General features: G+C 43.6%; 114 protein-coding genes (2 of these 114 cut by a window edge). 37 read left to right on the plus strand and 77 right to left on the minus strand.

Annotation, left to right across the window (positions count from 1 at the left end):
• The 5 genes from hemL to guaA form a co-directional block, all read right to left on the minus strand.
• Positions 1–560, minus strand: partial view of a glutamate-1-semialdehyde 2,1-aminomutase gene (hemL, locus tag BLQ81_RS06855; protein ID WP_092729213.1) — the 5' end (the start) only. It extends 733 nt beyond the left edge of the window; only the first 560 of its 1,293 coding nucleotides appear in the window; the start codon lies at positions 558–560; the stop codon falls past the left edge of the window.
• Between the two features lie 3 nt (positions 561–563).
• Positions 564–2,207, minus strand: a complete 1,644-nt coding sequence (locus BLQ81_RS06860) for an ABC transporter substrate-binding protein (RefSeq protein WP_092729214.1) — start codon at positions 2,205–2,207, stop codon at positions 564–566.
• Between the two features lie 471 nt (positions 2,208–2,678).
• Positions 2,679–4,169 carry an MBG domain-containing protein gene (locus BLQ81_RS06870; protein WP_092729216.1) on the minus strand — a complete coding sequence of 497 codons (1,491 nt, stop codon included), beginning with the start codon at positions 4,167–4,169 and terminating at the stop codon, positions 2,679–2,681.
• 14 nt (positions 4,170–4,183) lie between these two features.
• Positions 4,184–4,504 (minus strand): hypothetical protein, encoded by a 321-nt coding sequence (locus BLQ81_RS06875; RefSeq protein WP_092729217.1) that lies wholly within the window; start codon positions 4,502–4,504, stop codon positions 4,184–4,186.
• Between the two features lie 197 nt (positions 4,505–4,701).
• Entirely contained in the window at positions 4,702–6,231 is a 1,530-nt protein-coding gene (gene guaA, locus BLQ81_RS06880; RefSeq protein WP_092729218.1) for a glutamine-hydrolyzing GMP synthase, read from the minus strand.
• A 200-nt stretch (positions 6,232–6,431) separates the two neighbouring features.
• On the opposite strand from guaA, the gene BLQ81_RS06885 reads away from it, so the two are divergent.
• Positions 6,432–7,037 (plus strand): hypothetical protein, encoded by a 606-nt coding sequence (locus BLQ81_RS06885; protein WP_139183578.1) that lies wholly within the window; start codon positions 6,432–6,434, stop codon positions 7,035–7,037.
• 21 nt (positions 7,038–7,058) lie between these two features.
• On the opposite strand, the gene BLQ81_RS06890 is transcribed toward BLQ81_RS06885, so the two are convergent.
• The 8 genes from BLQ81_RS06890 to BLQ81_RS06925 all read right to left on the minus strand — a co-directional run bounded on the left by BLQ81_RS06890 (position 7,059) and on the right by BLQ81_RS06925 (position 12,883).
• Positions 7,059–8,057 (minus strand): phosphotriesterase family protein, encoded by a 999-nt coding sequence (locus BLQ81_RS06890; RefSeq protein WP_092729220.1) that lies wholly within the window; start codon positions 8,055–8,057, stop codon positions 7,059–7,061.
• 442 nt (positions 8,058–8,499) lie between these two features.
• Positions 8,500–9,495 carry a ligase-associated DNA damage response exonuclease gene (locus BLQ81_RS06895; RefSeq protein WP_092729221.1) on the minus strand — a complete coding sequence of 332 codons (996 nt, stop codon included), beginning with the start codon at positions 9,493–9,495 and terminating at the stop codon, positions 8,500–8,502.
• Between the two features lie 99 nt (positions 9,496–9,594).
• Positions 9,595–10,224, minus strand: coding sequence for a flavin reductase family protein (locus BLQ81_RS06900; RefSeq protein ID WP_092729222.1), 630 nt, complete (start codon positions 10,222–10,224; stop codon positions 9,595–9,597).
• The gene (locus BLQ81_RS06905; RefSeq protein ID WP_092729223.1) at positions 10,221–10,664 is read right to left on the minus strand and encodes a hypothetical protein; all 444 of its coding nucleotides are present in this window, start codon (positions 10,662–10,664) and stop codon (positions 10,221–10,223) included. The genes BLQ81_RS06900 and BLQ81_RS06905 overlap by 4 nt, the downstream gene beginning before the upstream one ends.
• An 18-nt stretch (positions 10,665–10,682) precedes the next feature.
• Positions 10,683–10,946, minus strand: a complete 264-nt coding sequence (locus BLQ81_RS06910) for a hypothetical protein (protein ID WP_092729224.1) — start codon at positions 10,944–10,946, stop codon at positions 10,683–10,685.
• Positions 10,947–11,017: 71 nt separating this feature from the next.
• A complete protein-coding gene (locus tag BLQ81_RS06915; protein WP_092729225.1) occupies positions 11,018–11,698 on the minus strand; it encodes an SDR family NAD(P)-dependent oxidoreductase in 681 nt (226 codons plus the stop codon).
• Positions 11,699–11,808: 110 nt separating this feature from the next.
• The gene (folE, locus tag BLQ81_RS06920) at positions 11,809–12,513 is read right to left on the minus strand and encodes a GTP cyclohydrolase I FolE (protein ID WP_092729226.1); all 705 of its coding nucleotides are present in this window, start codon (positions 12,511–12,513) and stop codon (positions 11,809–11,811) included.
• Entirely contained in the window at positions 12,473–12,883 is a 411-nt protein-coding gene (locus BLQ81_RS06925) for a 6-pyruvoyl trahydropterin synthase family protein (RefSeq protein WP_092729227.1), read from the minus strand. The genes folE and BLQ81_RS06925 overlap by 41 nt, the downstream gene beginning before the upstream one ends.
• A gap of 307 nt (positions 12,884–13,190) precedes the next feature.
• Here BLQ81_RS06925 and BLQ81_RS06930 point away from each other — a divergent pair, with 307 nt between their 5' ends.
• Positions 13,191–13,880 carry a murein L,D-transpeptidase catalytic domain family protein gene (locus tag BLQ81_RS06930; protein ID WP_092729228.1) on the plus strand — a complete coding sequence of 230 codons (690 nt, stop codon included), beginning with the start codon at positions 13,191–13,193 and terminating at the stop codon, positions 13,878–13,880.
• Here BLQ81_RS06930 and BLQ81_RS06935 read toward each other — a convergent pair whose 3' ends face one another.
• The 5 genes from BLQ81_RS06935 to BLQ81_RS06955 all read right to left on the minus strand — a co-directional run bounded on the left by BLQ81_RS06935 (position 13,881) and on the right by BLQ81_RS06955 (position 20,230).
• Entirely contained in the window at positions 13,881–15,530 is a 1,650-nt protein-coding gene (locus tag BLQ81_RS06935; RefSeq protein ID WP_175454179.1) for a L,D-transpeptidase family protein, read from the minus strand. It lies immediately after the preceding gene.
• Positions 15,531–15,614: 84 nt separating this feature from the next.
• Positions 15,615–17,270 carry a L,D-transpeptidase family protein gene (locus tag BLQ81_RS06940; RefSeq protein ID WP_092729230.1) on the minus strand — a complete coding sequence of 552 codons (1,656 nt, stop codon included), beginning with the start codon at positions 17,268–17,270 and terminating at the stop codon, positions 15,615–15,617.
• A 16-nt stretch (positions 17,271–17,286) separates the two neighbouring features.
• The gene (gene kdsA, locus BLQ81_RS06945) at positions 17,287–18,135 is read right to left on the minus strand and encodes a 3-deoxy-8-phosphooctulonate synthase (protein ID WP_092729231.1); all 849 of its coding nucleotides are present in this window, start codon (positions 18,133–18,135) and stop codon (positions 17,287–17,289) included.
• Entirely contained in the window at positions 18,132–18,707 is a 576-nt protein-coding gene (locus tag BLQ81_RS06950; RefSeq protein WP_092729232.1) for a KdsC family phosphatase, read from the minus strand. The genes kdsA and BLQ81_RS06950 overlap by 4 nt, the downstream gene beginning before the upstream one ends.
• Positions 18,686–20,230, minus strand: a complete 1,545-nt coding sequence (locus BLQ81_RS06955; RefSeq protein ID WP_092729233.1) for a carbon-nitrogen hydrolase family protein — start codon at positions 20,228–20,230, stop codon at positions 18,686–18,688. The genes BLQ81_RS06950 and BLQ81_RS06955 overlap by 22 nt, the downstream gene beginning before the upstream one ends.
• A 430-nt stretch (positions 20,231–20,660) precedes the next feature.
• Between BLQ81_RS06955 and BLQ81_RS06965 the strand changes: the two genes are divergently transcribed.
• Positions 20,661–21,584 carry a hypothetical protein gene (locus tag BLQ81_RS06965; RefSeq protein ID WP_092729234.1) on the plus strand — a complete coding sequence of 308 codons (924 nt, stop codon included), beginning with the start codon at positions 20,661–20,663 and terminating at the stop codon, positions 21,582–21,584.
• On the opposite strand, the gene BLQ81_RS06970 is transcribed toward BLQ81_RS06965, so the two are convergent.
• Together BLQ81_RS06970 and BLQ81_RS06975 are read right to left on the minus strand one after the other, a co-directional pair.
• A complete protein-coding gene (locus tag BLQ81_RS06970) occupies positions 21,585–22,409 on the minus strand; it encodes a universal stress protein (RefSeq protein ID WP_092729235.1) in 825 nt (274 codons plus the stop codon).
• Between the two features lie 218 nt (positions 22,410–22,627).
• A complete protein-coding gene (locus BLQ81_RS06975) occupies positions 22,628–23,089 on the minus strand; it encodes a GNAT family N-acetyltransferase (protein ID WP_092729236.1) in 462 nt (153 codons plus the stop codon).
• A gap of 75 nt (positions 23,090–23,164) precedes the next feature.
• On the opposite strand from BLQ81_RS06975, the gene BLQ81_RS06980 reads away from it, so the two are divergent.
• Positions 23,165–23,677: a RidA family protein gene (locus tag BLQ81_RS06980; RefSeq protein ID WP_092729237.1), complete on the plus strand. Its 513-nt coding sequence runs from the start codon at positions 23,165–23,167 to the stop codon at positions 23,675–23,677.
• Positions 23,678–23,788: 111 nt separating this feature from the next.
• On the opposite strand, the gene BLQ81_RS06985 is transcribed toward BLQ81_RS06980, so the two are convergent.
• The 4 genes from BLQ81_RS06985 to BLQ81_RS07000 form a co-directional block, all read right to left on the minus strand.
• Positions 23,789–24,256, minus strand: a complete 468-nt coding sequence (locus BLQ81_RS06985; protein WP_092729238.1) for a methylated-DNA--[protein]-cysteine S-methyltransferase — start codon at positions 24,254–24,256, stop codon at positions 23,789–23,791.
• A gap of 77 nt (positions 24,257–24,333) precedes the next feature.
• Positions 24,334–24,738: a type II toxin-antitoxin system VapC family toxin gene (locus BLQ81_RS06990; RefSeq protein WP_092729239.1), complete on the minus strand. Its 405-nt coding sequence runs from the start codon at positions 24,736–24,738 to the stop codon at positions 24,334–24,336.
• Positions 24,731–24,967 carry a hypothetical protein gene (locus BLQ81_RS06995; protein WP_092729240.1) on the minus strand — a complete coding sequence of 79 codons (237 nt, stop codon included), beginning with the start codon at positions 24,965–24,967 and terminating at the stop codon, positions 24,731–24,733. The genes BLQ81_RS06990 and BLQ81_RS06995 overlap by 8 nt, the downstream gene beginning before the upstream one ends.
• Before the next feature lie 95 nt (positions 24,968–25,062).
• Positions 25,063–25,758, minus strand: coding sequence for an XRE family transcriptional regulator (locus tag BLQ81_RS07000; RefSeq protein WP_092729241.1), 696 nt, complete (start codon positions 25,756–25,758; stop codon positions 25,063–25,065).
• A gap of 111 nt (positions 25,759–25,869) precedes the next feature.
• Between BLQ81_RS07000 and dinB the strand changes: the two genes are divergently transcribed.
• The 3 genes from dinB (at position 25,870) to BLQ81_RS07015 (ending at position 27,674) form a co-directional block, all read left to right on the plus strand.
• Positions 25,870–27,060 (plus strand): DNA polymerase IV, encoded by a 1,191-nt coding sequence (dinB, locus tag BLQ81_RS07005; protein ID WP_092729242.1) that lies wholly within the window; start codon positions 25,870–25,872, stop codon positions 27,058–27,060.
• A gap of 99 nt (positions 27,061–27,159) precedes the next feature.
• On the plus strand, positions 27,160–27,420 hold the full coding sequence (locus BLQ81_RS07010) for a DUF4160 domain-containing protein (protein ID WP_092729243.1): 261 nt from the start codon (positions 27,160–27,162) through the stop codon (positions 27,418–27,420).
• A 5-nt stretch (positions 27,421–27,425) separates the two neighbouring features.
• The gene (locus BLQ81_RS07015) at positions 27,426–27,674 is read left to right on the plus strand and encodes a DUF2442 domain-containing protein (RefSeq protein ID WP_092729244.1); all 249 of its coding nucleotides are present in this window, start codon (positions 27,426–27,428) and stop codon (positions 27,672–27,674) included.
• Between the two features lie 23 nt (positions 27,675–27,697).
• Here BLQ81_RS07015 and BLQ81_RS23080 read toward each other — a convergent pair whose 3' ends face one another.
• Positions 27,698–27,838, minus strand: a complete 141-nt coding sequence (locus BLQ81_RS23080; protein ID WP_175454180.1) for a hypothetical protein — start codon at positions 27,836–27,838, stop codon at positions 27,698–27,700.
• A 198-nt stretch (positions 27,839–28,036) separates the two neighbouring features.
• Here BLQ81_RS23080 and BLQ81_RS07020 point away from each other — a divergent pair, with 198 nt between their 5' ends.
• Positions 28,037–28,567, plus strand: coding sequence for a GNAT family N-acetyltransferase (locus BLQ81_RS07020; protein WP_092729245.1), 531 nt, complete (start codon positions 28,037–28,039; stop codon positions 28,565–28,567).
• A gap of 252 nt (positions 28,568–28,819) precedes the next feature.
• Here the strand turns inward: BLQ81_RS07020 and BLQ81_RS07025 are convergent, their stop codons facing one another.
• Both BLQ81_RS07025 and BLQ81_RS07030 read right to left on the minus strand, forming a co-directional pair.
• Positions 28,820–29,641, minus strand: a complete 822-nt coding sequence (locus BLQ81_RS07025; protein WP_092729246.1) for a ferritin-like domain-containing protein — start codon at positions 29,639–29,641, stop codon at positions 28,820–28,822.
• A 24-nt stretch (positions 29,642–29,665) separates the two neighbouring features.
• Positions 29,666–30,358, minus strand: a complete 693-nt coding sequence (locus tag BLQ81_RS07030) for a ferritin-like domain-containing protein (RefSeq protein ID WP_092729247.1) — start codon at positions 30,356–30,358, stop codon at positions 29,666–29,668.
• A 331-nt stretch (positions 30,359–30,689) separates the two neighbouring features.
• Here BLQ81_RS07030 and BLQ81_RS07035 point away from each other — a divergent pair, with 331 nt between their 5' ends.
• The 3 genes from BLQ81_RS07035 (at position 30,690) to BLQ81_RS07045 (ending at position 32,892) form a co-directional block, all read left to right on the plus strand.
• On the plus strand, positions 30,690–31,301 hold the full coding sequence (locus tag BLQ81_RS07035; protein WP_092729248.1) for a hypothetical protein: 612 nt from the start codon (positions 30,690–30,692) through the stop codon (positions 31,299–31,301).
• Positions 31,302–31,465: 164 nt separating this feature from the next.
• Positions 31,466–32,035, plus strand: a complete 570-nt coding sequence (locus tag BLQ81_RS07040; RefSeq protein ID WP_092729249.1) for a hypothetical protein — start codon at positions 31,466–31,468, stop codon at positions 32,033–32,035.
• 44 nt (positions 32,036–32,079) lie between these two features.
• The gene (locus tag BLQ81_RS07045; RefSeq protein ID WP_092729250.1) at positions 32,080–32,892 is read left to right on the plus strand and encodes a creatininase family protein; all 813 of its coding nucleotides are present in this window, start codon (positions 32,080–32,082) and stop codon (positions 32,890–32,892) included.
• Positions 32,893–32,954: 62 nt separating this feature from the next.
• Here the strand turns inward: BLQ81_RS07045 and BLQ81_RS07050 are convergent, their stop codons facing one another.
• The 12 genes from BLQ81_RS07050 to BLQ81_RS07105 all read right to left on the minus strand — a co-directional run bounded on the left by BLQ81_RS07050 (position 32,955) and on the right by BLQ81_RS07105 (position 43,087).
• Positions 32,955–33,533 (minus strand): outer membrane beta-barrel protein, encoded by a 579-nt coding sequence (locus tag BLQ81_RS07050; RefSeq protein WP_092729251.1) that lies wholly within the window; start codon positions 33,531–33,533, stop codon positions 32,955–32,957.
• A 72-nt stretch (positions 33,534–33,605) separates the two neighbouring features.
• Complete coding sequence (locus tag BLQ81_RS07055; protein WP_092729252.1) at positions 33,606–33,974, minus strand: response regulator; 369 nt, start codon at positions 33,972–33,974, stop codon at positions 33,606–33,608.
• A gap of 126 nt (positions 33,975–34,100) precedes the next feature.
• Positions 34,101–35,486 (minus strand): sodium-dependent transporter, encoded by a 1,386-nt coding sequence (locus tag BLQ81_RS07060; protein WP_092729253.1) that lies wholly within the window; start codon positions 35,484–35,486, stop codon positions 34,101–34,103.
• A 39-nt stretch (positions 35,487–35,525) separates the two neighbouring features.
• Positions 35,526–36,461 carry an SDR family oxidoreductase gene (locus BLQ81_RS07065; protein WP_092729254.1) on the minus strand — a complete coding sequence of 312 codons (936 nt, stop codon included), beginning with the start codon at positions 36,459–36,461 and terminating at the stop codon, positions 35,526–35,528.
• A complete protein-coding gene (locus tag BLQ81_RS07070) occupies positions 36,433–37,284 on the minus strand; it encodes a peptidylprolyl isomerase (RefSeq protein ID WP_092729255.1) in 852 nt (283 codons plus the stop codon). Before BLQ81_RS07070 ends, BLQ81_RS07065 begins: the two co-directional genes overlap by 29 nt.
• Entirely contained in the window at positions 37,281–38,222 is a 942-nt protein-coding gene (gene hemC / locus BLQ81_RS07075; RefSeq protein ID WP_092729256.1) for a hydroxymethylbilane synthase, read from the minus strand. The genes BLQ81_RS07070 and hemC overlap by 4 nt, the downstream gene beginning before the upstream one ends.
• A complete protein-coding gene (gene rimK / locus BLQ81_RS07080) occupies positions 38,219–39,127 on the minus strand; it encodes a 30S ribosomal protein S6--L-glutamate ligase (RefSeq protein WP_092729257.1) in 909 nt (302 codons plus the stop codon). Before rimK ends, hemC begins: the two co-directional genes overlap by 4 nt.
• A complete protein-coding gene (locus BLQ81_RS07085) occupies positions 39,127–39,564 on the minus strand; it encodes an ATP-dependent zinc protease family protein (RefSeq protein ID WP_092729258.1) in 438 nt (145 codons plus the stop codon). The genes rimK and BLQ81_RS07085 overlap by 1 nt, the downstream gene beginning before the upstream one ends.
• Positions 39,565–39,568: 4 nt before the next feature.
• Positions 39,569–40,702: a DNA polymerase III subunit gene (locus BLQ81_RS07090; RefSeq protein ID WP_092729259.1), complete on the minus strand. Its 1,134-nt coding sequence runs from the start codon at positions 40,700–40,702 to the stop codon at positions 39,569–39,571.
• Between the two features lie 11 nt (positions 40,703–40,713).
• Positions 40,714–41,910, minus strand: a complete 1,197-nt coding sequence (locus BLQ81_RS07095; RefSeq protein ID WP_092729347.1) for a GlmU family protein — start codon at positions 41,908–41,910, stop codon at positions 40,714–40,716.
• A 69-nt stretch (positions 41,911–41,979) separates the two neighbouring features.
• The gene (locus BLQ81_RS07100; RefSeq protein ID WP_092729260.1) at positions 41,980–42,225 is read right to left on the minus strand and encodes a type B 50S ribosomal protein L31; all 246 of its coding nucleotides are present in this window, start codon (positions 42,223–42,225) and stop codon (positions 41,980–41,982) included.
• Positions 42,226–42,478: 253 nt separating this feature from the next.
• On the minus strand, positions 42,479–43,087 hold the full coding sequence (locus BLQ81_RS07105) for a carboxypeptidase-like regulatory domain-containing protein (RefSeq protein WP_092729261.1): 609 nt from the start codon (positions 43,085–43,087) through the stop codon (positions 42,479–42,481).
• A 144-nt stretch (positions 43,088–43,231) separates the two neighbouring features.
• Between BLQ81_RS07105 and BLQ81_RS07110 the strand changes: the two genes are divergently transcribed.
• The 6 genes from BLQ81_RS07110 (at position 43,232) to BLQ81_RS07135 (ending at position 48,807) form a co-directional block, all read left to right on the plus strand.
• The gene (locus BLQ81_RS07110; RefSeq protein WP_092729262.1) at positions 43,232–43,615 is read left to right on the plus strand and encodes an ArsR/SmtB family transcription factor; all 384 of its coding nucleotides are present in this window, start codon (positions 43,232–43,234) and stop codon (positions 43,613–43,615) included.
• 7 nt (positions 43,616–43,622) lie between these two features.
• Entirely contained in the window at positions 43,623–44,318 is a 696-nt protein-coding gene (locus tag BLQ81_RS07115) for a YjjG family noncanonical pyrimidine nucleotidase (RefSeq protein WP_092729263.1), read from the plus strand.
• A 71-nt stretch (positions 44,319–44,389) separates the two neighbouring features.
• Positions 44,390–46,024: an L-glutamate gamma-semialdehyde dehydrogenase gene (pruA, locus tag BLQ81_RS07120; protein ID WP_092729264.1), complete on the plus strand. Its 1,635-nt coding sequence runs from the start codon at positions 44,390–44,392 to the stop codon at positions 46,022–46,024.
• A 126-nt stretch (positions 46,025–46,150) separates the two neighbouring features.
• Positions 46,151–46,522, plus strand: a complete 372-nt coding sequence (locus BLQ81_RS07125; RefSeq protein WP_092729265.1) for a VOC family protein — start codon at positions 46,151–46,153, stop codon at positions 46,520–46,522.
• A gap of 48 nt (positions 46,523–46,570) precedes the next feature.
• The gene (locus BLQ81_RS07130; RefSeq protein ID WP_092729266.1) at positions 46,571–47,725 is read left to right on the plus strand and encodes an aspartyl protease family protein; all 1,155 of its coding nucleotides are present in this window, start codon (positions 46,571–46,573) and stop codon (positions 47,723–47,725) included.
• A gap of 119 nt (positions 47,726–47,844) precedes the next feature.
• Positions 47,845–48,807, plus strand: coding sequence for an NAD(P)-dependent alcohol dehydrogenase (locus BLQ81_RS07135; protein ID WP_092729267.1), 963 nt, complete (start codon positions 47,845–47,847; stop codon positions 48,805–48,807).
• Positions 48,808–48,882: 75 nt separating this feature from the next.
• Here the strand turns inward: BLQ81_RS07135 and BLQ81_RS07140 are convergent, their stop codons facing one another.
• Complete coding sequence (locus BLQ81_RS07140) at positions 48,883–49,143, minus strand: hypothetical protein (protein ID WP_217636650.1); 261 nt, start codon at positions 49,141–49,143, stop codon at positions 48,883–48,885.
• A gap of 206 nt (positions 49,144–49,349) precedes the next feature.
• Here BLQ81_RS07140 and BLQ81_RS07145 point away from each other — a divergent pair, with 206 nt between their 5' ends.
• Positions 49,350–49,796, plus strand: coding sequence for an Hsp20/alpha crystallin family protein (locus BLQ81_RS07145; protein ID WP_092729268.1), 447 nt, complete (start codon positions 49,350–49,352; stop codon positions 49,794–49,796).
• Between the two features lie 100 nt (positions 49,797–49,896).
• Here BLQ81_RS07145 and BLQ81_RS07150 read toward each other — a convergent pair whose 3' ends face one another.
• Genes BLQ81_RS07150 through BLQ81_RS07160 form a run of 3 tightly spaced genes read right to left on the minus strand, consistent with a single transcriptional unit; the run spans position 49,897 to position 51,518 of the window.
• Positions 49,897–50,646 carry a hypothetical protein gene (locus BLQ81_RS07150; RefSeq protein WP_092729269.1) on the minus strand — a complete coding sequence of 250 codons (750 nt, stop codon included), beginning with the start codon at positions 50,644–50,646 and terminating at the stop codon, positions 49,897–49,899.
• A gap of 3 nt (positions 50,647–50,649) precedes the next feature.
• On the minus strand, positions 50,650–51,207 hold the full coding sequence (locus BLQ81_RS07155) for a protease-associated domain-containing protein (protein ID WP_139183579.1): 558 nt from the start codon (positions 51,205–51,207) through the stop codon (positions 50,650–50,652).
• Positions 51,177–51,518 (minus strand): hypothetical protein, encoded by a 342-nt coding sequence (locus BLQ81_RS07160; RefSeq protein WP_139183580.1) that lies wholly within the window; start codon positions 51,516–51,518, stop codon positions 51,177–51,179. Before BLQ81_RS07160 ends, BLQ81_RS07155 begins: the two co-directional genes overlap by 31 nt.
• A 362-nt stretch (positions 51,519–51,880) precedes the next feature.
• On the opposite strand from BLQ81_RS07160, the gene BLQ81_RS07165 reads away from it, so the two are divergent.
• The 5 genes from BLQ81_RS07165 (at position 51,881) to BLQ81_RS07185 (ending at position 60,624) form a co-directional block, all read left to right on the plus strand.
• Positions 51,881–54,685 (plus strand): PQQ-dependent sugar dehydrogenase, encoded by a 2,805-nt coding sequence (locus BLQ81_RS07165; RefSeq protein ID WP_092729348.1) that lies wholly within the window; start codon positions 51,881–51,883, stop codon positions 54,683–54,685.
• Between the two features lie 118 nt (positions 54,686–54,803).
• Positions 54,804–55,556: a 3-keto-disaccharide hydrolase gene (locus BLQ81_RS07170; RefSeq protein ID WP_092729272.1), complete on the plus strand. Its 753-nt coding sequence runs from the start codon at positions 54,804–54,806 to the stop codon at positions 55,554–55,556.
• 271 nt (positions 55,557–55,827) lie between these two features.
• Entirely contained in the window at positions 55,828–58,263 is a 2,436-nt protein-coding gene (locus BLQ81_RS07175) for a DUF1549 domain-containing protein (RefSeq protein WP_407640240.1), read from the plus strand.
• A gap of 52 nt (positions 58,264–58,315) precedes the next feature.
• A complete protein-coding gene (locus BLQ81_RS07180; protein WP_092729274.1) occupies positions 58,316–59,746 on the plus strand; it encodes a DUF1501 domain-containing protein in 1,431 nt (476 codons plus the stop codon).
• A 293-nt stretch (positions 59,747–60,039) separates the two neighbouring features.
• Positions 60,040–60,624, plus strand: coding sequence for a YceI family protein (locus tag BLQ81_RS07185; protein WP_092729349.1), 585 nt, complete (start codon positions 60,040–60,042; stop codon positions 60,622–60,624).
• Between the two features lie 335 nt (positions 60,625–60,959).
• Here BLQ81_RS07185 and BLQ81_RS07190 read toward each other — a convergent pair whose 3' ends face one another.
• The 3 genes from BLQ81_RS07190 to BLQ81_RS07200 form a co-directional block, all read right to left on the minus strand.
• Positions 60,960–62,480, minus strand: a complete 1,521-nt coding sequence (locus BLQ81_RS07190; RefSeq protein ID WP_092729275.1) for a Fic family protein — start codon at positions 62,478–62,480, stop codon at positions 60,960–60,962.
• A gap of 165 nt (positions 62,481–62,645) precedes the next feature.
• A complete protein-coding gene (locus BLQ81_RS07195; protein ID WP_092729276.1) occupies positions 62,646–65,483 on the minus strand; it encodes a TonB-dependent receptor in 2,838 nt (945 codons plus the stop codon).
• Positions 65,484–65,775: 292 nt separating this feature from the next.
• Entirely contained in the window at positions 65,776–66,615 is an 840-nt protein-coding gene (locus BLQ81_RS07200) for a GLPGLI family protein (RefSeq protein ID WP_092729277.1), read from the minus strand.
• Between the two features lie 213 nt (positions 66,616–66,828).
• On the opposite strand from BLQ81_RS07200, the gene BLQ81_RS07205 reads away from it, so the two are divergent.
• Complete coding sequence (locus BLQ81_RS07205) at positions 66,829–68,397, plus strand: sensor histidine kinase (RefSeq protein ID WP_092729278.1); 1,569 nt, start codon at positions 66,829–66,831, stop codon at positions 68,395–68,397.
• Entirely contained in the window at positions 68,394–69,074 is a 681-nt protein-coding gene (locus BLQ81_RS07210) for a response regulator transcription factor (RefSeq protein WP_092729279.1), read from the plus strand. Before BLQ81_RS07205 ends, BLQ81_RS07210 begins: the two co-directional genes overlap by 4 nt.
• Positions 69,075–69,169: 95 nt before the next feature.
• Here BLQ81_RS07210 and BLQ81_RS07215 read toward each other — a convergent pair whose 3' ends face one another.
• The 10 genes from BLQ81_RS07215 to BLQ81_RS23085 form a co-directional block, all read right to left on the minus strand.
• Positions 69,170–70,042, minus strand: a complete 873-nt coding sequence (locus tag BLQ81_RS07215) for an alpha/beta fold hydrolase (RefSeq protein ID WP_092729280.1) — start codon at positions 70,040–70,042, stop codon at positions 69,170–69,172.
• Positions 70,039–70,731 (minus strand): hypothetical protein, encoded by a 693-nt coding sequence (locus tag BLQ81_RS07220; protein WP_217636651.1) that lies wholly within the window; start codon positions 70,729–70,731, stop codon positions 70,039–70,041. The genes BLQ81_RS07215 and BLQ81_RS07220 overlap by 4 nt, the downstream gene beginning before the upstream one ends.
• Before the next feature lie 22 nt (positions 70,732–70,753).
• Positions 70,754–71,278: a DinB family protein gene (locus tag BLQ81_RS07225; RefSeq protein ID WP_092729281.1), complete on the minus strand. Its 525-nt coding sequence runs from the start codon at positions 71,276–71,278 to the stop codon at positions 70,754–70,756.
• Positions 71,279–71,324: 46 nt separating this feature from the next.
• Entirely contained in the window at positions 71,325–72,404 is a 1,080-nt protein-coding gene (locus tag BLQ81_RS07230) for a right-handed parallel beta-helix repeat-containing protein (RefSeq protein ID WP_092729282.1), read from the minus strand.
• A gap of 70 nt (positions 72,405–72,474) precedes the next feature.
• The gene (locus BLQ81_RS07235) at positions 72,475–73,059 is read right to left on the minus strand and encodes a Crp/Fnr family transcriptional regulator (RefSeq protein ID WP_092729283.1); all 585 of its coding nucleotides are present in this window, start codon (positions 73,057–73,059) and stop codon (positions 72,475–72,477) included.
• Positions 73,060–73,100: 41 nt separating this feature from the next.
• Positions 73,101–74,507, minus strand: coding sequence for a sulfatase (locus BLQ81_RS07240; RefSeq protein WP_245693198.1), 1,407 nt, complete (start codon positions 74,505–74,507; stop codon positions 73,101–73,103).
• A gap of 266 nt (positions 74,508–74,773) precedes the next feature.
• Positions 74,774–75,469, minus strand: coding sequence for a DUF2490 domain-containing protein (locus BLQ81_RS07250; protein ID WP_092729286.1), 696 nt, complete (start codon positions 75,467–75,469; stop codon positions 74,774–74,776).
• A 49-nt stretch (positions 75,470–75,518) separates the two neighbouring features.
• Positions 75,519–76,286 (minus strand): carbonic anhydrase, encoded by a 768-nt coding sequence (locus tag BLQ81_RS07255; RefSeq protein WP_317042024.1) that lies wholly within the window; start codon positions 76,284–76,286, stop codon positions 75,519–75,521.
• A 94-nt stretch (positions 76,287–76,380) separates the two neighbouring features.
• A complete protein-coding gene (locus BLQ81_RS07260) occupies positions 76,381–76,689 on the minus strand; it encodes a hypothetical protein (RefSeq protein ID WP_092729287.1) in 309 nt (102 codons plus the stop codon).
• A 322-nt stretch (positions 76,690–77,011) separates the two neighbouring features.
• Positions 77,012–77,206, minus strand: a complete 195-nt coding sequence (locus BLQ81_RS23085) for a hypothetical protein (protein ID WP_407640241.1) — start codon at positions 77,204–77,206, stop codon at positions 77,012–77,014.
• Positions 77,207–77,238: 32 nt separating this feature from the next.
• On the opposite strand from BLQ81_RS23085, the gene BLQ81_RS23090 reads away from it, so the two are divergent.
• Complete coding sequence (locus tag BLQ81_RS23090) at positions 77,239–77,823, plus strand: transposase (protein ID WP_407640242.1); 585 nt, start codon at positions 77,239–77,241, stop codon at positions 77,821–77,823.
• Between the two features lie 201 nt (positions 77,824–78,024).
• Here the strand turns inward: BLQ81_RS23090 and BLQ81_RS07270 are convergent, their stop codons facing one another.
• The 4 genes from BLQ81_RS07270 to BLQ81_RS07285 form a co-directional block, all read right to left on the minus strand.
• Complete coding sequence (locus BLQ81_RS07270; RefSeq protein WP_092729352.1) at positions 78,025–78,891, minus strand: sugar phosphate isomerase/epimerase family protein; 867 nt, start codon at positions 78,889–78,891, stop codon at positions 78,025–78,027.
• A gap of 142 nt (positions 78,892–79,033) precedes the next feature.
• The gene (locus BLQ81_RS07275) at positions 79,034–80,728 is read right to left on the minus strand and encodes a GMC oxidoreductase (RefSeq protein ID WP_092729288.1); all 1,695 of its coding nucleotides are present in this window, start codon (positions 80,726–80,728) and stop codon (positions 79,034–79,036) included.
• A 12-nt stretch (positions 80,729–80,740) separates the two neighbouring features.
• Positions 80,741–81,274 (minus strand): gluconate 2-dehydrogenase subunit 3 family protein, encoded by a 534-nt coding sequence (locus BLQ81_RS07280; protein WP_092729289.1) that lies wholly within the window; start codon positions 81,272–81,274, stop codon positions 80,741–80,743.
• Positions 81,275–81,397: 123 nt separating this feature from the next.
• A complete protein-coding gene (locus tag BLQ81_RS07285) occupies positions 81,398–82,822 on the minus strand; it encodes an amidohydrolase (protein WP_092729290.1) in 1,425 nt (474 codons plus the stop codon).
• Between the two features lie 208 nt (positions 82,823–83,030).
• Between BLQ81_RS07285 and BLQ81_RS07290 the strand changes: the two genes are divergently transcribed.
• From BLQ81_RS07290 to BLQ81_RS07300, 3 genes are all read left to right on the plus strand, one after another.
• Positions 83,031–84,014, plus strand: coding sequence for a c-type cytochrome (locus BLQ81_RS07290; RefSeq protein WP_092729291.1), 984 nt, complete (start codon positions 83,031–83,033; stop codon positions 84,012–84,014).
• Between the two features lie 184 nt (positions 84,015–84,198).
• On the plus strand, positions 84,199–85,875 hold the full coding sequence (locus BLQ81_RS07295; RefSeq protein WP_092729353.1) for a bifunctional metallophosphatase/5'-nucleotidase: 1,677 nt from the start codon (positions 84,199–84,201) through the stop codon (positions 85,873–85,875).
• 112 nt (positions 85,876–85,987) lie between these two features.
• A complete protein-coding gene (locus BLQ81_RS07300) occupies positions 85,988–88,093 on the plus strand; it encodes an acylase (protein WP_092729292.1) in 2,106 nt (701 codons plus the stop codon).
• 132 nt (positions 88,094–88,225) lie between these two features.
• On the opposite strand, the gene tnpA is transcribed toward BLQ81_RS07300, so the two are convergent.
• Complete coding sequence (tnpA, locus tag BLQ81_RS07305; protein WP_092729293.1) at positions 88,226–88,687, minus strand: IS200/IS605 family transposase; 462 nt, start codon at positions 88,685–88,687, stop codon at positions 88,226–88,228.
• A gap of 435 nt (positions 88,688–89,122) precedes the next feature.
• Between tnpA and BLQ81_RS07310 the strand changes: the two genes are divergently transcribed.
• The 7 genes from BLQ81_RS07310 (at position 89,123) to BLQ81_RS07340 (ending at position 95,882) form a co-directional block, all read left to right on the plus strand.
• The gene (locus tag BLQ81_RS07310; protein WP_092729294.1) at positions 89,123–89,791 is read left to right on the plus strand and encodes an N-acetylmuramoyl-L-alanine amidase; all 669 of its coding nucleotides are present in this window, start codon (positions 89,123–89,125) and stop codon (positions 89,789–89,791) included.
• 119 nt (positions 89,792–89,910) lie between these two features.
• Positions 89,911–91,554 (plus strand): glycoside hydrolase family 10 protein, encoded by a 1,644-nt coding sequence (locus BLQ81_RS07315; protein ID WP_175454181.1) that lies wholly within the window; start codon positions 89,911–89,913, stop codon positions 91,552–91,554.
• Complete coding sequence (locus tag BLQ81_RS07320) at positions 91,551–92,030, plus strand: GNAT family N-acetyltransferase (RefSeq protein WP_092729295.1); 480 nt, start codon at positions 91,551–91,553, stop codon at positions 92,028–92,030. The genes BLQ81_RS07315 and BLQ81_RS07320 overlap by 4 nt, the downstream gene beginning before the upstream one ends.
• Positions 92,027–93,292, plus strand: coding sequence for an MFS transporter (locus BLQ81_RS07325; RefSeq protein ID WP_092729296.1), 1,266 nt, complete (start codon positions 92,027–92,029; stop codon positions 93,290–93,292). The genes BLQ81_RS07320 and BLQ81_RS07325 overlap by 4 nt, the downstream gene beginning before the upstream one ends.
• A 310-nt stretch (positions 93,293–93,602) precedes the next feature.
• Complete coding sequence (locus BLQ81_RS07330; RefSeq protein ID WP_092729297.1) at positions 93,603–95,102, plus strand: glycoside hydrolase family 3 protein; 1,500 nt, start codon at positions 93,603–93,605, stop codon at positions 95,100–95,102.
• Between the two features lie 197 nt (positions 95,103–95,299).
• Positions 95,300–95,599, plus strand: a complete 300-nt coding sequence (locus BLQ81_RS07335) for a type II toxin-antitoxin system RelE/ParE family toxin (protein WP_092729298.1) — start codon at positions 95,300–95,302, stop codon at positions 95,597–95,599.
• A 1-nt stretch (position 95,600) separates the two neighbouring features.
• On the plus strand, positions 95,601–95,882 hold the full coding sequence (locus BLQ81_RS07340; RefSeq protein WP_092729299.1) for an addiction module antidote protein: 282 nt from the start codon (positions 95,601–95,603) through the stop codon (positions 95,880–95,882).
• A gap of 93 nt (positions 95,883–95,975) precedes the next feature.
• Here BLQ81_RS07340 and BLQ81_RS07345 read toward each other — a convergent pair whose 3' ends face one another.
• From BLQ81_RS07345 to gndA, 3 genes are all read right to left on the minus strand, one after another.
• Positions 95,976–97,106 carry an aldose epimerase family protein gene (locus BLQ81_RS07345; RefSeq protein WP_092729355.1) on the minus strand — a complete coding sequence of 377 codons (1,131 nt, stop codon included), beginning with the start codon at positions 97,104–97,106 and terminating at the stop codon, positions 95,976–95,978.
• A gap of 132 nt (positions 97,107–97,238) precedes the next feature.
• Positions 97,239–98,609, minus strand: coding sequence for an amidohydrolase family protein (locus tag BLQ81_RS07350; RefSeq protein ID WP_092729300.1), 1,371 nt, complete (start codon positions 98,607–98,609; stop codon positions 97,239–97,241).
• A gap of 323 nt (positions 98,610–98,932) precedes the next feature.
• On the minus strand, positions 98,933–100,831 hold the full coding sequence (gndA, locus tag BLQ81_RS07355; RefSeq protein ID WP_092729301.1) for an NADP-dependent phosphogluconate dehydrogenase: 1,899 nt from the start codon (positions 100,829–100,831) through the stop codon (positions 98,933–98,935).
• 171 nt (positions 100,832–101,002) lie between these two features.
• Here gndA and BLQ81_RS07360 point away from each other — a divergent pair, with 171 nt between their 5' ends.
• Complete coding sequence (locus tag BLQ81_RS07360) at positions 101,003–102,640, plus strand: ABC-F family ATP-binding cassette domain-containing protein (protein ID WP_092729356.1); 1,638 nt, start codon at positions 101,003–101,005, stop codon at positions 102,638–102,640.
• A gap of 353 nt (positions 102,641–102,993) precedes the next feature.
• Here the strand turns inward: BLQ81_RS07360 and BLQ81_RS07365 are convergent, their stop codons facing one another.
• The 13 genes from BLQ81_RS07365 to radC all read right to left on the minus strand — a co-directional run.
• Complete coding sequence (locus BLQ81_RS07365; protein ID WP_092729302.1) at positions 102,994–104,289, minus strand: TRAP transporter large permease; 1,296 nt, start codon at positions 104,287–104,289, stop codon at positions 102,994–102,996.
• Complete coding sequence (locus tag BLQ81_RS07370; protein WP_092729303.1) at positions 104,289–104,780, minus strand: TRAP transporter small permease; 492 nt, start codon at positions 104,778–104,780, stop codon at positions 104,289–104,291. The genes BLQ81_RS07365 and BLQ81_RS07370 overlap by 1 nt, the downstream gene beginning before the upstream one ends.
• 20 nt (positions 104,781–104,800) lie before the next feature.
• Entirely contained in the window at positions 104,801–105,787 is a 987-nt protein-coding gene (locus BLQ81_RS07375; RefSeq protein ID WP_092729304.1) for a TRAP transporter substrate-binding protein, read from the minus strand.
• Positions 105,788–106,001: 214 nt separating this feature from the next.
• Positions 106,002–107,033 carry a Gfo/Idh/MocA family protein gene (locus BLQ81_RS07380; RefSeq protein WP_092729305.1) on the minus strand — a complete coding sequence of 344 codons (1,032 nt, stop codon included), beginning with the start codon at positions 107,031–107,033 and terminating at the stop codon, positions 106,002–106,004.
• Positions 107,033–108,043 (minus strand): 3-dehydro-L-gulonate 2-dehydrogenase, encoded by a 1,011-nt coding sequence (gene yiaK, locus BLQ81_RS07385; RefSeq protein ID WP_092729306.1) that lies wholly within the window; start codon positions 108,041–108,043, stop codon positions 107,033–107,035. Before yiaK ends, BLQ81_RS07380 begins: the two co-directional genes overlap by 1 nt.
• Positions 108,044–108,086: 43 nt before the next feature.
• Positions 108,087–108,479 carry a VOC family protein gene (locus BLQ81_RS07390; RefSeq protein WP_092729307.1) on the minus strand — a complete coding sequence of 131 codons (393 nt, stop codon included), beginning with the start codon at positions 108,477–108,479 and terminating at the stop codon, positions 108,087–108,089.
• 121 nt (positions 108,480–108,600) lie between these two features.
• Entirely contained in the window at positions 108,601–109,374 is a 774-nt protein-coding gene (locus BLQ81_RS07395) for a zinc-dependent peptidase (protein WP_245693199.1), read from the minus strand.
• Positions 109,375–109,435: 61 nt separating this feature from the next.
• Positions 109,436–111,001 carry a ribonuclease Y gene (gene rny, locus BLQ81_RS07400; RefSeq protein WP_092729308.1) on the minus strand — a complete coding sequence of 522 codons (1,566 nt, stop codon included), beginning with the start codon at positions 110,999–111,001 and terminating at the stop codon, positions 109,436–109,438.
• A gap of 66 nt (positions 111,002–111,067) precedes the next feature.
• Complete coding sequence (locus BLQ81_RS07405) at positions 111,068–111,352, minus strand: cell division protein ZapA (protein ID WP_092729309.1); 285 nt, start codon at positions 111,350–111,352, stop codon at positions 111,068–111,070.
• A gap of 1 nt (position 111,353) precedes the next feature.
• Complete coding sequence (locus tag BLQ81_RS07410) at positions 111,354–111,638, minus strand: hypothetical protein (protein WP_092729310.1); 285 nt, start codon at positions 111,636–111,638, stop codon at positions 111,354–111,356.
• Between the two features lie 2 nt (positions 111,639–111,640).
• Positions 111,641–114,055, minus strand: coding sequence for a phenylalanine--tRNA ligase subunit beta (pheT, locus tag BLQ81_RS07415; protein ID WP_092729311.1), 2,415 nt, complete (start codon positions 114,053–114,055; stop codon positions 111,641–111,643).
• 105 nt (positions 114,056–114,160) lie between these two features.
• The gene (locus tag BLQ81_RS07420; protein ID WP_092729312.1) at positions 114,161–114,781 is read right to left on the minus strand and encodes a DUF1684 domain-containing protein; all 621 of its coding nucleotides are present in this window, start codon (positions 114,779–114,781) and stop codon (positions 114,161–114,163) included.
• Positions 114,782–115,343: the 3' portion of a RadC family protein gene (gene radC, locus BLQ81_RS07425; RefSeq protein WP_092729313.1), read on the minus strand. Its footprint extends 134 nt past the window's final position; only the last 562 of its 696 coding nucleotides appear in the window; the start codon falls outside the window, past its right edge; its stop codon occupies positions 114,782–114,784.

Raw genomic sequence — 115,343 nt, forward strand, 5'->3', positions numbered from 1 at the left:
TCCAGATCATTGTAAGGAGCCAATAGTGTGTCTTTAGCCGTTCCTTCTGTAACTCCCGGTGAATCGGGATGTCCCATGGTAATCGCTCCTGATCCCGCAGCGATCAGGAAGGAATCTCCGTGACCGTGGTAATGTCCTTCCATTTTGATGAATTTGTCACGACCCGTATAGCCTCTTGCAACTCGAATCGCAGACATGGTCGCTTCAGTGCCTGAGTTGACCATACGAACCTTTTCCACAGATGGAACCATGCTTACGATCAGCTCCGCAATCTCCACTTCTCGGGCTGTCGGTGCACCAAATGAAGTTCCGTGATCCATCGCTGCGATCACCGCCTCACGGATCATTGGGTGATTATGGCCAAGAATCATAGGCCCCCAGCTGTTGATCATTTCGATGTAGGCATTGTCGTCTTCGTCATAAATGAAGGCTCCATTTGCTTTTTTGATGAAAATCGGGTCACCGCCCACAGCACGAAATGCCCTTACCGGGGAATTGACCCCACCGGGGATAAAATTTTTCGCATGGGCAAAAAGCCTCTTGCTTTCAGAAATTTGCATGGTCTATTGTAAAGGAATCAGTTCTCCAGCTTCTAATTTGAACACTGGCGTATATCGGTTATTGTTTGAATTTTGAAAATTAAAACCCCAAGTTAATTTGCCTTCCTGAAAAGGTTTTTGGTCCAGACTTCTTTGTAAGTCAAAATTAAAAGTGGTTTTCACATTGGAACCCAACCAATACACTATTTCTGAACCTAAGATTGAGTTCATTCCGGGATAGGCATAATATTGCTCGTAATATTTTTTTCGAAATTGATTCATCTCTGAAGTGTCAAACTTGGGCGTATTATTGGCAATGAAGTGAAAGTTTGGAAACTCCAGCATTTCGTAATTGGCAAAATTGAACCCTAACCATGAATCCATCACCAGTATTGGGACGGAGGTGGTGATGCTTTCCATCAAGGAAAAGACTGATTGGGCGATGGCTGGATCGTCAGAAAGCAAAATCACCTGATCAATTGAGGGATTGTTTCCACGGCTTACGCCAAGCCCTTGCAGGAAGGTGGAGGCGTTCCGAGAATCCAGTTTTTGGATTTTCACGATTTTAAAACCGGCTTTTTCCAATTCTGTCTGCAGCAATAGTCCTAATTTTTCATCTCTTGAACTTCCACTATAGCCTACAGCTACTCGATTGCCCCATCGTTGGGATTTCAAGTTTGAAATAATACCGGAAGAAAGAGAAGCAACCGATGGTCTGAATAAATAACTGTATTTATATTGCTCAAACCGCTCACCCAAATTGGAAAGTGGGTGGATAAATGGAATTTGCTCTTTTTCAGCAAATGCACTCACTAAATCCGTTTCTTCGAGGTAAATAGGCCCTATGATCGCGTCTGCATTGGTTACCACCGGATCCTTTAACAGGTTGGCGAGGTGATTTAGATCTCTTTTCGAATCAAATGTTACCAAGTTCACTTTCTGACCTTCACTTTTGAGTTGCTCGACACCAAGTTCAATTCCCTGATAAAGTTCAAACATGAAATCTGTGAATCCCAAGTTCGTGACTGCCGATGCATTACCAGAGGTAAAAGGTAAAATGACGACGATGTCAAGCACATCATTTTTGACCACATTTTTCCTGATTGGTACTGATGATTTGATTTGATTCAATGCCTGAATTTCGCTCGCCGACATGACCGTTTGCTTTTGCAATACGGTAGCCAGACTGCTTGTATATCCTTCGTTGGATTTGAATTCATCCAGATTAGCCACCAAATAGCTGGAAGTCGCTTTACTGAGGTATGCAAAAGTCAGATTATAAGATTGTTCCAGTATTTGGTCTTTCTTGATTGATTTGATGACTTTAAGTGCTTCAGTATTTTGGTTATTTTGAAAATAAGCTGCGGCTAAGAGGTATTTAGCTTCGTCAGATTTATTCCAGTTTTTCCCATAAATCGGCTGAAGCGCACTAATCGCCTGAGTAGGTTGATTAGCTCCCAGTGCAGCTTCAGCAAGGTGAAAAGCTGCGTAATTTGCTAAATTCCCGTATTTATCCGGATTAGTGAAAGACTTGAACCCATTCATGGCATCCCAATATTCCTTAGCAAGCAGCGCTGATTTCGCTTTTTGGTATTCCGGGGGAAGACCTTGAGCATTTAGTACATGTAGGGTAAAAAACAGGGGAACTAACAGAAACAGATTTCGCATAATACCAAGGGAAAAGCATAATTGATGCAGGGCAAATTTAACCCATTATTTCCAAACCCAAAGTTTGTACCGAAGACAGTAAAAATGAAAAACCGGAAGACTTTACTTCATGTTTTAAGAATTTTTATCGAATCAGGCAGATCGGCTCTGCTCCAGATACATTCATTCGAAACGATCGAAAAATCTTGATCTAATACTTCTTTGAAACCTACCTTACTGAGTTTCAACTTTAATTCTGACAGTTGCACTTTTCGCAGATCCTTAGAAGCCTTTCTAGGCTGGAATATTGTAACCATAAAACATGGGGAACTGAGAAACAGACTTCCTGAATTGTCCCTGAGCCGCCCCAAGGAGAAAAAATTACGGATTGCTAGCGTAAAATTTTCTGATCCCAGTGACTTGAATTTTCGACAATTCTCAAAATTCAACAAATTTTAATAATTATTGATTTTAGGAAGTTGACCTTAATTTCTAAATAGGTTCAAAAAGCCCCTCCTCACTTCTCCTGTTTTGGATAAAGTCAAAACCCAATAGTAGGTGCCTTCCGAGGAAAGTTCCATCCCATCTCTCGGAAGGATTGACGGTCGAATGCATAAGCTGCCCACTTTTTTCAAAAATCTGTATCCTGATACCTTCTATTCCTGACAGAGCAGGTACTCCCCATGAATCGTTAATCCCATCCTGATCTGGTGAAAATGAATTGAAAATCTCAATATCTCCCAAGCGGACAAATTCAGACTTCAGTTGAAACTGTTTTTGGATGACATTCCCTGCTCGATCCAAAGCCTCAACGAGGATAGAATACTGATTTTTGAATTTGCTGTCCCCAGTATTTTTCCATGAAAGCGAATTTCCATTGAGGACAAAGAGTGAATTATCGAGCGTTCCCTTGACAAGCGAGAGAGTATGAACCACATCAGCTTTGTCTATGACACTTAATTTCCCGATTTCTTGAATGGATTTTGGAGATCCTGGCTCAAATCGGTTATTGCTCAACAACACATCTTCGGGCGCAGGTTTGGCTAATATTTTAAGCGGTTGTGCGGCCTTCAGCATTTCAGTGTTTACAATTCCTTGCGGGAGTCCTACTGATCCATATAGTACGCATGTCCCCACTTCCATCAGGTTCAATTGATTTGTTTGCCAAGTCACGCCCAATTCCAAAATCTGACCATCCTGAGTGAGCGCACTAACGAATTTGGGCAAAGCAGGTAGTTTAGACCATTCAGTTACAATTTCTGAAGGGTTAAAAATCAGGCTAAGTTCAGCCGGGATGATTTCTAAAAACGACTCTTTGAAAACCAGTTCATAATTGAAATCAGTCTGAAGGTTGCCTTGTCCAATCTGATATTTTCCAATTTTTTCTCCTGATTCCCTCATCAGGCTACCGGATAGTACCACGCTTATTTCATCAGGATTGATTCCGCTTACCAGAAAGGAAAGTTGCGGATCATCTTGTCCATAAATCTTTTGCTTTTCAATGGCTTCTACTACTATTTTTTTCTTGAAAATCTGAAAATGCGACCCATGGTATTCAATTTCATAATTTCCTCCCGCAGCCAAGGATCCAATTAAAATCTCATAAAAACCAACCTGCTCACCTAATTCTCTGATTAAATTCCCGGTGATTACTTCGCTACCATCATCATATTGGAATCCTTCTAGAATGTATTCAAGCATGGGGTCATCAGTACCAAAAAATTTACTTTGATCTGTTTTGGACGAAATTCTAAGCACGGCGGGGCTAACTGTCAGTGTCTGTTCCAGTGGAATGTTAGTATTATATACAGAATGACCAATTGCTTTTGCATAAATGGTAGTAATTCCTGCCTTCAAAATCATTGCTTGGTTTCCGGTGATTTTAACAACAGAGGTATCCAATGCGAAGTAGGAGATAGAGATTCCATGCGCATCTACTTCAGGCCCTAGTGTATAATCAGGATCACCGTAGCTTTTTTCCATCTCCGAAGGGAAATCTAAGCCCTGAGGAAATCTAAAAAATTCCAATCTCTTTCGCCAACGGTCAGACCAGGTTGAAGGTAAATTTCTTCAATTACCAGAAGTTGATAAATTTTCTGAGTTAGTTCCAGTTCATCAAATTGCTCCAATACATCGTCGCTTTTTTGCTTGGTAGTTTCCTCGAATTTATCAATTCCCTCATTTGACTCAAATTGTAAAAATTCAGGTTTTGAATAGGTGGTGTTTTCCCTTTCGGTCAAAAAGAAATAAATCAAACTAGTCAATGCAAAGGCTACAATGCCAGATATTAGAAAATATGGTGCAGTGATTAATTCCATTTGCTTCTTTATTCCTGAGCCTTAGAAAACTGGCGTTTAATTCGAAAATTACCTTGATGTTTGATTCTGTTTTAGACTTGATTATTCAGAGGTATGCGTGTTTTGATTTGTAATTGAATTGCAGAATTGAAACCATAAAAAAAACCAGACTTTGGTAAGCCTGGTTTTTTTGTTTTCTAGGAGATCCCCCGAAATCCTTATTCCCACTCAATCGTCGCAGGTGGCTTAGAGGAAATATCATAAACCACTCGATTTACGCCTTTGACTCGGTTAATAATTTCGTTGGACATCTTGCCTAAAAACTCATAGGGAAGGTGAATCCAATCAGCCGTCATACCATCCACAGAACCTACGGCTCTCAGTGCTACTACACGCTCATAAGTCCGCTCGTCTCCCATCACGCCTACTGACTGGATTGGAAGTAATATCGCTCCTGCCTGCCATACCTTATCGTAAAGTCCGTGATTTTTCAAGCCTTGGATGAAAATATGATCAACCTCCTGAAGGGTTTTTACTTTTTCTTCCGTGACATCTCCAAGGATTCTGATTCCCAAACCGGGGCCTGGGAAAGGATGACGGCCGATGATTTTTTCAACTATTTCCAGCGCTCTCCCTACCTCACGAACCTCATCTTTGAAGAGCGTATTCAATGGCTCAACCACAGAAAGCTTCATGAAGTCAGGCAAGCCACCCACATTGTGGTGGGATTTGATGGTAGCAGATGGCCCCTTCACAGAGACAGACTCAATGACATCGGGATAAATCGTGCCCTGACCCAGCCATTTTACACCTTCAATTTTATGTGCTTCTTCGTCAAAAACTTCAATAAATGCACGACCGATCGCTTTTCTCTTTTCTTCAGGATCTGTCAATCCTGCCAATGCATCGTAAAAACGCTTTTTGGAATCGACTCCGATCACATTCAATCCCATGTGTTTGTAAGAATCGAGGACCTCTTCGAACTCATTTTTGCGAAGCAGGCCATTATCCACAAAAACACAAGTCAACTGATCACCAATCGCTCTGTGAATCAATGTAGCCGCTACAGAAGAATCAACACCTCCTGAAAGCCCCATGACCACCTTATCCTTACCGATTTTGGCTTTCAATGCCGCAATAGATGAATCTATGAAAATATCTGAAGTCCAATCCTGAGCACATCCGCAGATTCCGACAACGAAATTCCTAAGAAGATTTTTGCCTTCTGTAGAATGAGTCACCTCTGGGTGAAACTGAATCCCGTAGGTTTTCTCTCCTTCGACTTTGAAAGCCGCAACTTCCACTGAAGAAGTGCTAGCAATGATTTCAAAGCCTGATGGAAGTGTTTTGATCGTGTCTCCATGGGACATCCAAACCTGCGATCCATGCGTCATTTCCTTCAACAGATCATGATGCAAGTCAATATGGTCCAAATTGGCACGTCCATATTCACGAATCGTGGATGGAAGAACCTCCCCTCCATATTTGCTGGCTAAAAGTTGAGCCCCGTAACAAACCCCTAAAAGCGGGAGTTTTCCACGAAAAGCATCGATATCCAAATCCGGAGAACCCACATCACGAACAGAACACGGCGAACCGGAAAGGATGACACCTTTGATGTCAGCGGTGATCTCAGGGACTTTGTTGAAAGGGTGGATTTCGCAATAAACGTTCAGTTCTCTTACTCTTCTCGCGATGAGTTGGGTGTACTGAGAACCAAAATCAAGGATGAGGATTTGTTCTGCCATGCGCAAAGGTAATCAGGCAAGGTGGCTTACTAAAATTCAGCAAAGAAAATTTGGAAGCTGAATATAAATCAAGAGTATGTCAAAAATCAATTAACTGAATTATAGCTATTTAACAAGTTTTTAGTTAAAATACGTTAAGTATTTTTTAACCTTGAAAAGCTTTTTGGATGTTTGATGACCTGAAACTTAAACTCTTTTTGATGAAAACAAACCGACTATTACTAGCCATTTTATTTCTCGTAATGGTTCACGCTACATCATTCGCCCAAGAGAAAGAAAAACCTAAATTCACCTTTGGAGTTGGGCCGGCCATTGATCACAATTTGGCACTCTGGGGAATCAACTTTGTCAATGAAGTGGATCTATCGATCAGTAAAAGATTTACATTCACTCCATCACTTACCTTTTACCATTCCATTGGCAACATAGATTTTGATCATCCAAATAAAGGGCTGAAAAAAGAGGATTTCTCTTCAGGAATTTTCATTAACCCAAAACTGAAGTATGATATCCTACAATGGAAAAATGGATTCATACTTTCTTTTGCGGCAGCACCTTCTTTTCAAATAGGCAGCCATGCTTTTGTTGCCAATATCAATTCCTCAAATCCTGAAAGTCCCGAATGGTGGAGATTTCCCTCAAAATTTAACCGGCTTGGACTACTAATAGAGTTGGAAGCAGAATGGAATACCAAGAACCCTAATTTCAATCAGGCAGTGGGAGTCTCATTCTCTGGGTACGATCTCTACATGCCTTGGTACATCATGGCTACTTATAAAGTCAAAATTAAATCTTGGGGTAAATAATTTCTTCAAGAATAGCCTTTCCTAATTACTGAAGGCTTTTTTTGGATTTGATTTAAGTAAAAGATCCCAGTCTTGATCAGTAAATCCACGCTGATTCAGGACTGGGATCAGCTTTTCGAAGATATTGGTGAAGGGCTGAAAATCGCCTCCACTTGGCTTGGCTGGATCGTACCACCCTGCATCATGCGAAATCAAAACGCGGTTCAAAAACCGGTTTTCTTTGGCAAAAAGTAAGCGCTCCACATAAGGATCAATCGCCCAACCGATGCCATCCAAACTGATCCAAACGCCCAATTCGGCAGCAACTTGGTAGTTTTTAAAATCAGGTTCATTCTGGGCATGAACCCAGACAAAAGCCGAAGGATCCACTCCCATTTCCTGAAGAATCCTGACTTCCTGAGCGGCTGTTTTCCATGTTCCCGTGTGAGAAGCGATGGTTAGTCCGGTTTGCTGATGTGTCAGTCCGGCAGCTTTGACCAATTTTTGATCAATTTCTGAAAGGGCGTCAGCTTCATTTACCGAGATTTTGATAAAACCAGGTTTGATCCCAGTTCCTTCGATTCCGTTTTCAAACTCATCAATCCATCGAAAGGAAAGCTCTTCAGCAGACTCGGAATAGGCATGTTTGGGTAAATACTTCCCTCCCACTGCCCCATAATAACCTGTATTTGTCAAAATTCGGATTCCCGATTTTTCACTGAGTTCTTTAAGTAAAAGTGGGTCTTTGGCCAAAAAGGAAGGTGTGCAATCCAAGATGGTTTTTACACCATGCTTTTTCACCTCAAGTAAGTAAGGAAGAACCTTGGCTACTACTGCATCCCGATCCCAGCGATCTGGGCTAATCGAATCTGCACCAATAAAATCCACTAACATGTGTTCGTGAATCAGAGTCAACCCGAGCGAATCAATCAAAATCGGTCCGGTGGAAGTTTCTATTGTATTTTTCTCAGTTTCATTTTTCGAGTTACTGCAGGAAAAGATGAAAATCGGAAGAAAAAGGAAGCAAAGTAGGTTCTTCATAGCCAAGGAATTAAGAAGATTGAAGATAGGATTTTTTTGGGCTTAGAGAACTTTGTCAATTAATCTTCAACAATTTTGGGATCTAAAAACCTCGGTCTGTGTCCTCACAGACCGAAACCAAAAAAGTAATGAAACATTCATTTCAGAGCCGACAAGCAAATAAAATGGGTGCTACATCCAAATTTTACAAATGGCTGTCTCATAAGCCCGGAATGTCAAATTGAGCAGCCTGCCCGCTTTGGAGGGAAGTCAAAATATGGTCTGATTCAACAGAAACCGCCTTCGACTCCAGTCACCCTGAGCGTAGTCGAAGGGTCAGGCTGACCTCGGAAGCCCTTTTGAGACAGCCGCGGAAAAGGAAACAGGCCACGGAAAAGGACACAAGTCACAAGAAACATCACCAATTTTTCAATTTTGAAATTTTACAATCTTCGAATTTCTCTCATTCCACTTCTTCCACCCCAAAAAGCGTCTGTAATTCCACAGCATCGATTCCTTTTTCCTCCTGCAAAAATTTCCCGAAGGCAGCTGTATTCCCATGAGTCAAGTACACCTTTTCAGCTTCTGTCGCTTCGATTGCCTGAATCAGTCCTTCCCAATCTGCATGGTCGGAAAGTACAAAACCCCGATCCGCAGCTCTTCGCCTTCTAGTACCCCGCACATTCATCCAACCCGAGCAAATCCCCGTTCGATAAGGACTGAATCGCTTCATCCATGGAGTACCCATAGCCGATGGAGGTGCAATAATTAAGGAACCTTTGAAAGTGGATTTGGACATTTCCTGCGTAACTCTTGGCACATCCCAAAGATCAATTCCATTGGAAATCAATGCCTGATTGGTATTCCAGATTGCTCCATGGACAAAGACTTCTCCGATACTTTGATCCAGATTTTGAAGAATGCGCTGGGCTTTACCCAGAGAATAGGCAAAAAGAACCGTAGTCCTTCCTTCAGCTCCGTTTTCTCTCCACCAGGAATTGATCTGCCGAAAAATCTCTGTTTGCCTTTCCCATTTATAAATAGGTAAACCAAAAGTGCATTCAGAGACAAATTCATGGCACTTGACGGGCTCAAAAGGGGAAGAAAGCCCGTCATTTTCGACTTTGTAGTCGCCACTGACTACAGCTATTTTCCCTTGGTACTCCAGGCGAATCTGTGCCGATCCCGGAATATGACCTGCAGGATGCAGCGAGATTTTGACACTATTTATTTCAAGTGTCTGACCATAATCCACCGTCTCCAAGCTGATTTCGGAGCCAAGTCTCAGTTTCATCACTTCGGCAGAATGGTGATGTGCCAGATAGTGCTTCATACCCCAGCGGGAATGATCGGAATGCGCGTGGGTGATTACCGCCAAATCCACAGGCTTCCAGGGATCAATAAAAATCCCTGCCGGAGTGCAAAAAAGTCCTGAATCGGTGAGTTCTAAAAGTTTCAAATTATGAACGGTGTAAGAATTTGAGCTTTTTCAAAGCTGAATTTACAGGAATTGGAAACCGCAATTGCAAACCAATAATAATTACATCAATTTCGGTTATTAAATCTCTTCTGGCAATCCCTCCGGTTTCGCGTAACTAAGACGACCCAGACTTTTTCCTGTATAGTAATCATCCAATCCGGCGACAGTCACCGTATCAAGCAATTCAAGATCAAGCGAACCGTCTTTTCTCAATCCCTTATCATCGATGTAAATGGAGTCAATGCTACCGATCATGAAAATGGTTTGGTTTACTTTTAGCTCTTGGGTCTCCAAAACTGTACATGCTAACTTGACGGGGCTTTTTTTCACAAAGGGAGCCTTAAAGTCATTCAGGTACTCGGCTTCTATACCCACTGCATCAAATTCAGAATCTTCCCATCGGGCTGATGCCCAATGCGCCTCTTTATAAAACTCGGATGTGACGTGATTCATTGTGAAAATTCCCGACTGCAGGATATTGTGTAGGGTATGCCTGATCACAGTATTAGGTCTAAAAAGTATACCCAGCATCGGAGGATTTGCGCCAATATGAAACACCTGTGAGAAAGGAGCCAGATTTGTTTTGCCCTTGGAGTTTTGTGTTCCAATAAGATTGAGACTTTTGTATCCGGAGAGGCAAGTAATCAGATTCCTTCGATAGAATGAATCCGAAGCCAAAATTTCCTTTGAGTCAAAATGTCGAATCATAATTTAATTGCTTCCTCGATAGTATCGCAGTATTGGATATCAAGTTGATCGATGATGTTATCGGGATAAGTCTCAAGGATTTGTTGCTTGGCGATTTGAACCATTTTTTCAAACCATTTTTCAGCAGGAAGGATTTTTCGGTGAGTTTTTAAACCATAAGCAAGCATATCCTTTTTCCAGTGGATAAAGTACCATTCCATGGTAGGCTGGTGAAAGGCTCTCAAAGATCTTTTGTCAAAAATGAATTTTTCAAAACTCCCTCCTTTGACAATTTTCCCAATCTGTTCAAAGGCCTCCTTGAAATCTTCTATAGGAATGTAGTCTGCAAGCAATTCACAGATTACGATTTTCTTTTCTGCACTAACCAAAACTCTTGCATAGCGCTCTTCATAAGCCAATTCAAAGTCTTGAATTTCGGAAGTGTTTAATGTTTCATTCATAGCTAGCGTAGGTAAAGCTTAGTAAACTGAATTTTTACGTTGAGTAGTCACATGCGCAACTTCTTCTTTGAACTCGGACAGTCGTTGTTCAAGTACAGAAGCATATTCCAGCGTGGTACGCATCATGTCTTGTTGAGACTGAATTTGCTCCTTCAATCGATACAGTTCTCGATTGACATCAGACAATTTCTCTTCGTATTGTTGTTTAAGCCGCTCTTTTTCAAGTTGGGCTTTCCTCAATTCTTCCTTGAAAAGAAGGAATGATTCAGGTGGAGTCTTCATAATCACAGCACTATTCTCTCGGGACCGTACCCATGGGTTAAGACAAAATGAACAGATAAATTGTTTAAATTTTACTTCAAATTAGACATTCCTCCATCGATATGGAGAATTTGGCCTGTCATCCAAGATGATTTCGAAGAAAGCAAAAATACGGTTGCTTCGGCGATATCCTCGGAAGCACCTATTCTCCCTAGGGGATGTCTTTTATCTGAGGACTCCTTACGCTCAGGAGTAGAAAGCAATGCTAAAGCTAGCGGAGTTTCTGTCAAGGAAGGTGCAATGGCATTTACCCTGATTTTTGAAGGAGCCCACTCTGCAGCCAAAGATCTGGTAAGTCCTTCTACAGCACCCTTTGCCGAAGCAATACCGGCATGAAAACCCATTCCCGTCTGAACTGCTACTGTACTGTAAAGCACCACCGAAGGACTGGGAGATTTCTTCAATCCCTTGAGGCAAGCTTGGAGCACCCTGACCGCTCCAAAAAAATTAATGTCCATCTCATTTTGAAAATCAGCAAGAGAAATCCTGTGGAATGGCTTCAGATTAATCGTGCCCGGACAGTACACTACGCCATCAATGACTTCCGGCAAACCGGGAATATCGGTGAAGTCTACACTGGTGTCGAGTTCTTTGGTGCCATTTCCACTTTTGGAATATAAAAACAGATTAGCTCCAGCTTCACTTAACAAAGTCGCTGTTGCCTTTCCTATGCCAGAGTTCCCTCCGACGATTACAATATTTTTGTCCTTCATATAGGTTAATTTCTTTGATTAAAAGAGAATAGCTGGTGTTTTTGTTTTATGAATCACAAAAAAAACCGGGCATTTGGCCCGGTTTCAATTGGTTTACTCAGCCTAGAAAATTACTTCTTCAGACTGATGTATTTCAAGAACTCGTTGCGAGTTTGTTCTTCTGATTCAAATTTTCCTGAGAAAAATGAAGTGACCGTTGAGCTATTCGTGTCATTGACACCACGAGAGCTTACGCACATGTGGTAGGCATCCATGATCACAGCCACGTCTTCCGTACCCAAGGCTTCTTTCAGTTCATTGCCAATTTGCATGGTCAATCTTTCCTGAACTTGTGGTCGCTTGGAATAGTATTGCACTATCCGGTTGATCTTAGAAAGACCGATTACATCACCGCTGGAAATGTATGCGACATGCGCCCGTCCATAGATCGGCACGAAATGATGCTCGCAGTGAGAATGAAAGGTGATGTCCTTCTCCACTAGCATTTGATTGTACTTGTACTTATTCTCAAAAAGCTTTGCAGCAGGCTTATTTTTAGGGTTTAAGCCACTGAACACTTCCTTTACATACATCTTGGCCACACGATGAGGAGTACCCTTCAAGCTATCATCTGTCAGATCCAATCCCATGATATGCATAATCTCTCTGAAATGTTTTTCGATTAATTCGACCTTTAGGTCATCATCCATTTCAAATGCATCTTCTCGGAGCGGTGTCTCAAGTGAGGTTCCAACATGATCTTCTCCGAGGTACTCGAATGAAGATCGGGCTATATCAATTCCCATCGTACTCAACATAGTTTCTTTCTGTTTCATAAAGTCGAATGATCAATTCGAATTTCCGATCAATCTTTTCCCTCAAAATATTCCAAATAACCACTGAGATGTTTTCGGCAGATGGATTGAGATTTTTGAATTCATCGGTATCCAGGTTTAAATTTTTATGGTCAAACTTATTTAAAACGTACTCTTTGATTAAATCACTGAGCACTTTCATATCATAAACGTATCCTGTGCCAGGATCAATTTCTCCCTTGACTTGCACAATTAAATCGTAATTGTGACCATGGAAGTTTGCATTGTTACACTTGCCGAAAATGGCCTCATTTTGCGCATCAGACCACTCGGGATTGTTGAGCCGGTGAGCAGCATTAAAATGTTCTTTTCTAAATACGGATACTTTCATTGATTATTCAAACAGCAGGTCTTTTCTTTTTGTTTAATTATTTCATTTTTTCTTTAAACAAATCAGTCAAATCTCTGCAAGTCAATTTATTAATTTAACTAAAGGCCTTGAAATTACAGATTAAAGGGAGGCTCCCAAAATATCTTTTCCAAGTACCATTTCGAAAACCCGCTATCCAACAAATAAGGTTCCATTTTATTCTTTGGCTCCAGCGACAAAATTCACCTCCTATTTTTATGGCAATGTTTTTGACAATGAAGAAGATACCCTACATTTGAACCTCACCTTATAAGTAAGCCAAATCTTCATGATCTCAGCAGGAATTCTAATTTCCTTAGTTTGGACTTTTACTTTTTCAGATCCAAACTCAGGTTCAAGTACCACTCTAGTTCCACTAGAAAACAATCACTCTTCGGAAGTCATTTTTGAATCTTTAGCAAAAAAGCATCAAAACATCCCAAATCTGGAGGCATTAAATTATGCGCTTGAAGGATGGGAAAAACTCGAGCATAATCTGGACAAGCCATTGTTGACCGTCATCGATTTCAGTCTTCCCTCTACTGAAAAGCGACTTTGGGTCATCGATGTGGAAAAGAGAGAAATTCTCCTCAACACGGTAGTCGCTCATGGAAGAAATACCGGTGAGCTCATGGCAAAGAATTTTTCAAATACCCCTGAATCCTTCCAAAGCAGCTTGGGATTCTATAAAACTGCTGAAACTTATCAGGGAAAACATGGATACTCGCTTCGACTGGATGGGCTGGAAAAAGGCTTCAATGATCAAGCCAGGGCACGCGCCATTGTGATTCATGGCGCTGAGTATGCGCGGGAAGAATTCGCAAAATCAACCGGCAGACTGGGAAGAAGCCTGGGCTGCCCTGCACTTCCTCCCGAACTGTCAGCAAAAGTGATTGATCTAATCAAAGAAGGCAGCTTGCTTTTCATTTATGGAAAAGATCAAAATTACTTGAACCAATCCACCTTGGTTCAACCCTGATTATTTCCTGAGCAAAGTTAATATCTCCGCGTCTCTGTTGTAAATGTCCTGACGAAAATGGGCTTGGCCTTTCGAATCGGCCCAAAAAGTCAAATAAACCAAGGCGACGGGAATTTTTCGATTGAGGTTGACTATTCGCTCAGATTTTTGATTCATAGCTTGGTTGATTCTTTCGTCGGTCCATTCCGGCATGGCCCTGAGCAGGATTTTTGCAAATTCCGTGGGGTTTTGTAGGCGAATGCAGCCATGACTAAGCGCACGATCTTCTCTGTCAAAAAGTGCTCTCGTAGGCGTATCGTGGATATAAACACTGAATCTATTGGGAAACATAAATTTCACAAGGCCTAGTGAATTACTTCCACCGGGTCTTTGGCGGATCATGTAAGGAAAAGATTTATTGGACCAATTAATTGTACTTGGATCTACCGGTTGTCCCGAAAAGGTCACCACCTCCATATTTTTTTGCCGGAGATAATCCGGATTTCTGCGAATGGCCGGAATGATTTCATTGCGAGCGATCGAGTTGGGAATATTCCAATAGGGGCTAAATACAATATAACTCATCGCTGCCGAAAAAATTGGAGTAGAATGGTACTGCCTCCCTACAATCACCTTAGATGAAAATAGGGTATCCATCTTATAGATATAGTCAAGCCGGTAATTTGCTATGTTCACCAATATGATTTCAGCTTCTTTCAATGTGTCAGGAAGCCACCTCAGTCGCTCCATGTTGACGGCAGCCCGATCCAGAAGCAAACTTGGTGAATTATTGATCCCGGCAACCGAATTTTTACCCAATGCCCCATCAGGTTCCATTCCGTTTTTACGCTGGAATTCCTTAACCCCTTCAAAAAGTAAGGAATCATACACTTTGGGGTTTTCCGTCTCATAGTACCCCATATATCCCCAAAATTGGAGGCGCTGTCGTATAATCGGAATTGAATTGTTACTTTCTCCTACTTTGATGGTTTTATCAATTTTTATAGGTTTCCAATTCAGTGAATCCACCTTACTTTTCTCATCCAGCTGCCTGATTACCTCGCGTCCGCGTTTGTAACTAGTGAATTTGGGATAAATCGTTTCCAGATTTCTTCGGATTTCCCCCGATGCCAGCGAAACTGAGAGTAAGTCACCATAATTTACTTTTTGCGGTTTCCGTGCTATTTCCCAAGTCGATTTGAGAAGTGCAGGATTCACTTTTCCCCGTTCCAAATGAGCGGCAAGCTGAAAAAAAGCATCACTCAGCAAAAGCTCCAAATCAACAAGTTCGCCTAGATCATTGGGGACTTTGTTTTTTTTGTTGGCTTCAAAAGTATTGAAAAAGGTATCAACCAGACCTAAATGGTATTCTTGAGGGTCTAAGCCGTCAAACTTGGATTGGCGAATTTCAAATCTTAACTCATAGGCCAATTCAGTCAGGATCCCATCAGATGACCAGATTTCGCGGAATTCCCTATTTGAATAAAAGGAAAAAATATCTCCGGAGGCACTCAAGTTTTGATTTTTGATGGAAAGTAATCTGCCCGGTTGAATACTCTCCAGTTTGAGTCGGATTTGATCTTGCAAGGGATCTTGGTCACCGTGAGTACTTGCCAATAGAAATAAGGGCGAAAACCCCAAAAAAAGGATAAAAGTGATTTTCCGAATCATCATAAGTAGTCTACAGTAAGTCACTGTAAAACTAGAATTATCCCTTCAGAAAACCACTGCTATTTGCTCAAAAGCGGTATATCTTTACTCCGTCCCCTTCAATGCCAATAATACTTCCTGATCACGATTGTATATATCTGACCTAAAATGAGGCGCCCCATTGGAATCAGCCCAGAATGTCAGGTAAAAGATCACAACCGGAATGTGTTTTTTCAACTGTACGATTTGCTCTTTTTCCTGATTCATAGCCTCATTGATTTTCTCTGAAGTCCAAGAGGGATCGTCTTTCAGTAAAAGTGCTGCGAATTTTTCCGGATCTTGAATTCGGATACAACCATGACTCAAAGCCCTGTTTTCCAATTGAAACAAACTTCTCGCCGGAGTATCATGGATGTATATGCTGTGTTCATTTGGAAACATAAACTTTACCAATCCCAAGGAATTGGAGCCTCCCGGCTTTTGACGAATCAAATATGGAAAAGTCTCAGCGGACCAATCACCCGGTTTTGGGTTGACCGGTTCACCGGAACTCGTGACCACTTCCATGTTTTTTTGAGCTAAATATTTTGGGTTTTTCCGTACTGCAGGCACAATTTCATCTTTTGTGATCGATGCTGGAATATTCCAGTAAGGGCTAAAAGCGATGTAAGTCATCGGTGCACTGAAAACCGGGGACGCATTATACTCCTTCCCCACAATAACTTTAGCTGTTAAAACCGTATCGAGTTTGTTAAGATAGTCCAATTGATAATTTGCCACATTGACCAAAATAAGCTCTGAGTCTCTAAGCGTATCCGAAAGCCAACGCAATCTTTCCATATTCACCGCTGCGATGTCCAATAGTCTGGCTGGAGAATTATTCAGGCTTTCGGCAGTCAAATTACCAATGGCGCCATCAGGCTCCATCCCATTGTTCAGCTGGTATTTTTTCAGGCCCTCTTCCATCTGTGGATCGAAGACCAAATTATCTTTCAACTCGTAGGGCTTAAGATAACCCCAAAAAATCAAGCGGTTCCGTAAACCCGGAACAGAAGCATGGGAGTCGCCGATTTTCAAAGACTTTTTCAAATTGACAGTTTTCCAAACCAGGGTGTCAATTTTCCGCTTTTCATCCAAATCCCGGATTACCTCTCTTCCCTTCTTGTATATCTTAAATTCCGGGTATAGACTTTCAAGCCCATCTTTGATTGACCCTTTTCGGATAGACTCGTTCAAAAGCTCGTTATAATTGATGCTGGGTGTATTTACTCCCAGATCCCATGCAGATTTGAGTTTGCTTGGATCGATTTTTCCAATTTCCAGATGCCTTGCCAGCTGGAAAAAAGCATCTGTAAGCATCAGATCCAAATCTGCCAAATCTGCAAATGGTTTGGCTTTCAGTTTTCCTTTTTGGTCGGAAATTGCCAGAAATAACAGCTCAATTTCTGAAGCGTGATAGTCTTCCGGGTTGAGTCCATCATATTTTGACTCGCCGATTTCAAATTTGAGTTCCTCCCCTAGCTTGGTGAGTTTTCCGTTGCTGGACCAAGCCTCCGCATACTCCCTTTCGGCATAAAAAAGCCGAAGCTCCTCGCTCGCTTTGAGCGACGTTTCACCGATTTTTAGCGACACTTCGGAAGACTGGCCTTCCAGTCTGGTTTGTAATTCTTCTGTTAAATCTGATTTTTTATTAAAAAGGGTAACCCAAAGGATACCCAAAATCACACATACTGCTATGCCAATGGCAAGTACTTTTTTCATATCTGAGTTGATGGTTTTACTCCACTGCGAAGTCTTGAAACTTCCTCCCCAAAAGCCATGCTTCTTTTAACATATTGAGAAAATCGCCCATTCTGTGTAGTGGTATTAAGTTTGGCCCATCACTAAGCGCTTTTGCTGGCTCCGGATGAGTCTCAATAAAAAATCCATCAATTCCCGTAGCTGCGGCAGCTCTTGCCAGAATTGGGGCAAATTCTCGCTGCCCTCCACTGCTTCCACCTTGCCCTCCCGGCTGCTGGACAGAGTGCGTAATATCAAATACTACCGGAGCAAACTGACGCATGATCGGAAGGCCACGCATATCCACCACCAAATTGTGATAACCTAAGGAAAATCCCCGTTCTGTCAGGCATACATTTTCATTCCCTGTGGATCGTACCTTGGTCACGGCGTATTGCATGTCCTCCGGCGCCATAAATTGACCCCGCTTGATTTTGACTGCTTTCCCGGTTTGGCCTGCAGCCAAAAGCAAGTCCGTCTGTCGACAAAGAAAAGCCGGAATCTGAAGCACGTCGACAACTTCAGCCACTTCAGCAGCTTGGTAGCTTTCGTGAATATCCGTCACCAGAGGGACGTTAAGCGTCTTCCCTACCCGTTCCAATACTTCCAATGATTTGTCCATCCCGATACTTCTGAAAGATCCGGATGAAGTACGATTTGCTTTGTCAAAGGAGGCCTTGAAAACATACGAAAAGCCATACTGATCGGCCCAGGACTTCACTTTGCTACCTATTTCGATACAAATATCATAACTCTCGACGGCGCAAGGGCCAGAAAAAAGCACGGGCTTATCAGCTCCCAAAACTACACCCTCACGGATGTGCATGGTATGGTTGGTTCTGTTCATAATTCCTTTTTGGATAAATTTTCAATAATCGGGACAAGCTGACCTTTTGAATGCAAAAGAATATCAGCCACTTCGCGAAATACACCCTTGCCTCCGGCAAATGGAGAAACGTGATGCGCATAAATCTTCACATAGGGCAAGGCATCAGCTGGTGAAATTGCCAGACCAACATTGGCCAAAATCGGTAAATCAATCAAATCATCACCGATGTAGGCAACTTCTTCCATGCTGACCTCAATCGTCTGGAGGATCTCCTCAAGTTTTTTTCCTTTGTCTTTGATTCCATGGTAGTGAAAATCAAACTTGAGTTCCTCACACCGATTTTCCACCACTTGAGAAGCTCTGCCCGTGATCGCTCCGACCAGAATTTTTGCCTTTCGGAGATGCTGGACGATCAGTCCGTCTTTGACATTGTATTTTTTGTACTCAATCCCCTGATCATCATAGATAATCCCTCCATCAGTCATCACTCCATCAATGTCCGTGATGAGGACTTTGATGGATTTAGCTCTTGTGAAAACTTCCTCCGACACATGTGCCAGGTAGTGATTTATTGTTTTTTCTGCTTCCATTGTACTGAGTAAAGATCCAATCTACGTTGTTCCAAATTCCTGACACTTCCTGCCTTCCGCTGCTTGGTAAGTAGATCGAGATCAACATCGGCCACGATGATGGTCTCCTCATTTTCTGAGGCTTGCGCTACAATCGCATCGTGGGGAAATGAAAAATCCGAAGGGGAAAAAATAGCTGCCTGAGAATATTGGATGTCCATATTTTCAACTTTTGGGAGGTTACCCACCGAACCTGTAATGGCGACATAACACTCATTCTCAATCGCACGAGACCTTGCACAGGTATTTACCCGAAGGAAGGCGTTTTTGGTATCGGTCCAGAAGGGCACAAACAGAATGTCCATTTCCTGCTCGGCAAGGATCCTTCCCAATTCAGGAAATTCCACATCGTAACAGATCAAAATCCCTATTCTACCCGCATCAGTATCGAAGACGTGAATCCCATTCCCCCCTTGCAGACCCCAATATGCCGCCTCATCGGGAGTGATGTGCAATTTGTACTGTTTGTCCTGAGTTCCATCCCTACGACAGAGGTAGCTGACATTACGCAATTTTTTACCATCGTATTCAGGCATCGATCCTGCCACGATGTTCACGTTGTAGGACACTGCCAATTCACTCATCCTACCGACAATTTCATCGGTATAATCGGCCAGATTACGAATGGCCTCAGATGCATCCATATCATTGAACTCAGCCAAAAGAGGAGCATTGAAAAATTCAGGCAAAAGGCAAAAGTCGGATTTATAACCGGAAACCGTATCAATAAAAAACTCTACCTGCTGCATCAGATCGTCCACATTGGAAAAGCGGCGCATTTTCCACTGTACCAATCCAAGCCTGACGATGGACTTCTTGTTGCCGATGAGTTTTTCATCCTTTTCATAATAGATATTGATCCATTCGAGCAAAGTCGCATAGGCACGGGAATCGGTATCCTCTGGCAAATATTTGGTGATCACCTTGCGAACGTGAAACTCATTGGCCAACTGAAAAGACAGCACCGGATCAAAGATCTCCCGATTTTTAACCAGATCGATGTATTTACGCGGAGTCATTTCATCCGCGTATTTCGAATACCCGGGAATCCGTCCACCTGCAATGATGGATCTTAGGTTTAGATTTTCACAGAGTTCTTTTCTGGCATCATATAGCCGTCGGCCAAGCCGCATTCCCCGATAATCAGCGTGCACAAAAACATCGGTACCATAGAGGGTGTCTCCGTCATCATCGTGGGTGTCAAATTTCCCAAAACCGGTGATCTGATCATAGGTATGGTTGTCACCAAACTTCGCATAATCCACCACGATGCTCAAAGCAGCTGCAATGACAACCCCATTATCCTCGATACATATTTGACCTTCCGGAAAAACTTTCAGTTGGTTTTTAAGCTCTGCCTTAGTCCATGCACCACCTTGATTTTTATAAATTGACACCATGATGTCCCGAATACCATCATAGTCTGACAGCTTGATATTCCGGAGTTTTAGACGGTGTTCTAATTCTTCTCTTTGTTTACTCATAAAGTCAAAATTAAAAATAATCAGTCAATTATTTCAAAACTGACATTCACCAAGGTCAAAATCAAAAGATTCTACCGAACAGAATTATTTTTGAAAACAAAATTGGTTTCCCGGGTTAAGAATAAATAGTTTAAGGATCGAAATTTGGTGTTTAGTAGTTTAGCAGAGCGTTAAATTCAGAGGATTTCGATAGCTATGGTGACAACCGTCTTAATTTTAACTTTAGGGTATGTACAAGTGATTATGTCAATAAACCAAATGTGCTGAAAAACCAACTTTACTACGCTATTTTTAAGCGATTTACTGCCGAAAATGTCGAGATTCCGTTTCCACAGTGCAACTTACATTTAAAGTCAGGGTTTGAAAAATTGGGAATTTAGTCTAAATTTCTGCCTAGCAATTGATTAGGGAAATTGCGACTCATTAAAAAATGAAAAGATTACTCATAATATTATTTCTTTTCCCGTCTTTTTCTACTTATTCCCAAAGCTTCTATCGCTATAGGTTTGAAGAGCCTTGGTCAATATCCGCTGGAATTGGACCTTCACAATATTTTGGAGAACTCTATTCATTTTGGAAATACAACGAGGGAATTCAGCTGGATTATAATGCCAATTTTGCGGTGAATTATATTTTTGGAACCCATCTTAAAGCTAGACTGGAGGGAACCTATTATAGAATATCCGGTTCGGACCCACCTTCCGATCCAAGAGCATTTCGAACACCGAGAAACCTACACTTTCGCGCCAATAATATTGAGGTAGCGGCACTCATAGAGTATTATTGGCACCCTGTTAAAGTGAATAATATCACCAGACACCTTTGGAATCCATACATATTTTTTGGGGTAGGAATGTCTACCAACAATCCAAAGGCTGAGCTCAACGGAACCTGGGTAGACCTACGCCCGCTTCAGCTTGAAAACAACCCTTACAATGACAAAATTGTAGTTTTCCCGATGGGCCTAGGCTTCAAATACAAGCTTAATGTCTACATGGACATGAAGATTGAAGGAAATTATCGCTTTACCCTCACCGATTACATGGATGACATTTCTGCGTTCAACGTCAGTGAATTTTACCTTGATTTGGTTGATGACTACGTCACAGGAAATAACCCCGATCGCCTTCGGCTAGCCATACGAAATCCCAGCTTTGTATTGGACAATGGTGAACCGGATGTAGATAAAATTTTGAGAAATCAGGGAAGAGTACGCCGAGGGTCCGGCCTTACCCACCGTTATGATGGGTATATGACCGTAAGTGTAGGTGTTGAAATTTACCTTTCACCGGATATTTGGGACAACTGGATATTCCGAAACAGAATCTACGAGAAGCGTTTCAGATTTTGGTAATCAAGACTTAATACTTAATATGCCGAGATCTGATTTGAATATCAGCGTTTCTGTGGTCCCGATGACATAAGAGGATGCATGGCCTCGCTCTCCGGAGACAATTCCCAGAAGCCGAATTCCTTTTTTTTCACAAAACTCCATGATGCCCTTTTCAGGGTCTTCATGATTATACACATAGCGATGGATTACAAACTGCTCATGTCCCTTGCCAAACTCCGCCATATCCCTGTCTGATTTAGAGGAATTAGTGAAATGAGCTGGCGTGTTTACATAGAGTAGGTGAATTGACGTTTTGAAAATTTTTGCAAGGGGAAGTATTTTTTCAAAAGCGACTTTCCCTGTTTTGTTGAATACCGTTGCAAAAGCAATTTTTCGGAAAGCATTTCCATCCAAAGCGCTTTTTACCGCTAAAACGGGACATGGTGCGAAACGAATTACTTTTTGCAGTGTTGATCCGATAAAATTCCCCTCCACGTGTCCTTTCCCATACGCTCCTATCACGATCAGGTCGGCAAATGATTGCTCGGCTACTCTTAGGATTTGCTCATATGGCACACCTATTTTTATGATTTGCTCTATTTGAGCTTTAGCCGGAGCAACTGATTTAATATATCCGGGCAAAACCTCCATGGCCTCTTGACGCTCCTCCAGCAATTGGGGGTACTTTAGTTTTGCTTCTTCGGACAGTAAATCCCAATCTATTTCAGAAGGTATAACAGTCACACAGATGATCTTGGCTTGATTCTTCGCGCAAATCCGCTGTGCGGTTTGTAAAGCAGCAAGTGAATAAGTCGAAAAATCAAAGGGAACTAGAATAGTTTTCATAGAATTTGGGCTATTAGTTAGGCACTAAATTTCCAACTTCCTATTTAGAATCTCATTGCGTTAAATCAGGAAAAAACCTGATATATGTTAGGAAATAAAGCATGAGGCGATATGCCGTGGACAGATGATCAATCCACTACCTAAGTGAAAAAGCCTGCATGGGGTAGTCAGGTGTGACTATTACGAAACAATTTTAAACAGACGAAACAGCGAACTACTCAGAGCATTCGCTCCATTTTAATATCACAACGGCCATAAGATCCACATTCTGCCTTCACTTCATGAAAACCAAGTTTTTTATAAAGGTGAAGTGCCGCTGCAAGTTTGGTGTTGGAATAAAGAACCATCTTTGAAAATCCCATCTTTCTGGCCTCCTCCATAACAGCAACTCCAAGCGAGTGCCCCACCCCTTTTCCTTGAGCAGCAGGATTTACACCCATTTTGATCATTTCACAGGTTAAATTATTCGTTGGAATCAACCCGACAGTTCCGACAATTTCATCACCTATTTTCGCAAAAAGAATCCCTCCCCCTTTTGCCAAAATCGTCTCCTCCGGATACTCCAACTGCTCAATATCAAACGGTTCCAGTGTAAAGTACTGGGTGACCCATGCTTTGTTGATGGATTCAAAATAAGGCTGAAACTCTGGGGAATATGGGAGAATTTGAATAATAGACATCTCAATCACTTTAAAAGACTATCAAAAGTAAGGAGAATCAGTTAGCTTAGAAACGGCAACTAATACACTATACCCATGAAAAAAATTCTATTAACATGCCTTATACTAACCATCACAGGAATATCCCTTTCCGTAAATGCACAGACTCCTGAAGAGAAGCTGGAGCAAATGGGTCTCAAAATCCCTGAAGTGGGCCAGCCGATCGCCAATTATGTCAAGTGGAAGCAGGTGGGGAACCTACTTTACCTCGCAGGAAGTGGCCCGAAAATCTATGGGAAAGTGGGTGCAGACCTGAGTGTTGAACAAGGATATGAAGCGGCTCGGGCCACGGGACTTGAAATCATCGCAGTACTGAAGGCCGCCACGGGAGACTTATCCAGAATCAAGCAGTTTGTCAAAGTACTCGGGATGGTCAATGCCACCCCTGAGTTTACCGCCCAGCCTGCCGTAATCAACGGCTTCTCAGATCTGATGGTGGAAGTATTCGGTGAAAAAGGAAAGCACGCCCGATCAGCCGTAGGTGTAGGTTCGCTTCCCAACAATATGGCGGTAGAGATTGAGGTGATTGTGGAGTTGGAAGAAAAGTAGGCAGTTTGAAGTAGCAGTAGCCAGATTGTGTCAGGCTGAGCGAAGTCGAGGATCCTTCGACTCCGCTCAGGGTGACACGCTAGCAGTTTGACCACTGAGACTGGACACTGATCACTCAAACAAACTCGTCTGAAAAGCATGGCCTTCCAATTCCAGGAGGGCTTTTTTTCTGTCCAACCCTCCGGCATATCCTGTGAGACTGCCATCACTTCCCAATACCCGATGACAGGGAAGAATGACAAGAATGGGATTGGCACCAATTGCTGCGCCCACTGCACGGATGGCACCTGGCTTGCCCAGTTTCTGGGAAATCTTCATGTACGTGGTCGTCTGTCCAAAAGGAATTTTGTTGACTTCCAACCATACTTTCCGCTGGAAATCCGTCCCTCCCAACCCGATCGGCATATCAAAAGTCTTTCTTTCTCCGGCAAAATATTCCTCCAACTGCTGCACAGTACTTAACAGGACTTGATCTAAAATCTCTCCGTCTGTCTCCTCATCGGTAAACTTCAACTCAGAAAGGCAGCCATCTCGGGAGCTGATTCGGATATTACCAAGTGGTGAGGAAATGATGGGCATGGGGGAAGGGTTATTGAGATATTAGGGAATCATGAATTTTCAAGCTCTGATTAGATCATGAAAAAACTCCATCACGGTTAACTATTCCAATTTTCAACAGAAAGACCCGGGATGCGAGAAAAATGCTTGAGATTGTTTGTTACAAGAGAAAATCCGTTTTCAAGTGCAATCCCAGCAACCAGGAGATCAATATCATCGAGACGTTGTCCTTCTTTTTTTAATTTACCATAGATCTCAGCAGAAATCTGTACTGATTGATCAGACAGCGGAATAACATTACAGCCTAACAAAAACCTTTCAAATTCAGCAAGTTGTTTCAGTGCTCCTTTAGCGAATAGACCACTCCTGATTTCATAAACTGAAATTATGCTAATTTCAATTTGATTGTATTCCTTTAAATATTTCTGAAAACCTGAACCAACCGAGGGTATTCCTTTGAAGAAATAAGAAAGTATATCAGTATCTATCAAAGACCTATTCATCGCGAACTCTACCCGACTTACTCCTTCTCTCTAGCAAACGCTCGTCCAGCTCCTCAAACAATTCTGGTTCAGATTCCTTCCAAATACCTGCAAAAGCAAGAGGATCAGATTTCTTTGGACTCGGAGAGATAAACTCCGAAATCAAAGATTCAAGCTCTTCGAGTTTTTCTTCGGGAACTTTATCAATCTTCTGATACAAATGCTCTCTTCTTTCTCTTAGTGAAATCATCTGTTTATAGTTTTCATAAATTTAATAAGGAATCAATCAATTCCTCACAGTAGCTAGGCTTTATCCCATTGATAAGTTCCAATATCGTTCTGAAATCAACTCATCGCCAGCCGATACCTCCACACTTCTCTGACCTGCTCTGCTTCTACTTCAAACGGGGCGTAGATCGGATTGGCTGAGCAAAGCAGCAATTTTTGTTCGTCTTTGATCTTATTGTAAGCGATCTTAAAGGTGACCCCATCCTGCTCGGTGACGATTACATAGCGCTCGCCGTCTTTGATGGCCATCCAGTCATCCACATATTCACAGACGATCCAGGCTCCATCGGGGATCGGCAGCATCGAGTCGCCGTCCACCTGGAAGACACGGTGTTTTTTGTCCATGGGGAGAAAGGGCAAAGCAAAGCGCGGCAACTCAGCAATAAACTCCGGATCGGAAAATCCCGCCAGGTAACTCGCCTTGACCTTTTGCGAGACCACTTCGATCAGTTCTCTACCTTGCTCATCGACTGTAGTTGCCAAAATGCGGAGCTTTCGCCCGCGCAGAAACTGATCCGTCTCCAGGAGTTCGCGGAGTTTGAATTCTGAATAAGATGCAAGATCTTCTTTGATCAACATGTCCATGGAAACATTAAAGCTCTCCCCTATGCGGACAATTACATCGAGCGGCGGCGAGATGGTCAGTTCATATCCCGCAAGTTTAGATCGGGAGATCATTAATCTCTCAGCCAATGCTTCCTGAGTCAATCCCTTCTTTTTTCTTAAAATCTTAATGTTTGAGTGGAGATACATAAGCAATAAAGTAAGACAGCTTCGGTCAATCTTTTGAAATTCAAGAAACCAAAGTTATTCTTTTTGTTTAATTTATAGACTAATAATTGTCAATAATATAGACAAAAGGTCATGGAAGGGAAGCGGAATATCGTGCATATGGATTTGGATACGTTTTTTGTGTCAGTGGAGCGGCTTTTTGACAGCAGGCTAAATGGAAAACCTATCCTCATCGGGGGCTCCGGCGACCGGGGAGTGGTGGCTTCCTGCAGCTATGAGGCCCGGAAGTTTGGCGTGCACTCGGCCATGCCGATGCGGACAGCCCGGCAGCTCTGTCCTGAAGCCATACTCGTGCGGGGGGACTTTGAGAAATACAGCCAAAAATCCCACGAAGTCACCGAGATCATCCGGGAGAGTGTCCCACTCTTTGAGAAATCTTCCGTGGATGAATTCTACATCGATCTCACGGGAATGGATCGCTTCTTTGGCTGCTTCAAGCTGGCACATGAGCTCCGCCAAAAAATCATCAAGCAAAGCGGTCTGAACATCTCCATGGGACTTTCGGAAAACAAAACCGTATCCAAAGTCGCCACCGGTGAAGCCAAGCCCAACAATGAAAAGCAGATTCCATTCGGTCAGGAAAAACCCTTTCTCGCCCCGCTATCCGTACGCAAAATCCCCATGATCGGCGAAAAAACCTCCCAGACACTCTACAATATGGGTGTCAAAAAAGTACATACCCTACAGCAAATGCCAGCCGAGCTTTTGGAAGCGACTTTTGGGAAAAACGGAACCATGATCTGGGAAAAGGCCAACGGCATCGACCGCTCTCCGGTGATGCCCTACTCCGAAGCAAAATCCATTTCCTCCGAAAACACCTTCGAGCAGGACACCATCGATGTGAAGCTACTCGAAGCCACGATGACCGCCATGACTGAGCAGCTCGCCTCCAAACTCCGCCAAAAAGGGCAACTCTCCGCCTGCGTGAGTGTGAAGATCCGCTACTCGGACTTTGATACGCATACCGTGCAGCAGCGTATTCCTTACACTTCGGCAGACCATAGCCTGCTGCCTGTGGTGAAAGCGCTCTTCCGCAAGCTCTACAGCAGACGAATGCTCATCCGGCTGATCGGCGTGCGCTTCAGTTCGCTGGTCTATGGCAACTATCAGATCAAGCTCTTCGAAGACAGCCAAGAGCAAATCAACCTCTATCAGGCACTGGACAAGCTCAATGTCAAATACGGAGATAAAACCGTCTGCCGGGCCGTAGCCATGGGCGTGGGAAGACGGAGGTTCAATCCTTTTAATGGGATGGAGGTGTGAAAAAGTGAGAAGTAAGAAATCTAAAGTCGAAAGGAGAATTTGTGACCTTACCAAACCGGTTGTAGCATTTTTCCCACTCAAGAATGTATCTTTATAGAAATGCCAGAGATATCAAGGTTCTACGGAATCATCATTCGAATGTATTTTCAGGATCATAATCCTCCACATTTCCATGCTGAATACCAAGGAATGAAAGCGGAGTATGACATCAGAACATTAGATTTACTGGCAGGGAATCTTCCCAACCGTGCCCATGTTTTGGTTTTGGAATGGGCTTCAAAACATCGGGAAAAATTGATCGAAAACTGGAAAAGATCCCAAATCCCTACTCAACTGGAAAAAATTGAGCCTTTAGACTAAAAAAGATGAATGAAGTAGTTGAAATAAAAGTATTGCAAGATTATCGAGTTTGGCTCCGATTCCAAGATGAGGAAGCGAAAGTAGTCAATCTCAGGCCATTCATAGGCAAGGGATTTACTGCCGAACTAATAGACTATTCCAATTTCGAAAAGGTGTTTATCGAACCCGGCGGAGGAATAGCTTGGGAAAATGGCTATGACTTTTGCCCTAATTTTTTGAAGGAATTAAAAGGAGAAAAAATAGAGTTGGCTTAAGATTTTTACTTTTTAGGTTTACATCAAAATTCAGAAAGCTCTTCGAAGACAGTCAGGAGCAAATCAACCTCTATCAGGCACTCGACAAGCTGAATGTCAAATACGGCGACAAAACCGTCTGCCGTGCCGCCGCCGTGAGCGTGGGAAGACGACGGTTTAACCAATTTAACGGGATGGAGGTGTGATGGAAAGGATTTATAATTGGTCAATCAAAGCATGGGGATTTTTTACAGTTTAGGAATGTGATTACTAGATTGTAAAATCAACTCCAGGAAAACCAAAAATGTAAACTCTCAATCGTAACCGAAAATAAACCTGTAAATTCTCGATTACGAACGAAGAATTACAGATCCCTAAGCCAAATGACCCAATACCTCTTCACCACTCCCCGACTCGGATTTCGTACCTGGCAGTCCTTTGACTTGGATGATTTTGCAGCGATCAACTCAGACCAAGAAGTGATGCGCTTCTTCCAAAAACCGCTTTCCCGGGAGGAAACCCAAGCCATGATGGATCGCATGCAGCGAATGTTTGAAGAAAAGGGCTATTGTTATTTTGCGGTAGATCTGTTGGAAACAAAAGAACTCATCGGAACAATTGGATTGGGATGGAAAACTTTTGAATCAGATTTCACTCCTTGTGTGGATATCGGCTGGCGGATTGGTAAAACGTGGTGGAATCGAGGCTTGGCTTCAGAGGGTGCTTTGGCTTGCCTGAACTTTGCGCAGCAAAACCAAATCACCGAAGTGGTATCTATGGCATCCATCGGCAATACGGCTTCAATCCAGGTGATGAAAAAGATTGGAATGGACTTTTGGAAGGAATTTGATCACTACGAACTCAAAAACTTTCCGAACATTCAGCGCTGTAGTCTGTATCGGATAGTTTTTTGATCATTTGATTTCCCACAGATTGACACCGAAAAAGTCACAGATTGACACAGATTTTTTAAGGGAAAAGCTTACCTTTTTTCTCTGTGACCTTGAAAAAGATTAATTGAGCCAACAATTTAAAAGTCAAATTCCAGGACTGATCCATCATCCTATTTTTCTCAGTGAATCTCTGTGGTGAAAAACTTTAACAAAAAAAATGCCACCCCTCGCGAGGATGGCATCTACTCCACAAACATTAACCCAGCTTTAAGTTTATGAAGCCAAAAAGAGGGAAGCAATTCCCAATACTTGGTTAGCATTCAAAGGCTCATCCCATGCCTCAGATACCGCACCGGCATCAAGACTCGTTAAATTGACAACATTCACTCCACCCTGCATAAAATTATCTTCACCCGCATAGATAGGAGTAGTTGCTGCTGGCAATGTACCGATTGAGGCATTAGTGATCCAGCCTTTCACAGTGTCCAAGCCCTTCTTTGTACGGAGTCTTCTCACCATTGAAGCGTGTCTTGCTTCCACCGAATGAATGGACAAAGCCGCAGTCAACACCACATCGCTTTCTTTCACATTTGCGGCTTGTCCTTTATATGCTCTCACACCAGTATCTTCAAAAGCCTGGGCAAGTGCCAAGAATGTAGGATAATCTGAAAAAGGCTGAAAACTACCTTTTGCTGTAAAATCAAACTTAGGCTCTGCTACCGGAGTACCTTTCAATACGTTGCCAATTACCTCCTGTAAGAACTTCACGTGGGCCAATTCATGGTCACGGATTTTCTGGAAAATCACCCGGTCTGCAGAAGCAATTACGTTTGAGGTCAAAGCCATCTCATAATATCTATATTCCAAATGCTCCAGGGTGAGCGCAAAATTCAACACTCCTATTAAGCTGGCCGTATCCGCCTTTGCGATGTGAGGAATAGAACTCAAAACAGAAAGCGGAACTGCAGCAAGTGCTATTTTCTTTCCGAAATCCCCAAATTGCCTGAAGGCATCTCTGCGGGAATAAAAACGGTCTTTGTCCTCAGCACTATTTGTGTCAGGACACATTGTATCTAATAATTTGATCAAATTCATGTCTGGTGTGATTAAAATGTGGAATTAACTTGGAAGCTTGCTGAAATCGATCTTGGTTCTGACAAAAGTGCCGGCAGCTGTCAATACCTGTGTGAAGTTTAGCGTACGCTCCAGTCCATTGGCATCAATGATGTCATTGCCCGCAAAGTCCGCTGTTCCCGGATTGATCAGGTCTCTGATAGCCGCTGCGTGACGAGCCTCTACCGATACGATTTTTCCTGCGATCAAAAGAAGGTCTGCGCTTTCCAGATGCTGACCAGCACCGTTGTATGCTGCCACTCCCAAATCTTCGAAGGTTTTAGCCGCTCCCAATACGGATGTTCTGCTATTAAAATCGATAGCAGTGAAGTTAAACTCCAACGGTCCAATAGCGCTTGTTCCTAGAGCTGCCTTGAAAAATTCGCGGTGAGCTCTTTCATGCTTCTCCAGATCTCCCATGATGGTCTTCTCTTCTGCTGATGCATTGGTAAAATAGCTTCCTCGCAATACCTCCGCATAAAAGGCCGCTTCCAATTGCTCTAATGCATAAGCATAATTCAAAATACCAGTATCTCCTGATCCGAGACTGACCATACCTTCGGGCATAATGTCCTTGTCATCATTACAGCCAATCAGTAGCAATCCTGCTCCTGCTACGGTCATTGTTCCCACTCTGAGGAACTGACGTCTGTTTGCGTTTTTCACCAAACCCTGAGGCTTGATCAGTTCATTTTCCATTTTGGTGTTTTTAGGTTAATAATTCGGTTTTGGTTTCCTCAGAAAAATCAAAGCTGGTTAGAATTGAACTTTCATCGAATTTAAAAGCACTTACGCAGTGGACTGAAGGACTGGATTGAGGAGGGGAAGAAATAGATTGATTATGGATCAATTATTGATTTTTCTTAAAAAAAATTCTTCAAAAAGCTAGGCCTTACCCGCTATTTTATCATGATTTCAAGTTACATTTATTTATACATCCTGCTGATTTACAGGAATTTTAGCATCGGTATCCTTCGGGGTTATTTTTGAATTGCCATATTTTAAATCCTTAACAAAAACCCAAAATTCTATGAAGTACCAACTTCCAAAACTTCTTTGGGGGACAATGTTACTATCCGTAGCATTTCTTCTCCAGCTTAGCTGTATTTCAGAATCCAGCGATCCATCTATTTCTCTAGATCCAAATTTGACTTTGGAAAACCCCAGTCGCGAACAGGAAAGCTATCCTTTGGAAAATCTAAGGATGGATCCAACAACACTAAAAATGCTGGCAGATCTCAGGGCCGCCACTGCTAACTATCATGATTTGACTAATGCATTGGCCGCAGGATATGAATTGGCCAGTGCGTGTGTTTCTCACCCCACCATGGGGGCTATGGGATTTCATTATGTCAACTTTGGATATGTGGATGGAAACTATAACCCAACGCAGCCTGAGGCTTTGCTTTATGAAGAGGATAAAAATGGAAACATGAAATTGGTGGGTGTAGAGTTCGTCGTAGTCTCAGCAGCTTGGGATGCCCATCATACCATGATTCCTTATTTCGGAACTCAAATATTTGACATAGCCCTTGCTCCAGCTCCTCTACCGTTCGATAATTATCAGCTTCATGTCTGGGTCTGGAGACACAATCCAAGCGGAATTTTCACAAAATTCAATCCCCGGGTGAGCTGTCTTTAAAACCAATCTCCCTGCCCAAAACCGGGGAGATTTTCATTCAAATTGCTACTTGTCAATACAAATAATAAATAGAACCCAACAACAAATCAGTCTTTACATGCGGTGATTTTTTAAAGCTATTGAGTAAAATTTTTTCAGAGTAAATTTTATAAAAAACTATCGCTATGAAATCTTTCAATCCAAGTGGTGCATCGGCATTTGAGCTCTATTCCTTCTCCGGAATAGTAGAGGAGAGCGGAAAAAATCTGGAAACAAGAGTAAGCGGAGGCGGAGGCGGGGGCGCAACTTACCAAGGAACAGGCGGCACCGCACCAATTTCAATTACTTCTAAAACTGTAATTCACGATCAACTTTTCCTGACCAGTAAAGAAGGTAAGGAGAAGTCCTTTCAGCTTCAGGATTTCAATTTAGCTTGTCGGAAAGGAAACGAAGTCACTGTCTATTGGGGCATAAAACAAGGAAAAGAAAATGGTCACTACCTCGCTGTGAAAAACCATACCACAGATCAAGCATTCTTTGATGATGGAAAAATAAATTCCATGTTTCTCAATTTATGGATTCAGGCAGTTTTGATTTTGGGTGGTATTGGGATGTTTTTTACAATCCCATACCTGGGATACATAGTAGGAGTAGGTATATTTTTCTATGCTTGGAAAAGATGGAAAACTGCAAAAAATGAAGTCGCTTCCTTCAGGCAAACCCTTAGAAATCTCCCCCCCGGACTGACGCATTGAATTCAACGGAAAGGCAGTATTTTCACTGCTTAAATCCCTCCTTTATGAAAGTTTTTTTTATCAGCCTCGGCCTTTTCTTTTCTTACAGTTTTGTTTTTGCACAGCAAAAAATCTCCACCCGCGAAATGGATCGTATCAACTGGATGGAGTTTGCGGACTTTGTGCCGGGTAAAATAAACACGGTGCTTTTACCCACCGGCACCTTAGAACCGCATGGTGTAATCAACAACGGTGCAGACAACACCGCCCCCTTTGCCATGGCAATAGCCATTGCAGATGAATTGAATGCGATGGTCGCTCCAACCTTAAACTATGGAATCACCGGTTCGATGGCAGCTTATCCCGGGGCGTTCCAGATTTCCGAAGAAGCTTATGCCCCATTCATTCGGGATATTTTGAGAGGATTGGCCAAAAATAAATTCAAAAACATCATCATACTCAATGGACACGGAGGAGGGCAAACCGCTGTATTGCAGAAAGTAGCCGCAGAGGTTGCAAATGAGTTGGGCATTCGAACCCTTGTCATCAATTGGTGGTCCTTTGCCTCGGATATAACATTGGAAGTTTTCAAAGAGGATGGTGGACACGCGGGGCTAAATGAGACGGCATATATTCAGGCAGTCGACCCGACTTTAGTCCATAAGGAGCGTTATAACTCGGATCAGGCAACTGCCTACCCCAAAGCCAATACTTGGTCAGCTGTGCCGTTCCCATCATCAATCGGACTGTACCAGGAAGGTCAAGGATATCCTAATTTCAACCAGGCTCAGGCCGATGAATATTTCAAAAAAGTAAATACAAAAGTCGCTGGGTTTATTAAGGAAATCATTCGGAAATGGGACCTTGCGGGACTCTGATCAATATAGAAAAAGCCCTCTGAATTTGGTTTCAGAGGACTTTGCCATTTATTGAAATTTCCTTAGAAAATCTTAAATCCAACTGATAGCACCCATTGGTTGATTCGGTTGTCAGTCTGGAAGTCTCGAATATTGTCCGTCCATTTGCTTAAACCACCTTCATATCGAGCATCCACAGAAAGATTTCCGAGGTCCAAACCAAGGCCTGCTTGATACCCAAGAGTAGCATTTTTAAACTCGGCATCACTGATTGTACTTCCTGCTTCCTTAAGTTTGGAATTAATATTAAGGCTCGCAATAGGCCCCGCTTGTAACCTGAGTACTTTTAAGAATCGCATCCCCACCATCACCGGAATATCCAGTCGGTTAAATTCAGCTTTGATTTGCTCCCCATCGCTGAGAAATTTCCCACTGGTTTGGGTAAACAGGAGTTCGGGCTGTACAAAAAAGCCGCCACCTCCGATACGTCCGAACACGCCTACATGGTATCCAGTCTGTGACCCTTGAGAAACAAACTGTTTATTCTTAAAATCTACTTCAGTACTGCTCAAACCTGCTTTGATACCAAAGCCACCATTTTGGGAATATCCCGCAAAAACAATCCCACAAAAGAGGATCGCTGAGAAGATGAATTTTTTCATGGTTAAAGGGATTTAGGGTTTAGTTTTCTACTAAACGTCTTTTTTGCAATTCCCCTGCCAATTATGATTTGATTAAAATTGTCTGCCTGCTGTTAATTTTGCAAGCCTATATAAATCGTAAAAATCCATTGGTTTGGGCACAAGGCTGTCAAAGCCATCATTGCATTTCTCCCGAAAATACTCCACATCACCTGCTGTAAAGCCTATTGTAGGAATTCTGCAAGTTTGGGAACTTTCTTTCAAATGCTCTAAAAATTCAACTCCATCCATTACTGGCATCATAATATCTGTCATTATAATGTGAAAAAATGGATCAACCTCAAGATACTGCAAGGCTTCTTTCCCATTGTGAGCGACTACCACCTCATCGTTTGACTTCTCAAAAATCTTTCTGAGAATCAATAGGTGAATGGAATCATCATCAACGAGTAAAACCTTCATGATTTTATGAAATACTTTTTCAAGTATATGAAAAGCATTTGATATTTCAAGCTAAATTCCAAAACCGCCTAAAAACATGAAGGAGCCCTAAGGCCCCTTCATGTTTTTAACTTGTTGGTTTTTCGATTATGCAACTTGTGGTTCCCCAAACAGTCCAATTGTATTTAGAATCAGAAGGATGATTACAATAGGGCAAACCCACTTGATGAAAAACATCCATGCAGCTCTATATGGCCCTTTAAAGTCAGGTGCACCATGGGTCAATTCGTCTGCATAGTCAGATATTTTTTGTCCCCAACCGGTATAAAGCGATAGCATTAAACAAATCACAATCACTGCAAATGTGCCAAAAATAAAGTCCATCGCACCAAAGAATCCGGTAAGTTCATTACCCAAGAAAGTGAAATGAATTTCAGCGAAAATATTTCCCTCAATGGAAGAAAGTGCAGAAGGAATGGAGAGAATCATCGCACCAATCCCTACTGTCCAGGTTGCACGCTTTCTATTCCATTTTCTATCGTCAATCAGGTAAGCCACAGGAACCTCAAGCATGGATATAGTCGAAGTCAAAGCCGCCACCATCAAAAGAATAAAGAAAAGTCCACCGATCAGGTTTCCTCCAGGCATTGCATCAAAAACTTTTGGAAGGACGTCAAAAACTAAAGCCGGCCCTGCCGCAGGGTCTTTTCCCGGTAGCAGTGCAAACAAAGCCGGGAATACCATCAGTCCACCTAATAGTGCTACTGCCGTATCCATACCCGCAATCCAACCTCCGGATTGAATAATATTAGCATCCTTCTGAAGGTAAGAACCAAAGGTGATCATCAAGCCCCAACCTACGGACATAGAGAAAAAGGCTTGGCCCAAAGCCTGTAAAACCACAGTAGCATTGATTTTTGAAAAGTCAGGATAAAGGTAATATTCAATACCAGCCTGCGCACCTTCTAAAGTGACTGATCTACCCGCGATGAAAATGATAATGATAAACAAAATCGGCATCAGGAATTTTGCTGCCTTTTCGATACCTCCCGACACGCCACCCAATACAATCAGAATAGTAACCAGAATAAATACAAATGTTAAGGGAATAACATACATCGGAGTCTGTACAAATTCCTCAAAGTCAACAGGAATATTGATGATTTCCGTAAAAATGTATCCCACAGTCCACCCCGCAATCACAGAATAATAGCTGAATACAAAAAAGCAGACCAATACGCACAAAACACCTGCAGACTGCCATAGCTTGTTTCCCCCTGTATCGCGAATCGCTCCAATAGGGTTCTTTCCAGACCTTCTCCCTAAAGCAATTTCATTGAAGAGCAGGGGAAGCCCAATCAGAAGTACACAGAGAATGTAAACAAACACAAAGGCTCCTCCCCCGTTTTCCCCTGTGAGGTAGGGGAATCTCCAAATATTACCTAGCCCGACTGCAGATCCGGCTGCGGCCATAATAAAACCAAGACTCGAACCAAATTGACCCCGTTCTTCGGTATCTGGAATATTTGCCATAAATATACTTAAAGTTAATAATTGGGTGTGCACTGCTTTTTAAGAGCGGGCTAAGATAATTTGTTTTGACAAAATACCTATTCCCTCTTGGAAAGTTTTGGGTACATAACCCAGCTGTTTTCTTGCCTTTTCGATACTAAAGCCAGTTTTCATCGGCCGCTTGGCAGGTTGAGTAAACAGGGTAGAGTCGGTTTTCTTGATTAAGTCTTTGTTAAGCTCAAAAAAATCAGCAGTCATAATCGCCATTTCATAGGGAGTCAAGAAATCAGAGCCAGAAAGATTGAAAACACCTTCCGCTTTTTGTTCCGCAATGAGAATACATCCAGCTGCCAAATCTTCCGCCAGGGTTGGAGTTCGGATTTGGTCATCCACCACCTGGATTTCCTTCCCGGATTCCAGTGAGGTTTTCACCCAAAGTATAATGTTTGATCTGCTCAAGTCATTGGCAATGCCATAAACCAACACTGTCCGCGCAATTGCCCAGGATGTTTTTGAACTTCGAACCAGATTTTCTCCGATCAATTTGGTCTCCCCATAAAAATTAACCGGGGCAGCTTCTGCCTCTTCATCATAAGGGCCGTCTTTTCCTGAAAAAATAAAATCAGTAGACACAAAAATGAAGTGGGTTTGAATCTTTTCGGCAGCTTGGATCAAATATTCCGTTGCCTTTACATTCAATATCCTACAAGCCTCCTGATTCAATTCGCATTCGTCCACATTGGTCATGGCAGCACCATGGATGATCGTGTCAGGAGTAATTCTTGCTATCACTTCATTAACCTCATCTGAATCAGTAATATCAAGACTTTCGTACTTAAATCCATCACCCTTAAGTCGGCAGGGGCCCTTTCCGGTAGCAATTACTTCAAACTTTCCCCCTTCCACCAATTGCTCTACCAATTTTTGACCCAACAAGCCATTTGCTCCTGTGATCAGAATTTTTGGTTTACTTGATTTCAGGGAAGCGGTAGCCATATTCTTGTGTGATTTTCTTCTTGGATATTCTTTCTATTTTCACCTGCATGTACACTGGTACATTGGGTACTTCGCGCGTGGTCGGTTCCTTCGCGATTTTTTCTACTACATCCATCCCTGCGATCACCTCTCCAAATACCGTATATTCCCGATCCAGGTGCGGCGTACCTCCCATTTTGGCGTACGCTTCGATTTGCTCAGGGGTATAATTCTTTGTCAGGGTCAAATTCAGTGATTTGGCGATTTCATCACGCTTGGAAAGAATCAGCATGGTCAGGCTGTCAAACTGCTGAGCGGCATACAGTCGATTGTATTCTTCTTTGAGTGGTTTTTGGCTTTCTAATTGAACGTATTGAAGAATAGCTTTTTGCAAGGCTGGGAAATCAGTCGTCAGCTCGAGTTCCTCGTACGTCCTTCCCTGCACAATGTAAAACTGCGAGCCATTGCTCGCCTTGGTAGGATTGATGTTGTTTCCCTGCCGTGCTGCAGCGATCATTCCTTTTCTGTGGAAATGATTCGGAAGAATTTCTGCCGGAATTGTAGGCCATTTTTCAGCCGGTAAATTTTCCTTGCCGAAAACATCCCCCCCCTGAACCATGAAATTCTCAATTACCCGATGAAATTGAGTAGAGTCAAATCTTCCAGCTTCTGCCAAAGCGATAAAGTTGTCTTTATGCTTGGGTGTATCGTCAAAAAGAACGGCCTTAATTTCTCCATGCCTTGTAGATATGGTAATCAAATAGTCTTTATTCTTATTCTGTCCACAGGCCAAAGTACTGAACAGCAATAAAATAACAGAAATAAAATGGAATAACTTACTCATTTGTATGATTGTGATTTTTTTATTTCATCCAGAATTTCTTTCCCTCCTGCAGCAAAAACCAATTTGGCGAGTTCTTTTCCCAAATCCTCCGCCTTGGTTTTATCTCCGGAAACTTCAAGAGAAATACGGTTTTGACCATCCAAACTGATGATCCCCCCACACAGACTCAATGTTTCATTTTTCAAAGAAGCCAAAGCAAACACCGGAATACTACATCCCCCTTCCAGAACGCGGAGATATGCCCGCTCGGCTTTCAATCGGGATTCAGTTGCCGGATGATTACAGGCTTGGATGATCTGCTGGCGCAAAGCTGAATCGAGTGACTTAGCCGACTCGATGGCTACTGATCCCTGACCGACTGCTGGGGTAAATTCGTCTAAATCCAATTCTGCCGCAATCATCGAATCATAGCCCATTCGGTGAACACCGGCGTAAGCCAGCAATAATGCATCGCAAAGTCCTTCTTCCATTTTCCGGATTCGAGTCTGCAGGTTTCCGCGGACATCTACAGTTTTCACATGAGGGAAAAAATGCTTCAGCGTAGCGACTCGCCGAGTAGAGGATGTTCCCAAAACCAAGGGCTTGGATGCGTCCTTGATATCGATTCCTGATTTTGCTGAGACTAAAATGTCATTTTCTTTTTCGCGCTCAGTGAAGGCAATAATTTCAAATTCATCCGCCAGTGAGGATTGCATATCTTTTGCAGAGTGAACTGCGACATCTATCCTTCCATCCATCAATTGATCCTCAAGTTCCTGAGTAAAAACGCCCTTGCTTCCAATCTTGGAAATGGAAACGTCCAGTACCTGATCTCCTTTGGTATCAATGACAATAATCTCAGATTGGATGCCTGCATTTTTGAGCAGGTCCTCGACATAGTAGGCTTGCCAAAGTGCCAATTTACTGCCTCTGGTTCCTATTTTTACTTTTCGACTCATTGAGCTTTATTTCTTTTGGAGGACTTTTGATTCACACCTTCTTCCACATATTTTATTATTTCCGCCGCTATATTGATTCCTGTCGCCTGCTCGATCCCTTCCAGTCCCGGCGAGCTGTTGACTTCCAAAATCAATGGGCCACGGTCAGACTGAAGCAGGTCTACACCTGCAACATCCAGTCCGAGAGCTTTTGCAGCATTTAAAGCGGCCTGCTTTTCAGCTCGACTAAGCTTAATCACAGATGCCGCACCTCCACGGTGCAGGTTGGAACGAAACTCTCCCTCTGCTCCTTGACGCTTCATGGCACCTACTACTTTTCCGTTCACTACAAAAGCACGGATGTCTGCCCCTTTGGCTTCTTTGATAAACTCCTGGACAATTATTCTTGCCTTCAGGCCATGGAATGCTTCAACAACTGACTGCGCGGCTTTTTTGGTTTCGGCCAAAACCACTCCCAATCCCTGCGTGCCTTCCAATAATTTGATAATCAAAGGCGCCCCACCCACCTGTTCGATGAGTTGTTTTTCTCCCCCTTTTGAAAAATTGGTAAACGCGGTTTTCGGCATTCCCAAACCTGCTTTGGATAGTATTTGAAGACTTCTCAGCTTATCCCGACTTCGCACAATCGCCTGAGAATTGACAGCAGAAAATGCTCCCATCAACTCAAACTGACGGACAACAGCTGTACCGTAGAAGGTTACAGATGCCCCAATTCTTGGGATTATCGCATCAAATCCTTCAAGTTTTTGTCCCCGATAGATGATCGATGGCCCCTCTTGCTCGATGATCAGGTCACAGAGACTATGATCTACAATCTGAGCTTCGTGTCCGGCATTTTTGATCTCTTCGACGAGGCGACGAGTGGAATATAAATTTGAGTTCCTCGAAAGGACGGCAATCTTCATTATTTCTTACGGTAAGCTTTGGATAGGTTTACTTTGTTCACATCCACCAGAAATTTGTCCTGAAGGATTTTTCTTCCAAGCAGGATGGAATTTTTCATGCTGGATCGATCCGAAAGCGTAAACTCTGCTGAGAAAGTTTCCCCGGCAATTTTGATTTTAGTCACGATCAGAAAGCGTGTTTCTGCCTGACCGAAGGAATTTTTTACTTTTTTTTGTTTGTATTCTTCAAAAGATAGGGTCTTGCCTGTGAAATCTTTGTGACCCGGCATAAGTATCTCAAATTTCAACACTTTTTTACCGTCCTCCTCCACCTCCCGGATCGATTCGGCGTGAAGGCTGCTGGTGAAAGCTCCGGTATCTATTTTTGCCCAAACGGACTTGAGTCCCACTTTTGGAAGCGATATTTTCTCCTTTCGACCAATTATCTTTTTTTCCATCACCTTACTTTTTCTTTGACATCATGACCAAAAGGGTCATTGAAAGATCAGTGAAAATCATCTTTGCATTTCCATTTCGTTCGAGATGATAATGTGCCTGATTGAACGAATCGTAGAGTTTCATGGCATGATCCTCAGTGAGGACATTTTTGCTGATCTTATCGATAAAATCCCGATCTACTTCTGTGGTACGCAGTAGCTGATCCAGATCCAGATTTTTAAGTAAAATCTCGCGAGTGACCGCAAGTCCTGTCATCATGAGGGATTTCTGTGCCTCCTTGGGTTCCTTATGAAACTTATCCGCCAAATCAAAAATTTCTTTAAGATCCTTCGCCACACAAAGCCGAAACCAATCCCGAATCTGCGTGACTTGCAAATCTTCAACTTGGTCTATCATACGGTAAGCTTCACGAAGATTTCCATCAGCAAGCATAGCCACCTGTTCGGCAGTTTTGCTTTCGCAAAGTCCGGTCTCCACCAAATGCAATCCAATTTCCTCGTCGGTAAATGCGCGCACCAAAATCTTCTGTGTTCGGGAAAGAATCGTAGTCAGCAACTGATCTGCTTGGGAGCTCACCAACATGAAGATGGTTTTTGCGGGTGGTTCTTCAATGATTTTAAGCAAGGCATTGGCGGCAGAAGGATGAAGAAACTCCGGCGCCCAAATCAACATGATTTTGTAGCCACCCTCAAAAGACATTAACGAAAGCGCCTGGATAATCTTGCGGGCAGAAGCTTTGGATATGTTCAGTTGCTTTTTTTCAAACCCATTGAAATAAATGAAGTCATGGACATTTCCATAAGGGTGCGATCCGGCAAATTTTCTCCAACTGGTTAATACATCCGTTTTCTCCTCATCTTCTTCATCCTCTTTTTCCTTTGCGATGACCGGAAAAGCAAAATTCAAATCCGGCATCACCAATCTTTTCATCCGCTGACAGGACGAACAAACTCCACAGGAATCTGTCTCCGTTCGGTTTTCACAATACAAAAATGTCGCTAAAGCCAGCGCCAGAGTCAAATTGGCCGAACCCTCCGGTCCATGAAAAAGGAGTGCATGCGCCAAGTGATTGGTCTTGACGGCATTGATAAGTTTTTCTTTTGTTTCCGGTAGGCCGGGGATTTCTGCAAACTGCATAGAGGAGTCGATCAGGAATTTTTATCCCAAATTCTATAGCTTTTGGTCAAATCAAATACTCGTTCAATTATTTCTTTTTCGACTTGGCTCCATTCTTTCCCCCTTCTTCCAAAAACTGCCTTCGCAGTCTCGTCAAACTTCGGAAGTGAAAAGGTGGAAAATCCGGCTGCTCCACCCCAAGAAAAGGAGGGAATGAAATTTCTGGGAAATCCATCACCGAAAATATTGGACCCGACGCCTACTACTGTACCGGTATTGAACATGGTGTTGATCCCGCACTTCGAATGGTCTCCCATCATAAGGCCGCAAAACTGCAAACCGGTATTGGAAAAACCACCTTTGGTATAGTCCCAAAGTTTGACCGGCGCATAGTTGTTTTTCAGATTGGAGGTATTGGTATCCGCACCCAAGTTACACCATTCACCGATGACTGAGTTACCTAGAAATCCATCGTGGCCTTTGTTGGCATAGCCAAAGAAAACCGCATTGGATATCTCTCCTCCCACTTTTGAAAAAGGCCCGACAGTCGTGTCTCCTCTTAACTTCGCCCCCATGTTCACGGTCGATCCCTCGCAAAGCGCAAATGGGCCACGGATTAACGCTCCTTCCTGGATTTCGGCGTTTTTACCAATATAAATCGGCCCAGCTTCGGCATTGAGGACAGCCGCTTTGACTTTTGCGCCTTCTTCAAGAAAAATATTATCGGAAGCATAGAGTATCGTATGGGGATCATTGATCGGCTGTGAAGTTCTTCCTGTTGTCAAAAGGGCAAAGTCTTTTTTTATTTCAGAGGCATTGAATTGAAAAATATTCCATGATTTCTGAATTAAAGTCGGCTCCTTTTCAATTTGGATTACATCTTTATCCATCGCAAAACCAAGATTTTTCTCGGTTTCTCCAATGTAGGTCGCCAAAAGTGTTTTTCCCCAAAAAAGCGCCTGATTGGGGCCAAGCTTTCTCAAAATAGTAAACGAAAAATCCTCAGGAAGCCAAGCGCCATTGATTGCCAATGCCGGCTCGGTATTTCTTGGAAATTTGGTCTGCAAATACTCTTGAGTCAGATAAAAAACCTCCGCAGAAGTGTATTTATGCCATTTCTCAGAAATTTTAAGGATTCCTACCCGAATATCTGCCACAGGACGGGTAAAAGTAAATGGCAGAAGAGATCCCCGGATTGCAGGGTCGTCAAACAATAAAATTTGATTCATAGGGCAAAAATAAAAAAGTCTCCCGGAATCCATGCCCCGGGAGACTTTTTCGGCGATCGCCGAAGCAAATTACTTCTTTGCGTATCTTTTGTTGAATTTTTCAACTCTACCTGCAGTATCAAGAAGCATCTTCTTGCCTGTGTAGAACGGATGGGATTCTGAACTTACTTCAATTTTGAATACCGGGTAAGTTTTTCCGTCTGTCCATTCAGTAGTTTCGCTAGTCTCAATAGTGGACTTAGTCAAAAACTTGAACTCGCTGGACGTATCGTGAAATACAACGTCTCTGTAATTAGGATGAATGTCTTTTTTCATGTGATTATAAATTGTTTCTAACTGCCACAAGAAATCTTGCTCTGAAAATGAACTTTCCACTTGAGGATGCCCACCTAATGCTTGATTTCATGATAAAGCAAGTTTTCTATTGCCTTTTCGAAATGAGGCACAAAGATATCCTTAAAATAAATCTGACCAAATGTTTCCCAAGGATTATTTCTCCTAATTCCCTGAATTTCTCTTGAAAAGAAGCTGGCAGATCTACAAAAGCGAAATTTAATTATTCAAACTCCTAGTTATTATTCTTTAGGTCACCCCGTTTGATCGACCGAATAAACTGAGACCATGCAAATGGATCCAGGATTCGAAGGGGTCTGGGGCCGTAGAGGTCTTGATTTTGGAGCATTTGCCCTTGTTGGAAATATCGAAAATTCTCTGCTCCGGAGGCCGGCATTGACTCTGCCCATCGCAGCAGCATTTCAGGACTCATGTTGGATCTGCTGATGGACATGGGATCGACCACATTCATGGCAATGACTGCTTTTTTGAATTCCTCCTCTGTAGGGTAGGGCATTACTTCGATTTCTGCTAAAGCAATTTCATCAATTTGCATCGTTAAAATCAAACTGATTCGGTCATTATCCACTTTATCAGGCACTTTGAAGGATTGTTTTTTCAATCCTATAAAAGTGAATATCACACTGTCACCCTCTAATACGGGCATCGAAAAATACCCAAAACGACCACTGGAGGTTCCTCTCCCCTTCTTTGGAACATAAATATTCACGCCAGGGACTGCGTCAGTGCTGTCTGCATTCAAAATGATACCTGAGAGCTGAATGACTTTTCGCTCTTGCTGATCTTGAGCAAAAGTTTGCGCTGAATTGAGAAGGATTCCCATAGCAATAATCACTACGGAAGGAAGAAGCTGAGTTATTTTCACGAATATTGAATCTGGTGATAGCTTCAAGAAGCTTTTGCGATTTTAATCTAATTTCGGTTGAAATTTTATTTTCGATCCGATTTAATACGTTAAAACTTACTAATGAGACTCAAAAATATCAGTTTAAACTATGGATTGCGAATTTTTAAGGCACTTTCCGAGGAGCCTCGCGTTAGAATCATCCATTTATTGCTGCTAAACAGGGAATTGAGTATCTCAGACTTGGAGCATATTCTTGATTTTACCCAAACAAAAACCAGCCGCCACCTTATATACTTAAAAAATGCAGGATTGTTGGGCAGCCGGAGAGTGGATCAATGGATGTTCTATTACATCTTGGAAGAATATATCGAAATCATTCAGCAGATTTTCAAGTTTATTCAGAAAGATCCCAGTCTTATCCGCGATCAGGAGACCCTCGAGATCTTGAAATCAAACCGGGAACTGGCGATCAACAAAATCCAAAACAATCTATATAGACGCTGATTTTCTCTTGAAAACTTACCAACACCTTTTCTTTGACTTAGACCACACCCTGTGGGATTACGATCGAAATGTCGCCGAATCGCTTTCTGAACTGTACCAAATCTATGGACTTCAAGACATGGGTATTCCAACTTTTGAAAGATTTTTTGAGGCCTTTCATGATATCAACTTCCAACTCTGGGATTGGTATAATGTCGGAAAAATCGATAAACACGATTTGAGAAAAACACGCTTTCCGAGAATTTTCGCCAAGGCTGGTGGACAAGTAAATGCCATTCCGAAAGAATTCGAAGAGGACTTTATGCATAGAACGTCCTCCAAACCCCATGTCTTTCCCTATTCCAAAGAGATTCTTACTTACCTCAAAGAAAAATACAGGATTCACATCATCACCAATGGATTCAATGAATCTCAATCAAAGAAAATGCAATCTTCGGGCTTGGATGTTTTCTTTGAGTTGATCGTGACCTCAGAAACAACAGGACATAAAAAGCCCGATCCGAGGATTTTTCACTATGCTATGAAGCAACTTTCCACTCGCTCTGAAAATTGCTTAATGATCGGGGACAATCCCAATTCAGACATTTTAGGCGCGCAAAACGCCTTCATTGATCAGGTCTTTTTTAATCCGGACAAAAAAGAAATCCAACTTCTTCCTACCTATACGATCGCCCACCTTCGCGAATTAGAAGACCTTTTGTAAGCAAGCCACCGCCCTTTTGGGAGCGATCCTTTATCTTTGACACATCAGAAACCAAATAAACTCCAAATATCATGTTAAAAGGATTTTTCAATGTACCCATGCCACTCAATGAGCCGGTAAAATCCTACGCACCGGGTAGCCCGGAGCGAAAAGAACTTCAAAAAGCCCTTGCAGCGGCTCGATCCAATCAAATCGACATACCGATGTACATCGGCAGTGAGGAAGTGAGAACGGGAAATACCCATCCCATGTCACCCCCGCACGACCACAAGCATATTTTGGGGCACTTTCACGAAGGAGACAGTTCCCACGTGGAGCAGGCAATCAATGCGGCTTTGGGAGCCAAAGAAGCTTGGGAAAATCTGGCTTGGGAACAGCGCGCTGCTATTTTTCTAAAGGCTGCTGATCTTTTAGCCGGTCCATATCGCGCAAAAATCAATGCAGCTACCATGCTTGGTCAGTCAAAAAATGCCATGCAGGCGGAAATTGATGCGGCTTGTGAATTCATCGACTTTCTTCGGTTCAATGTAAAATACATGTGCGAAATCTACGCACAACAACCGCCTGTCTCCGGAAATGGGGTTTGGAATCGATTGGAGCAGCGGCCTTTAGAGGGATTTGTGTTTGCCTTGACTCCGTTCAACTTTACTGCCATAGCAGGTAATCTTCCCGCCTCGGCAGCCATGATGGGAAATACCGTTGTCTGGAAGCCTGCTTACACTCAGATCTATTCTGCCAGTGTGCTCATGGAAGTATTCAAAGAAGCCGGAGTGCCTGATGGCGTGATCAACCTAATCTACGTAGATGGACCAACGGCAGGGGATATCATTTTTAAACATCGCGATTTTGCAGGAATCCACTTTACAGGCTCAACCGGTGTATTTCAGCACATTTGGAAAACCATCGGCGCTAATATCAACAACTACAAATCTTACCCAAGAATCGTCGGCGAGACTGGCGGAAAAGACTTTGTCTTAGCGCACAAATCAGCAAATGCGAAAGCTGTCGCGGTCGGTTTGGTTCGGGGTGCATTCGAATATCAAGGCCAAAAATGCTCCGCGGCTTCTCGTGCCTACATTCCTTCCAATATTTGGGAAGATGTCAAGAAATATATGATCGAGGACCTAGACTCCATGAAAATGGGAGGGACAGAAGACTTTACCAACTTTATCAATGCCGTAATTGACGAGAAGTCTTTTGATAAAATCGCCAAGTACATTGAAGATGCAAAAAAAGCACCCGGAGTTGAAATCATTGCCGGAGGAAGCTTTGATAAGTCAAAAGGGTATTTTATCAAACCGACAGTCATTCTTACCCAAGATCCGATGTACACGACTATGTGCGAGGAGATTTTCGGACCTGTATTGACTATTTATGTCTACCATGAGGAGCACTTTGAAACAGTCCTTGAACTGGTAGATCAAACGTCCCCATACGCCTTGACTGGTGCTATTTTCTCTCAAGATCGCTATGCCATCGAACTGGCTACCACCAAACTCAGAAACGCAGCAGGCAACTTCTACATCAATGACAAGCCAACAGGGGCTGTAGTAGGTCAGCAGCCATTTGGAGGAGCAAGAGCGTCCGGAACCAATGACAAGGCCGGATCGATGATCAACTTACTGAGATGGGTCTCTCCAAGAACGATCAAAGAAACCTTTGTGTCTCCTGAAGATTACCGATACCCATTCTTGGGGAATGATTAAGAATGTCAAAAGCCTCGATCTTCTCAATTGGGGCTTTTTTTATCATTATTCTGCTTAAAACTTCATAGCGCAGGATTTTTAATCCTTTAGAATCTATAAATTGCTTTAAACAAACCCCAGCAACTTGTGAAACTCGGCGCTTTTTCCATCAGCCTTTCTGTAAAAAACCTACAGGTATCCAAAGAATTCTATGAGCATCTTGGATTTAAGGTTTTTGCCGGAGGCGAGGAAATGAACTATCTGATCATGAAAAACGAGGACAGTTTGATCGGACTTTTTAACGGAATGTTCGAAAAAAATATCCTGACTTTTAATCCGGGTTGGGATCAAAATGCCGGCAATCTTGATTCCTTTGATGATGTCCGAAGTATTCAGACGCAATTAAAGGCGCAAGGAATTCCCTTGGCCCAAGAAGTCGATCCCGCTAGTATGGGCCCGGGAAGTATTCTGTTTTTTGACCCGGATGGGAATACAATCCTAATTGATCAACATGTTTAAGAATAGGTGATTTTTTTTCGGACAACTTTCCCATATTTGGAGAGAGTTATGAAAATCACCCCACCCATTTTCTTAATAACTTGGATTTCGTTTATTTTTCTCTCACCGGTATCTGCACAGGATAACCAATCTGTCTATGCATTTCCATTTCACATGGATTATAGGTGGATTGTATTTGAGGGACTTATGAATGGAGTCCAGACCGATTTCGTATTTGATACGGGAACGAGCTTGGGTATGGCTAACAGTCTCAGCGAATCAAAGGGAAGAATAACCACAACAGGGAAAAAAATGAAAATCCTGGATGTGAATAATGAGGTCAAAAATGTGGATCTCGGAAAAAGTGATGTCATTCAGATCGGTGGCTTTCAATTCAAAAATGTATTCAGCCTGATCAATGACATGGATCTTATGTATTGCAAGGATACCTATCTTTTGGGTTCCGATATCATAAGCCAGTTGAATTGGGAAATCGATTTCGAAAAGCAAGTGATCAAAGTTTCAAAAAAACCATTTCCCATACAGGATTCTGATTTAGTATTTAAGGTCGGATATTTAGATCAAAGGCCCTTCACCAGTTTACAAATTATGGATCTGGCCTATGAGCGCTTGACTTTAATTGATTTTGGCTACACCGGAGTTCTGGACATTCCAAGCGTCAACAAAAACATCCAGAGTTTTTTGACTGAAAAGGAGAGAAAGGGTCTTTCTAACCCATTTTTCCGTTATGCATCAGGCGCACTGGGTTCAAATTCTTTTCCTTCCACAACTATCTGGATGGATAGCCTTCGATTGGGGCAAAACTACCTTCCAAAAATCCCGGTAGATTTTGAAGACAAGACGAAGACCAAAATTGGTTTAGAATTTTTTAAAACCCTCAGCTCAAAAACCATCATCAACAATTCCAAATCAACGTATGCTTTACAACTTAGGGAGCACCCTGAATTTGAAAAAAGCAATGGCATAGCTGTTTCTTTTGAAGATGGGAAATTTTTTCTCAAAGGAAAGCCTATAGGACTCACACCGCAGGACTCCCTTATTGAAGTAGAAGAGGAAATCCTAAGCATCAATGGGTTCAAAGCAGCAGATTTTGAAAATAATTGCCAATTTCTGGATTGGTATATTTCCCTGAGACCTCTTGATATCCAAATCACCAAATTGGATGGCACCCAATTAATTTTTCCAAAAATTGTCCTAAACTAACCTCCCTCATTAAAAAACAAGAATCAGGCAATTAGTCGGTTGGAATGAAAAAATCTATCTTTCTTGAGGATAAAATAATTCAATTCTAAAATCCCTTTTTTAAAACTAATTGACCCACTATGAAAGCTGCAGTCCGATACGATTACGGTTCTATTGACTCGATTAAAGTAATCGACATTCCGATCCCTGAACCCAAACTGGATGAAGTCCGGATAAAAGTGATGGCAACTACCGTCAATCGAACTGACTTAGGTGTATTAACCGGAAAACCGTATCTGATGCGGGCCTTTGCTGGTTTTCCAAAACCGAGATTTTCGGTGATAGGGACAGATTTTGCGGGAGTGGTGGATAAGATAGGAGAAAACGTAAGCGGCTTTTCGGTCGGCGACCGGGTGTGGGGCTTTGGTGACAATGGTTCTGCAACACATGCCGAATTCGTCTGTTTTTCAACCAGAAAAGCGATTCTGACAATCCCCGATGGAATTGATTTCCCTCAGATTGTGGCTTGCGCAGAAGCAGCACACTATGCGGTTAACTTTTTGAATAAAGTAAAACTGCAAACCGGAGACCTGGTCTTAGTCAATGGCGGTACTGGTGCCATCGGTTCAGCCGCGATCCAATTATTGAAATCCCGGGAAATCCAAGTGACAGCCGTCTGCCATGAAGTCGATGTGGAAAAAGTCAAAGCACTAGGTCCTGATCGAGTAATCGCTTTGGAAAAAGAGGACTTTACCCAAGAGAAAATCGAATATGATTTTGTGTTTGATGCTGTTGGAAAAAGTCGCTTTTCACTTTGCAAACCTATCTTAAAGCCCGGAGGAATATACATCTCATCCGAACTTGGCCCAAATTGGGAAAATTTGACATTGGCCATGACAACTCCAATTTTTGGCCAAAAGAAGGTCGTTTTTCCACTTCCGACAGACATTCTGTCAAGTATGAAAACTGTACAGGACTTGGTCATCCAAGAAAAATTCAGACCGATGATTGACCGCACTTACACCTTAGATCAGGCTAAAGAAGCCTTTACTTATGTGGCCTCTGGCAAGAAAATCGGAAATGTGATTTTGAAAATCGCTTGACTTTGTTCTAATCAAAAAATAGCCAGGCATAGACCATTACGCTAGCAAAAGCCATGAAAGGGCCTAGGAGGATCATCAGCAATCCGCCGGGCCTGCAATAATAAAAATCCCGACAGCAAAGGGAGGAATAGCCTCCGTGACCCATAGCCCAATTGCTAATACGGCCAAGAAGAACACATAATTCGCATCGACCCCATAGTCCAACTCTCTGAAAAAAGAAGTGAAAAGCAAGGCCATACCAAAATTTCCAACAAAGGTGGAAGAGGTGTAAATCCACCCAAACCTAATTTTTCGAAAAAGCCGGACTGCCGCAAGCCTTGAGTCACTGTAAACCATAAAAATTTATTTTAATCCCTGAATAAACTAAACCTCGAATGTATTGACAAGAGATTTCGAAAAAGAAAGCAAGGATGAATCGAACTAACCGAGACATCCATGATTACAATCAATTGAATTTGTGATCTTTATCAATGTTTTTTGGTCAAAAAGAAAGCAGTTTTATATCGGCAATTAAGCTGTTATAAATCTAAAAAAACAACAAGATGAGCAGTCCGACTAAAAGAAATGGAAGTTTTTGGCCTAAGATGGTTCAGGACTTCTTCGGTGCAGAAAACCCCTTTGATTTTGATGAAAAATTTTTCTTTTCTGGGAAATCAATCGAGGTACCCTCCGCAAATGTGATTGAAAATGACAATTCATTCAAACTTGAATTGGCAGTTCCGGGCTTTGAAAAGAAAGATTTTAAAGTGGAAATCCAAGATGGTATGCTAATTATCTCAGGTGAAAAGGAGCACAAATCTGAAGAGGAAAAGGAAAACTACCGTAAAAAGGAATTTTCCTATTCAAGCATCCGCCGGTCGTTTGCCTTGCCTGAGCATGTGAAAGAAGATCAAATTGACGCCAAATATGAAAATGGAATTCTCAATATAGTTCTTCCAAAAAAGACTCTGGAAGCCAGTAAGGCTAAAAAAGCGATAGAAGTTGGCTAAAGTAAAATAGGTGTTTTTTTATTGTTTTCAACCCCGGTCTAATTGACTGGGGTTATTTGTATGCTTCACTTCCACTTGAACTCAGCGCAAAATCGTTTACTTATTTATGCCTAAACCAACAATCCATCCGCTCTGATTCATAGCCCTTAAACAACGTATTGACCGGAACTCCATGTTTTAATCGATTAGAAAATGTAGTCCTTGCTACAAAATTAAATGCCCCCATATCCAGGGTAAATGGAGTTTGGTTACTGACTGTAACAGAAGTATGAATTTGGGTGAGCTTCTCCAATAACAAAAGCATAGCGGCTGTTTTTCCTCCAATCACTCCACAGTTTAACAGTGTTTGCGACTTGCTTCTCTCCTCGAAATCCAAAAATTCAGGAATCAAATTCCGCAAGTGGGTGCAATGATCCTTCATCCAAGAGTTATCTAAAATCTCCTTTTCATCTCTGCAAAAAAGGCATTCTGGATTTTCCAAAAAGAATGAATCATCAAATGGATTATTGACGACTTCCACATCCGCGATATCGGTGAAAAACACATTTCCAATCTGATCCGCATGCCGTTTCAAAAAATCAAAATACACCGGATAGCGATTTGCATTGGCATTCAGCGGTGTATCTAAGTCCACTTTGATAAAATTGATTTGATCATTTTGGGCTTCTCGGATTGTTTTTTCAGAAAAATTATTGTGAAATACAATCCCTTCCAAACCAAGATTTTGAACGAATTGAAACCAATTTTCGGTTAGCGAGTACTCATCCGAAGGCAGCATTTCATTCCGATTGACGTCGTAGATCCCTGTAAAAAGCGAAGCGCAAATTAAATTGGGAGAAAACCTGATCATCGATTAGGAATGTACAGACCTACTTTGCTTATGAAGAGCGGTGATGCTCGAAGCCAAGTTTCGATAGTAGATGTAAGTCCGTTTTTGAGATCTTTTTATCCAGTATTTTTTCGAAGCTTGTTCGTAAAAATACGAGTCCGCAGAATATCTGTTTTCGAAGTGGATACTTTTAAAAACTTCCTTTTTGCCAAAAAGTGTGGCAGCTTGGGTACTGATAGCAATCGCGGGGATTTTAGGATAATCGGGATTGTAGCGTTGATTGCCTGTATGTGGAATATCATCTATTCGATTGGTCATGGAACGAATAATGACACCTATTGCCCCGAGTTTTGAAGCCTCAGAAGCCCCTGCACCACGCTGTCCAACAGCTCCGCTATATGCCTCAAAGGCATCAATCTTGCTAGGATCCATGGGACCGTTCAAGAAAATGTCTTTCCCCTGAGCCTTGGCTCCGAGCTTTTGCAACTCTGCAATGCTTTTGACCTCAACCACTTCTCCTATCACCCCTCCCGGCCCGGTTCCCTGTGTATTTACCAAAGCAAGAGCGGAGAATTCCAGCACACCATGCTTTTCTGAGTTAGTGATTCGCACGATGTCCTTCCCCCTCTTATCCAATGTGGAACCATGACAGGTTGCAGGTAAACTGTGTCAAATCCATAGCTTTCCATCAACTGACGTGTCCACTCCACTGCTGCGGCAGCACTTGGCGACCCAGCTAGTCTGTGCCCAATGTTTTTGGTGAGGTACCGGAGATTTTCATAAGTATGTCCTTTTGTAAGCTCTGTATCAAAGATCTTTTTGATGTTCGCTTCGTGATTTTGTCCAAATAAAAATCCAGGTAACAATAGAAAAAGCAGAAGTATTTTTTCCATTATGATTATAATTTGTTTTTCAAAGACCATCCCAGTGTGTAAGGTTTTTTCTCTTGCCTGCCTAAAGGTGGCAGACAGGCTCGATTTCAACTTGAGATCAGCCTTGTTTGAAAGTATAGAAAAATGAAATTTTGTTTTGAGAATATTTGACAATTGGAATAAATGTCCTTTGGATCTTTCGTAAAATATTCAACCTAAAATAGGTTCAGCTCCCATACAATCAGCCGTTTTCTGAATTCATTTATCCTGTTATTTGACCGTCTCAGAAATAACTTTTGGAAATAGATAGTCTTTTGTTCAAAATTGAGACAATAGAAAAATTGCGCCCCTTGAAAAAATTTTACTTCAAATTCAGAAAACCTATGTTAAACCGATTTCTTTGGAAAGTCCTTCCTGTACTTTTTCTAAGTCTTGGACTTCTTTCCTGCAAATCCGAAGACGATCCTTCTGTCAAACCAGAAGACAATCGCTTTACTAAAGTCGTCCTCGCCGAAGGAATGGACGAACCGATGGAGATGACATTCCTGCCCGGTAACAGAATCCTTTTTGTCGAACGAAAAGGGGGGGTTAAAATATTGGATGAAAAGACGGGAGAAGTAACACTTGTCGCCACCATCCCGGTCAATACCAAATACACCAACAAACTTGGGGTAGTCCGCGAGGCTGAAGAAGGCCTGATGGGAGTAATCGTACATCCTGACTATGCCAAAAACAACTGGATTTACATGTATTACGCAGATCCCACGGACGCAAAGCACATTTTAGCGAGATGGGAACTGAAAGAAAATGAACTGGTGGAATCCTCAAAAAAAATCGTCTTGGAAGTCCCTACCCAGCGTGAGGAATGCTGTCATACAGGTGGAGGAATGGTCTTCGATGCGGAAGGAAACCTATACCTGACCGTGGGTAATAATACGGTCAACCCACGCGAGGGAACTTCAAATCTTGACGAAAGGCCGGGAATGGAAAATGCCGATGATCAGCGGGCTCCGGGTAACACCAATGACCTGAGAGGAAAAATCCTGAGAATCCATCCTGAAGATGATGGGACTTATACCATTCCGAAAGGCAACCTTTTCCCTCCGGGAACAGAAAAAACCAAACCTGAAATCTACACCATGGGTCACAGAAACCCTTGGAGACCTACATTGGACAGCAAAACGGGCTATCTCTATTGGGGTGAAGTAGGACCTGATGCTTCGGTAGATTCCATTTGGGGACCAAAGGGCTACGACGAATTCAATCAAGCGAAAGGCCCGGGATTCTTCGGTTGGCCATATTTCATTGGAGACAATTTCCCATATAACAGACATAACCACGCAGACAGCTCCTATGGCGCAGCCTATGATGTAATGAAGCCCGTCAATGAATCTGTAAATAATACCGGTTTGAGAGAGCTTCCGACACCGGTGGTTCCGGCGATGATCTATTATCCTTATGGCGTTTCGGAGGTATTTCCGCAGTTAGGTAGCTCGGGTAGAAGTGCCACGGGCGGCCCGGTATTCAGAAAGGCAGATTTCAAAAAAGACGCACCCTATGTTTTCCCTGCTTATTATGAAGGAAAATGGCTGATTGTGGACTTTATGCGCGGGTGGATTTTTGCTGTATCAATGGATAAAAACGGTGACATGACCGGAATGGAGCGATTCCTTCCAAATGAGACCTTCAGCTCAGCAATTGATATGGACTTTGGGCCGGATGGTTCACTTTACATTTTGGAATACGGATCGGCTTGGTTCCGTGGGAATGCAAATTCCCGAATAGTCAAGATTCAGTATAACAAAGGCAACCGCAAGCCGAATGTCAGCCTAGCAGCCGACAAAACCTCCGGAGCAATCCCATTGACTGTAAATTTCTCTTCTGAAGGAACGAATGACTTTGACGATTACGATCAAGGCAAGCTTTCCTATGAATGGAAAATTACCAATGGGGCAGGATTCGATCAGAAGCTGAGCGATGCAAATCCGGGTTTCACTTTCTCAGAAGCCGGAACCTACCAGATTACTCTTACCGTCACTGATACGAGGGGGGAGAAAAACTCCGCTTCCCTAGAAGTGATTGCTGGAAATGAACCTCCAGTAGTTGCTATCGATTTTGGAGGTATTAACAGAAGTTTCTGGTTTGGAGAAAAGGAATTAAGCTACAACATCACGGTCAACGATAAAGAAGACGGAGGTACTGCGGACGGGAAAATCAAAGCGGAGGAAGTGGCAGTAACGTTCGATTATGTACCGGCAGGTTTTGATCCGATAGAGATCGCCTCAAAGCAAAGCGGTGTAGAAAACGTTGCCATTTTGAATTTGGGAAAAAACCTAATCGAAGCCAGTGACTGTAAGTCTTGCCACCAATACGCGGAGAAATCCATCGGCCCAAGCTATCAGGCGGTTGCAGAAAAGTATCCTAACTCGGAGGAAAACACAAAATACCTCATCGGTAAAATCATCAACGGCGGTGCCGGTGTATGGGGAGATCACGGGATGAGTGCACACCCATCACTGAGTGAAGCGGATGCAAGAAGAATGGTCGATTACATCCTGGCTATGGATGACACCCAAGCCAACATTGCTTCTTTGCCGCTGAGCGGAAAAGTAAATGCGGTAATACCTGAAGGAGAAAACGGACAAGGCAGCTTTCTCCTCAGAGCTTCGTATTCTGATAAAGGTGCGGGCGCCATTGGATCCCTAAATGGAATTGATTTCGTGGCATTGAAGAATCCTTTCCTCGATCCACAATCCTCAGTTGAAAGAAAAGGAGTTCAATTGCTGACTACTCCCAACATCAGTTTTATGATGGTGGGTGATAATTCTCAATTCTCCCTAAAACAGATTGACTTAAGGGGAATCCAGCAAATTGATGTCTTGAGTAGTATTACCGAGCGCAACGGTGCAATTGGAGGTTCGGTAGAAATCCGATTGGGCTCACCTACAGGAAAACTCCTTGGCCAATCTGAGAAGATAGGAAGGAAAGCATCCGCCGGGTTCAGGCCACCGCAAGGGGTAAATCCGATAGATTGGAGACGACAAAATGCCAGTCGTGCAGTCGTCAAAATCAAACCGACTACAGGCATGCAGGATCTCTATTTTATCTTCAAAAATCCAGATGCCAAGGGGGAAACCGTCCTGATGAGTGTTTTGGAGATTGAGTTTAAAAACAAATCAGTAGAATAGAATCAACATCCCCTTGGCTTCAAAAGACCAAGGGGATTTGTTTTCTTTAAACAATAAAATTTGAAGATTGCCCCTTTCAGATTTTTCAGTTAACATTCATTACACAAACCAAGCATAAATGAAGACCATCAAAATAATCCTTATTCTGGCAGGTTTAGTTTCACTTTCATTATCGTCTTGCCAATCAAAAACCCCAGAAACAGCTATTGCAGAATCTGAAATCCTCCAAGACAACCAACTCTCTGAAGCGGAAAAAGAAGCGGGCTGGAAACTTCTTTTTGACGGTTCAACTTTAGATGGATGGCATATTTATAACAAAAGAAAAGGCGAATCTGCCTGGGAAGCAGTCAATGGAGAATTGAGATGCAATCCTGATAAAACCGATGAGCCTGCTGACTTACTCACTGACGGTCAATATGAAAATTTTGAGTTTGTTTTTGAGTGGAAAATTGAAGAAGAGGGCAATAGTGGAGTATTTATCAATGTGGTGGAAAAGCCTGAAATCTTAACTGCATGGGCTACCGGACCCGAATATCAGCTGCTCTCCAATTCACATGCGGAAGTGAATGTGCCCCTGAAGCGATCAGGATGCCTGTATAATTTTTTCCCTCAAAAAAATCCAGCCGAAACCAAATCCTCCACCGAATGGAATCAGTCCAAAATCACTCAGATCGACGGAAAGACACAGTTTCACCTCAATGGGGTTTTGACTATGGAGGTGGACTTTAAGTCTCAGGACTGGGCTGATACCGTTGCAAACTCAGGTTTCAAACAATTCCCTGAATTTGGCAAATCCACTAGTGGACATATTGCATTGCAAGACTGGGCGAAAGGAATTTCTTTCAAGAATTTAAAAATAAAAGAGTTGTAATCCCCTCGCATTCACCAAAACCGCTTCTTCTTACAAAGCCGCAAATTCATTTTTCTCCAAACAACCGGAAACCAGGAAAAAAATACTGCCAAAAACAAAATCTTTCGCATTGTCCATCAAAGTAATTCGTGTCCGAACGACCCTCCCTTTGATTTTGCTACAATACTTCAAACAAAAATTTGAAAATCAGTTTTTTCGCCAAACAAAGGACTGTTTTTAGAGTCGAAAGCCTTATATTTTTCGAGTTGATCTATTTACAATGATTTCTCCTTTGACTGAACTCCTTATTCTCCATCTGCCATTTCTGTTTAACTTCACCATCGGGCTGATTCTGGCAGAAAGTAGTTTTTGGCTCAGCCAGCTTTTCGGCCGACTTCACCCGATGATGGTTCATTTTCCGATTGCTTTGGTTTTGGCAGCGGTAGTGATGGAGCTGTTTACATTGGGAAATTTCAGGCATTCGTTTCGTTCAGGCATCCGGTTTCTGGTCATTATTGGCACCATTTCGGCCCTATTTGCCGCTTTGATGGGTTGGTTTTTAGCCGAAAATGAAGGCATTACCGGAAGTACACTTGACCTTCATCGAATCGTTGGAGTGGTCAGTGCAGGAATTTCTGTTTTACTTCTCGTTTTACTCCGAAAAAGTGAACTCAACCCTAGCGCTTCATCAATTAAGACCTATCGATTTTTCCTGTTTCTCACTGGAATCGGGGTAGGACTTGCAGGCCATTTCGGAGCCTCCCTGACACACGGAGAAGACTACCTCACGGAGGTTTTGCCCAAGAATTCTGACGAACAAGCACCCGAATCCCTGACAGTCGATATTGCCACTTTCGCCTCTACACTTTCCCCGGATCAGGAAATTTTACTCGTCACCAACGTCCGTTCCATCTTGGCTCATAACTGCTACAAATGCCACTCCGGCTCCAAAATCGAAGGAAAACTTCGATTGGATGAGAAAGAGTTTGTCTTTGCCGGAGGAGAAAATGGGCCGGTGATCATCCCCGGAAATCCCGGTAGGAGCGAATTGATCCGCCGAATTTCCCTCTCCAAAAACCATAAAGAGGTGATGCCCGAAAAAGGCAAATTACTCAGCAAAGAAGAAATCCAATTGCTCACATTTTGGGTGGAAAAAGGAGCTCCGTGGCCGGATGGAGTGGCGCAGCAATCCATCTATCGGGTAGCGGCTTTGGCTCCTAGAAAACCAAACTTACCGTCGGCCAAGCCCGGTTTGGAAAATCCGATCGACCGATGGGTAGATCAATATTTTCAGGAAAATAAACTCAATTGGGGAGAGCAGATTGATGACCGAACTTTCCTGAGAAGGGCCTATCTCGACCTCATCGGACTGTTGCCGAGTCCGGAGGAATTGGCGGCATATCAATCCAATACCGATGCCAACAAGCGGGAAATTCAAATCCTAAAACTGCTAGATCGTAAAGATGATTTTGCCCAACATTGGCTGACTTTCTGGAACGACGCACTGCGCAATGACTACACCGGAACAGGCTACATCACCCGGGGGCGCTTTGCCATCACGGACTGGCTCTACACCTCCATCAGAGACAATAAATCCTATGATCAATTTGTCAAAGAACTGCTCAATCCAAATGAGAAATCCAAAGGTTTCATCGAGGGCATCCGCTGGAGAGGGACTGTCAATGCTTCACAACGCACCGAAATGCAGGCTGCTCAAAACGTGGGACAAGTGATTTTGGGTCTTAACCTCAAATGCGCTTCCTGTCACGATAGCTTTATCAGCGACTGGAAACTGGAAGAAGCCTATGCTTTTGCCAACATCTTCGCAGACAGCACCCTGGAAGTCAGTCGATGCGAGCAGCCTACGGGTAAACTAGCCAAAACCAAAATCCTCTGGGAAGAATTGGGAGACATTGACTCCCTAGCCACCAAAGCCGAAAAACTCCGCCAACTCGCCGATCAACTCGTGCAACCTGCCAACGGGCGGATGTATCGAACGGTGGTGAACCGAATCTGGAAGCAGATGATGGGCAGGGGAATCGTGGAACCGGTGGATGAGATGGACAATGCGCCTTGGAGCCAAGATTTGCTGGATTGGTTGGCGGTGGATTTTGTGGAAAATGGCTATGACCTCAAGCGGCTGATTTATCAGATTGCTTCCTCACGAATTTACCAGAGACAATCGATAGCAGTCGAATCGCCTGAAAAACTGATGGCGGAAGATTTCAAATTTCAGGGTGTGATTCGTAGAAGGCTGACCGCAGAACAATTTTCTGATGCAGTGGCAGAAATCTCAGCGCCCCTATTCGATTCGGTCGAAGTCAAGTTCAGACCCTATCAGCTGATCCCGGAAGCCAAGGACAATCGGGGATTTGCGAGAGCTTCATTAGTGGCAAACAATGATTTCCTGAAAGCTTTGGGCCGTCCTAATCGGGAAATTGTCTCAACAAGCCGGGATTCTCAAGCCAGTTTGCTGCAAGCTCTTGAGCTGAGCAATGGGGAAAAGCTCAACAAAGCCTTGGTAAAGGGGGGAGAAAAATGGGCAGAAACCTTTCCCGACCCATTAGCGCTGACTGAAAATCTGTATGCCAAAGCTTTGCTTCGAAAACCGAGTCCAAAGGAACTTGAAGTGGCCAAAAAAGTCCTAGGATCCCGACCGGAACCTACTGCAGTCCAGGATTTCCTCTGGGCAGTTTTCCTTTTACCTGAATTTCAAATGATTTATTGACAGAACTCGCCCCGGTAAGTGTCTCCACTCACCGGAACCACTATCATTAACCATGAAAACCCTACAAACCCGACGCGATTTCCTGAAAAAAACCAGCGCAGCAGCCATGGCCACGATGGGCATGGGTACCCCTTTGGCAGGCTTACTTTCTTCCTGCGAAAGCAAAATCCCAAGTACAGCTGATTCGGTAATCTTACTTTTTATGGCTGGAGGAATGGCACACACCGAAACCTTTGATCCGAAAAAATACACCCCTTTCCGCAAGGGGATGGAAGCTAAAGAGATTCTGAGCACCTTTCCTTCCATTCCTACCCGACTCGACGGGATTCATTTTTCCGAAGGGCTGGAAAATATTGCTTCCGTGATGGATAAAGGCACATTGATCCGCTCTTATCAGGCGGCGGACTTGGGTCATATCCTACACACACGTCATCAGTACCATTTTCATACCTGCTATGAACCGCCTCAATCTGTGGTCGTTCCTCACTTGGGAAGTTGGATTGCCAAAGAAAAAGGACCATTGAATCCTGTTATTCCACCTTTCATCAATATCGGACAGCGATTTACCGTGGGTGAAGGCGAAGAATTGAAGGCTTTTCACAGTGCGGGATTTCTGGGTTCGGAATTTGGTCCATTTTTAATCCCTGATCCGACTGCTGGTTTGGATGCGGTGCGTCCTCCGGTAGGGATGGACTACAAGCGATTTGAATCCAGAAATCAACTCTACAAGGACTTAATATCGGCAGGCCCCATGGGCGAATTTGGTTCGGATTACCAGAAAGAATCACTTCAGCGATCCATGGAGCAGGCCTATATGCTCCTCAATTCTCCCGAAGCGAAGGCATTTGACCTGAGTCAGGAACCACGGGAGAGCTATGAAAAGTATGACACGGGAGGAAGATTTGGGTTGGGATGTCTATTGGCCAGACGGTTGGTTGATCAAGGCGCCCGTTATATTACAGTAACTACAGAGTACGAGCCGTTTTTCGGTTGGGATACGCATGACAACGGCCACACCCGATTGAAAGACATGAAAAAGATGATCGATGCTCCGATTGCACAATTGATCAAAGATTTGGATCAAAGCGGTAAACTGGAGCGGACCTTAGTTATCGTAGCCAGTGAATTCAGCCGGGACATGCTCACAGAAGGGAGACCGGATCTGAAAGTACTGGATCAAGTTGAAGTCCCCGACATCGTTGAAGACATGAAAAACTATGGGATGCACCGACATTTTACTGATGGATGTTCAATCTTGATGTTTGGAGGAGGAATTAAGCGCGGTCATGTTTTTGGTAAAACAGCTGATGAGCGACCCTGTAAGACCATCGAAAACCCGATCAAAATTGATGGGATTCATCAGACGATATACCACGCTTTGGGAATACCTGCGGACAAACACTACGAAATTGAGCAGCGCCCATTCTACACCACACCGGATGGGAAAGGGAAGGCGGAATTTGGGCTGCTGACGAAGGGCTAAACTTTGGTGAATGCTCAAGTTTACTAATACTTTACTGCTGACACATAAATTTTTATCAGAATAGCCCAAAAACAATACACCGAATACAGTTTGGCAATCCTATCACTTTTTGAAGAAGAATAAGTACGAAGGTTAAAGGGCGATTATCCTGTTCAAACACAAAAATTGCCATTGATCAAAATACATCAACATTCCGAACCTCCCCCGTTAAACAATTTGACTTGGATAAAGTCTAACATTTGTATCCAAAAATTTCAAACCAACAAATTCATCAAACCAAATTATTAATTCCTATGAAACTGATTACCACATTAATCCTGGCATTCGGAAGCTTTTTCACAATCGGTGAAAATTTCGCTCCTGCCACAGTAAACAAAACCGAAAGTCAAGTCACCTGGAAAGCCGCCAAAGTTACCGGTGAGCATTGGGGATATGTGCCCATCGCTGATGCAAAACTTGATGTCACCGGAGGAAAAATCACCGGAGGTTCATTCGAAATGGACATGGTCAACTTGACTGTAGAAGATCTAACAGACGAAAAATCAAAAGGTAACCTGACCAATCACCTGAAGTCTGATGACTTTTTCTCAGTTGAAAAATTCAATAAATCAACTTTCAAGATCACAGATGTAAAGTCAACTAGTGCCACAGATTACACCATCACCGGTGATTTGACGATCAAAGGGATCACCAAGCCAGTTTCTTTCCCTGCGAAAGTTGCCGTAGCCGGAAATAAAATGACTGCAACAGGTACTATTAAATTTGACAGAACCCACTACGACATTAAGTTCCGATCAGGAAACTTCTTTGAGAATCTGGGTGACCGAATGATTTACGATGAGGTGAATTTGGATGTGAAGCTTGTTGCGACTATCTGATTGAAATATTTAAAAATTTCAAAATTGAAAAATTAGGTCTGAGAGAAATCTCAGGCCTTTTTTATTTTACAGTGCGCCAGTATCCTCTAAGCTTTTAAGGTTAGACCTTTCAGGTTTTGAAAACCTGAAAGGTATTTTCCGCTTTTTAGTGCAAATTATTTTATCTGTATATCCGCATTCCTACCAGTAGCCAAATAAATTAAGTTTTGAAGTTCCAAAAAACGAGCCGTGGACAGTTGACTGTCGTCTGTGGACGATTATCCGCAACTTCTAAAGCATATTTCTTAATTACTGGCAGGATTGCGGATAATCAAATTATTTTAATTCTTTTGGACCTATTGCTTAATCAAACTGGCCAAAAAAACTGCAAATGGTCGGATATTTTGCTCCGAGCTGCCGGATTCTAGAGCGCTTAAATACGCTTCCCTTCGGACCATCGGAACGACAGCCCAAGGATATCCACCTGAAGCAAGAAACAAGTTCATCAAGAACCTTCCCAAACGTCCATTCCCATCTATATAGGGATGGATATAGACGAACATAAAATGACCTAAAACAGCCCTTACCGCAGGACTTGATTCATTTGCCAAAAGATCAAAATATACAGGCATCAGGTCTTTGACTGCGTCACTATTCGGTGGTACATGTTTGGAACGCCTGATGAAAACGGGTTGGTTTCGGTATCCCGCCAAATCCGAAGCCTTAATTATACCCGCCGTTACACTGGGAGCAAATAGCTCTCTATACCAATTCTGGTGTACCTCATCCGCAACTGTCCCGGAGTTTTCCCCCCTCAATACTCGCTCTACGGCCCTTTTTACCTCCATAAAGGCCTGCCAATAACCTCTCGCAGCAAGTGCATCTCGCTGCTGCCGATCACTATCAGCATTTTCTGGTTGCCATTGCCCACTTCGCACTCTTTCTATCAAATCCGCAGAAACTCGGTATCCTTCAATTGATAGCGAATTATAAGCGTCGTTCACAAAATTATCCGAAACCAGCTGGAGATACCCATTGATATCCTCAGGTAACCCAGGTTCTGCAGGAAAAACTTCTAAGATGGGTTCCCGCATGGACTGCCACATCAGATGAAGTCGATTCACATAGGGAGAGACCTGCCTTGAAGGTATAGCAAATGGACTTGGGGCAATAAATGGGTCATTTGTTTTGACTTGGTATCCCGCTGAGCGCATCCCAGAAAGGATATCTTCTGCAATTTTATCCCGTCCAATATTTCTGAAAGCTCCTGCAATACGTCCAGCAACCACACTTTGTCCGCCGGCAAGCAGAATTCGCAATAGCTCAGACGCATCTCTAAAGGTTGCCAAGGCCGTCCGCGCCTCTGTGGGGTTGTTTCGAAAGAAAGGCTCCGAACTGTAAATCAATGCCGGAGCCAAAGAAAACATTCTCAACCCATTACTTTCAACTTCAAGTTCTTCAGAACCAGCAATGCTGGCTCTAGTTTCAAAAATTGAGGTTTCAAAGGGAAGTGTTGTGATCTGATTTCGTGCCCGCGGAGAGCGGACAAGAAGCTGTCGGGGAACGGTCAGATTCCCTGCATGAAAGACCACCGATTGTTCCGGCGATAAGCTCCATTCATTCCCAAATCTTTCATTCAGATAAGCTGCTATAAAATCCCAAAAAGAGGTGAACCATGATGTGCTTTCTCCTGCGGTCTCATCAGGTCTGGCAGGAATATACCAGCCTCGAATCACCTCTTTCAGAAAACCTGTTTTCACGAGCCTTTCCCGATGAGTTCGAGTCAAGTCGGATGACTTTATTGCTATTCTTCCCAATCCTTGTAAATCCCTCAGGACAGCCAACGAATCTGCGAGTTTTTCTGAAGGGCTTGCCATTGTGCTACCTTTTTTTACGAAGGTAACATTTAGCTTTTAATGTTTTATGATTTTTAGCTTTTATTGAATATTTATATTTAGCTTTTATTGTTTTACTATATTTAGCTTTTAAAGTGTCTTGTGCTTTTAATCCCCACAAATCACTTTTCAACAACAAACCCTCTTCTACAAATCATATTTCACCGTCAGCATTCCATACCTCGGCTGCACCAAGTAGGAATAGGTACTGATCAGGTTTTCGCTGAAGCTATCCCTACGGATCGATCGGGTGTCCAGCATATTCCAAACTGAAATTCTGAATTCCCATGGGCTCTTTTTACCCTGATAGCTGAGGAAAGCATTCAAAAACTCAAAGTCACTTCGCACACCACTCGCCTGATTGAGGTAGGAATTATAGGTATAATCCGCATTCAACTTTAATCCTTTATAGATGTCCAAGTCAATTTCCACCTTGGGACTGTGAATAGAGAAGGTATTGGACAGCGCTCCGGAATTGTAATTATTGGCAGTGAAAGCATAGCCCAAATCCACTTCCAAAACTTTGAAGAACGTAGAGGTAACCTTGAAATCATAAGTCTGCGAAAACTGCTCGTTTCGGGTCGGTCTTTCGTCCAAAACCAAATTGGTCGTGAAAGCATTCCAGCGCCCGCCTGCCGAAAGCTTGAAGCGATTGTAGCGCTTATCCATTCGGAGATCTGCATTGAGTGTTTCGTTGACGGCTTCCACATTCAAGGCTGAAAGCAGCCGGTTGATTCCTGCAAAATCCGTCGTCGTGATGATTTCATCCCGCTTACGCTGCCAGTTGACATTCCCAAAGAAATTCAAGCCCGAAAACATGTCAAAATGATTGTAATTGAGCGTGTGCGTGGAAAAAAGCCCGTTGTCCAACATCCGATTCCCCTGAAAAATCGAGTTGTAATCCTGAAGAACCAACCCTTGTGCTAGCCTTTGGATATCCATAAAATTAGCCTCCGTCTGATACCGGTAAGTCAAAGATTTGGTCGATTTGATAGTCCATTTGGAATAAAATCCCGGCAGAGCCAAGACTTTATTGTAGCTCAATTCATTCCCAAACTGCTGATCCTGCCAAGCATAACGATGCAGGTAAACCGATGGACTGATGATCATTTTTTTCCACTTGGTCTTGTAGGTCATTCCTAAATAAATGTCCTGAAATCCAAAGTCCGCATCGTTTTCAAACTCCTCATAATCTTGATCGGAACCCACTTGATTCAAGCTGCTAACCAAACGTTGTGCGATATTGTGGTAGCCCAATGACCAATTCAGATGGTTGGTTTCGTTGAGGATTTGGTAGTAATTAAAAGCACCCTCGATGGTTTGGGTGTGAATGTCTTGACGCTGAAGAAAGCGATAGCTTTCTTGATCCATGACCGGAAACAGCCCGACAAATGGTTTTTGATTCGACATCAGATCATAGAAGGGATCCTGAAACTTCTTTTCCCAATTTACCTCCATCGAAAATACTCGCTTTACACTTGGGGCATGGTACCATTCTGCCTTTTGTTGAAGGCTATAGGGTGTTCTGGACTGAACTGTCTCCAAGTTTTGTTCGATTTGTCCAAAATTGGAGTTCAGCAAATTGCCGTTTTCAATATCAGCCAGCTTGCCGAAAAAGCTGTATTTAAAATAAGTTTCTTCCTTGGGGGTAAAGGTCAACCCATATTTGAGCAGGCCCGATTTGTTCTCTACCCGACTGGCTGAAGTCAGCAATTCCTGATTGTTTTCACCCGAATTCAAATAGGTTCGAAAAGAGGAACTTCCCAGCCTATTTTCCGAACTTGAACCGATCAAGAATCCGGAATGCCGCCACCTTTTACTGGGGTTAAAATTGAAATTGAATGCGCCCAGATGCGTCTCCAGTGAGGCTGCATTGTCTCTGTTCGCCATGGGAATACCAAAATCATCACTACCGATACTGACTTTTGAACCAGTTTTACCACCCAAACCTGCCAATCCTCCGCTAAAGCGGAAATAATCCTGAAGGGTAAAGGTCTGTTCCCCAACATTGTTAGAGCCACCGATCAGGTTGAGGTTAACTTTTGGGGCATAATAGAATACATTTGCATGCCCTAGGTAGCGTTCCTGTGGACCAGTCCCGGCAGTCACATCTCCAAAGACCATATTTTTTTTACCATCCTTGAGTTGAATATTCAAAGCCAAGGTTTCGTCGTTATCCAATCCACGGATTGGAGAAATCTCATTGAAATTTTTCAAGACCTGAACACGGTCCACGGCATTGGCGGGGAGGTTTTTGGTAGCAAGCTTGGTGTCTCCGTCAAAGAAAGTTTTCCCATCCACCAATATTATATCCACCTTTTTGCCTTGCACTTTTACATCTCCGTTGTCATCTATCTGAAATCCCGGCAGCTTCTCCAGCACATCCCCCAGCTTTCGCTCTGTCCCAGTAGTAAAAGCGTCTGTCTTGTAAGTCAGCGTATCCCCTCTCATGGTCACCGGCATCTCGGACACCACTTCCACTAAACCCAATTCCGTATCGCTTTGCTTCAAAATGATCTGCATTTGAACCTCCGAATTCCATTCAGAAATGAGTCTTTCGAATTGCTGATAGCCCACAAAAGAAACCCGAAGTAAATATTGGGATCCCGGCGTCAATGTCACTTTAAATCTTCCTTCTTCGTTGGTGATGCCAAAACCACCGATCTTTTGAGTGCTTTGATTGATCGCCACCACATTGGCATAGGCAATCGGCCTGTTCAGACTGTCCAAGACCTGCCCGATGAGTGGCTTAGTTTGGGAAAAGGATGCAGTGGAAATAAGGAAAAATCCAAGGCAAATCAACACTCGATACACTACAGTTAATGGTGTTTTTAATACTTTCGGTGAGTGAAGACACTCACCGAGGCGGATGAAAAATCCAATCAGGAAAACCTTCACTTTCAGGGTAAAAAGATTGTGAGATTCCGGTGAGTGAAGACACTCACCGGGGCCAAAACAAATCAGCTTGCGGTACAAAAAAGGCATAGTTGGTTTAGTGTTGAAAATTCAACAGATATTTGCCCCAGTGAGTGGAGACACTCACTGGGGCGAAAGCAGGTGAGACCTGCTAGGTTTTGAAAACCTGGCAGGTCTTCATTGTTGGTTAAGTAAGAAATATCGAGTTTGAAATCCGAAATTTTGAGGCTGTAAGCTACCTCAGAATCCTTGCAAACTGATCACTACCACTGCCTACTCATGCAAGGCTTCGACTCCCCGCCATACCGGGCAAGCTGCTCTGCCTGACATCGGTCATCGGTCATCTAGCATCGGTCATCTATCAATTCCCTATCCTAATCGTAAACTGATTCCCCTCACCCGGTTTCCCTTGGTATTGGTTCATCATCTGCTTCATTCCCGCCTCCTGCATCGCGCGAAACTCTTCTCGATTGACCACCTTCCCTTTTTTGGGTTGTTCGATTTTCACCGGGTTTGTGGATGGGTTCAGCTCGATCTTTTCGCAAATCAGGATTCTTCCCTGATTCTGAACTTCCAGAATCAGCCCGGGAAGTCCGAAAAAGTTATCCGGTCCATGGGAGACCGGAATCTCCGGGGTAAACCAAGCCGTCACGCGGATGGTGTCTTTGACGTTTTCCATTTCGGTCATTCCTGTAGAAAACCGCTGGGAATCGACTATTCGAGAATAAGTTGCCTTTTGGGCGGTGTAATTGCCTATTTTTTTGGTCTCACTGGTGAGCTCCCATTCACTGGGCTCAAGCGTATCTTTGATCAGAAACTCCTTCCCCATCACTTCTTCTTCCCTCAAAAAGGACTGATCGGCCAGGTTTTTATACAAAATCTTGTCCTGACTTCCGGTATTGATCACCATGGTCATTCCGCCGGAGGAAGCCGTAGCCGGTCCGCCTCCCAGGCTTTCTGCCTGCTTCCAGTTGGACTCCGTTTGGGTGAAAGAAAGGATATAATCCCGTTCCATCTGCTTCTTGAGTTGGGCTTGAATCTCGGCCATCTGTTCAGGAGCCATTTTAGTAGAATCCATCGCAATCTTGATTTGTGAAGAAGACTTGTAGTACGCTCTTCCTGTGAGTCCTTGGGCAATGGCCTGAGGAATAGTCACGCTAAGGAAGAAGATGGAAACGAGTAAAAGAATTTTAGCTTTCATTGTAGAATGGGATTTTTTGTGCGATGAAATTCACTTGAGATTTTATTAATGTCAAACTGATGGGTTTTAGCGGCTGTCGACCGTGGACCGTTGTCCGTTGACTAAATGTTCGTGCTACAAACCAATAAAAAGGAATCAAACCAATGCGTTAAGCACTGTTAACGTGTGTTAACTGTGGTTTTTTCCCCTTTTTTATCCTTCTAATTTAGCGGAATGCAAAAGCTGAAATTCAAGCGCATAGGTATTTTAATCGGAGCTACTTTGCTGATAAGCATTGGGGTGCAAGCTTGGCGCCTGCATTCTCAATTTAAAATCATTCAGAACAAGCTCGTCAGCGATATTCAAGAAAGCCTTGACATTTCAATTGAAAGCTATTATGCAGATCTGGCAAAGACGAATGTAATAACCCTGACAGATAATTTGCAACTCGAGCAACCGGCGGGAATGCCACTACTTGTTGACACCCTTCCTGAGGGATTTGATCCAAAGAAATTCTTCACGGCCGACACGGTATTATTTAATGAAATTTCTAAACCTTTTATCGAGCGTGTTGGCAAAAGCAAAATGATCTTTAGGGCAATCGAGGGTGCAGAAATGGGGCGGCCGGATTCCATTTTTTGGTCAGAAGTGAGAACTGATAGCTTGAAAACATTCACTTTTATCGACTCCGCAAAAGGAACAGGGGTTGATCAGATAAATGAATTGAATGTTTTTTGGGGCCAAAAAGCTGCAGACAGTTTAACTCAAATCAAGTATTTGACTAATCGTATCATCATCTCAATCACTCGGGATTCTGTTGAGGTTGACAAAATCAGGGAAAACCTAAAATCCGAACTGGAGCGGAGAAGAATCGAGATTAACTATAGACTTATTCATATTGATAGGAAAGTAAAACTTGATTCTTCGACAGTTTTGAGCGATAAAAGAATGCCTTTTCAGGTAGTTTCCCGCTCTACATTTCTGCCAAGAGACCAATCGCTAGAACTCAATTTTGAAAATACCGCAATCACAATCTTAAAGCGAGGTATCGTCGAAATCCTGACCTCCCTATTTTTCCTTGGAATCATCGCCTACGCTTTCTATTACCTCTACCAAACCATCAAAAACCAAAAGGAAATCGCCGAAATCAAGCAGGACCTGATCGCCAACATCACGCACGAGTTTAAGACTCCGATAGCAACCACCCTCTCTGCTATCGAAGGAATCCAGCAATTCAATCCCGAAAACGACTCTTCAAAAACCGATCGGTATTTGGGGATTTCCAAAAACCAGATGTTCAAACTAAATAAGATGGTAGAAAAGCTTTTGGAAACCGCCACCCTGGATTCAGATCAGTTGGTTTTGAAAAAAGAGTACATTGAACCTGAAACGCTTTTGCGTCAGCTCATCCAGAAATTCCAGACCTTGGCTCCGGAAAAGAAAATAGAATTGATTTTACCAGCCAATCCGAAAACAATTTTCGCCGATTCATTTCACTTCGAAAATGCAATCTCCAACCTCCTGGACAATGCCATCAAGTACGGTGGCGATCAGATCCGTATTGGTCTGGACCAAAACGGAATGCACAAAATCAGAATTCACGACAACGGCGGAAACATCAGTCCGGAGCAAAAGGAGCGAGTTTTTGAGCAGTTTTACCGAATTCCAAAAGGGAATATTCACGACGTGAAGGGCTTTGGAATCGGGCTGTACTACGTAAAAAAAATCCTAGAGAAGCACGAAGGAAAAATCGAACTCGAAACCGGTAAAAACTCCACCACCTTTATCACCTACTGGCCATGAGCAAAATCAACGTACTGCTGGCCGAAGACGAGCTGGCGCTGGGAATGATCATTCAGGAAAGTCTGGAAAGCCGGGATTTCAAAGTTCGACTTTGTCCCGACGGACAAAAAGCTTGGGAATCCTATCAGGCCCAAAAGCCCGACGTGCTGGTCCTTGACGTGATGATGCCAAAGAAGGACGGTTTTTCACTTGCAGCCGAAATCCGCAAAATCGACCCTCACACCCCGATCATATTCCTGACTTCCAAAAGTCAGACCGAGGATGTGGTAAAGGGCTTTGGGATTGGTGCCAATGACTACGTGCGCAAGCCCTTCAGCATGGAGGAATTGATCGTACGTATCAAAGCCCAGCTGGACCGACTGCGAACCCGTCAAAGCCAAAGTGATTGGATTGTTTTGGGAAAATATGAATTTCACCCCACCCGCCAATTGCTCAAATTGGCAGACACAGAAACTCCCCTCACCGCCCGTGAGAGCCAGCTGCTGCAAATGCTCCTTCAAAATGCCAATGATATCACCGACCGTACGTTAATTTTGAACCAAATCTGGGGCTCGGACGATTTTTTCAACGCCCGCAGCATGGATGTATTTATCACCAAGCTTCGCAAAAAACTTCAAGACGATCCAACAATTCAGATCCTAAATGTTCGTGGGTATGGGTTTAAGTTGGTATGTTGAGATTGAAACTTTTCCAAAGTTCGGAACTTTGGAAAAGTTAATGGGATTAAAAATCCTGCGATAGGAATTCGATATTACAAATCTCTAATAACGGATTATTCCTTTTCAAGAAAAGGCACCAAACTGTACCAAACCGCCGGGAAATTTTCCAGAAAAACCCCATGAGCGGCATTGGGAATGATGCCCAATTGACTGTCAGGGATCATTCGATAAGCACTGAGGATTGTTTCTAACGCTGCATTTCTGTCATTTTCACCAGCAATTATCAGGACAGGGCATTGAATTTTTCCAAACAGTTCCTTGCTGATCGAAGTGGAATTGTAAAAATCTGCAATCTGATTTCCCAACTCCATCAAACATTCAGGTTGAGGCATCAACCCCAGCTGTTGCTCCATAAAGGCAGGGTCAAGTTGAAACAATTCCACCGCATTAAAATCCATTCGCCTCAATTTCGGGGTTTGCTCGCCTGCTCCGATGGCAATCATTTTTTTCACCCGCTCAGGATACAAACTCGCAAACATATAACCGCCCAAACCTCCGTCACTAAAGCCAAGGACATTTACTGAATCAGACGTCACGGCCTTGACCACAGCCAGAATATCGTCTGCTTTTTGTCTGATACTCAGCGGTTCCGTTCCAAGCTCGGATTTTCCATGTCCCCGAGTCGAGATTGCAATAACCTGATAACCTTTGGAAAGGCTATCGATAAACTGGTGCATTTCGTAAGTCGAACCCAGCAACCCTCCATGAAGGATCACCCATGGCTCACCTTCTCCATACACTTCATAATAAATCTTCGCATCGCCTGCATTGACATACTTTCCTGCCTTGGGATTGTTGCCATAAGGAATTGCTCCTTCCGAAGAAGGTGTCTGCTGCATAAAATACCGAATCGGTTTAGCTGTTTGGGCTTGGCCAAAGCTGCTGAAACCGATCAGGAGTACAAGAGAAAATAGAAGTTGCTTCATTGGATAATTTTCAAATCTTTAAAAAAACCTTCTGTCCCAATATCTACCCAAAGGCCCACTGATCCAGACTTAGCTGAACTTAGCAATTCATTGACCAGAAAGGCAGGTGATTTCTGGTCATCGAGAAAGAGTTTGGCTGATTTTCCATTGAATTCTATCCGCACGGTGATCCATTCGTCCAGTCCTATATCGGCATAAGTTTCATACTCACCCTTGGATTCTGCTCTTAAGCGGTCAAATTTGTAATCCGGATACGCATAATATTGAATGGTGTGATTTCGCCGAAACTGATCCTCTGCCCGGCCGTTGGTGGGTCGGAGATAGATGGATTCGAAAGCAGAATTGTCTTCATTGATCCGAAAAGCCAATCCGATAAATCCTCTGGCAAAAGCCGGTGCATTTGGCAAAAGTCTGCTCAGAACTTTCACCTCCACGATTCCATTTTCAATATCTAAATCGTTTAGCTTGAGGAAAGTAGGTTCATCTACGGATTCACCCAATTTCTCTGGGTCAAAGGGAAGTGACTCCAAATCTCGCTCGATCCTGAGAACTTCTTCACCATCCAACTTCACCACCGATGCCTTGACATGGGAAAATTTAAATTCTTTCCCATCAAAATGAATAGTTTGAGCCTGTGCTCCATACATCATGGAGAACAGGCTCAAAAGCGTAAGTTTCATGTAATTCATTCTAGGAATGATAGTTTTTTAATCAAAATAACTTTTCCTGAGGAGGTGTAGCTCCAGCCAATCTTAGGTAAACAGTAGTCTGACCTCTGTGGTGTGTTTGATGCTCGAAGCACTTTTCCAAGGCTTTTCCTTTGCTCATGTCAAATTGCCCAAACAACTTGGTCGCTTCACTCAACTGAGCCGGAGTCATCGTTTTTACACTGTTGATTACAAAGTCATATCCTGCCATCACAAGGTTTGTAACGTTTTCTTTGGATTGATCAGTGGATTTTTCGGATTCTCCCTGCCCGATTGGACTGCCAACTCCTGTGGCAGCAGAAGCAAAACCATAATTACCATCAGTTAAGTGAAGCATCTGCTGCGCAAATGAGCGCATTTCAGGGGTAGGCTTATGACCGTAATTTTCGGCAGGCATAGCATCAAGGTATTCCTGGGTGTAGGCTTTGGCACGTTCCCAATCTTTAACAATCTCCTCTATGGGTGTTTGAGCTTGGGAAAAAACACTGAGTCCAAAGACAAGTGCTAATGTGGTGAATAGATTTTTCATTGAAATTAGAGTTTAGATTGATTTGGAATTGAATTCACGAATAGGTTTACTTCTTTTCATAAAACAGTCCTGCTCCCAATTCACTTCCCAAGGATCCGGGTGCGAGTTGCAGGTAATACAGACTGGTCGGATCCTTGACAATTTCCAGGCTTCCTTCTCGCTGAATAATCACTTGTTCACCCAATTTGAGTTTGGAAGGATCGGCAGGCTCACCCAAGTTGGCTGGCCCCCCTCCTTTATTGACCAGCTGATTGTAGCCGACCACCAATGAATTGGACAAGTTAAAACTGTTCTTTTCTTCTTTGTCCAAAATCCAAAATGCTTCAGCACCGGTTACTACATTGTTGTAATACTTGAAGTCCTCAGCCAAAGACCATGTCCATACAGCCGCTCCATAAATATTGACAATCAAGTTGTGATGCATTTCAGATCGTTCTGATGGTCGATCTGAGTGCCAAAAAACAACCGCATCCTTCACTCCATAAAAAACGCAATGATCAACTACCACACCCTGCCCACTCGCCAACACAGGCAAATGGTTTGGCGTGGAATGGATATCACCCAAAAACAAGCATTGCGTCACTCGTAGGTCATCCAAATTTCTTCCTTCTCTGATAATGGGATAATTTCGAATCACCTTTCCTTCTTGGGGTCGCTCATGGACTGGTGAACCCAGCATCCGCAAGCCCTGAATGGTAACATGGCTGGTTTCGATCTGAATCCCATTGGAAGCTCCGCCCAGGCGATCATCGGGAATATTTTTAAAAGGCATAACAGAAATCACCACCGGCATTTTTCCCTGATGCCAATCCTTGTCATCAGGAAGAACCTCCGCCCGAATCGTCAACCTATTTTCTCTGGTGAATATCCATTTTGCAGGATCAAATCGCACGGTAGTATCCAAAGCATACATTCCTTCGGAAAGGAAAACCGTCACTGAACCTTCTCCTTCAGTTGCATTAATTCGTCCTGCCGCCTCATAAAGCGAGCGAAGTGGATTTTCCTTTTGGCCTGTATTTGCATCATTGCCAGATTGGGGATTGATATACAGTACCCCTTTTTCCAGCTGTGCAAATCCCTGAAAGGAGAAAAGTAGCAAGAGGACAATTGCATGTAGCTTCTTCATTTTTGTCTTTTTTGATTAAGACAAAGGTCAGCAGCTCTTTCGGCATCTACCCTTAACCTAGATTAAGAAATCAGGCTTTGGACTGGATATTCTTCCTGACTTTGCTCAAAAACTCGGGAGTGATCCCCAAATAGGAGGCGATTTGGGTATTTGGCAGGCGATTGCTGAGATGTGGATATTGTTCCAAAAAACCCAAATACCGCTGTTCCGCTGTAGAACTAAAATTTTGAAGCACCCGGTTTTGAAGTTCGATGTACTTGTGCTCAATCATCACTTTAAAAATCCGATTGAGCTTGGGGACATTCGTAAACAGGAAAAACAAATCCTGCTGCTTGATCTGAAGTAATTCGGAAGCCTCCAAGGCTTCAATATTCAACTGACTGGTTTTCTGAGTGTAAAAACTGGAAATATCCGCGATCCAATCGTTTTCCGCGGCAAACTGAATGTTGTGCTCAAAGCCCTTATCATCCACTCCGTACATGCGAAAGCAACCCTTAACAATGAATGTGTATTGCTTACAAACTTCTCCAGCAGTCAGGATTTTTTCTTTCCGCTTGACTAAACGGGAAACAAACTTGTCCTCAAAAAGTGCCTTTTCATTCTCCTTTAAGGGAATAAAACTCTCCAGGTGTTGGATTAGGGCTTGGTTGAACATAAGTGAAATTAGACAAAATCTTCTGACTTCGAAGCCAAAACTCAATCCCCTAACGGCAACCTGGCATCAGTTTCCTTCCACCAGTTTTCGAGTTTGGTCTTCAATTGGGAAGCGATGAAAGGAAGCTGCTTGACCAGATTGGTTTCCTCCAAAGGATCATTGGAAAGATCGTACAACTCAGCTTCCGAACCGTCGAAACAATAGACCAGCTTGTAATCTCCTGACCGGACGATGGAATACGGAACCACATCAGGAGCCCGGTAGTGGGGAAAATGCCAGAACAAATCCCTGCTTATTTGCTCATCCGGATTTTCAAAAACAGCTCTCAAATTTTGGCCGTCCAATCCCATAGGCATGTCCTCACCCAGATAGTCCAGTATAGTCGGTATCCAATCCATGGTAATAACTGGAGTCACTGTAACTGAACCGGGCTCAATGACAAAAGGCCAACTTACGATGGTCGGCACACGGATTCCTCCTTCATAAGGATAGCCTTTATAGGAGCGAAGGCCTAAATTTACAGTGACAGGATTTTGTGGGTTTCCGATCAAACCTCCGTTGTCTGAGGTGAAAATCACAAGTGTATTTTCTCTTATTTCCAGGCGATCCAGTTCATCCAAGACCTTTCCGACATTCTGATCCAGATTTTCGACCAAGGCAGCATAGCTCGGGTTTCGTTGCACTCCGGGCGTTTTATTTTTATACTTTTCCACCAAATCTGCCGGCCCCATGATGGGAGTGTGAACCGCGTAGGGAGCCCAATGGATGAAGAAATTGCTTTTCTGATTTTGAAGAAAACTCACAATTTCATCCCCTTCCCGATCAGTGAGAAACTCACCTTTTTTTCTGGCTGGCACATTTCTCAGTACATAATCTTTATTCCCGTTTGGCGGCAAGTAGGGATCGAAGTAACTGGGAGGTTGCCCCAGATCATTTCCGCCTATGTTGATATCAAAGCCTTGATCCTCGGGGTAATTGCCCTCTTCGCCAAGATGCCACTTTCCCACGTGCATCGTGGAGAATCCCAACTCTTTCAACCGCTCTGCAATGGTCTCCTCCTCCAATGGCAAAAAGCCCAGGTTTTTGGGGGTCTTGAGGGGTTTCCCCTCGTTTGCTTCAAAATTTGTCGGCAAAGCCAATCCAGAACCACCCTGGAATTTTGCCCGGATCCAGTCGGTTATTCCAATTCGTGCAGGATATTTTCCCGTCAAAAGCGCAGCTCGCGAAGGAGAACAAATCGAAGCTGCAGCGTAGGATTGGGTAAAAAGCATTCCCTCAGATGCTAATCGATCAATATTGGGAGTTTCATAGAAATCACTTCCAAACACGCCCAAGTCCGCCGCCCCCAAATCATCCACATGAATCAGGAGAATATTGAAGCTATTCTTCTCCTGGGCAAAAGAGGAAGATGACACTACTATCAATAGCCAAATAATAAGTCTTTTCACTTCAGTTTTTCTTATAGGTTAGATAGAATCTATTCATTAAAAAAAATCAGCCAAGCAAAGATCAACCCTGTTCTTATACCTGTAATCTTTCTCGTATTTGGTTTATTCGGTAAATTTAATTCCCAAGTCAGAGGAAATCGGGAAGTAAATTGAGGGCCTTCCCAAGCCTCCGCACCATTTTTTAGGAATAGGGAAAATACTCCAATCTTTTCCAAATTATTAAAAAGGTTTAATAAAAAAACCGGGCTATCCCGGCTTTAAGTTTTTCAGAAGTTATGGTGAAAGCCCACCTGCATCTGGGGTTTGGTAAATGCCACAGTGGTTTGATTCATCACTCCCAACTGCATTCTCAGGTTATTTTTCAGCCCATACCCCAATCCCATATAAAAGCGGTTTCTGTCAAACAGCTCTACCGAGCGACCATTTCCGATATCGGTTTGCCCATTAATAAAGATCTCATTGTAGAGTGCTAAGTAAACAACCCCCTGTTTCAATTCCTTTCCATTAAAGGGTACGTTTATGAAAAGGGCGTATCTGTATCTGGTCCGGAAGTCCTGATGTTCAAGCCATCGCTGTTCGTGCCTAAACCGATGGGTCAGATAAAACCTGCCTCCAACTTTTTGGGGTAAAAGAGCCTCTTGATAGATTCTATGTTCCTGTAAGGTGTGGTCACTTTCTCCAAAGTCTCCCGAGGAGATAAATGCATAACCCAAGGTAAAGGTAACATTGGTATCCTTTGGCTGATAGGTAACTCCGGTCCTAAGGAGAAGCTGCTCCAGATCCCCGCCCAAGTTCCAGTTTCGAAACTGATAATCCCCCTGAATCCCAAATTGACTCTCTTTAAACTTCTTAGTAAAGAAGTACATGTACCAAGCCCCAAGCTGATCATCATCAATGGCAGACTGAGCCTGAACGACCCCTGATGTCAACCAAAGAAGGCATATTAAAATGTATTTGTTCATATTTCCAAGGAAAGAGCGGAGCTTTTGGGGCTACCGCTCTTGAGTTAAATTACTTTGAATATCTAGGAAGACTGATTATCGTCTCCTCGATAAAGTTCACATTTCCGGTGCTGATATCATAGACTGCTCCTACGATTACCACTTCCTCGCTTTGGTATCTTCTGCTGAGTACCGGTTCCAATCCCCTCAGCATATTCACCTGTTCTATTACATTCTCCCGAACCGCTGCGGAGAGCACTTGATTTTCAGGCAAGTTCATGGCCTTCACCCTCAAAGCTGCCGGCTTGATGGAATTGATGAGGGTCACAATGTGGCCGGGAGGATTAGCAGGAAGTTTGATCGCTGCATCTACCGCCCCGCAGGATTCATGTCCGAGAACCACAATCAACTTGGTCTTCAAGGCCTCCACCGAAAACTCGATGGTACCAAAAGATGCCTCGGCCATCACCTGACCCGCTGTACGGGTGATAAACAAATCCCCCACCCCTTGATCAAAAATGATCTCACTGGGAACCCGGCTATCAGCACATCCCACGATAGTCGCAAAGGGCGCTTGGCCGGATTTATTGTCCATCAAATGAGAATCCGTTTGACGGGGGCGGGTACTTTTGTCATCCGTAAATCTCCTGTTGCCATAGATCAGTTTTTTCAATCCATAGTACGGATCGCCAAAAGCTGTGTCTCTGTCTGCAAAATATGTATCAGGTTCTACCTTGAGAAAACGAGCCACTTCGGGGCTAAGCTGCTGTGCTTGTGTTTCGAAAGAATAAATAAAGAAAACTCCCAAAAGGAAGTAAATGAATTTTGAACTAGTCATAGTTTTGGATAATATGTTCGTATTTGGATATAAAATGTTCCTTTCGCCCCCTTAAGGAGAAAGAATGGCAGAAAATCAGTCAAATGAAATCGGTCTAACTAAAAAAACTGGTCTCCGGAGGGATGTTCGGCAGAAAGGTACATTCATGAGGTAAGCATAAATCAAAGAAAATCGATTTAAGTTTGAAGACTTCCTCATTCGAAAAGTATTGATCCTGATCAAACCAATCATCCCTGTAGTCAATCCCTTTTCCTGTTTCTTCCATTTCCTCCAGCAAATCCAGATCCCACTCCGTTATGGAATTGATTTCAATCCGGTCCATCAAAAAAACTGAACCCAAAAAGGACACCCCTCCATAAGGGAACTGAAGCAGAAAGATGAGAAAGAATACGGATATGCGCATTTAAAGATTGATTGAACTCCTCAACGGCTTGTTCGCATTTTTGTTTTTAGCCAAAAGATGATTTAGAAAAATAATCAAACGGTCAAATCTTGGATATTCGATCAAAATGAAATTTATCAACTGAATATTAACAACTTGGCGCAAACAATTTACGATCAGTTTTTATTCAAAAATGTGATTTCATTCTGAGGCTGTCTCAAAAATAGATAGTTTAAAAGGCTAGTCGATTACTCGGCTAGCCTTTCTTGTTTAACTCAAAGTTTGTATTTTGAGGTGTGGAAAAACAAGACTCAAATGTAGTCTTTAAGGACTTCAATCCCAATCAGTTGATGCTTCTTCCCCCACTTTGGAAGATTTCATTCCCGTTCACCATCCTGCCCGGACGGTGAATTCGGTGATAGACCGGATCGATCTTTCTTCGATTACCCGGCTTTATTCGCAAAACGGAGCCAGTAGCTACCACCCCAGAATGCTGTTGAAGATTCTCATTTACTTTATCTGGAAAATTGCTATTCATCCCGTCGTCTGGAAAAGGCGATCCGTGAAAACATTGCCTTCATGTGGTTGGCGGGCATGCAGCGCCCGGATCACCAGACCATCAACCGGTTTCGCTCCGAGCGACTCCGGGATGTGATTGGCAAGATCTTCAGCCAAGTGGTGCTCATGGTTCATGAAGAAGGCCTACTGGACATCAAAACGGTGTTCACCGACGGCACCAAGATCGAGGCCAATGCCAACCGTTACACCTTCGTCTGGGGGAATGCCATCAAGAAAAGTAAGGAGCGGATCAGTAAGCAGTTGAAAGAACTCTGGGACTATGCCGGTTCGGTGGTCGCTGCGGAGCTGGGTAGTGAGGAGCCGGACTTTACCAATCCTGATCCGGAGAAAGTCATCCAGACCCTAGAAAAGATCAATCGGAACCTTAAACATCACAGGAAAAAAGCCAAAGACCTGCTTACCTCTGAGGAAGGGATACTAAAAAGAAAACAGCGGGCTACCGACGTAGAGCCCGTCTTCGGCCATCTCAAATACAACAATAGAATGGGCAGGTTCCTGCTCAAAGGCAAAGAAAAGATCGAAATAGAAACAGGTCTATTAGCCATCGCGCACAACCTGGCAAAAAAGGCAGGGTAAGACCTCCCTACTTTACTTTTTCAGGCTTTCAGGACATTGTTCTTCCCCTAATTATAAAAATCCACTGAAAATCAGCTGAGAAATCACTAAACTTGAGGCTGACTGAAAGTCAAAAAAAATGGAGCCAAAACTGAAAATCGGCCTCCATTGCGCAAATTCGGCTATTCAAATTTTCAAATGACCTTTTGAGACAGCCTCATCTTAATACTTCAAACTCCTCAAATACGCAATACTTTTTGGCAAAGCTTCCAACTCATGATCGCCCTCGTCTTCGATAAACATGTGTTTGATTCCTATCTTGTTGGCTTCACGAAGAATGGCAGGAAAGTCCAATTCACCTTGACCAAGTGGCACGTCATTTTCAGGTCCCGTCAATCCGGTCATATCTCTTGGAGCACCTTTTCTGAAGTCCTTCAGGTGAAGGGATACCCAGCGCTTGCCGTACTTTTTTAATAAAGCAACCGGATCACCTCCACCAAAATGCGTCCACATCACATCCATTTGCAGGGAAACGTACTTGGGGTCTGTATTTTCAACCAAGTAATCAAACAAAGTCCCGTTCCCATAGGGATGAAACTCATAACCATGCACATGGTATTTGAAAGTGAGTCCATTTTCTTTAAGGACTTTTCCACCCTCGTTGAAGACCTTGATCGCTCGGTCTGCATCTGCCTTGCTGAATTCACCCCGCTTGTGAGGAATCCAGGCGCACATCACATACTTGGCACCAAGGGCTTTTGCCTTGTCAGCCACCGCCTGAGGATCTGATTCCAAAGCTTCAAAACCGGTACCGGTGGATGGAAGGGAAATCCCACGATCTGCCAGCATTTTTTTGAAGTCCTCGACACTCACACCTTGGGGTGCACCACCTTCAAACTCGGTAAAGCCCATCTGCTGGATGATATCCAAGGACTCCGGTACCCCGTTTTTCCACTGATTTCGGAATGTATACGAGGCAAATCCAAGGGGAACTTGAAGCATGGGATCGCCTTTTTTCTGGGCGAAAGATTGCTGTGGGGAAATGATCCAGGAAAAGGCGAGGATCAGAAGGATTAGGATATTCTTCATAGGTTTATTCTTTTTTTCAACGGTCCACAGTCCACGGTCCACTGCTGCTTGTAAAGCACTTCAATCGATGAAGCCAAATCAAATCACTTAGTTAGTAGAATTTGGCGGCTGTCGACTGTCGTCTGTGGACCGTTGACAAATATTAAAGATTCATTTTATTCAACTCCTCCACCGCATAATTCGCGGCACGGGCAGTCAGTGTCATAAAGGTAAGTGTCGGATTTTGAGTACTTCCGCTCGTCATGCAAGCACCATCAGTGACAAAGACATTTTTGCAATGATGCAGCTGATTGTATTTGTTGAGCAGGGAAGTTTTGGGATCATTTCCCATTCGGACCCCGCCCATTTCGTGAATATCCGAACCCGGAGGCGCACCTGAGTCAATCACATTGATATTTTTGAAGCCCATCCGCTCGTACATCTCACTTTGTTGCTGCACGAAATCTGCGGTCATCTTATTGTCATTATCCTTCCATTCGACCGACATGATCAGCTTGGGAATTCCATATTTATCTTTTTCCTCCGCACTGAGACGGATGTGATTGGATTCCTCAGGAACCATTTCTCCCTGCATCCAGGCAGCCATGCTCCAGAGTCCATATTTTGGATTGAGCAGATTGTCCCGAAGCGCATCTCCGATCAGTTCACCGTTTCCGTCCAACTGACGGCTGCCTGACATTCCGATAGCATAGCCCCGCAGGAAATCCGTCTCCTGCCGATAGACATTTCGGAAGCGAGGTACATAGGCGTGTCCCGGATTTCTGCCCTCATTAAATTTGTCCTGAAAACCTTCAAACGCTGCGTTTCCTTTTCCTCTGTAATTATGGCAGGTGATGAATTTACCCATCAGGCCATTGTCATTTCCCAAGCCGTTGGGGAATCTGGAAGACTTGGAATTGAGCAAAATCGCATTGGAGTTGATCGTAGAGGCGTTGACAAAAATAATTTTGGCATAAAACTCGATTGATTCCTGAGTGAGTCGATCAATCACCCGAACACCGACCGCCTTGCCTTTTTGCTCATCATAAATAATCGATTCCACCACTGAATCCGGGCGAAGGGTCAAATTTCCGGTCTTTCCAGCCCAAGGCAAGGTCGAAGCATTGGCTGAAAAATAGCCTCCGTAAACACAGCCACGATTACACATGTTTTGGTTCATGCACTTGTTACGTCCCTGATCCTTGTGAATCTGCTGTGGATCAGTGAGGTGCGCACATCGCCCTTGGATGAGGTGTCGATCTCCATACATTACCTTTAATTGCTCACTGTAATGTTTTTCAAGGCAACTCAATTCAAAGCCCGGTTGTACGATTTGATCCGGAAGCACATCCAGTCCATCCCGACTGCCCGCGAAACCCACAAAAGTCTCTACATAGCTATACCAAGGCTCCATGTCTTTGTACCGGATGGGCCAGTCGACGGCATAACCATCCCTTACCGGGCCTTCAAAATCAAAATCAGACCAACGCTGCGTGCCTCTTGCCCATAAAAGGGACTTTCCTCCTACATGGTAACCACGAAACCAGCGGAAAGGCTTCTCCTCAATATAGGGCTGTTCATCTTCTGCCAAAGCCCAATGCATGGTTTCTTCCCTTTTCCAATTGGCAGCACCCACACCGGATCGTTTATCAACAGGGACTGCGCCACGAAATTCAAATTCCCAGGGCGCCTTGGAAGCGGTAGGATAATCTTCAATGTGTCGAACCATCCGTCCCCGCTCCAACACTAGGGTTTTGAGGCCTTTTTCGGTCAATTCTTTGGCCGCCCATCCACCGGACGCTCCAGAACCAATCACTATCGCATCGTAGCTGCGTTTTTCTTTTGAGTCTTGTAACATGTCGTTTTGGGTTTAGGTTTGGAGGACATCCACACATCCGTGATAGAACCCCGGTGCTACCTGATAGCCTCGATAGTCTGCCATGACTTCCTTGACGGTGGTAAAGCCATTGACCGTCTGAGAACGCATCAAACTGTAAAACTTATTTTCACCTTCAATTTCAGAACTCTTCAACGCAAGCAGCACTTTTTCTCTCTCCTCCCGAGAAAAGTCACCAAATCCAGACTTTTTCAAAGATTTCAACTGCGCCTTAATCAGCTCCTGTTCTTCTTTTTCATAACAATGCTCGAAAAGCTTGATCAAAAACTGATCTGTACCAGTACTGAGGGCACCGATAGGTTGTGCATCAGGAGTGGGTACCTTTGGAGGAAGACCTGTTGGAATAAAAGTATCGGCAATTGCTGAAATCAATTGCTCCTCATCAAAGCTAAAAAAGCCGGAGTGAGTCAACCGATCAACGATTTGCCATTTCCAGTCGACTAGCACCAGACCTGCTATTCCAGCAACTGATCCTCCGATGATTTTGAGGGATTTACGTCTATCCATGAATTTGGTATTTTGGGCGAAAGCGTGCCTACAAGTTAGATTTTTTTGAAAAAGACCAAACAAAAAAAGGCCGGAATTCCACCAACGGAATTTCCGGCCTTTCAGGTCAATTTTCCAAAGCTGTTATTTTCTGTAATCCAATGGTGCCTTTCGGTCACCCACCAATGCTTTATATTCAAAATCAGCTCCTCTTCTTCGGTTCAATTCCTCCAGAGCTTTGACAGTAACGGATGGATCTTTGAAAATATCCATCGCAGTCAAGGTAAGTGTCTTGGCAGCGACCATCATTCCTTTTTGCCCGATACTCATTCCTCCGGCGGCCACTGCCTGCCAAGTATGGGCCGAAGTTCCGGGAACCCATGTCGCGGCCCCAAGACCAACCGTGGGAACCAACCAGCTAATATCTCCCACATCAGTAGAACCTCCTCCCCCCTCTTCACTCACGATAAAGGGGGTAATTTTTGCAGCATCTTCCGGACTGGATTTGACACCTGCAGGATAGGTTTTAATGATGTCCTCCGCAAATTTTCTTTCCTCAGGAGAGTAATTTACACCTCCGATTGTCTCCAGATTTTTATGCATGATTCGGGCGAGTGTCTCATTGGGAAGGAGGTTATAAACTCCATTAATGACTTCATATTCCATACGGGTTTGCGTGCCTAAAGCAGCACCTTCAGCCGTTTTCACCATTCTGGCAAAAATCTCCTGAACCACCAGCGCATTCGGATGTCTTACATAATGGTAAGATTCGGCAAAAGCAGGAACCACGTTGGGAGCTTCTCCTCCCCGGGTAATGACGTAGTGCATTCTGGTCTCCATCGGCACGTGTTCACGCATCAGATTTACCATGAAATTCATCGCTTCCACTGCATCGAGAGCTGATTTCCCGCGCTCAGGTGCTGCAGCAGCATGAGAAGCTTCACCGTAAAATCTGAATTTGGTCGAAATATTCGCTAAAGATGATGTTGCTCCGGCAGCATTTTGAGATCCGGGGTGCCAGTGCATCATCACGTCTACATCTTTGATCAAACCAGCACGAGCCATGTACACTTTTCCTCCACCGCCTTCTTCAGCAGGAGTCCCATAGACCCTTAATGTTCCTTTGATGTTATTTTCTTTCATCCAATCCATCACCGAAATACCGGCCGCAACAGAGGCTGCTCCAAAAAGGTGGTGACCACACGCATGTCCTGCGCCACCTTCTACAACTGGCTTTCGAAATGGAACTGCTTCCTGTGAAACGCCAGGAAGCGCATCAAATTCAGCCATGATCCCGATGACAGGCTTGCCTGAACCATATTCTGCCACGAAGGCTGTAGGAATTTCCGCAACGCCTGCTGTCACTTTGAATCCTGCGTCCTTCAGCGTCTTTTGCAATAGTGCCGAGCTCTTTGTTTCCAAATATCCCAACTCGGGATTAGCCCAGATCTGCCGGGCGATATCACCATAAAAGTCAGCTTTGGAATCGAGCTTTTTCAGGACTTCATCTTGCCCGAATAGGGGCGAAAATGAAAAAAGCAATAGTAGTAGGATTAAGTACTTGTTCATGTAAGGCTAGTTTTTTTGGCAAAATACTAATTGTTCTGATTTGAATGATCCAATATTCAACTGAATCCAATTTTGAACAGGCCTCCAAACAGGGGAATTCTGTTTGAAAAAAAAATAAAATTTTATTCTCCTCCCGTTATTATAGCAATCAATTAACTTTCAGGCAATTGTATTTTTATTATTTTCCGTAACCCAACCTAAAAACACTATGAAAAAACTTTTGAAAATCGCTGCCTACCTGATAGGCGCAGTAATTCTGATCTTGATTTGCGTATTGGCTTTTCTGCAACTTGGATTCCCCAAAGTGGATCCGGCTCCGGAACTCAGCATTGAATACACTCCCGATCGAATCGAAAGAGGTGCCTACTTGGCAAATCACGTTACCGTCTGCATGGATTGCCATTCAACTCGCGACTTTTCTGAATTTTCCGGACCTCCCAAGCCGGGAACCTTGGGTGCAGGTGGCGATCGATTTGACCATAGCATGGGACTTCCCGGTGTGTTTTTTGCAAAAAACATCACACCTCACGGGATTTCAGATTATACCGATGGGGAGCTGTTTCGACTGATCACTACAGGAGTGACCAACGACGGACGCCCCATGTTTCCCCTCATGCCCTATGCCTATTATGGAAAAATGGATCCGGAGGACATTTATGATATCATCGCTTATATCCGTTCACTTCCAGCCGTGAATAGCGAAATCCCGGATTCTGAGCCCGATTTTCCGGTAAACCTGATTTTAAGAACTATGCCTGTAAATGCCTCTCCTACCAAAAAACCAGCCTCAAGCGACCAAGTAGCTTATGGCGGGTATCTTGTCAATGCTTCTGGTTGTGTGGAATGCCACACCCAAGTAAGTCCACAAGGAATGATCCTACAGGATGTGAAATTTTCAGGAGGGAGAAGTTTTCCATTTCCTGACGGTTCGATAGTAATCTCATCCAATATCACTCAAGATACAGAAACTGGCATCGGCAATTGGACTGAGGAAATGTTTGTTGGTCGATTTACGCAATACGCAGATTCTTCCTATGTAAACCCGAAAGTTGCTCCGGGTGAATTCAACACCATTATGCCTTGGACCATGTATTCAGGAATGAAAGAAGCGGATCTCAGGGCTATCTATGCTTACTTAAAAACTATCGATCCCATAAAAAATGAGGTAGTCAAGTTTACCTCCTCAAAATAGTCAGCTCTTAGTTTTATCTGAATTTAAGGAAGCCTCAGAGACTGGGGCTTCCTTTTTTACTGCCTTTTGTGACACCTATCACCAAGTCTTGGGCAAAAGGATTTCTAATTTTCCAGCAGATTGGAAAGGTATTCTCCTTTCTAAATCAAATAGAAACAAAATCAATACGACCAAAAGTAAGTTTATGAAATCCTCCAGGAGAAAATTTATTGCCCAACTCGGTGCCTTAGGTGCAAGCACCGGATTGGCAGGAATCGCCTCTGGGGCTCCATCCTCCGAAATTAATAATCCGGAAAACCCTTCCACCTCTTTTACCCTCAACATCCTCCAAACTACCGATGTGCATTGCCAAATTCATGCACACGATGAGCTCTTTTGGGAAAATGGAAAGGCTGTCTATCGGAAAACCGGCGGCTACGCGCACCTTAAGACTTTCCTGGATCAGAAGCGAGAAAAAATGCAACACAGCTTCCTAATGGATACCGGGGATATGTTTCAGGGTTCGGAGCTTTCTGTAAAAACTACTGGGGAGGCTATGGTTCCTATTCTCAACGCCTTGGATTACGACCTTTACCTTCCGGGCAACTGGGAAGTGATCTACTATAAAAAATCGATGCAGCACCTTCTTGGTTCATTGAGCGCACCAAAGGTCTGTGCCAATATGTATCATGACTTGGGTGAAGGCAAAAAAGGTGAATTGATATTTCATCCCTACCACATTTGGGCTGTAAACGGAGTAAAAATTGGCTTCTTGGGTTACACCGATCACTTGGTACCCCTTCGACAATCCCCTAACTACAGTAAAGGCATCATCTACACCAAACCTGAGGAAAACCTCGCTCACTATGTGGAAGTGCTAAGAAATCAGGAAAAATGTGCTTTTGTAGCAATAGTTGCCCATTTGGGGCTATCTCAACAAATCCACCTAGCTAATCATCCGGCCTGCGAGGGAGTGGATTACATACTGGGAGGCGACACCCATGAGCGGGTGAGAGTCCCGATCCAAGCCAAATACGCCAAAGTGGTGGAACCGGGAGCTTTTGGCTCTTTCGTCGGAAAGCTGGAACTGAAAATCAAAGATGGAAAGGTAGTGTCCGACACCTATGAACTCATGGAAGTCGATTCCAAAAAATACCCGGAGTCTCCTAAGATGAAGGAGATTATCGCACAATATGAGGGTCCGTACCTGGAGGACATCCAGAAAGTGGTAGGCTATTCGACCATTCCGTTATTTCGCTATTTCGTAATTGAAAACACAATTGACACAATGATCCTGGACGCCATTGATTGGCAAGTGCCGGATGTAGACATCGTACTTTCCAATGGTTTCCGTTTCTGTCCTCCGCGATCCACCCCGGATCACACAGGAAATATCCCAATCACAAACGGATTTATTTTTGACATGCTACCTGTAGACAGTACCATCCGGACAGGGAAAGTGACCGGAAAACAGATTCAAGAGTGGCTAGAACAAGAGCTGAATAACGTATTCGCTGCAGATGCCTCGAAGCGATTTGGTGGTTGGGTGATCAAGTTCAAGGGAATGGAAGTGAAGTTTAATGCTTTTGGCGAAGAGGGAAAACGCGTTCAGTCTGCGATGGTTCATGGACTGCCCCTTGACCTAGAAAAAGTCTATAAAATCTGCGCCTGTGAACGTGATGGAGATCCGGACGACATGCTTTGTCGATTCAGAGGAGTAAAAGACACTCAAAACACGGCATTTACACTACATCAAGCGATGAAAAATTACCTCGGAGAAAACTCCCCCGTTACCCCGACTCCTCCTAAATCAGCCGAGGCGCTTGATGCCCCGGCCACCTTACTGACTCAGGTGAGTGGAGTTGATTATGAGTTCAGATAACTAAATGCTGATATCCGAAAAAGGATGGTGAAAAGTGTTTAATCACCCCCTAAGCCGACCAAATGGTCGGCTTTTTTATTAATCTTGGTGGGAAAACGAATTTATACCCCCTATGTCAATCAAATTCAGCTCAGGAAATTTTTTATTAATATGCCTTTTGCTTTCAGTTCTACTCCTTTCAGGCTGCAACTTTGTACACAAATCCTCTGATTGGGATACTACCCGGGTAGAAATTGCAAGAGATGAGTTTGGGGTACCTCATATTTTTGGCAAAACAGATGCAGATGTTGCCTATGGGCTTGCTTGGGCGCATGCTGAAGATGATTTTGAAACGATTCAAAAAACAGTTTTGGCTGGCAAAGGCTTGGCAGGACGAGTATTTGGAGAAGAGGGCGCAGGAATTGACTTCTTTGTGAACCTGCTGGAAACAAAGAAAATAGCGAAAGAAAAATACGATGAAACCTTTTCATCTGAATTCAAAAAAGTCCTGGAAGGCTATGCTGCAGGGCTTAATGATTATGCTTATGCCCACCCCGGACAGGTACTTTACCAACCTGCTTTTCCAATAAGCCCCAAAGAAATAGCCTCTGCTTATATTCTGTCACTTGCTCAAATGTCAGGTGCCGATCGTGCTGTTCAAGCGATTGTGAGTGGAAATGTGGACCTTATTCCTGAAGACCCTCAGCCAAAAGGCTCAAATGCAATCGCTATTCATCCTTCACGTACTGATACAGGCGAAGCTTTCCTGGCCATCAACTCCCATCAACCCTTGGAAGGCCCGGTAGCTTGGTATGAAGCCCATTTACACTCAGATGAAGGATGGAATGCACTGGGAGGACTTTTCCCTGGGGGCGCGATGATTTTCCATGGCGTAAATGAGCACTTAGGTTGGGCGCATACGGTTAACTCACCTGACTTTTTGGATATCTATCAACTGGAAATCAATCCTGAAAATCAGAATAAATATGCTGTCGATGGAGAATGGCTGGAATTGGAAGAAAGGACCGTCTGGCTGAAAGTCAAACTTTGGGATCTGATTACCATACCAGTCCCGAAAAAGGTTTGGAAAAGTATCTATGGTCCTACCCTTGTCACAGAACAAGGCACTTTTGCCATTCGTTTAGGCGCTTTGGAGCGGATCGGCGCACCGGAACAATGGTGGAAAATGAATAAATCCAAAAATTTTTCGGAATGGAAAACTGCCATGAGCGCCATGCAGCTCAGCAATTTCAATACCGTCTACGCGGATAAATACGATACCATTTTCTACGTCAGCAACGCCCTTTTGCCAAAAAGAACACCGGGGTTTGACTATTCCGGCACTGTCCAGGGAAATACTAAAAAGACACTCTGGACCGAATTTCATTCTTTCGCTGACCTTCCCCAACAGGTAAATCCACGCTCAGGCTACCTGTACAATACCAATCATTCGCCATTCAAAGCATCTGCCTATTCTGACAATTTATCGCCTGATCAATACCCTTCTGAAATGGGATTTGATCTTCGGAACAATAATCGATCTACCAGATTTCGTGAGTTAATGCCTGAATCAGGTACGATCAGTTGGGAAGAATTTGAGCGGATCAAATACGATCAAACCTTACCGGAAAATTTAGCTTTCCGAACCGATATGAGTTTACTTTTAGATTTGGATTCTGCCCAATATCCGGATATTGAAAAGCAAATCAAGGCCTTGAAAAATTGGAATCGTGAGGCCAATGTCGAAAGCGAAGGCGCTGCACTTTTTGCATTCATTTACTACTATTGGCGGGAAGAGTTTGCCAAATCAGGCCGAAGCTTTGAAACCAAGTTGACAGATGCTGAGGCAGCACAGGGGATTCGTGCAGCCAAAACCCATTTTGAAACCCACTTTGGAAAACAATTGGTTGCCCTGGGGGAATACCAAAAGTTGGTACGCGGAGATAAGGTGCTACCCATTTGGGGGATCGATGATGTACTCACCACTATCCGATCCACACCCTGGGAAAATGGAATGCGAAAAGCCACACAAGGTGAATCCTATATCCTGATGGTCAAGTTTGGGGACGGTCTGCCGATCATCGAATCCATCAATGTCTATGGAGCAAGTAACCGACCCGAAAGCCCCCATTATGCAGATCAAATGGAGCGGTTTATCAGCCGCGATCTAAAAAAGATGACCTTGGATAAGGCGGAAGTATTAAAAAATGCAAAGCGGGTATATCATCCGGGACAGTGACAATTTGTGAATCCATTCAAATTTTTGGATTGCCTTTGTCCCTGATGTTCAAATTTAAATATTAACCCCGAAGGGGTGTCACTATTGTAGAAAGCAAAGTGTTCAATTAACCATAACCCTGAAGGGGTGAAATTAATCAATCCATTCAAAAAGGTATTTTTCTTCAAATGGAATCTCGAATTTCCTTAAAAAGCTAAAATATTCTTCCCTAAACGTTTTGGATCTGTGGTGCTCCTCTTGTTTCAATATGTATTTATATACATTGTTTAACTGAGAGTGAGTATAAGAGAACACTCCATAGCCATCTTGCCATAAAAATTTACCTTTTACAAATTTGTTTTCATTAATAAAATTTGAAGAGTTGTTTTTAACGTCTCGAATCAGGTCTGAAGGACATTGAGATGGCTTCAATCCTACAAAAACGTGAACATGGTCGGAAACCCCATTTACGATTATGGACTTTTGCCCTTTATTAGTGATAATCCCTGACATATATTTAAAAACATCATCTCTCCAGGGCTTTAGGAGAAGGTTTTGTCTTCCTTTTACTGCGAAGATGTATTGGATATAAATTTGATGAAAAGTGCCTGCCATGATCAAAAAGGTTAAATAGAAAATCAAGATATATTATTCATAAATATCGGGTTTTAAGGAATTTATTAAAAAAACAACTTCAATATTATGTCATAATTTCACCCATGATCATTTCACCCCTTCGGGGTTTTGGAGAATCTGTTTCTTGAATTTTCCCTACAATCATTACATCCATTCGAGATTTTTCGCACAATACCTTTCAATTGTTCTATAATTCATTCATTCCTAGAATTATTTCATCCCTTCGGGATTTTGAAACCTTACTTCAATTTTGGTTCTACAATAATCACATCCCTTCGGGATTAACGCCCTTAGTCATGGTTTTTTAAAATTTAGAAGTAGGCCAAAATGAATGTAAATCAAATTGAAGATTACATTTTTGGGATTTCTACCTAGCTTAGCTTACTGTTTACAGCCCGCCCAAACTCTGAAGAAATGCGAACCCACCTAGCCAGAATTCCCTCTTTTTTTGCTTTGCTTTTAGCGTTTTCCTGCAGTCCAAAAGCGACATTCCGAATCATTGACAAACCCATCACCTGGAATTCCGAGCGGGAGCAGCTTTCCATCCAATACCTCAAAGACCGTCATGGACTGGACAAATCTACCGCCACAATCGAGCCTCAAATGGTGGTCGTCCACTGGACGGCTATAAAAACTGTCGAAGTGACTTTTGATGTCTTTAATCCTCCGACTTTGGGAGGTCGAGCGGACTTGACGGGAGCGAGTAATCTGAATGTTTCCAGCCAGTTTTTAATTGACCGGGATGGGACGATTTTCAGACTTTTGCCGGACACCACCTTTGCTCGGCACGTAATTGGCTTAAACTATCTGGCAATCGGAATTGAGAACATCGGGGGCGAGGATATGCCATTGACCAAAGCCCAACTGAAAGCAAATGAATTATTGATTCGACATCTCAAACGGAAATATCCCATCGACTATGTCATCGGACATCATGAATATCAAAATTTTCAAAATACCAACCTCTGGAAAGAAAATGACCCAAACTACCGAACTGTCAAATCTGACCCGGGGGATAAATTCATGAACCAGCTTCGTAAAAAACTTTCCGATCTCAACCTAAAACCTGTTCCAAAGCTCTAATCTCCGTGATCTGTACCTGCCTGACCGACTTCAGATTCCCACAGCCGTGGTCTGTGTCTCCACAGGCCACTTAAGTATAAAAAAAAATCATATCCAGACCCCCAAAGCTGTTTACCCTCATGAATTCTTACCTCAAGTATTTTTCCCTTTTTCTGATTTCAATTCTTCTTTTTGCAGCATGCAAAACCAAAAAACCTGTCGCTCAATCTCCGAGACCGAGTAGTCCAGCCTCCACATTCCCTTCAAAAACGAGCGAAACGCTACCTTCCAAAACACTACCCCAGCCTGCTGTAGCCCTGAGGCCGCTGGCCTATCGCATGCCGGATATTCCCCGAGAATTCCGCGGCGTATGGATCGCTACTGTAGCCAATATAGACTGGCCGATATCTTCCACTGATCCATGGGAAAAACAAAAACGGGAATTCATCGCACTTCTGGACTACTACAAATCATTGAACTTCAATGCTGTGATTGTTCAGATTCGTACTGCCGGTGACGCCTTTTATCCAAGCAACCTGGCTCCCTGGTCGAAGTATCTAACCGGAAAACAAGCCCAAGCCCCAAAAACCCAGGAAAATCCACTGACTTGGATGATCAAGTCTGCCCATGACCGTGGTCTTGAATTTCACGCCTGGCTCAATCCCTATCGGGCCACCATGACCCTCAATACAGAGGAACTCAGCCCCGAGCATGACTTCAACACCCATCGGAATTGGATGCTGAAATACGGTAGCAAATGGTATTATGACCCGGGACTTCCTGAGGTGAAAAATCATTTATTGGCGATCATCAATGAAGTGGTTACCAATTACGATGTGGATGCCATTCACTTTGATGATTATTTCTATCCCTATCGGGAACCCAAACAGGAATTTCCAGACAAGGCATCCTACGACAAATACAAAAAACCCGGGCAATCCCGGGAAGACTGGAGAAGACAAAATGTGAACGAGTTGATTTTCGCATTAAATCAAACTATCAAAAGCCAAAAACCCTGGGTGCAATTTGGGATTTCGCCTTTTGGAGTCTGGAGAAATCAGGACAAAGATCCCAAAGGCTCTCCTACCCGTGCAGGTCAAACAAACTATGATGACCTGTTTGCTGACGTTTTACTTTGGATGAAAAACGGCTGGATTGACTACCTTATTCCACAACTCTATTGGAGCATGGAGCATCGTTTAGCTTCTCACCGTAAATTGGCGGATTGGTGGTCCAACAACAGCTACAATACTAATGTCTATATTGGCAATGGACCTTATAAAATTCGAGAGGATTCAGACGAAGCCTGGAAAAATCCTGCCGAACTCAATACCCAAGTTAACTATGCCCGGACTTTACCACAGATCCAGGGAAATGCCTTTTTCTCAGCCAAATCCATGTATGTCAAAAATCGGGATATTGCCGATTTACTGAAAAAAGAAGTGTACGACAAGCCAACTTTACCACCTTCTTTTGAACCGAAGTCTGCTTCCATTATCGATATCCCCGTCGTATTTGATGTAAAAACAACTACTGAAAAAACTCAGATCAACCTTCAAAAACCTTTGGACCCGGCCATCCGGTACGCAATGGTGCAGGGAGGAAGTGATCTGAACACCCTTCATGAAGCCACCATCCATACCGCTTGGGTCGGAGGATCGAGAGTCCGGTATTTAGAAGTACCCAGCCTGAACACTGAGTATTTAGCCATTCGGTGGATTGATCACTACGGAAGAATTGTGCAAACTCAGGTATTTCAAACTCCAAAATCCACCCGCCCATGAAGGACATGCTCGTTCGCCTGGTAGAACTTCCCGATGTTGCTGAATTGGAAAAGAAACTGCTGGAAAAGGAAAAAATAGTCTTTCGGAGGGCAATAGCCCCCGAAAAACATCTGGTCAGCGAATGGGTCATGGAACATTTTGGTGCCTATTGGCAATCTGAAGTAGAAGTCGCTTTTTCGAGACAACCAGTTTCTGTTTGGCTGTCGCAAAGCGGAAATCGAATTCTGGGATTCGCCTGCTATGAAAGCACCGCCAGAAATTTCTTTGGCCCCACCGGCACCATTGAATCCGAAAGAGGTAAAGGAATCGGTAAAATCTTGCTAATTAAATCCCTCGAATCCCTGCGGGAAATGGGATATGCCTATGCAATTATCGGCGGAGTTGGTCCAGCCGAATTTTATGAGAAAGCAGTAGGAGCAAAAATAATTGAGGGCTCTGAAGTCAGTGTTTATGAAAACTTACTGCGTAAAATATGACCCAAAACACCTCCAAAACCCCCTGGCTTTGGGTTCCATCACTTTACCTCACCGAGTCAGTCCCATATGTCATCATCATTACTGTTTCGGTAATCATGTACAAAAGTCTCGGCGTATCCAATGCTGACATCGGGCTTTACACTTCATTTCTGTATTTACCTTGGGTAATCAAACCCATCTGGAGCCCGATTCTGGAGCTTTTCGGCAACAAAAAGAAATGGTTTCTCAGTATGCAGCTAATATTGGCTTTGGCATTTTTGGGAGTGGGGTTGACCACCGGAACTTCACATTTTTTCATTATCACGCTCGCATTTTTCTGGATGGGCGCATTTGCCTCTGCGACCAATGATATTGCTTCGGATGGCATGTACCTCATTGCGCTGAAGCCTGATCAGCAAAGCTTCTTCGTAGGCATGCGAAGTACCTTTTACCGGGTAGGGATGATCACCGGACAAGGCTTGATTGTCATCATCGCCGGAAATCTGGAGACTCACTTTGGTGATCCGGCGAAAGCCTGGTCCTGGACGATGATCATTGTAGCAGGATTAATGCTGACGCTAACGCTGGTTAACTATCTCACCACACCGAATATCATCGAAGACCGAGTAGCGAAAGCTGATCAACCTAGTTTTGGAAAAGTATTTTCGACCTTTTTCACCAAGAAAAATATTGGATTGTCACTCGGCTTTGTTCTCCTCTATCGCCTTGGCGAATCTCAACTGGTGAAGATGGCCTCCCCTTTCTTTTTGGATGAACGTACAGAAGGTGGCTTGGGATTAAGTGTGACGGATGTTGGGTTTCTTTATGGCACGCTTGGGGTAATTTCACTTTTGGCAGGAGGGATTTTGGGAGGAATTTTGATTTCCCGAGACGGACTGGGCAAATGGATGATGCCTATGGTGTTAGCGATTAATGTCCCGAATATTGGATATGTTTTTCTCGCGTGGCTTCAACCCCAAAGTATGGTATTCGCCGGAGGGGTGGTCTTGATTGAGCAGCTGGGATATGGATTTGGCTTTGCCGCCTACATGGTGTTTTTGATTTATTTGGCAGAAGGCCTTTTCAAAACTGCCCATTATGCGCTTGCAACAGGATTTATGGCCATGGGAATGATGCTGCCGGGAATGCTGAGTGGCTATATGCAGGAGTGGTTGGGCTATCCCGGATTCTTTGTTTGGGTGGTGATTGCGACAATTCCAGGGTTTGTGATGGCCTATGTGGTGAAGTATCCGAGGGAATTTGGAAAGAAATTAGAAAGCTAAATTCAGAATACTAAAACTTCGTTATTCGAAATTGAGCGTTCGATATTCGACATTTCAATAATGAATATCGAATGCAGAATGATGAATCGGAAGGCATGTCAGGCTGAGCACTGGAGCTACGAGAGTAGCGTATATCGAAGCCTCTTCAAAGTACGATGTGTGATTTACATAGGGATTAAATGAGATGAGGACTATTCACCGCTTTAACCCCAAACCTTTACAACATTCACAAACAAGACCTCGACTCCACTCGGTCTGACACTAAACCCAATTTTCCAATCTTTCAATTTTGCAATATTCCAATCAGCAAATGAACAAATCCCAAAAAATCGCCCAATCCTTTTCCCCTGCGGCATTTATTCATGATACGGAAGAAAATTACCAAGCCATTGAAAAGCTGATTCGAGCGGATGAAATCGGAGGTTTGACTTTTTTTCACAGCCGGCATTCAGCCGCAGCCAACTTTGAAAAACGGGCAGAAGTGCTGGATGTGACAGAGACATTTGAAAAAATGATCGGGCTGATCAACCGCTATCAGGAGATTTCAAAAATCCCACTTTTGATAAGTATTGACGGGGAATATGGCTTGGCGATGCGGGTGGAAAAAACGCCTCAGTATCCTTTCGCTATTACTTTGGGAGCCTTGAAAAACGACGCAGAAATATGGATCGAAGAAGTCGGCTACCGAATTGGAATGGATATGAAGCGGTCGGGCATTCATCTGAATCTAGCTCCATGTGCGGATGTCAATACCAATCCCAATAATCCGGTGATCGGCTATCGCTCTTTCGGAAACAATCCCGAAAAAGTGGCCAAACTGGCGTTTGCAGCCTATTCAGGGATGAAAAAAGCCGGGATCGGGGCTTGCCTCAAGCATTTTCCCGGACACGGAGACACCGAGGTGGACTCGCACTTGGGCTTACCGATTTTAAATAAAACCAAAGCCGAACTCCAAACTGAAGAACTTTTCCCCTTCCAATATGGAATTGATCGCGGAGTGGAAATGATCATGGTGGGACACTTAGCCGTGCCTGCACTGACCGGAGGAAAAGACATTCCTGCCAGCATCAGCCAGGAGTTGATCACCGATTTGCTCAAGGGAGAAATGGGATTCAAAGGTCTCGTGATCTCCGATGCGCTGAATATGAAAGCGGTCGCAAATCTCTATCCTGAACCCGGAGAATTGGAATGGCAGGCCTTCCATGCCGGAAATGACATTCTTTGTTTTTCAGATCATGTAAAAGAAGGGATCGAAAAAATCGCACAAAACAGCTCAGATGCAGAAGTGGATGCCGTCTTTGAAAGAGTGATGGATTTGAAAAAGCGCTTGGGAGTGTTGGAAACTAGGCCAATTGAGGTTCCAACTTTTGATTGGGAACGTCATTCCAAACTACAAAAGGACTTGGCGGAGAATTATATTTCGGTGATTTCCGGAAAGATAGATTCTGTAGAAATCCAAGAATTGGCAAAAGCCGGGAAACTGGGATATCAGGAGTTTTTCAGTTCGGGAAAAAGTCATTTTGCCCAAAAATTGGAGATTCCATTTTCATCGGTGGAACAAGCGGAAAAAGTAATCCTGACGGTGTTTGTCCCAAGTCACAAGCCATTGAATCAGTTTGGAATGGAGCAAACTGTGCTAGATGAAATTAAGGAATTGGCTAAAAGTAAACCTTGTTTTTTGGTCCATTTTGGAAATCCATTGGCGCTAAAGCACTTGGGAAAGCTGGAAGATTTTGAAGCGGTGGTTTGTGCCTATCAGGGATTTGAGGAGGTGCAGGGAGTGGCGGCCAAAACCCTCCAAGGACTCTAAGTTCCTTGGAGGGTTTCTTTTTTACTTCTCCACGGAAAAGCGATACTTAATGTTATGCACATACTTCTCGCCATGATTTAGAATTGGACTTGGGAAGTTGTGGTGATTGATGCAATCTGGACAGTATGAGTTAAAAGAACCTTAAACAGAAAAAGGCTAAAAATTTTAATTTTGTATCCAAGTGATTACATTTACGTATGTTTCTTCTGGAGAAAACCTCAGAATTCGACAAGTGGCTCAAAAAACTGAATGATAGAAAGGTCAAGGCTAAAATCCTCTTGAGATTACAACGAGTAGAAGTTGGAAACTTGGGAGACACTTCCTCAGTCGGCGAGGGAATTGAAGAATTTCGAATCCATTTTGGTCCGGGTTACAGAATTTACTTTAGAAGACAAGGAGAAAGAATAATACTCTTACTTATTGGCGGGGATAAGAGTTCGCAAGAATCTGACATCAAAAAAGCGAAGGCCCTCTGGAATCAATACAAAGAAAACTAACATGGATACCACAAAATTCGATATAGCAGAATATTTAGATAACGAGGAGATGGTCCAAGAGTACCTCAATACGGTACTGGAAGAGGGAAGCTCTCAAGAAATCGTCGTTGCATTGGGCCATGTGGCAAAAGCAATTGGAATGTCAAAAATCGCCGAGCAAACCGGTCTTAGCCGGCCAAGTCTTTATAAGGCTCTTTCTCCTGACTCCAAACCGCAGTTTGAAACCATTTTAAAAGTAATTCGAGCAATCGGAGAGAATTTGCAGTTTAAGCCAAGCTTGTAATTTTTTCAAAACTAATTCGGAAATTTTCCGAATTAACTTCCAAAAAATGACAAAACCCTCCAAGGGATTTTAAACTCTTGAAGGGTTTCTGTTTTACTTCTCCACCGAAAACCGATACTCAATAGTATGCACGTACTTCTCTCCCGGATTTAAGATCGGGCTGGGGAAGTTGTCATGGTTGATCGCATCGGGCCAATTTTGGGACTCGAGGCAGAAGCCCCAATGTTTGTCGTAGGTTTTACCATCGGCTCCTGCAAAGTTGGAAATAAAGTTGCCGGTGTAGAACTGCACGCCCATGTTGTCCGAGTACATATCCATCACTCGGCCGCTTTCGGCATGTCGCACTCGCACGAAATGCTTCATTTCATCTGACTTTTCCATTTTCATGACCATGTTGTGATCAAAACCACCCGCATTAGCTTCGATCTGATCCCCTAGAATTTTTGGCGTACGGAAGTCAAATGGAGTTCCCGTTACATCTTTCACCTCGCCGGTTGGAATCAGTTCATCATCCACTGGTGTATATGCATCTGCCCAAAACTGAAACTCATGATCCAACACATCCCGCTTAATCCCTCCCAGGTTGAAATAGGTGTGATTGGTCAGGTTGAGTATGGTTTTTTTGTCTGTTTTGGATTCAAAGCGAATACGAAGGGTGTTGTTTGCGGTCAATTCCATCCAAAGGGTGGTTGTCAAAGTACCGGGGTAACCTTCTTCACCATCCGGACTGATGTAGGTCATTTTTACTCCCACAACTGAGTCGTTGGAGTAGGTTTCAGGTGTCCAAACTTTCTTATTGAATCCTTCCACTCCACCATGCAGGTGATTGTCGCCGTTGGTTTTTGCCAACTCATATGTAGTTCCATCGAGGGTGAATTTTGCGTCTGCAATTCGGTTGGCTACACGACCCGCGGTTGCGCCAAAGAACGGATTTGGCTTGGTTAGATATTCTGCCACACTATCCAGTGTCAGTGTAATATTTTCCAGTTTTCCGTTTTTGTCGGGAGTGATGATTTTGGAGATGAGTCCGCCATAGTTTGACATTTCCACCTGCATGGTACCATTGTCGAGGACGTAATGGAATACGGGTTGGCCTTTGTGCTCAGCCACTTGTTCAGCTTTGATCATTAGATTGATTTCTTCTTTAATAGGTTTTTGGTTTGGGGAACAGGAAATAGCTAACAAAGCGGTCAGCGAAATTCCTAAAAGGTTTTGGTATTTCATGGTTTTGGGTTGGAAAGTTGTAATGTGAGAAGGTTGGAAAGTAGGAAAGTACATCAAGCCTATTTGGCCACTCGAAATCATACTTCGTATTTCAAGCCTCGTATTTCTAATTTCGTACTTCGCACTTTCTATTTATTGTCTTATATACTTTTGACGAATCAGATTTATCTGCAGCTGAAGTTCGTCCCGCTGCATGAACTTCCCTCCGATCATAATTGCCTGTGGCTTCTCCAATGTAGTCAGATCTTCAAGCGGATTTTTTTGAACCAACACAAATTCCGCAGCTGCACCTGGCTTCAATACTCCCCACTCTCCTCCCTGCTCATAGTATTCAGCACAATTCACCGATCCGGTTTTTAAAATTTCATAGTTTGACATCCCGGCATTGGACATGGATTCGATTTCCCGGTGAATGGAAAAGCCCGGTACGTTGAATACCTGTGGGGAATCCGAACTCATCAGCATGGGAACACCCGCCTGATGAAGTTCCAGAAAAAGAGCCTTGCGAAAATCAAGGTAAGGTTTCACTTTCTCCTCTGCCAAAACTCCGCTACTTTCCAACTGAGTCTTGGTATTAAACCATTGCGTCACGAGCTGGCCCGGCAGGTAAAACATTTCAGGTTGCTGACGCAATTCGTAGGCTGGTTGATAGCCAAAATATCGCTCAAAAAGCGTCATGGTGGGCGCAACATACGCTTTGTTGTCCAATGTCATTTTGATCAATCCCGGCAAAAGATTTTTATCTACTTCACCTACCGAAAGCATATTGAATGGTCCAGATTTGGTTGGGTCAAGTTTACTCTTATCGGTGATCATCGCTTCAAGATAGCCATCGATATGCTCCACAGATCGGTAGCCTTTGTTCAATGAAGTCACCAAGCCCACGTCCATCGACACGTGACCTCCATAGAAAATACCTATCTTTTTAGCTTCGTCAGCTATGGCCAAAAATTTTGGAGTATCCAATCCGGGATGAAGCTTGAGATGATCGTATCCGGCAGCTTTTTGCGCTCTAACCATCGCTCGTCCTGCTTCGGGGTCAGAGACAGAGGTGCCGTTAAGCGATGGACCGGAGATAAACATCCGAGGGCCTTTGATTTCACCACTTTCAACTCTAGCCTTCAATGTCAAATGCGATTCATGCCCCAACATGCTTCGAATTCTCAGCACCCCATTTGCCAGGTACAGCCATAACACTTCCTCCTGAAATTCGGGGCCAAACTGTTCAGGGAGTGGAATATGCGCATGAAACTCAGCCAAACCCGGAAAAATATACATTCCCCGTCCGTCCAAAGTGCGAATTCCAGCAACGCTGATTTCTTCTTCGGGAGCAATTTCCATGATTACCCCATCCTTCACGTAGATCGAGTGATCCTCCAACACCTTATCATTTTCCATGGTGATGATGTTGACATGATTGATCAGTAGCTCTTGGGAAAAAAGAAGAGAACTGCTGAAAAAGCTCAGAAAAAAGAGCCAAAACAAAATTTTAGAAGGTTTCATAGCAGGGAAAGTTAGCGTTCGAAACATAATTTCGCCCTTTCCCTCATGCAAACCAATCCGATGGTGGATTTTTTTAAGTTCACCGCAGATACGCTGAGAACCCTGAGTTCTATTGTAAGAGGTAAGTGGTGAAAAGTCAGTAGAGAATCAGGAGACATCTTAGCCATCTGTAACCCATTTTTGCCATAAAAGCTCGAAAGTAATAAGTGAAAGATAAATAGTGAAAAATAAAAGGTATGTCTGTGACAATCTGTGACTTTTTCTGTGAAAATCTGTGGGAAACAAAAAAGGCCGGAATTGCTCCAGCCCTCCGAATCTCGAATTTAAGAATTCCATTCTGTGTGGTAAAACTTCCCGCTGGGATCGTCTTTCCGCTGATAGGTGTGCGCACCGAAGTAGTCCCGCTGCGCCTGAATGACCGATGCGCTGGATTCGGCAGTGATTCTACCCAAGAGATAATTAATTCCGGCACTCATCACCGGCAATGCAAACCCATGAGTCAATCCCAGCCCAACCAATTCCGCCAAAGACTTTCTTCCGGAAATCACCTGATCCTTTACACCCGTCATTTCGAAAAACGGCTTGGTATCCGCATAATTCACGGAAATCGTCTCCATCAAGCCCGAACGGATGATACATCCATTGGTCCAGATTCTTGAAATCTCATTGAAGTTCAAGTCCCAATTTTTGGCATCAGAAACAGTTTTCATCAATCGGAATCCCACCTCGTGATTGATGATTCGGGACAAAGAATACGCAGCTTTGATTTTGGGAAGCCATTCTTCGAGCAATCCCTCCACTTTCACAAACTCATGTTGGAAGGCTTTGGAGAAAGCTATCCGCATTGCCTTTTCTCCGGAAACCCCGCGTGCATTGACCGATTCCGCCAAAGGACTGTATGGAATTCCGTATTCCAATGCTGTAGTCAATGACCAAGCCCCGGTTCCTTTTTGGCCAGCCTGATCCAGGATTTTATCCAAAAGCAACTCTCCGTTTTCCTTAAAAAGAAGCAGATCAGCGGTGATTTCAAGCAGGAAGGATTTAAGTTCTCCCTTTCCCCATTCGCTGAAAATCTCAGAAACTTGCTCAGGCGTACATCCAAATCCAAATCTAAACAAGTGCGTCAATTCCGCCAAAACCTGCATTTCTCCATATTCGATGGAATTATGCACCATTTTGATAAAGTGGCCCGAACCGCCCGGCCCTACATACGTCACGCAGGGTTTGCCGTTTTTGTCTTTGGCAGAGATCCTTCCTAGGAAATCCTCCACCATCGCATAGCCTTCCGCATTTCCTCCGGGCATAATTGAGGGACCTTTTCTTGCACCTTCTTCTCCTCCGGATACACCCATTGGCAGGAAGTGCATGTCCAATTCTTTCAATCGGTTTACTCTGCGATCCGAATCCAGGTAAAAAGAATTTCCTCCATCGATGACCAGATCATCTTTTTCCAGAAGTGGAATCAAATTGTCCAATTGAGAATCAATGGCCGCTCCTGCGGGAATCATCATCAAAATCCGGCGTGGCTTTTCGAGTGAATCCACAAATTTTTGCAAGTCCTCAAATGCCAGCATATTAGAAAATTCAGGATTTTCATCGACTACTTTCTGAGCGATTCCTTCCTCTTTTCCAGCTACAAATCGGTTGTAAAGTGATACGGGAACGCCATTTTCAGCCAGATTCAGCGCAAGGCTTTTGCCCATCACGCCCATTCCGATCACGCCCATTTTCATGTTCATAGGTTGAGATTTTAAGTAAGTAAGAGATGCCTCGAGCAATTCTTCGGGAGTCCCGGAAATATCAAGTTCGAATCCGGTCTGTGGTTTTTCCCAAGTGGCAATCTGAGAATCCAGCATTCCGGCTTTCATGTAATGGTTTTTTCGCGCCAGCATCCGCTCCCAAATCAGCTCTCGTGATCCTATCAAGTGAATCCATCGAAGATTTTCTGAAACGTTGAGCTTTTCCCGATACGGATTTTTCAAAGCAGAACAAGCCAACACGGCACCACCTTCAAGCTCCGAAGCTACCAATCGATCCGCCAAAGCCTGAAGCCAGGGAATTCGATTTTCGTCATTGAGCGGATGTCCGGCACTCATTTTGGCGATATTTTCCGCAGGATGAAAATGATCCGCATCAAAAAAAGGAAGTTTGAGCCTTTCGGCCAATAGCGATCCCAAGGTGGTTTTACCCGTTCCCGAGACGCCGGTGACAATTACAAGCATGGGGCGAATTTAAGTTTTAAAGTCCATTGTCCATAGTCTATAGACCATAGTTGGAAGAAAATCTGAGTCTATAAGCTATGGTCTATGGACTATAGGCTATCAGCTAATTTCCCAATCTTCCAATTTTTCAATCTTCCAATCATTACCTTTGCAAATCAATTTTCAAGATTCATGATTTCAGTTGACAATGTGACCGTCATGCACGGCGGCACTCCGCTTTTTAGCAATATCTCCTTCGCCATCAATGATACTGACAAAATAGCCTTGATGGGCAAAAACGGCGCAGGTAAATCCACCCTTCTTAAGATCATCGCAGGTCAAAGCAAACCCACTTCGGGGTCGGTTTCTGCTCCTAAAGGATTTGTCGTCGCCTATCTTCCACAGCATTTGTTGACTGCCGATGACTGCACGGTGATGGAAGAGACTGCCAAGGCTTTTGCGAGTTACCTCGATATGAAGGCTGAAATCGAGAAAATCAACGAAGAACTTACCGTCAGAACAGACTATGAATCGGACAACTATTACAAGTTGATCGAACGTGTCTCCGAACTCAGCGAGAAGTTTTACGCCATAGAAGAGGTGAATTATGAAGCAGAAGTGGAGAAAGTTTTGCTTGGATTGGGATTCGAGCGGACAGATTTCACGCGTTCCACTTCGGAGTTTTCAGGAGGATGGAGGATGCGAATTGAATTGGCTAAAATTCTTTTGCAAAAACCTGATCTGATCCTGCTGGATGAACCAACCAACCATTTGGACATCGAATCCATTCAGTGGTTGGAGGAATTTTTGATGACTAAGGCCAAAGCAGTAGTGGTAATATCTCACGACAGGGCCTTTGTAGACAACATCACGACCCGCACCATTGAGGTCACAATGGGCAGGATATACGACTACAAAGCCAAGTACAGTCATTATCTGGAGCTTCGAAAAGAACGTCGCGAGCAGCAACAGAAACACTACGAGGATCAGCAGCGAACCATTGCAGATATTCAGGAATTTATCGACCGATTCAAGGGTACTTATTCCAAGACATTACAGGTTCAGTCTCGAGTGAAAATGCTGGAAAAAATGGAGCTCATCGAAGTGGACGAGGTAGACAGTTCTGCTTTGAAACTCCGATTTCCTCCATCCCCGAGATCGGGAAATTACCCGGTAATCGTGGATGACATGAGCAAAAGCTATGGAGACCATGTGGTTTTCAAAAATTCGTCCATGACCATTGAACGTGGGCAGAAAGTGGCTTTTGTCGGAAAAAACGGAGAGGGTAAGTCGACTATGATGAAAGCAATCATGGGTCAGATTGAATTTCAGGGTAAATGCGAACTGGGACACAATGCCATGATCGGGTATTTCGCCCAAAATCAGGCCTCACTCCTGGATGAAAGCTTAACCATATTTGAAACAATCGATCAGATTGCGGTCGGCGAAATCCGAACAAAAGTAAAGGACCTTTTGGGCGCCTTCATGTTCAAAGGAGACGAAATCAATAAAAAAGTAAAAGTTCTCTCCGGTGGGGAAAAAACCCGATTGGCAATGATCAAATTACTGCTGGAGCCTGTTAATTTGCTGATTCTAGATGAACCGACCAACCACCTGGACATGAAGACCAAGGACATTATCAAAGATGCCTTGAAGGCATTTGATGGCACCTTGGTGATCGTTTCTCACGATCGTGATTTCTTGGATGGTTTGGTGACCAAAGTTTTTGAATTTGGGAATAAGCGGGTCAAGGAACATTTCGAAGACATCAACGGCTTCCTGAGAAATAAGAAACTGGAGAATTTGAGGGAAGTGGAGCGAAAGCAGTAGGCAGATGTCAGTATTCAGTTTGCAGCCGCAGTAGGCAGAATCGGTGATCAGTGATCAGTAAGCAGTCCCGGTAGGCAGACTGTCAGGCTGAGCAGCTTGTCCGCCGCGGCGGGGAGTCGAAGCCAACTCAGTGATCAGTTTGCAGTCCCAGTAGGCAGAGCTCAATTTGTCAGACTTAGCGGAGTCGAAGTCTTGTAATGTATTCAGTTTTCAATCTCAGTGGGCAGAAAAAAATCCAAAGCACTTTACTTTGGATTTTTTCATTTGCTGTCTATAACAAAATCCTCCAAGAAACTTGTAAGCCTCGAAGGTTGGCTTTCTAACTTCTTTATACTTCTGTCTAACGTCTTTTTTTACAACCCAAATTGTCTCGGTAACCAAAGCGTAATTTCAGGAAACAGCATAATCAGAATCAAAGCAAGAATCATTGCCAAAAAGAACGGAAGCAAGGGTTTAATGACTTTCTGAATCGTCGTCTGCGCAATACCCACACCAATAAAAAGAATCGACCCTACCGGCGGCGTACACAAGCCAATACAAAGGTTAAGTACCATCATAATCCCAAAATGAACCGGATCAACACCAAGATTGGTCACTACAGGCAGAAATATCGGTGTGAAGATCAATACTGCCGGGGTCATATCCATGAATACACCCACAAACAAAAGCAGGATATTTATCAGTATCAGGATCACAATGATATTATCACTGAGCGAGAGCATGGCATTGCTGATGCGCTGAGGAATTTCCTCACTGGACATCACCCAAGACATGGCCATAGAAGTAGCGATCAAAAGCATCACGACAGCGGTGGTTTCGGCTGATTTGAGCAAAACAGAGGGAAGATCCTTGAAACCGATTTCCCGATAAATCAACGTAAGGACTAAGCTATAAACTACGGCTATTGCAGAGGCCTCTGTGGCGGTAAATATGCCTCCGATTATCCCGCCAATTACCACGATCAGCAAAAATAAACTTGGGACTGCTCTCCAAAATGTGGATAAAACCAACGTGATAGAAGAAGATTCTCCAGAAGGAAGTTTTTTGATTTTGACCATTATTGCCGTCGTAATCATCAAAAACAACCCGACCAGTAAGCCAGGCAAATAGCCGGCAACAAACAAAGCAGCTACAGAAACCCCACCTGATGCCAAAGAATAAACGATCAGTACATTGGAGGGAGGAATGATCAAACCCGTCGTGGAAGAAGTAATGTTTACGGCTGCGCCCAACTCTTTGGGATAGCCTTCTTTTTCCATTCTTTTACCCAAAATCCCACCCATAGAGGATGCTGCCGCCACCGCAGATCCCGCAATGGCCCCCATCAGCATCGCCGCAACGATATTGACATGAAGCAAGCCACCCGGAAGTCTTCCAGTGAGTGCTTTTGCAAATTCTATCAATCGATTGGCTATACCTCCGCGGTTCATCAACTCTCCTGCTAGGATGAAAAATGGGATTGCAAGCAAGGAGAAGCTGTCCAATCCCGTCCCCATCCGCTGAGCTACAGTAGTAATTGCAGGCATGGTAGCCACGGTGACCATCAAGGTCAACATGCTGGAAAGTCCAAGACTCCAAGCTACCGGAACACCTATCCCAAGAAAAAATATAAAAGATAAAACGAGTACTAATATGCTTATCACTTCCATTATTCGGCTGATTTTAAAGATTGAGTCAATTGAACAATGGTAAACGCTTGATAATAACAAACCAAAATCCCGCTGAATGGAATGATGCCATACACATAGGCCAAAGGAATCTGAAGCGCGGCGGATTTTTGGGCCAAAATAAACGTAATGTAGACCAAATTAGAGCCTCCAATGACCATGACTGTCAAAGCGAAAGCCAGGACCAAAACACTTACCAAAATCAGGACTTTCTTCTGAAGCTTTTCCCTGAGGCTATTTAGAATAATATCGATGGCGAGGTGTTCGTTTTTCCCGGCTACATAGGCCGCACCGAGCATCCCCACCCAAATCAACATGTATCGGGAAAGTTCATCCGTAAATGAGCTCGGATCTTTAAAAACGTAGCGGGAAGTCACTTGCCAAGTCACATTCAGTACCATCAGGGCCATCAGGATGACCAGCATAGTGGCGATCAACTGATCCAGTTTGGATTTTGCGTAGTCGGAAAACATTTTCGCTTCAGGGTTTTGGGTTAATTGACTTCTCGGATTGCACTGACTAAAGCATAGATCTCCGGTTGCTGAACCTTGAGTTGTTCATATACACTTTCCACTGCCTTACGGAAGGGTTCTTTGTCCGGATAAGTAATGGTGACACCTGCGGCTTCAAGCTCTCGCATGGATTCGGCAGTGGATTCGGCCCAAAGTTTATATTCATAGGTTGCAGATTCGTCAGCCGCTTCCTGAACCCACTTTTGCTCCTCCGGGGTAAGCCTTTCCCAAACTTTGGTACTGATGATTACTACATCAGGAATAGCCGTATGCTCATTCAAACTGTAAAATTTACAGACTTCGAAATGCTTGGAGGTGTACAAACTTGGAGGATTGTTTTCCGCTGCATCCACGATCCCTTGTTGCAAAGCCGTGTACAGTTCCCCATAGGAAACTGGAGTCGGTGAACCTCCAAAGCTCTTGACCATACTTGCAGCAGTTGGGCTCTCCATTACCCGGACTTTGAGACCGGCGAGATCTGCCGGTGTTTCCACCGGTTTGTTTTTGGTATAAAAACTCCGCTTTCCTGCATCGTAATAGGTCAGGCCACGGAGCCAAAACTCCTCTCCATCCAGCAAAAGCTGTTTTCCGATCTCCCCTTCCAAGACTTTGCGCTGATGCGCATCATCCCGGAATAAATAAGGCATTCCAAAAACCTGCATCGTGGGCGCAAAACCTTCCAAAGCAGCAGCCGAAACCTTTGTCATCCCCAAACTCCCGATCTGCAAAAGCTCCAGCAGTTCCCGTTCAGATCCCAATTGCTGATTGGGATAGACTTTCATGATGATCTTACCGTTGGATTTTTTCTTGACCTGTTCGGCCATAAAAAGCATGGCCTCGTGGACGGGATGGTTCACAACTTGCGCATGGCCCAGCTTGATGATTTTGACATCCAGCGGCCCGGAACAGGAAATGGGCAAGAACCCGGCAAGCAGAATGAAAACAAAAAGAGTGATGGTCTTATTCATGGGCTTACTGTATTAGAAAAGGGACTACCAATATTAGATTTTCCTCGCATAGATTCCTCAGAAATTACGGAATCGATTTAAAACCAATTTTTTTGATGAAATGAACACACAAACACAATACAATTCGGACTCTTGTACGTTTCTTATGCTCGCTTTACTCTCCGAGATTCAGCTTTCGGGTATCAGGAATTCTAAAAGGAAAAAAACCTAGCCATTAGGTCTTATCTGAAAAAGGGAATTCAATGAGCTTTCCCTCCTTTGATGAAAAATAGATCGCGCGGATCAGCTCCACGGATTTTCGGGCAGTTTTACCATCTACAACTGGAGTTAAATCTTCCTTAATTGCTTTTACAAAAAGCCTCCACTGCTCTAAATGCAACTGATGACCGATGGCTGTGGGATCTGAAGCTCCCGATCCGGCAGCATTTTCAGTTGGTTTTATGGATTCAGTATTTCCCTTTACATTCCAAGCTGTCAATTTTCCTGCTTCCAGGATCGCACTTCCTTCCGTACCGAAAATCTCAATCCGCTCAGGATATCCGGGGTAAAGTGCTGTTGCTGAAGTAATATTCCCCAAGGCTCCGTTTTTGAAATTCACAATTGCAGCACCCAAATCTTCCCCCTCAATTGGGTACAAGGTCGTCTGCACCTGCCCAAAAACACTTTTCACTTCGCCCATTAGATCCAAAAGCAAGTCGATGGTGTGTATGCCCTGATTGATCAATGCTCCTCCACCGTCGGCTTGCAGGGTTCCTTTCCAATTGCTTGTGGAATAGTAAGCAGAATCTCTGAACCAGTTCACATAGGCATTGCCCATAAGGAGTCTACCAAAAACACCTTCAGATACGGCTTTCTTTAGCTTTTTATAATCTTCAGTAAATCGATTCTGGAAAATTACTGCCAGTTTTACTCCGCTCTCCGAACAAGCCGAGATCAATTCATCGGTTCGCTGAAGATTGATTTCGATCGGCTTTTCAATCATCAGGTGCTTACCGGCTTTTGCGGCAGCTAATCCCGTTTCCAAATGCATCCCGCTTGGGGTACAAACACAGACAATTTCCAAATCGGGTACATTTAAAAATTCATTCAAATCAGTGAAAACTGGAAGACCAAATTGAGCTTTGGCTTTTGCGGCACTTTCAGGTTTGGGGTTGTACAATGCGACCAATTCTGCACCATCAATCTCAGCAATAGCCTGCGCATGCTTTCCGACGATTGACCCTGTTCCGATGATTCCAATGTTCATTATTCTAGATGTTTAAGGATTTTTGACAAAGTGGATTCTGCCACAGGTATTCCATTTTTCAGATTTTTCGCTCGGGTTTCCACGACTTTTTCCCCCGGAAATCGAATTGCTTGGTCTTCAAAAACGGCAGAATTTTTAAGATTATCAAGGATACTATCAGTCTTTTGCTCCATCCAATCCATCAAGTCCAACTTGACCGGGTCAAAGCAGAGAAAAACCTGTGAAAGCCCATATTCATCGCCATTGTGATCAACTTCATGTGTGGAGTTTCCCCCTGAAAGTATAGACACCAGCAAATCCAGCATCAAAGAAAGGCCTGCCCCTTTCCACAGACCCATGGGCAAGGCAAGGTGATTTTCTAAAATCACTTTAGGGTCTTTTGTTAGATTTCCAGCTTGGTCAAAACCGCCGTCATAGGGCAAATCCTGATCCTTTTTTGCAAAAAGGCTCATTTTACCATAAGCAAACTGAGACATGGCCATGTCCAAAACGACCGGTGAGATCTTTCTTGGAATGCCGATTACCAAAGGATTATTTCCCAAAACAGGCTCACTTCCGCCCCAAGAAGGCATATTGGGTTTGGTATTGGTAAAACAAATCCCGATACACCCCGCATCCACCGCCTGCCAGCCAAAATTCCCTCCTCGCATCCAGTGATTGGTTTGGGCAAGTGTGACACAGCCGACCCCAAATTCATTGGAGAGGCTGATCGCCCGATCCATGGCAAAATGTGCATTTAGATTTCCCGGCCCCAAATTACCATCCCAGCGTTCAAACATCCCGGTTTTACTCAGGAGTGTGGGTGAATGGGATGGTTTGACATAGCCCTTTTCTATAAATTCCAAGAAAAGCGGAAATCGGTTGACCCCGTGAGACCGGACTCCATCCAGATCTGCTTTTGCAAAAAGAGTAGCGCAGCGATTCGCACGGTTTTCCTCAAAACCAAACTTCAGTAAAATCTGCTTGAGCCTTGAAACCAACTCGTCAAACGATATCAGTACATCATTCATATTCGGTTAAAGAAAGAAAAAATGGTCACAAATCGAAATTTGATCAATGGTCTTTCAACATCGGTATTGATCTTTTGCAAAACTGAATACAAATTCCCCAAGGATCCCTGAGCATCACCAGGTGAGAACTATCTGGCAAAATATCATCGCTCATTTCACTTGCCCCTGCATTGATCAATCGGGCTTTATCTTTGGCAGGATCCTCTGATACAAAAGCCAAATGAACTGCCAAGGGATGAAAGCGGGTGAAATCAAGTGTTTCACCTTTGGGATTACTGTAGATTTCCAGCAGTATCGTACCACTGTCATCTGCGAGAAAAGTCATGTATGGCGCTTCAGTCATCTTTTTCACCACTTTCAATCCAAGATAAGCCTCGTACCAAATGGACATTTCTTGGGCATTTGGGACATTTAGTGCGAAGTGTTCGAATTTCATGTGTTTATAATTGTTTTTTATCGGTCAGATGGAATGCCCTGGATAATCATTCCCCTGTGTGATCCCGTACCTACGGGATCATGGGCATTTCATCTGTTTATAATTTGTTTTTCAGTTCGGATTAATTCATTTCAGTTTTGGCCCAAACCCGGGGGTCCAATTTCATCAATTGCACCAGAGCCAGGTACAACTCCTGCCTAGCGCGGAAAAACTCCCAGGGTCTTTCGAAGAAATTCTCGAGTGCCACAGCAAAAAACTCGTGTTCATTAAGTGCTGCATTTTCCCTGAACAAGGCGTTTTCCCCGGATTTTACCTTCGCTATTTCCTCGGGAACGAGGCTTTTGTAGGTTTTCCATGCCTGAGTCTCAAATTCCTTTTCTCCATCTGTGTCAATTTGGTTTGCAAGTTTGAGCGCATGGGCTATTTCGTGAATACCAAGATTCACTCCATCATTTTCATCCAAAAGTCCTTCCACAAAACAATGCCAAGAGATCACTATCAGTCCGAATTTGGGGTTGACTTCCCCCCGGTGATAGGTTTTGTTAGATGTGCTGTAGTAGGCATTGGGATACACCAAAATGGTATGAAAATGCGCCAGGCGAAGTCGCTTCCAGCCAAAAGTAACCATAGCGATAGTCGCGCTGATTAAAAGCTCCATTTCTACTGTCACTTCTAAAAGTCCTCCTCGCGGAATAAATTTTTTTGTAGAAAGGACCATCTCGAGTTTTTCCAGAAACTCCTTTTTGTGCTGTGGATTCAATCGATTAAAAAATGAAAAATACTTCTCCAGATAAGTCAGGTCTTCTTGACTTAATTTCCTTTTAAAAAGAAAAAACCGAGCCTGCTCCATCCACCATCTCGCGCGCTTCAACAAGTAATAACTTCGAATCATCATGAAAACAAAAATGGCAATTACCTAAAGGTAATTGCCATGGATTTGCTATGCAAATGGTTCCTTATCTCGCGTAGTTGACGGCTCTCATTTCACGGATTACAGTCACTTTGATTTGACCAGGGTACTGCATTTCTTTTTCAATTTTCTGAGAAATATCAAAGGAAAGCTTACCGGCGGTTTGATCGTCCACATTGTCCGCATCAACGAGGATCCGAAGCTCTCGACCTGCCTGCATCGCAAAGCATTTGTTCACTCCGTCAAACGCAAGCGCAAGCTCTTCAAGCTCTTTGAGGCGCTTGATATAGCTATCCATGATTTCGCGACGTGCGCCCGGCCTTGAGCCTGATATCGCATCACAGGCCTGAACGATCGGGGATATCATAGAGGTCATTTCGATCTCATCATGGTGAGCACCGATGGCGTTGCAGATTTCGGGATGTTCTTTGTAGCGTTTTGCCAACTCCATTCCAAGTACTGCGTGCGGCAATTCCTGTTCTTCCGGCCAGACTTTTCCGATATCGTGAAGTAATCCTGCACGCTTGGCAAGCTTGGCGTTGAGACCCATTTCAGCAGCCATGGTTGCGGCCAGTTTGGCCACTTCTCTGGAGTGCTGAAGTAGATTCTGTCCATAGGAAGATCGAAATCTCATCCGTCCCACCATCCGGATCAATTCGGGATGAAGCCCGTGAATTCCCAAATCGATACAGGTACGCTCACCGATTTCGACAATTTCTTCCTCGATATTTTTCTCGGTTTTAGCGACTACTTCCTCAATTCTTGCCGGGTGTATCCTGCCATCCTGGACCAATCTATGAAGTGAGAGTCTCGCGATTTCTCTCCTGACCGGATCAAATCCGGAAATGATAATCGCTTCCGGTGTATCATCCACGACGATTTCCACACCTGTAGCGGCTTCAAGCGCCCGGATATTCCGACCTTCACGACCGATGATTTTGCCTTTGATGTCGTCACTTTCGATGTTGAATACAGATACGCAGTTTTCCACTGCGTGCTCTGTGGCGGTACGCTGAATGGTATCCAAAACGATCTTTTTCGCCTGTTTGGTAGCGGTCAATTTCGCCTCATCCAAGATGTCTTTGATCTGTGAGGATGCCTTGGATTGTGCCTCTTCGGTCAACATTGTAATGATCTGATCTTTGGCTTCTTCCCGGGTCAGCCCGGCGATTTTCTCCAAATCGGCAATCCTCTGATTAGTGATTCGGTCAAGCTCTTCTTTTTTGACTTGGACCGAGTGAAGTTGGGCACTCAGGTTTTCCTTCTTGCTGTCAAGTTCGACTTCTTTTCTTTTCAGCGCTTCCTGCTCTTTGGACACTTGACTCTGGAGTTGCTTGACTTTGTTTTCGTTGGTGATGATGATACTTTTCTTGTTATTCATCTCCTCGTCAAACTCCGACTTCAATTTCAGATACTTTTCTTTAGCCTCCAGAATTCTGTCTTTCTTGATCGTCTCTGCCGTAAGTTCAGCCTCCCGAAGCATGGACTTGACCCTTACTTGGGTCTCTTCTTCCAACTTCGCATTTTTATTTTTAATGAAAAATCCCGCCAATGCGGCACCCCCACCAAGCCCTACCAGGGCTGCGAGGATGATAAATAGTACGTCTGCCATAGGTATTTATATAGTTATACTACCTCTCCGGCTCCGAAAATCCCAGAAACAAGTGGATACCAATAATCAAACAGCCTTGGTCAACAAAGCTGAAATATGGGAAAGACTTTTACGAACATGTTCGCTGTCTTCAGCATTTACCTCATTGGTTTCGAGAGACTCCACCATGCAGTCAAAAGCTACCATGGCAAGCAAATCCTGAAAGTCATCCAAACCAAATTCGGCTTTATATTTCCTCAATTTCTCATTAATCAACTTCCCGGCATGTCTTATTTTAGCCTCATCTTCAGGCTTAACACGCATAGGATATTCCCTTTCTCCGATTTTCACTCTGATGGCCAGCGTCTCCATATCATTCGGAAAGGTATGTGATCAAATGATCGATTTCTTGTATATAATTATTGATTAAGTCACTCATTTCGGTGGCATCCTCTGGATTCACCGGTCGGTTGTCCACAATGTTACTAATTTTAATCTTATTTTTAAAATGATGGATTTCCTGCTCTTTTTCCTGAATCCCATGCTCCAACTGAGACAAACGAGCCTTTAACAGCTCATTTTCAGCAGCTACCGACTCCAGTTTTTTACTGACCTGTACGGCCAGTTTTTCCAATTTTTGCAGTTCCTCGTGAATCATTTTTAGCTTCTGATTATTGCTCCTACCTGTTCTTGGAAGGCCTGAATCAATTTACTCATTGTTTTCTCAATTACCTTATCGGTTAGGGTATTTTCCTGATCCTGCAGGTGGAAACTCAAAGCATAGGCCTTTTTCCCCGAATCAATTTTATCCCCCTGATACACATCAAAAACCCCGATCTTTCTGACCAATTTCCCTCCCGCTTTCTCAGCTACTGATTTCACCTGATCATATGTCACAGCCTTGTCAATGACCAAAGAAAGATCTCGACGGACTTCGGGAAACTTGGAGATTTCCTGAAATTTCTTCAAACCTGATGCTTTTTTGGTCAACAGATCCCAATCTAGTTCCACAAACCAAACGTCCTGACGAACTTCAGCAAGCTTTAGAATTTTCTCATCGACCAAGCCCACTGTTCCCAGTACCTTTTCTCCCAATTTCAAAGTCAGACCATAGCTAAACGGTGCTGACTCGTTCATTGAAACTTGTCCCACCTCGATATTCAGTCGCTCCAGAATTCGCTCTACGGTTGCATAGAGATCCGAAAAACCAAAAGGCTTCTCAGGTTCTATCCAACTTTCAGAAGAACGGTTTCCCGAATGGAAAATTGCCAGCCTTCTTCCTTCTTTGTAGCCTTCCGCTGTTTTCTGATAGACCGTTCCAAACTCGAAACACTTCAAATCAGTCTGTCTGCGATTGATATTATGTGCCAATACCTCCAGGCCATTGAACAGCAGGGTCTGACGCATGACGCCAAGATCCTCGCTGAGCTTGTTGAATATTTCCACATTTACGGCCGAATCCACAAAACCTGATTTCTCGGCATAAACCGGTTTGGTCAGGCTGTTGGTGATCATTTCAAAATACCCCTGCCCGGCCAGCATCTCAGTCATTCGGTACTGAAGCTTGTTCAGATCTTTAACTGGATGTTCCGCCAAATAATCGGTTTTGAGGTTTTCGGAAAGCTCCACTTGATGGAAGCCATAAATCCTTAATATTTCCTCTATAATATCAGCTTCTCGGGTCACATCGACACGATATGGCTTTACGATTGCCGTGAATCCGTCCTTGGTTTCATTTTCAACATTGATATCGAGACTTTCCAAAATGGACTTCACTTCAGAAGGAGCGATTTTCTTCCCAATCAGTCTATTTACATGGCCGTAGTTCACCCCGATCACAGAATCCTGAACAGGATCTGGATAAAGATCGATGATTTCAGAAGCAACTTTGCCTCCGGCAAATTCCTCCAGCAAAGCCACTGCACGCTTAAGTGCATAAACCGGCATATTCGGATCCGTTCCCCGCTCAAATCGGAAGGAAGCATCCGTTTTCAATCCATGAAACTGCGAGCCCTTACGGACTACATCCGGAGAGAAATAGGCGGATTCCAAGAAAATGGATGTCGTCTGATCACTAACTCCAGAATGATTCCCTCCGAAAATCCCCGCAATACACATACCGCCGGTAGGATCGCAGATCATCAGTTCTTCCCCTGAGAGTTTCCGCTCCTTCCCATCCAACGTGACAAAAGGTGTTCCTTTTGGAAGCTTTCCTACGATGATTTTTCCACTGGAAATCTTATCCGCATCAAATGCATGAAGCGGCTGACCTAAGTCATGAAGAATGAAATTGGTGATGTCTACAATATTGTTGATCGGCTCCAAATCCAAAGAACGCAGGAAATTCTGAAGCCATTGAGGCGATGGCCCAACCTTCAGGTCCGACATCACCACTCCTGCATAGCGTGGGCAATCCACTGAATTCTTAACTTCCACAGTGACTATCGTCCCGGATATTTCTGAAATCAAAGAATTCTCTTCAGGAAGGTAGACCGAGCGGCCTAGCAAAGCCTTCAAATCTCTGGCAACTCCTAAATGAGATGCCGCATCTGCACGGTTTGGTGTTAAGCCGATCTCCAAAACATGATCCTGAGAAACTTCAAAATACTCCGAAGCCGGGGTTCCGTTTGGCAGGTCTGTGTCCAAAACCATAATGCCGGCATGGGATTTACCCAAGCCGATCTCGTCCTCGGCACAGATCATTCCTTCGGAAACTTGGCCACGGATTTTGGCTTTCTTGATTTCAAAAGGCTCTCCTTCGCTTGGATACAATTTTGCTCCTACAGTAGCTACAACTACCTTTTGCCCAGACACCACATTTGGAGCCCCGCAGACAATATGGGAAGGGGTACCCGTACCAATATCCACAGTAGTGAGACTGAGTTTGTCCGCATCCGGGTGTTTTTCGCAAGTCAAAACCTCCCCGATCACCACTCCTTCCAAGCCTCCGCGGACAGACACAAATTCCTCAACCGCCTCCACTTCTAAACCCGAGCGGGTAAGTAATACGGCGATTTCTTCTGGGCTTTCTGGTAGAGAAATATATTTTTTTAAGCGATTAATCGAGATCTTCATAAATTTCTTCTTGCAGGAATCTGATCCTAATCTTCAACAAAAAAGGTGCTTTTGCACCTTTCATAAAACTGATTGGCAAATTTATAAGAATTGCTTCGGGCTTTCTTATTCTTTGTAATTTTTCTCCCCTGCTTCCAAGGCAATCTCCAAAAGATTTTCTTTGGGAGGAATCGGACAGGCATAGTCGGGATTGTAGGCGCAATAAGGATTGAATGCTAGATTAAAGTCCAGGGTGATGCTGTTTTTACCATCCTGCCTTACATTCAGGTAGCGCCCGCCGCCGTAGGTTTCCCCCGCACTGGTGGCATCAGCAAAAGCCAAAAAGAAATTCCGCTTGTCCGTTTCGTCCATCGCCTGGAGTAGCAGCAATTTGTTGGTCCTTCCTCCCAATTCAAATTCGGCAAAGGAATGCTCGATATAGCGCTGCTTGGATCCGTCTGTCAAAGGGACTTCCCGTACTTTTTTGTTTTCGATCGGTAATAATCGGGCTTTGACTTTGTAAGCAGGATTAATGTCATAAAAGGTCAACTTGGTAAACCCTCGCTTTTGCTCCTCAGTCAATGGTGATTCGATGTTAAACCGGATAAACTTAAACTGACGCTCCCGTTCTTTTTCGATTTTCTCCACATAGGATTCGGGGCTTTCAGCCGCTGTAAACATGTAGGCGACAGCCGTGATCACCACCAAACCAACGGCAATGAGTAAAATGTAATTTGATTTTTTCATTTATAGTATGCCCTCATCGGCGAAGCTAAAATAGCCACGATCTCCAAAAATTACATGGTCCAAAACAGGTAAATCCAATTCTCGCCCAATTTTGACCAATCTTTCGGTCAATCGCTTGTCCTGTTCGGAAGGAGATAGATTGCCGCTGGGATGATTATGAACTAAAATAATGGACTGAGAGACCTGCTCAAGTGCAATTTTAAAAACAATTTTAGGATCCACAACGGTTCCTGATGTCCCTCCTTGACTCACGAGTTGCTTTTTTATCACATAATTTGATCTCGACAGTAAAATCAGGTAAAAGTGCTCCACGATTTCATCATAAAGTTCAGGCTTCATCAACTCGTAGATGTCCCGTGAACTGGTGATTTTAATCCGTGTCTGGGGTTCTTGTTCTTTACGTCTTCGCCCAAGTTCCATTGCCGCCACGATGGAAATCGCCTTTGCTTCACCGATTCCTTTAAACTTCATGAGATCTTTGACAGACATTTTTGCCAAGGAGGCAAGGTCGTAACTGACCTCACGGAGAATCATTCGGGAAAGATCCACGGCACTGATCATA

The sequence above is a fragment of the Algoriphagus alkaliphilus genome, assembly GCF_900103735.1.
Lineage (GTDB): Bacteria > Bacteroidota > Bacteroidia > Cytophagales > Cyclobacteriaceae > Algoriphagus > Algoriphagus alkaliphilus.

Coding starts and splice junctions, on each gene's coding strand:
- BLQ81_RS06970 (WP_092729235.1), bottom strand. CDS start 22,409: ATGAAAACTATTCTAGTTCCCTTTGATTTTTCGACTTATTCACTTGCT.
- BLQ81_RS07260 (WP_092729287.1), bottom strand. CDS start 76,689: ATGCGCATATCCGTATTCTTTCTCATCTTTCTGCTTCAGTTCCCTTAT.
- BLQ81_RS06885 (WP_139183578.1), top strand. CDS start 6,432: ATGAAAACAAACCGACTATTACTAGCCATTTTATTTCTCGTAATGGTT.
- BLQ81_RS07085 (WP_092729258.1), bottom strand. CDS start 39,564: ATGGAAAAAAAGATAATTGGTCGAAAGGAGAAAATATCGCTTCCAAAA.
- BLQ81_RS06930 (WP_092729228.1), top strand. CDS start 13,191: ATGATCTCAGCAGGAATTCTAATTTCCTTAGTTTGGACTTTTACTTTT.
- BLQ81_RS06980 (WP_092729237.1), top strand. CDS start 23,165: ATGAAAAAAATTCTATTAACATGCCTTATACTAACCATCACAGGAATA.
- BLQ81_RS07360 (WP_092729356.1), top strand. CDS start 101,003: ATGATTTCAGTTGACAATGTGACCGTCATGCACGGCGGCACTCCGCTT.
- rny (WP_092729308.1), bottom strand. CDS start 111,001: ATGGCAGACGTACTATTTATCATCCTCGCAGCCCTGGTAGGGCTTGGT.
- BLQ81_RS07220 (WP_217636651.1), bottom strand. CDS start 70,731: ATGAATTACATGAAACTTACGCTTTTGAGCCTGTTCTCCATGATGTAT.
- BLQ81_RS06875 (WP_092729217.1), bottom strand. CDS start 4,504: ATGGAATTAATCACTGCACCATATTTTCTAATATCTGGCATTGTAGCC.
- BLQ81_RS07215 (WP_092729280.1), bottom strand. CDS start 70,042: ATGAAGCAACTTCTATTTTCTCTTGTACTCCTGATCGGTTTCAGCAGC.
- BLQ81_RS07020 (WP_092729245.1), top strand. CDS start 28,037: ATGACCCAATACCTCTTCACCACTCCCCGACTCGGATTTCGTACCTGG.
- BLQ81_RS07315 (WP_175454181.1), top strand. CDS start 89,911: ATGAATTCTTACCTCAAGTATTTTTCCCTTTTTCTGATTTCAATTCTT.
- BLQ81_RS07090 (WP_092729259.1), bottom strand. CDS start 40,702: ATGCAGTTTGCAGAAATCCCCGGCCTACCGGAAACAAAAGAAAAACTT.
- BLQ81_RS07110 (WP_092729262.1), top strand. CDS start 43,232: ATGAGACTCAAAAATATCAGTTTAAACTATGGATTGCGAATTTTTAAG.
- BLQ81_RS07170 (WP_092729272.1), top strand. CDS start 54,804: ATGAAGACCATCAAAATAATCCTTATTCTGGCAGGTTTAGTTTCACTT.
- gndA (WP_092729301.1), bottom strand. CDS start 100,831: ATGCTTGTAATTGTCACCGGCGTCTCGGGAACGGGTAAAACCACCTTG.
- BLQ81_RS07325 (WP_092729296.1), top strand. CDS start 92,027: ATGACCCAAAACACCTCCAAAACCCCCTGGCTTTGGGTTCCATCACTT.
- BLQ81_RS07335 (WP_092729298.1), top strand. CDS start 95,300: ATGTTTCTTCTGGAGAAAACCTCAGAATTCGACAAGTGGCTCAAAAAA.
- tnpA (WP_092729293.1), bottom strand. CDS start 88,687: ATGGCAGGCACTTTTCATCAAATTTATATCCAATACATCTTCGCAGTA.
- BLQ81_RS07330 (WP_092729297.1), top strand. CDS start 93,603: ATGAACAAATCCCAAAAAATCGCCCAATCCTTTTCCCCTGCGGCATTT.
- BLQ81_RS06890 (WP_092729220.1), bottom strand. CDS start 8,057: ATGAAGAACCTACTTTGCTTCCTTTTTCTTCCGATTTTCATCTTTTCC.
- pheT (WP_092729311.1), bottom strand. CDS start 114,055: ATGAAGATCTCGATTAATCGCTTAAAAAAATATATTTCTCTACCAGAA.
- BLQ81_RS07410 (WP_092729310.1), bottom strand. CDS start 111,638: ATGATTCACGAGGAACTGCAAAAATTGGAAAAACTGGCCGTACAGGTC.
- BLQ81_RS07030 (WP_092729247.1), bottom strand. CDS start 30,358: ATGGAAAATGAACTGATCAAGCCTCAGGGTTTGGTGAAAAACGCAAAC.
- BLQ81_RS07405 (WP_092729309.1), bottom strand. CDS start 111,352: ATGGAGACGCTGGCCATCAGAGTGAAAATCGGAGAAAGGGAATATCCT.
- folE (WP_092729226.1), bottom strand. CDS start 12,513: ATGAAACAGAAAGAAACTATGTTGAGTACGATGGGAATTGATATAGCC.
- BLQ81_RS07230 (WP_092729282.1), bottom strand. CDS start 72,404: ATGAAGAAGCTACATGCAATTGTCCTCTTGCTACTTTTCTCCTTTCAG.
- BLQ81_RS06995 (WP_092729240.1), bottom strand. CDS start 24,967: ATGATTTCACTAAGAGAAAGAAGAGAGCATTTGTATCAGAAGATTGAT.
- BLQ81_RS07045 (WP_092729250.1), top strand. CDS start 32,080: ATGAAAGTTTTTTTTATCAGCCTCGGCCTTTTCTTTTCTTACAGTTTT.
- BLQ81_RS07025 (WP_092729246.1), bottom strand. CDS start 29,641: ATGAATTTGATCAAATTATTAGATACAATGTGTCCTGACACAAATAGT.
- BLQ81_RS07035 (WP_092729248.1), top strand. CDS start 30,690: ATGAAGTACCAACTTCCAAAACTTCTTTGGGGGACAATGTTACTATCC.
- BLQ81_RS07065 (WP_092729254.1), bottom strand. CDS start 36,461: ATGGCTACCGCTTCCCTGAAATCAAGTAAACCAAAAATTCTGATCACA.
- BLQ81_RS07165 (WP_092729348.1), top strand. CDS start 51,881: ATGTTAAACCGATTTCTTTGGAAAGTCCTTCCTGTACTTTTTCTAAGT.
- BLQ81_RS07280 (WP_092729289.1), bottom strand. CDS start 81,274: ATGGATAGACGTAAATCCCTCAAAATCATCGGAGGATCAGTTGCTGGA.
- BLQ81_RS06935 (WP_175454179.1), bottom strand. CDS start 15,530: ATGATTCGGAAAATCACTTTTATCCTTTTTTTGGGGTTTTCGCCCTTA.
- rimK (WP_092729257.1), bottom strand. CDS start 39,127: ATGAAGATTGCCGTCCTTTCGAGGAACTCAAATTTATATTCCACTCGT.
- BLQ81_RS07205 (WP_092729278.1), top strand. CDS start 66,829: ATGCAAAAGCTGAAATTCAAGCGCATAGGTATTTTAATCGGAGCTACT.
- BLQ81_RS07255 (WP_317042024.1), bottom strand. CDS start 76,286: ATGACTAGTTCAAAATTCATTTACTTCCTTTTGGGAGTTTTCTTTATT.
- BLQ81_RS06985 (WP_092729238.1), bottom strand. CDS start 24,256: ATGCCCATCATTTCCTCACCACTTGGTAATATCCGAATCAGCTCCCGA.
- BLQ81_RS07310 (WP_092729294.1), top strand. CDS start 89,123: ATGCGAACCCACCTAGCCAGAATTCCCTCTTTTTTTGCTTTGCTTTTA.
- BLQ81_RS07040 (WP_092729249.1), top strand. CDS start 31,466: ATGAAATCTTTCAATCCAAGTGGTGCATCGGCATTTGAGCTCTATTCC.
- BLQ81_RS07000 (WP_092729241.1), bottom strand. CDS start 25,758: ATGTATCTCCACTCAAACATTAAGATTTTAAGAAAAAAGAAGGGATTG.
- BLQ81_RS07300 (WP_092729292.1), top strand. CDS start 85,988: ATGTCAATCAAATTCAGCTCAGGAAATTTTTTATTAATATGCCTTTTG.
- BLQ81_RS07135 (WP_092729267.1), top strand. CDS start 47,845: ATGAAAGCTGCAGTCCGATACGATTACGGTTCTATTGACTCGATTAAA.
- BLQ81_RS07200 (WP_092729277.1), bottom strand. CDS start 66,615: ATGAAAGCTAAAATTCTTTTACTCGTTTCCATCTTCTTCCTTAGCGTG.
- BLQ81_RS06950 (WP_092729232.1), bottom strand. CDS start 18,707: ATGGAAGCAGAAAAAACAATAAATCACTACCTGGCACATGTGTCGGAG.
- BLQ81_RS07130 (WP_092729266.1), top strand. CDS start 46,571: ATGAAAATCACCCCACCCATTTTCTTAATAACTTGGATTTCGTTTATT.
- BLQ81_RS06910 (WP_092729224.1), bottom strand. CDS start 10,946: ATGAAGACTCCACCTGAATCATTCCTTCTTTTCAAGGAAGAATTGAGG.
- guaA (WP_092729218.1), bottom strand. CDS start 6,231: ATGGCAGAACAAATCCTCATCCTTGATTTTGGTTCTCAGTACACCCAA.
- BLQ81_RS07420 (WP_092729312.1), bottom strand. CDS start 114,781: ATGAAAAAATCAAATTACATTTTACTCATTGCCGTTGGTTTGGTGGTG.
- BLQ81_RS07375 (WP_092729304.1), bottom strand. CDS start 105,787: ATGAATAAGACCATCACTCTTTTTGTTTTCATTCTGCTTGCCGGGTTC.
- BLQ81_RS06955 (WP_092729233.1), bottom strand. CDS start 20,230: ATGAGTAAACAAAGAGAAGAATTAGAACACCGTCTAAAACTCCGGAAT.
- pruA (WP_092729264.1), top strand. CDS start 44,390: ATGTTAAAAGGATTTTTCAATGTACCCATGCCACTCAATGAGCCGGTA.
- BLQ81_RS07380 (WP_092729305.1), bottom strand. CDS start 107,033: ATGAACATTGGAATCATCGGAACAGGGTCAATCGTCGGAAAGCATGCG.
- dinB (WP_092729242.1), top strand. CDS start 25,870: ATGGAAGGGAAGCGGAATATCGTGCATATGGATTTGGATACGTTTTTT.
- BLQ81_RS07340 (WP_092729299.1), top strand. CDS start 95,601: ATGGATACCACAAAATTCGATATAGCAGAATATTTAGATAACGAGGAG.
- yiaK (WP_092729306.1), bottom strand. CDS start 108,043: ATGAATGATGTACTGATATCGTTTGACGAGTTGGTTTCAAGGCTCAAG.
- BLQ81_RS07010 (WP_092729243.1), top strand. CDS start 27,160: ATGCCAGAGATATCAAGGTTCTACGGAATCATCATTCGAATGTATTTT.
- BLQ81_RS07015 (WP_092729244.1), top strand. CDS start 27,426: ATGAATGAAGTAGTTGAAATAAAAGTATTGCAAGATTATCGAGTTTGG.
- BLQ81_RS07285 (WP_092729290.1), bottom strand. CDS start 82,822: ATGAACAAGTACTTAATCCTACTACTATTGCTTTTTTCATTTTCGCCC.
- BLQ81_RS07395 (WP_245693199.1), bottom strand. CDS start 109,374: ATGATGATTCGAAGTTATTACTTGTTGAAGCGCGCGAGATGGTGGATG.
- BLQ81_RS06860 (WP_092729214.1), bottom strand. CDS start 2,207: ATGCGAAATCTGTTTCTGTTAGTTCCCCTGTTTTTTACCCTACATGTA.
- kdsA (WP_092729231.1), bottom strand. CDS start 18,135: ATGAACAGAACCAACCATACCATGCACATCCGTGAGGGTGTAGTTTTG.
- BLQ81_RS07150 (WP_092729269.1), bottom strand. CDS start 50,646: ATGATCAGGTTTTCTCCCAATTTAATTTGCGCTTCGCTTTTTACAGGG.
- BLQ81_RS06975 (WP_092729236.1), bottom strand. CDS start 23,089: ATGTCTATTATTCAAATTCTCCCATATTCCCCAGAGTTTCAGCCTTAT.
- BLQ81_RS06940 (WP_092729230.1), bottom strand. CDS start 17,270: ATGAAAAAAGTACTTGCCATTGGCATAGCAGTATGTGTGATTTTGGGT.
- BLQ81_RS06915 (WP_092729225.1), bottom strand. CDS start 11,698: ATGAAGGACAAAAATATTGTAATCGTCGGAGGGAACTCTGGCATAGGA.
- BLQ81_RS07095 (WP_092729347.1), bottom strand. CDS start 41,910: ATGAATCAAATTTTATTGTTTGACGACCCTGCAATCCGGGGATCTCTT.
- BLQ81_RS07345 (WP_092729355.1), bottom strand. CDS start 97,106: ATGAAATACCAAAACCTTTTAGGAATTTCGCTGACCGCTTTGTTAGCT.
- BLQ81_RS07210 (WP_092729279.1), top strand. CDS start 68,394: ATGAGCAAAATCAACGTACTGCTGGCCGAAGACGAGCTGGCGCTGGGA.
- BLQ81_RS07105 (WP_092729261.1), bottom strand. CDS start 43,087: ATGGGAATCCTTCTCAATTCAGCGCAAACTTTTGCTCAAGATCAGCAA.
- BLQ81_RS07225 (WP_092729281.1), bottom strand. CDS start 71,278: ATGAAAAATCTATTCACCACATTAGCACTTGTCTTTGGACTCAGTGTT.
- BLQ81_RS07390 (WP_092729307.1), bottom strand. CDS start 108,479: ATGAAATTCGAACACTTCGCACTAAATGTCCCAAATGCCCAAGAAATG.
- BLQ81_RS06990 (WP_092729239.1), bottom strand. CDS start 24,738: ATGAATAGGTCTTTGATAGATACTGATATACTTTCTTATTTCTTCAAA.
- BLQ81_RS07250 (WP_092729286.1), bottom strand. CDS start 75,469: ATGAACAAATACATTTTAATATGCCTTCTTTGGTTGACATCAGGGGTC.
- BLQ81_RS07160 (WP_139183580.1), bottom strand. CDS start 51,518: ATGGAAAAAATACTTCTGCTTTTTCTATTGTTACCTGGATTTTTATTT.
- BLQ81_RS07140 (WP_217636650.1), bottom strand. CDS start 49,143: ATGGTTTACAGTGACTCAAGGCTTGCGGCAGTCCGGCTTTTTCGAAAA.
- BLQ81_RS07055 (WP_092729252.1), bottom strand. CDS start 33,974: ATGAAGGTTTTACTCGTTGATGATGATTCCATTCACCTATTGATTCTC.
- BLQ81_RS06965 (WP_092729234.1), top strand. CDS start 20,661: ATGAAAAGATTACTCATAATATTATTTCTTTTCCCGTCTTTTTCTACT.
- BLQ81_RS07370 (WP_092729303.1), bottom strand. CDS start 104,780: ATGTTTTCCGACTACGCAAAATCCAAACTGGATCAGTTGATCGCCACT.
- BLQ81_RS07195 (WP_092729276.1), bottom strand. CDS start 65,483: ATGCCTTTTTTGTACCGCAAGCTGATTTGTTTTGGCCCCGGTGAGTGT.
- BLQ81_RS07190 (WP_092729275.1), bottom strand. CDS start 62,480: ATGGCAAGCCCTTCAGAAAAACTCGCAGATTCGTTGGCTGTCCTGAGG.
- BLQ81_RS07275 (WP_092729288.1), bottom strand. CDS start 80,728: ATGTTACAAGACTCAAAAGAAAAACGCAGCTACGATGCGATAGTGATT.
- BLQ81_RS07235 (WP_092729283.1), bottom strand. CDS start 73,059: ATGTTCAACCAAGCCCTAATCCAACACCTGGAGAGTTTTATTCCCTTA.
- BLQ81_RS23085 (WP_407640241.1), bottom strand. CDS start 77,206: ATGAATAGCAATTTTCCAGATAAAGTAAATGAGAATCTTCAACAGCAT.
- BLQ81_RS07050 (WP_092729251.1), bottom strand. CDS start 33,533: ATGAAAAAATTCATCTTCTCAGCGATCCTCTTTTGTGGGATTGTTTTT.
- BLQ81_RS07365 (WP_092729302.1), bottom strand. CDS start 104,289: ATGGAAGTGATAAGCATATTAGTACTCGTTTTATCTTTTATATTTTTT.
- BLQ81_RS07180 (WP_092729274.1), top strand. CDS start 58,316: ATGAAAACCCTACAAACCCGACGCGATTTCCTGAAAAAAACCAGCGCA.
- BLQ81_RS07350 (WP_092729300.1), bottom strand. CDS start 98,609: ATGAAACCTTCTAAAATTTTGTTTTGGCTCTTTTTTCTGAGCTTTTTC.
- BLQ81_RS07295 (WP_092729353.1), top strand. CDS start 84,199: ATGAAATCCTCCAGGAGAAAATTTATTGCCCAACTCGGTGCCTTAGGT.
- BLQ81_RS07145 (WP_092729268.1), top strand. CDS start 49,350: ATGAGCAGTCCGACTAAAAGAAATGGAAGTTTTTGGCCTAAGATGGTT.
- BLQ81_RS07100 (WP_092729260.1), bottom strand. CDS start 42,225: ATGAAAAAAGACATTCATCCTAATTACAGAGACGTTGTATTTCACGAT.
- BLQ81_RS06900 (WP_092729222.1), bottom strand. CDS start 10,224: ATGATTCGACATTTTGACTCAAAGGAAATTTTGGCTTCGGATTCATTC.
- BLQ81_RS07270 (WP_092729352.1), bottom strand. CDS start 78,891: ATGAAGAATATCCTAATCCTTCTGATCCTCGCCTTTTCCTGGATCATT.
- BLQ81_RS07060 (WP_092729253.1), bottom strand. CDS start 35,486: ATGGCAAATATTCCAGATACCGAAGAACGGGGTCAATTTGGTTCGAGT.
- BLQ81_RS07290 (WP_092729291.1), top strand. CDS start 83,031: ATGAAAAAACTTTTGAAAATCGCTGCCTACCTGATAGGCGCAGTAATT.
- BLQ81_RS06870 (WP_092729216.1), bottom strand. CDS start 4,169: ATGGAAAAAAGCTACGGTGATCCTGATTATACACTAGGGCCTGAAGTA.
- BLQ81_RS06925 (WP_092729227.1), bottom strand. CDS start 12,883: ATGAAAGTATCCGTATTTAGAAAAGAACATTTTAATGCTGCTCACCGG.
- BLQ81_RS07320 (WP_092729295.1), top strand. CDS start 91,551: ATGAAGGACATGCTCGTTCGCCTGGTAGAACTTCCCGATGTTGCTGAA.
- BLQ81_RS06905 (WP_092729223.1), bottom strand. CDS start 10,664: ATGAATGAAACATTAAACACTTCCGAAATTCAAGACTTTGAATTGGCT.
- BLQ81_RS07070 (WP_092729255.1), bottom strand. CDS start 37,284: ATGAGTAAGTTATTCCATTTTATTTCTGTTATTTTATTGCTGTTCAGT.
- BLQ81_RS07185 (WP_092729349.1), top strand. CDS start 60,040: ATGAAACTGATTACCACATTAATCCTGGCATTCGGAAGCTTTTTCACA.
- hemC (WP_092729256.1), bottom strand. CDS start 38,222: ATGAGTCGAAAAGTAAAAATAGGAACCAGAGGCAGTAAATTGGCACTT.